The 97,911-nt window shown below is 69.2% G+C and carries 92 protein-coding genes and 1 tRNA gene; 33 read left to right on the forward strand and 60 right to left on the reverse strand.

Translation table 11 applies throughout. The features are described from left to right. The first annotated feature begins 38 nt into the window (after positions 1–38). The 4 genes from PKE84_RS11015 to PKE84_RS11030 are packed head-to-tail and all read left to right on the forward strand — an operon-like array spanning position 39 to position 3,815. Entirely contained in the window at positions 39–1,022 is a 984-nt protein-coding gene (locus PKE84_RS11015; protein WP_271177291.1) for an ABC transporter permease, read from the forward strand. 26 nt (positions 1,023–1,048) lie between these two features. Further along, complete coding sequence (locus PKE84_RS11020) at positions 1,049–2,029, forward strand: ABC transporter permease (protein WP_271177292.1); 981 nt, start codon at positions 1,049–1,051, stop codon at positions 2,027–2,029. Beyond that, positions 2,026–2,883, forward strand: coding sequence for an ABC transporter ATP-binding protein (locus PKE84_RS11025; protein ID WP_271177293.1), 858 nt, complete (start codon positions 2,026–2,028; stop codon positions 2,881–2,883). Before PKE84_RS11020 ends, PKE84_RS11025 begins: the two co-directional genes overlap by 4 nt. Then, entirely contained in the window at positions 2,880–3,815 is a 936-nt protein-coding gene (locus PKE84_RS11030; RefSeq protein ID WP_271177294.1) for an ABC transporter ATP-binding protein, read from the forward strand. The genes PKE84_RS11025 and PKE84_RS11030 overlap by 4 nt, the downstream gene beginning before the upstream one ends. Here PKE84_RS11030 and PKE84_RS11035 read toward each other — a convergent pair whose 3' ends face one another. The 10 genes from PKE84_RS11035 to PKE84_RS11080 all read right to left on the reverse strand — a co-directional run bounded on the left by PKE84_RS11035 (position 3,816) and on the right by PKE84_RS11080 (position 14,829). Further along, positions 3,816–4,583: a GntR family transcriptional regulator gene (locus tag PKE84_RS11035; protein WP_271177295.1), complete on the reverse strand. Its 768-nt coding sequence runs from the start codon at positions 4,581–4,583 to the stop codon at positions 3,816–3,818. 104 nt (positions 4,584–4,687) lie between these two features. Then, complete coding sequence (locus PKE84_RS11040; protein WP_271177296.1) at positions 4,688–5,668, reverse strand: NAD-dependent epimerase/dehydratase family protein; 981 nt, start codon at positions 5,666–5,668, stop codon at positions 4,688–4,690. Continuing rightward, positions 5,665–6,432: a sugar phosphate isomerase/epimerase family protein gene (locus PKE84_RS11045; protein WP_271177297.1), complete on the reverse strand. Its 768-nt coding sequence runs from the start codon at positions 6,430–6,432 to the stop codon at positions 5,665–5,667. Before PKE84_RS11045 ends, PKE84_RS11040 begins: the two co-directional genes overlap by 4 nt. Next, positions 6,429–7,097 carry a ThuA domain-containing protein gene (locus tag PKE84_RS11050; RefSeq protein ID WP_271177298.1) on the reverse strand — a complete coding sequence of 223 codons (669 nt, stop codon included), beginning with the start codon at positions 7,095–7,097 and terminating at the stop codon, positions 6,429–6,431. The genes PKE84_RS11045 and PKE84_RS11050 overlap by 4 nt, the downstream gene beginning before the upstream one ends. A gap of 89 nt (positions 7,098–7,186) precedes the next feature. After that, positions 7,187–8,848, reverse strand: a complete 1,662-nt coding sequence (locus PKE84_RS11055; protein ID WP_271177299.1) for an ABC transporter substrate-binding protein — start codon at positions 8,846–8,848, stop codon at positions 7,187–7,189. After that, positions 8,845–10,008, reverse strand: a complete 1,164-nt coding sequence (locus PKE84_RS11060; protein WP_271177300.1) for an ABC transporter ATP-binding protein — start codon at positions 10,006–10,008, stop codon at positions 8,845–8,847. Before PKE84_RS11060 ends, PKE84_RS11055 begins: the two co-directional genes overlap by 4 nt. Then, complete coding sequence (locus PKE84_RS11065) at positions 10,005–12,080, reverse strand: dipeptide/oligopeptide/nickel ABC transporter permease/ATP-binding protein (RefSeq protein WP_271177301.1); 2,076 nt, start codon at positions 12,078–12,080, stop codon at positions 10,005–10,007. The genes PKE84_RS11060 and PKE84_RS11065 overlap by 4 nt, the downstream gene beginning before the upstream one ends. Positions 12,081–12,083: 3 nt before the next feature. Further along, on the reverse strand, positions 12,084–13,058 hold the full coding sequence (locus PKE84_RS11070; protein ID WP_271177302.1) for an ABC transporter permease: 975 nt from the start codon (positions 13,056–13,058) through the stop codon (positions 12,084–12,086). Next, positions 13,055–13,720, reverse strand: coding sequence for a ThuA domain-containing protein (locus tag PKE84_RS11075; protein WP_271177303.1), 666 nt, complete (start codon positions 13,718–13,720; stop codon positions 13,055–13,057). Before PKE84_RS11075 ends, PKE84_RS11070 begins: the two co-directional genes overlap by 4 nt. Before the next feature lie 29 nt (positions 13,721–13,749). Beyond that, complete coding sequence (locus PKE84_RS11080; protein WP_271177304.1) at positions 13,750–14,829, reverse strand: Gfo/Idh/MocA family protein; 1,080 nt, start codon at positions 14,827–14,829, stop codon at positions 13,750–13,752. A gap of 224 nt (positions 14,830–15,053) precedes the next feature. Between PKE84_RS11080 and PKE84_RS11085 the strand changes: the two genes are divergently transcribed. Further along, the gene (locus PKE84_RS11085; protein WP_271177305.1) at positions 15,054–16,001 is read left to right on the forward strand and encodes a zinc-binding dehydrogenase; all 948 of its coding nucleotides are present in this window, start codon (positions 15,054–15,056) and stop codon (positions 15,999–16,001) included. A 102-nt stretch (positions 16,002–16,103) separates the two neighbouring features. Continuing rightward, positions 16,104–17,531, forward strand: a complete 1,428-nt coding sequence (locus PKE84_RS11090) for an APC family permease (protein ID WP_373877137.1) — start codon at positions 16,104–16,106, stop codon at positions 17,529–17,531. A 15-nt stretch (positions 17,532–17,546) separates the two neighbouring features. Here the strand turns inward: PKE84_RS11090 and PKE84_RS11095 are convergent, their stop codons facing one another. Then, positions 17,547–19,307, reverse strand: coding sequence for a cellulase N-terminal Ig-like domain-containing protein (locus PKE84_RS11095; RefSeq protein ID WP_271177306.1), 1,761 nt, complete (start codon positions 19,305–19,307; stop codon positions 17,547–17,549). Between the two features lie 177 nt (positions 19,308–19,484). Beyond that, positions 19,485–20,864: an MFS transporter gene (locus PKE84_RS11100; protein WP_373877139.1), complete on the reverse strand. Its 1,380-nt coding sequence runs from the start codon at positions 20,862–20,864 to the stop codon at positions 19,485–19,487. Positions 20,865–20,969: 105 nt separating this feature from the next. On the opposite strand from PKE84_RS11100, the gene soxR reads away from it, so the two are divergent. Further along, the gene (soxR, locus tag PKE84_RS11105; RefSeq protein ID WP_271177308.1) at positions 20,970–21,431 is read left to right on the forward strand and encodes a redox-sensitive transcriptional activator SoxR; all 462 of its coding nucleotides are present in this window, start codon (positions 20,970–20,972) and stop codon (positions 21,429–21,431) included. 67 nt (positions 21,432–21,498) lie between these two features. On the opposite strand, the gene PKE84_RS11110 is transcribed toward soxR, so the two are convergent. The 9 genes from PKE84_RS11110 to PKE84_RS11150 all read right to left on the reverse strand — a co-directional run bounded on the left by PKE84_RS11110 (position 21,499) and on the right by PKE84_RS11150 (position 31,282). Beyond that, complete coding sequence (locus tag PKE84_RS11110) at positions 21,499–22,485, reverse strand: LacI family DNA-binding transcriptional regulator (RefSeq protein WP_271177309.1); 987 nt, start codon at positions 22,483–22,485, stop codon at positions 21,499–21,501. Between the two features lie 210 nt (positions 22,486–22,695). Then, entirely contained in the window at positions 22,696–24,033 is a 1,338-nt protein-coding gene (locus PKE84_RS11115; protein ID WP_271177310.1) for an APC family permease, read from the reverse strand. A 32-nt stretch (positions 24,034–24,065) separates the two neighbouring features. Further along, positions 24,066–26,213, reverse strand: a complete 2,148-nt coding sequence (locus tag PKE84_RS11120) for a glycosyltransferase family 39 protein (protein WP_271177311.1) — start codon at positions 26,211–26,213, stop codon at positions 24,066–24,068. Beyond that, positions 26,210–27,487: a bifunctional glycosyltransferase family 2/GtrA family protein gene (locus tag PKE84_RS11125; RefSeq protein WP_271177312.1), complete on the reverse strand. Its 1,278-nt coding sequence runs from the start codon at positions 27,485–27,487 to the stop codon at positions 26,210–26,212. Before PKE84_RS11125 ends, PKE84_RS11120 begins: the two co-directional genes overlap by 4 nt. A 118-nt stretch (positions 27,488–27,605) precedes the next feature. Then, the gene (locus tag PKE84_RS11130; RefSeq protein WP_271177313.1) at positions 27,606–28,754 is read right to left on the reverse strand and encodes a DUF998 domain-containing protein; all 1,149 of its coding nucleotides are present in this window, start codon (positions 28,752–28,754) and stop codon (positions 27,606–27,608) included. A gap of 93 nt (positions 28,755–28,847) precedes the next feature. Further along, positions 28,848–29,144, reverse strand: coding sequence for a transcriptional regulator (locus PKE84_RS11135; protein WP_271177314.1), 297 nt, complete (start codon positions 29,142–29,144; stop codon positions 28,848–28,850). 5 nt (positions 29,145–29,149) lie between these two features. After that, positions 29,150–29,758, reverse strand: a complete 609-nt coding sequence (locus PKE84_RS11140; RefSeq protein WP_271177315.1) for a hypothetical protein — start codon at positions 29,756–29,758, stop codon at positions 29,150–29,152. Between the two features lie 45 nt (positions 29,759–29,803). Further along, positions 29,804–30,073 (reverse strand): hypothetical protein, encoded by a 270-nt coding sequence (locus PKE84_RS11145; RefSeq protein WP_271177316.1) that lies wholly within the window; start codon positions 30,071–30,073, stop codon positions 29,804–29,806. 81 nt (positions 30,074–30,154) lie between these two features. After that, on the reverse strand, positions 30,155–31,282 hold the full coding sequence (locus PKE84_RS11150; RefSeq protein ID WP_271177317.1) for a carboxylate-amine ligase: 1,128 nt from the start codon (positions 31,280–31,282) through the stop codon (positions 30,155–30,157). A gap of 92 nt (positions 31,283–31,374) precedes the next feature. Between PKE84_RS11150 and PKE84_RS11155 the strand changes: the two genes are divergently transcribed. Genes PKE84_RS11155 through PKE84_RS11165 form a run of 3 tightly spaced genes read left to right on the forward strand, consistent with a single transcriptional unit; the run spans position 31,375 to position 34,056 of the window. Beyond that, the gene (locus tag PKE84_RS11155; RefSeq protein ID WP_271177318.1) at positions 31,375–32,145 is read left to right on the forward strand and encodes a histidine phosphatase family protein; all 771 of its coding nucleotides are present in this window, start codon (positions 31,375–31,377) and stop codon (positions 32,143–32,145) included. Continuing rightward, positions 32,129–33,028 (forward strand): ADP-dependent NAD(P)H-hydrate dehydratase, encoded by a 900-nt coding sequence (locus tag PKE84_RS11160; protein ID WP_271177319.1) that lies wholly within the window; start codon positions 32,129–32,131, stop codon positions 33,026–33,028. The genes PKE84_RS11155 and PKE84_RS11160 overlap by 17 nt, the downstream gene beginning before the upstream one ends. 41 nt (positions 33,029–33,069) lie before the next feature. After that, the gene (locus PKE84_RS11165; protein WP_271177320.1) at positions 33,070–34,056 is read left to right on the forward strand and encodes an acetylxylan esterase; all 987 of its coding nucleotides are present in this window, start codon (positions 33,070–33,072) and stop codon (positions 34,054–34,056) included. 16 nt (positions 34,057–34,072) lie between these two features. Here PKE84_RS11165 and PKE84_RS11170 read toward each other — a convergent pair whose 3' ends face one another. From PKE84_RS11170 to PKE84_RS11190, 5 genes are all read right to left on the reverse strand, one after another. Continuing rightward, a complete protein-coding gene (locus PKE84_RS11170) occupies positions 34,073–34,624 on the reverse strand; it encodes a GNAT family N-acetyltransferase (RefSeq protein WP_271177321.1) in 552 nt (183 codons plus the stop codon). 37 nt (positions 34,625–34,661) lie between these two features. Next, a complete protein-coding gene (locus PKE84_RS11175) occupies positions 34,662–35,348 on the reverse strand; it encodes an alpha/beta fold hydrolase (protein ID WP_271177322.1) in 687 nt (228 codons plus the stop codon). Then, on the reverse strand, positions 35,345–35,764 hold the full coding sequence (locus PKE84_RS11180) for a VOC family protein (RefSeq protein ID WP_271177323.1): 420 nt from the start codon (positions 35,762–35,764) through the stop codon (positions 35,345–35,347). Before PKE84_RS11180 ends, PKE84_RS11175 begins: the two co-directional genes overlap by 4 nt. A 67-nt stretch (positions 35,765–35,831) precedes the next feature. Next, positions 35,832–36,986 (reverse strand): cystathionine gamma-synthase, encoded by a 1,155-nt coding sequence (locus tag PKE84_RS11185; protein ID WP_271177324.1) that lies wholly within the window; start codon positions 36,984–36,986, stop codon positions 35,832–35,834. 23 nt (positions 36,987–37,009) lie between these two features. Beyond that, positions 37,010–38,374, reverse strand: a complete 1,365-nt coding sequence (locus tag PKE84_RS11190; protein WP_271177325.1) for a cystathionine beta-synthase — start codon at positions 38,372–38,374, stop codon at positions 37,010–37,012. Between the two features lie 121 nt (positions 38,375–38,495). Here PKE84_RS11190 and PKE84_RS11195 point away from each other — a divergent pair, with 121 nt between their 5' ends. Further along, positions 38,496–39,164: a metal-dependent transcriptional regulator gene (locus PKE84_RS11195; RefSeq protein ID WP_271177326.1), complete on the forward strand. Its 669-nt coding sequence runs from the start codon at positions 38,496–38,498 to the stop codon at positions 39,162–39,164. Between the two features lie 18 nt (positions 39,165–39,182). On the opposite strand, the gene PKE84_RS11200 is transcribed toward PKE84_RS11195, so the two are convergent. Both PKE84_RS11200 and PKE84_RS11205 read right to left on the reverse strand, forming a co-directional pair. Then, a complete protein-coding gene (locus PKE84_RS11200) occupies positions 39,183–40,433 on the reverse strand; it encodes an Nramp family divalent metal transporter (RefSeq protein ID WP_271177327.1) in 1,251 nt (416 codons plus the stop codon). Between the two features lie 130 nt (positions 40,434–40,563). Continuing rightward, the gene (locus PKE84_RS11205) at positions 40,564–42,453 is read right to left on the reverse strand and encodes an ABC transporter ATP-binding protein (RefSeq protein ID WP_271177328.1); all 1,890 of its coding nucleotides are present in this window, start codon (positions 42,451–42,453) and stop codon (positions 40,564–40,566) included. Between the two features lie 208 nt (positions 42,454–42,661). Here PKE84_RS11205 and PKE84_RS11210 point away from each other — a divergent pair, with 208 nt between their 5' ends. From PKE84_RS11210 to PKE84_RS11230, 5 genes are all read left to right on the forward strand, one after another. Continuing rightward, positions 42,662–43,948, forward strand: a complete 1,287-nt coding sequence (locus PKE84_RS11210; RefSeq protein ID WP_271177329.1) for an ABC transporter substrate-binding protein — start codon at positions 42,662–42,664, stop codon at positions 43,946–43,948. 85 nt (positions 43,949–44,033) lie between these two features. Further along, positions 44,034–45,068 (forward strand): carbohydrate ABC transporter permease, encoded by a 1,035-nt coding sequence (locus tag PKE84_RS11215; protein WP_271177330.1) that lies wholly within the window; start codon positions 44,034–44,036, stop codon positions 45,066–45,068. Continuing rightward, complete coding sequence (locus PKE84_RS11220; RefSeq protein ID WP_271177331.1) at positions 45,068–45,982, forward strand: carbohydrate ABC transporter permease; 915 nt, start codon at positions 45,068–45,070, stop codon at positions 45,980–45,982. Before PKE84_RS11215 ends, PKE84_RS11220 begins: the two co-directional genes overlap by 1 nt. A gap of 2 nt (positions 45,983–45,984) precedes the next feature. Next, positions 45,985–46,239, forward strand: coding sequence for a hypothetical protein (locus PKE84_RS11225; protein WP_271177332.1), 255 nt, complete (start codon positions 45,985–45,987; stop codon positions 46,237–46,239). A gap of 12 nt (positions 46,240–46,251) precedes the next feature. Continuing rightward, a complete protein-coding gene (locus PKE84_RS11230) occupies positions 46,252–47,277 on the forward strand; it encodes a LacI family DNA-binding transcriptional regulator (protein WP_271177333.1) in 1,026 nt (341 codons plus the stop codon). A gap of 364 nt (positions 47,278–47,641) precedes the next feature. Here PKE84_RS11230 and PKE84_RS11235 read toward each other — a convergent pair whose 3' ends face one another. From PKE84_RS11235 to PKE84_RS11245, 3 genes are all read right to left on the reverse strand, one after another. Beyond that, positions 47,642–48,199 (reverse strand): P-loop nucleotide/nucleoside kinase family protein, encoded by a 558-nt coding sequence (locus tag PKE84_RS11235; protein WP_271177334.1) that lies wholly within the window; start codon positions 48,197–48,199, stop codon positions 47,642–47,644. Positions 48,200–48,244: 45 nt separating this feature from the next. Then, positions 48,245–49,483 carry an MFS transporter gene (locus tag PKE84_RS11240; protein WP_271177335.1) on the reverse strand — a complete coding sequence of 413 codons (1,239 nt, stop codon included), beginning with the start codon at positions 49,481–49,483 and terminating at the stop codon, positions 48,245–48,247. A 65-nt stretch (positions 49,484–49,548) separates the two neighbouring features. Further along, the gene (locus PKE84_RS11245) at positions 49,549–50,010 is read right to left on the reverse strand and encodes a MarR family winged helix-turn-helix transcriptional regulator (RefSeq protein ID WP_271177336.1); all 462 of its coding nucleotides are present in this window, start codon (positions 50,008–50,010) and stop codon (positions 49,549–49,551) included. 90 nt (positions 50,011–50,100) lie between these two features. Here PKE84_RS11245 and PKE84_RS11250 point away from each other — a divergent pair, with 90 nt between their 5' ends. After that, complete coding sequence (locus PKE84_RS11250) at positions 50,101–51,600, forward strand: amino acid permease (protein WP_271177337.1); 1,500 nt, start codon at positions 50,101–50,103, stop codon at positions 51,598–51,600. Here PKE84_RS11250 and PKE84_RS11255 read toward each other — a convergent pair. The 7 genes from PKE84_RS11255 to PKE84_RS11285 form a co-directional block, all read right to left on the reverse strand. Further along, positions 51,573–52,220, reverse strand: coding sequence for a class I SAM-dependent DNA methyltransferase (locus PKE84_RS11255; RefSeq protein ID WP_271177338.1), 648 nt, complete (start codon positions 52,218–52,220; stop codon positions 51,573–51,575). The two genes, PKE84_RS11250 and PKE84_RS11255, sit on opposite strands and share 28 nt — an antisense overlap. 83 nt (positions 52,221–52,303) lie before the next feature. Next, complete coding sequence (locus PKE84_RS11260) at positions 52,304–52,447, reverse strand: hypothetical protein (RefSeq protein ID WP_271177339.1); 144 nt, start codon at positions 52,445–52,447, stop codon at positions 52,304–52,306. A 273-nt stretch (positions 52,448–52,720) separates the two neighbouring features. Further along, a complete protein-coding gene (rplL, locus tag PKE84_RS11265; protein ID WP_271177340.1) occupies positions 52,721–53,110 on the reverse strand; it encodes a 50S ribosomal protein L7/L12 in 390 nt (129 codons plus the stop codon). Positions 53,111–53,169: 59 nt separating this feature from the next. Beyond that, positions 53,170–53,685, reverse strand: a complete 516-nt coding sequence (gene rplJ, locus PKE84_RS11270; protein ID WP_271177341.1) for a 50S ribosomal protein L10 — start codon at positions 53,683–53,685, stop codon at positions 53,170–53,172. Between the two features lie 256 nt (positions 53,686–53,941). Continuing rightward, a complete protein-coding gene (locus PKE84_RS11275; RefSeq protein ID WP_271177342.1) occupies positions 53,942–54,718 on the reverse strand; it encodes an alpha/beta fold hydrolase in 777 nt (258 codons plus the stop codon). Further along, a complete protein-coding gene (locus PKE84_RS11280; protein WP_271177343.1) occupies positions 54,715–56,409 on the reverse strand; it encodes a sensor histidine kinase in 1,695 nt (564 codons plus the stop codon). Before PKE84_RS11280 ends, PKE84_RS11275 begins: the two co-directional genes overlap by 4 nt. Next, positions 56,406–57,164, reverse strand: a complete 759-nt coding sequence (locus PKE84_RS11285) for a response regulator transcription factor (RefSeq protein ID WP_271177383.1) — start codon at positions 57,162–57,164, stop codon at positions 56,406–56,408. The genes PKE84_RS11280 and PKE84_RS11285 overlap by 4 nt, the downstream gene beginning before the upstream one ends. 177 nt (positions 57,165–57,341) lie before the next feature. Between PKE84_RS11285 and PKE84_RS11290 the strand changes: the two genes are divergently transcribed. Together PKE84_RS11290 and PKE84_RS11295 are read left to right on the forward strand one after the other, a co-directional pair. Beyond that, complete coding sequence (locus PKE84_RS11290; protein ID WP_271177344.1) at positions 57,342–58,928, forward strand: ABC transporter permease; 1,587 nt, start codon at positions 57,342–57,344, stop codon at positions 58,926–58,928. Positions 58,929–58,954: 26 nt separating this feature from the next. Next, positions 58,955–59,626: an ABC transporter ATP-binding protein gene (locus PKE84_RS11295; RefSeq protein WP_271177345.1), complete on the forward strand. Its 672-nt coding sequence runs from the start codon at positions 58,955–58,957 to the stop codon at positions 59,624–59,626. Positions 59,627–59,752: 126 nt separating this feature from the next. Here PKE84_RS11295 and PKE84_RS11300 read toward each other — a convergent pair whose 3' ends face one another. The 5 genes from PKE84_RS11300 to PKE84_RS11320 all read right to left on the reverse strand — a co-directional run bounded on the left by PKE84_RS11300 (position 59,753) and on the right by PKE84_RS11320 (position 64,497). Then, on the reverse strand, positions 59,753–60,370 hold the full coding sequence (locus PKE84_RS11300) for a pentapeptide repeat-containing protein (protein ID WP_271177346.1): 618 nt from the start codon (positions 60,368–60,370) through the stop codon (positions 59,753–59,755). A gap of 100 nt (positions 60,371–60,470) precedes the next feature. After that, entirely contained in the window at positions 60,471–61,517 is a 1,047-nt protein-coding gene (locus PKE84_RS11305; protein WP_271177347.1) for a sugar phosphate isomerase/epimerase family protein, read from the reverse strand. Further along, entirely contained in the window at positions 61,510–62,646 is a 1,137-nt protein-coding gene (locus tag PKE84_RS11310) for a Gfo/Idh/MocA family protein (RefSeq protein ID WP_271177348.1), read from the reverse strand. The genes PKE84_RS11305 and PKE84_RS11310 overlap by 8 nt, the downstream gene beginning before the upstream one ends. Positions 62,647–62,656: 10 nt before the next feature. Beyond that, positions 62,657–63,757: a Gfo/Idh/MocA family protein gene (locus PKE84_RS11315; protein ID WP_271177349.1), complete on the reverse strand. Its 1,101-nt coding sequence runs from the start codon at positions 63,755–63,757 to the stop codon at positions 62,657–62,659. Next, positions 63,754–64,497 carry a sugar phosphate isomerase/epimerase family protein gene (locus PKE84_RS11320; RefSeq protein ID WP_271177350.1) on the reverse strand — a complete coding sequence of 248 codons (744 nt, stop codon included), beginning with the start codon at positions 64,495–64,497 and terminating at the stop codon, positions 63,754–63,756. Before PKE84_RS11320 ends, PKE84_RS11315 begins: the two co-directional genes overlap by 4 nt. A gap of 142 nt (positions 64,498–64,639) precedes the next feature. Here PKE84_RS11320 and PKE84_RS11325 point away from each other — a divergent pair, with 142 nt between their 5' ends. From PKE84_RS11325 to PKE84_RS11345, 5 genes are all read left to right on the forward strand, one after another. Next, positions 64,640–65,845 (forward strand): ROK family transcriptional regulator, encoded by a 1,206-nt coding sequence (locus tag PKE84_RS11325; protein WP_271177351.1) that lies wholly within the window; start codon positions 64,640–64,642, stop codon positions 65,843–65,845. A 141-nt stretch (positions 65,846–65,986) separates the two neighbouring features. Next, positions 65,987–67,141, forward strand: coding sequence for a Gfo/Idh/MocA family protein (locus PKE84_RS11330; protein ID WP_271177352.1), 1,155 nt, complete (start codon positions 65,987–65,989; stop codon positions 67,139–67,141). Positions 67,142–67,143: 2 nt separating this feature from the next. Next, positions 67,144–67,887 carry a ThuA domain-containing protein gene (locus PKE84_RS11335; RefSeq protein WP_373877138.1) on the forward strand — a complete coding sequence of 248 codons (744 nt, stop codon included), beginning with the start codon at positions 67,144–67,146 and terminating at the stop codon, positions 67,885–67,887. A gap of 162 nt (positions 67,888–68,049) precedes the next feature. Further along, entirely contained in the window at positions 68,050–69,120 is a 1,071-nt protein-coding gene (locus tag PKE84_RS11340) for a Gfo/Idh/MocA family protein (RefSeq protein WP_271177353.1), read from the forward strand. A 97-nt stretch (positions 69,121–69,217) separates the two neighbouring features. Next, positions 69,218–69,817 carry a YqaJ viral recombinase family protein gene (locus tag PKE84_RS11345; protein ID WP_271177385.1) on the forward strand — a complete coding sequence of 200 codons (600 nt, stop codon included), beginning with the start codon at positions 69,218–69,220 and terminating at the stop codon, positions 69,815–69,817. A 7-nt stretch (positions 69,818–69,824) separates the two neighbouring features. Here the strand turns inward: PKE84_RS11345 and PKE84_RS11350 are convergent, their stop codons facing one another. Beyond that, positions 69,825–70,550, reverse strand: a complete 726-nt coding sequence (locus PKE84_RS11350) for a DUF998 domain-containing protein (protein WP_271177354.1) — start codon at positions 70,548–70,550, stop codon at positions 69,825–69,827. A 238-nt stretch (positions 70,551–70,788) separates the two neighbouring features. On the opposite strand from PKE84_RS11350, the gene PKE84_RS11355 reads away from it, so the two are divergent. Then, positions 70,789–71,757: an NADP-dependent oxidoreductase gene (locus PKE84_RS11355; RefSeq protein WP_271177355.1), complete on the forward strand. Its 969-nt coding sequence runs from the start codon at positions 70,789–70,791 to the stop codon at positions 71,755–71,757. A 21-nt stretch (positions 71,758–71,778) separates the two neighbouring features. On the opposite strand, the gene PKE84_RS11360 is transcribed toward PKE84_RS11355, so the two are convergent. The 7 genes from PKE84_RS11360 to PKE84_RS11390 all read right to left on the reverse strand — a co-directional run bounded on the left by PKE84_RS11360 (position 71,779) and on the right by PKE84_RS11390 (position 77,330). Further along, positions 71,779–72,324 carry a GNAT family N-acetyltransferase gene (locus tag PKE84_RS11360; protein ID WP_271177356.1) on the reverse strand — a complete coding sequence of 182 codons (546 nt, stop codon included), beginning with the start codon at positions 72,322–72,324 and terminating at the stop codon, positions 71,779–71,781. 96 nt (positions 72,325–72,420) lie between these two features. Then, positions 72,421–74,421, reverse strand: coding sequence for a S53 family peptidase (locus tag PKE84_RS11365; protein ID WP_271177357.1), 2,001 nt, complete (start codon positions 74,419–74,421; stop codon positions 72,421–72,423). Positions 74,422–74,646: 225 nt separating this feature from the next. Beyond that, positions 74,647–75,336, reverse strand: a complete 690-nt coding sequence (rplA, locus tag PKE84_RS11370) for a 50S ribosomal protein L1 (protein ID WP_271177358.1) — start codon at positions 75,334–75,336, stop codon at positions 74,647–74,649. A 72-nt stretch (positions 75,337–75,408) separates the two neighbouring features. Continuing rightward, positions 75,409–75,840, reverse strand: coding sequence for a 50S ribosomal protein L11 (gene rplK / locus PKE84_RS11375; RefSeq protein ID WP_271177359.1), 432 nt, complete (start codon positions 75,838–75,840; stop codon positions 75,409–75,411). A gap of 105 nt (positions 75,841–75,945) precedes the next feature. After that, positions 75,946–76,869 carry a transcription termination/antitermination protein NusG gene (gene nusG / locus PKE84_RS11380; RefSeq protein WP_271177360.1) on the reverse strand — a complete coding sequence of 308 codons (924 nt, stop codon included), beginning with the start codon at positions 76,867–76,869 and terminating at the stop codon, positions 75,946–75,948. A gap of 73 nt (positions 76,870–76,942) precedes the next feature. Further along, positions 76,943–77,215 carry a preprotein translocase subunit SecE gene (secE, locus tag PKE84_RS11385; protein WP_271177361.1) on the reverse strand — a complete coding sequence of 91 codons (273 nt, stop codon included), beginning with the start codon at positions 77,213–77,215 and terminating at the stop codon, positions 76,943–76,945. Positions 77,216–77,257: 42 nt separating this feature from the next. Continuing rightward, positions 77,258–77,330: transfer RNA gene (locus PKE84_RS11390), tRNA-Trp, on the reverse strand. A 232-nt stretch (positions 77,331–77,562) separates the two neighbouring features. On the opposite strand from PKE84_RS11390, the gene PKE84_RS11395 reads away from it, so the two are divergent. Next, positions 77,563–78,762: a pyridoxal phosphate-dependent aminotransferase gene (locus tag PKE84_RS11395; protein ID WP_271177362.1), complete on the forward strand. Its 1,200-nt coding sequence runs from the start codon at positions 77,563–77,565 to the stop codon at positions 78,760–78,762. Positions 78,763–78,961: 199 nt separating this feature from the next. Beyond that, the gene (locus tag PKE84_RS11400; RefSeq protein WP_271177363.1) at positions 78,962–79,873 is read left to right on the forward strand and encodes a hypothetical protein; all 912 of its coding nucleotides are present in this window, start codon (positions 78,962–78,964) and stop codon (positions 79,871–79,873) included. Between the two features lie 82 nt (positions 79,874–79,955). On the opposite strand, the gene PKE84_RS11405 is transcribed toward PKE84_RS11400, so the two are convergent. Both PKE84_RS11405 and PKE84_RS11410 read right to left on the reverse strand, forming a co-directional pair. Continuing rightward, positions 79,956–80,615: a LuxR C-terminal-related transcriptional regulator gene (locus PKE84_RS11405; RefSeq protein WP_271177364.1), complete on the reverse strand. Its 660-nt coding sequence runs from the start codon at positions 80,613–80,615 to the stop codon at positions 79,956–79,958. Continuing rightward, the gene (locus tag PKE84_RS11410; RefSeq protein ID WP_271177365.1) at positions 80,612–81,817 is read right to left on the reverse strand and encodes an ATP-binding protein; all 1,206 of its coding nucleotides are present in this window, start codon (positions 81,815–81,817) and stop codon (positions 80,612–80,614) included. The genes PKE84_RS11405 and PKE84_RS11410 overlap by 4 nt, the downstream gene beginning before the upstream one ends. Positions 81,818–81,930: 113 nt before the next feature. On the opposite strand from PKE84_RS11410, the gene PKE84_RS11415 reads away from it, so the two are divergent. From PKE84_RS11415 to PKE84_RS11430, 4 genes are all read left to right on the forward strand, one after another. Beyond that, entirely contained in the window at positions 81,931–83,748 is a 1,818-nt protein-coding gene (locus PKE84_RS11415; protein WP_271177366.1) for a PspC domain-containing protein, read from the forward strand. Then, positions 83,745–84,230 (forward strand): hypothetical protein, encoded by a 486-nt coding sequence (locus tag PKE84_RS11420; protein ID WP_271177367.1) that lies wholly within the window; start codon positions 83,745–83,747, stop codon positions 84,228–84,230. The genes PKE84_RS11415 and PKE84_RS11420 overlap by 4 nt, the downstream gene beginning before the upstream one ends. 73 nt (positions 84,231–84,303) lie before the next feature. After that, positions 84,304–85,281, forward strand: coding sequence for an ABC transporter ATP-binding protein (locus tag PKE84_RS11425; RefSeq protein WP_271177368.1), 978 nt, complete (start codon positions 84,304–84,306; stop codon positions 85,279–85,281). Beyond that, positions 85,278–86,090, forward strand: coding sequence for an ABC transporter permease (locus PKE84_RS11430; RefSeq protein ID WP_271177369.1), 813 nt, complete (start codon positions 85,278–85,280; stop codon positions 86,088–86,090). The genes PKE84_RS11425 and PKE84_RS11430 overlap by 4 nt, the downstream gene beginning before the upstream one ends. Before the next feature lie 8 nt (positions 86,091–86,098). Here PKE84_RS11430 and PKE84_RS11435 read toward each other — a convergent pair whose 3' ends face one another. From PKE84_RS11435 to PKE84_RS11455, 5 genes are all read right to left on the reverse strand, one after another. Continuing rightward, a complete protein-coding gene (locus tag PKE84_RS11435; protein WP_271177370.1) occupies positions 86,099–88,267 on the reverse strand; it encodes a RecQ family ATP-dependent DNA helicase in 2,169 nt (722 codons plus the stop codon). A gap of 111 nt (positions 88,268–88,378) precedes the next feature. Beyond that, positions 88,379–89,371: a glycoside hydrolase family 43 protein gene (locus tag PKE84_RS11440; protein ID WP_271177371.1), complete on the reverse strand. Its 993-nt coding sequence runs from the start codon at positions 89,369–89,371 to the stop codon at positions 88,379–88,381. Between the two features lie 2 nt (positions 89,372–89,373). Continuing rightward, entirely contained in the window at positions 89,374–90,288 is a 915-nt protein-coding gene (locus PKE84_RS11445; RefSeq protein ID WP_271177372.1) for a carbohydrate ABC transporter permease, read from the reverse strand. After that, positions 90,285–91,265 carry a carbohydrate ABC transporter permease gene (locus PKE84_RS11450; protein ID WP_271177373.1) on the reverse strand — a complete coding sequence of 327 codons (981 nt, stop codon included), beginning with the start codon at positions 91,263–91,265 and terminating at the stop codon, positions 90,285–90,287. Before PKE84_RS11450 ends, PKE84_RS11445 begins: the two co-directional genes overlap by 4 nt. Then, on the reverse strand, positions 91,255–92,565 hold the full coding sequence (locus PKE84_RS11455) for an ABC transporter substrate-binding protein (RefSeq protein ID WP_271177374.1): 1,311 nt from the start codon (positions 92,563–92,565) through the stop codon (positions 91,255–91,257). Before PKE84_RS11455 ends, PKE84_RS11450 begins: the two co-directional genes overlap by 11 nt. A 158-nt stretch (positions 92,566–92,723) precedes the next feature. On the opposite strand from PKE84_RS11455, the gene PKE84_RS11460 reads away from it, so the two are divergent. Further along, positions 92,724–93,734: a LacI family DNA-binding transcriptional regulator gene (locus PKE84_RS11460; protein ID WP_271177375.1), complete on the forward strand. Its 1,011-nt coding sequence runs from the start codon at positions 92,724–92,726 to the stop codon at positions 93,732–93,734. Between the two features lie 94 nt (positions 93,735–93,828). After that, positions 93,829–95,667, forward strand: a complete 1,839-nt coding sequence (locus tag PKE84_RS11465; RefSeq protein WP_271177376.1) for a glycoside hydrolase family 2 protein — start codon at positions 93,829–93,831, stop codon at positions 95,665–95,667. A 100-nt stretch (positions 95,668–95,767) separates the two neighbouring features. Here PKE84_RS11465 and PKE84_RS11470 read toward each other — a convergent pair whose 3' ends face one another. Together PKE84_RS11470 and PKE84_RS11475 are read right to left on the reverse strand one after the other, a co-directional pair. Further along, positions 95,768–96,532: an ABC transporter permease gene (locus PKE84_RS11470; protein WP_271177377.1), complete on the reverse strand. Its 765-nt coding sequence runs from the start codon at positions 96,530–96,532 to the stop codon at positions 95,768–95,770. Between the two features lie 31 nt (positions 96,533–96,563). Next, positions 96,564–97,529, reverse strand: a complete 966-nt coding sequence (locus PKE84_RS11475; protein ID WP_271177378.1) for an ATP-binding cassette domain-containing protein — start codon at positions 97,527–97,529, stop codon at positions 96,564–96,566. Positions 97,530–97,911 lie beyond the last annotated feature (382 nt).

Raw genomic sequence — 97,911 nt, forward strand, 5'->3', positions numbered from 1 at the left:
CGGCCCCCCACCCGCCCCGACACCGGCGGAAAGCACCTATGCGCTACTACCTGAACAAGCTCGGCTTCTACCTGATCGCCGGCTGGATCGCGATCACCCTCAACTTCCTGCTCCCCCGGCTCGTCAAGGGCAGCCCGGTCGACGTGATCCTCGCGAAGACCCAAGGCGTCGGCCCGATGCCGCCCGAGGCGCGGCACGCGCTCGAGCTGCAGTTCGGCGTCTCCCACGAGCCCCTGATCGTTCAGTACGGCCAGTACCTCCACAACCTCTTCACCGGAGACTTCGGCCTCTCGGTGAGTTACTACCCCACCCCCGCCATCGACGTCGTGATGCAGGCGCTGCCGTGGACCGTCGCCCTCGTCGGTCTCGCCACCGTGATCAGCTACGTCATCGGCATCGTGTTCGGCTCCTGGCTCGGGTGGCGCCGAGGCACGTGGACCGATTCGATCCTGCCGGCCTCGACCTTCTTCTCGGCCATCCCGTACTTCTGGCTCGCCCTGGTGCTGGTGTACATCTTCGGGTCGATCCTGCACTGGTTCCCGGTGAGCGGCGGCTACGACTTCACCATCACCCCCGGTTTCACACCCGAGTTCATCGGGTCCGTCATCCTCTACGGCATGCTGCCCGCCATCACGATCATCCTCGCGTCGGTCTCGGGTCAGCTGCTCGGCACCCGCAACATGATGGTGTCGACGATGGCGGAGGACTACGTAGTCACAGCCCGCGCCAAGGGCCTCCGGCCGCGCCGCGTCTTCGGCTCGTACGCCATGCGCAACGCCCTCCTGCCATCGGTGGCCGGCTTCGCGATGTCGCTCGGCTTCATCGTGAACGGCTCCGTCGTGACCGAGAGCGTGTTCGGGTATCCGGGCGTCGGCTTCACCCTCCTCACCGCCGTGCAGAACAACGATTACCCGCTGATGCAGGCTCTGTTCCTCGTCATCACGCTCGCCGTGCTCGGCGCCAACCTCGTCGTCGACCTGATCTACGGCTTCATCGACCCCCGCACCCGCCTGGCGAACTGAGCCGAGAGGCGACCAAGGAGAGCACCATGAGTTTCACCCAGCAAGAGCTCGCCGACCCCGAGCTGTCGGGGTCCGAACCGGACCTTGCCGACGACGGCCCGCCCCGCACCGGCTTCTTCCGCGCCTCGGGGCGCGCATCCGGCAGGCGCAGCACCTCGCGCGGCTGGAAGTTCTGGGTCGGCATCGGCATCTGCGCCTTCTTCGCCGTGCTGGCCGTCATCGCGCCGTTCCTCGTGCCGAACCCGAATCAGTCGAGCCCTGTCGGTCTCCAGCCGCCGAGCGCCGAGCACTGGTTCGGGACCACCAACATCGGTCAGGATGTGCTCGGCCAGGTGATCGCGGGCACCACCGGCTCCGTCGTGATCGGCGTGGTGGCCGGTGCGATCACCGTGCTGCTGTCGATGATCTTCGGCATCGGCGGCGCATTCCTCGGCGGGATCTGGGACAACCTGTCGTCGCTGGTCAGCAACGTGTTCCTCGTCATCCCGGGCCTGCCGCTGCTGATCATCGTCACCGACTACGTCGAGTCGCGTGACATCATCGTGATCTCGGTCGTGATCGCCCTCGTCTCCTGGGCCGGCGCTGCCCGTGTGCTGCGGGCGCAGACCCTCTCCGTGAGGTCGCGCGACTACGTGGACGCGGCCCGCGTCGCCAGCGAGTCCAACTGGCGCATCATGCTGCGGGAGATCCTCCCGAACCTGATGCCCATCATCGCGTCGCAGTTCGTCTTCGGCGCGCTCGGCGCCATCCTGGCCGAGGCCGGTCTGTCGTTCCTCGGGCTCGGTGCGCCCGGCGGCAAATCGTGGGGAAGCATCCTGTTCTTCGCCCAGAACGCGCAGGCGATCACTCTGGGCGCCTGGTGGTGGTTCGTGCCGCCCGGCCTCTGCATCGCCATCCTCGGCGCGGCACTCGGCCTGATCAACTTCAGCATCGACGAGCGCATCAACCCGCGCCTGCGCACCGCCGCCATCGTGAAGCACGCACGCAGAAAGGGGGCGACCGCATGAGCGCGCCGCTGCTGAGCATCCGCAACCTGACCGTCGACTACCAGACGGACTCTCCCGTGCGTGCCGTGAACAACGTGTTCCTCGACATCCGCCCCGGCGAGATCGTCGGACTCGCCGGCGAATCCGGATGCGGCAAGTCGACGCTCGCGTACACCGTCACCCGGCTGCTCCAGGCACCGGCCGAGATCACCGGCGGCTCGATCGAGTGGCGACGCGACGACGGCGGGATCACCGACGTGCTCTCGCTCGACGGGCCGGACCTGCGGGCATTCCGCTGGCAGGAGATCTCGATGGTCTTCCAGGGGGCGATGAGCGCCTTGAACCCCGTTCACCGCATCGGATCGCAAATCGAGGACGTCTTCATCGACCACCGCAGCGGGCTCAACCGCCGCGAGCGCCGCGAACGCGCCGCCGAGCTGCTGCGCACGGTCGGCATCCCCGCCGACCGTCTACGCAGCTATCCGCACGAACTCTCGGGCGGCATGCGGCAGCGGGTCATGATCGCGATGGCGCTCGCCCTTCGGCCGCGCCTGATCATCATGGACGAGCCGACCACCGCGCTCGACGTCGTCGTACAGCGCAACATCCTCGAGGAGATCGACCGCCTGCGAACGGAGTTCGGCTTCGCCGTGCTGTTCATCACCCACGACCTCGGACTGCTGCTCGAGATCAGCGACCGCGTCGGTGTGATGCTGTCCGGTCGCCTGGTCGAGCAGAACACACCGGACGTGCTGCTGGAGAACCCCTCGCACGAGTACACGCGGCACCTGCTCCGTTCCTTCCCCAGCCTGCGCGGCGACGTGCCGCTCACCGGATCCCGCTACATCGACAGCGGAGAAGAGGTCACCGCATGACCACCCTCGAAGCCCTCCATCTGCGCAAGAACTACGAGATCAGAGGAACCGGCCTGAAGAACAAGATCCTCAAGGCGGTCGACGACGTGTCGATCGTGGTGCGCCCGGGCGAGTCGGTCGCCCTCGTAGGCGAGTCGGGCAGCGGGAAGTCGACCATCGCCAAGATGCTCATCCGTCTGATCGAGCCGACCGCAGGAGACATCACGCTCGACGGCGAGCGCATCGGTCGCGGCCGCGCCGCCACCACGCGCTACCGCTCGCGCGTGCAGATGGTGTTCCAGGATCCGTTCTCGTCGCTCAACCCGTCGCTGACCATCCGGCACCATCTCACGCGCCCGCTGCGCATCCACGGCATCGTGAGGAACCGGGCGGAGGAGGAGCGCGAGCTGCGCCGTCTGCTCGAATCCGTGAACCTCGGTCCGGCGGCGGCCGTGCTGGCGAAATACCCGCACGAACTCTCCGGCGGCCAGCGCCAACGCGTCGCGATCGCGCGCGCCCTCGCGCCCCGTCCCGAGGTGCTCATCGCGGACGAGCCGGTGTCGATGCTCGACGTCTCCATCCGGCTGGAGATCCTGCAGCTGCTGGACGACCTGAAGCGGGAGCGCAACCTGGCGGTGCTCTACATCACGCACGACCTGGCCACGGCGCGGCACTTCTCGTCGCAGATCGTGGTGATGCGCCACGGCCGGGTGGTCGAGCGCGGGGCATCGGGCGACGTGATCCTGAACCCGATCCACCCCTACACGCAACTGCTGGTGCGCGCAGCGCCCGACCCGCACTCGGAGATCTTCGAGATCGACGAGGAACGGTTCCGCCTCTCCCCCGAGGTGCTCATCACCGACATCGACCCCGGGCCGACACCCGACGCATCGCACTGGGCTCGCGCCTGGACCGACGACCCGGCGGCCGCGGAACTGCTCGCCTCGGTGTGATCAGCGCGTGCGCGCGAAGAAGGTGCGGAGGCGGTAGCGATCGCCTGCGTAGGTGATCGTCGAGACGAACAGCGGGTGCTCTGCGCGGTCGACCGCGACCTGACGCATGACGAGCACCGGCTGCCCCGGCTCCAGCCCGAGATGGGCGGCGACGTCGGCCTGGGCACTCCGCGCCTCGATCGTCGCGTCCGCTCGCAAGGGCTCGACACCGGCGTCGGCGAGGCGCTGGTACAGCGAGTCGACGGCGAAGTCGGCCGAGGCCAGGTCGGGCGCGAGAGCGGCCGGGATGCGCGTGATGTCGACGGCGATCGGCACCTCGTCGAGCAGCCGAACGCGCTCGAGGTGGAAGAGGGGCGTGCCGGGGGCGACGGACAGTTCCTCGGCCTCGTCGAGCGTCGCGGACTTGGTCTCGGCGCGCAGCACCCGGGACGAGGCGACCAGCCCCATCCTCGTGGCGGTCTCGGTGAACGACTCCAGGCTGTTGGGGAACTCCTTGCCGACACTCGGCGCCTGCGCCACGTACCAGCCCCGGCCGTGCGACGCGCTCAGCACGCCGTCCTCGACGAGCTGCCCGAGCGCTTTGCGCAGAGTGACACGGGAGATGCTGAGCTGCTGGCAGAGCTCCCGCTCGGGAGGCAGGCGCATGCCCGGCTTCAGCACGCCGGTGGCGATCTCGTGCGTGATCAGGTTCACGGCCTGGATCCAGAGCGGCTCCGGGTAGTCAGGACGGATCGCCGCGACGGCGGCTCCCCCGCTGGCTTCACTCATCGGTTCCACCCTCCACTGTCCCCATGCACGCCTCATTCATACCACTCGTTACCTTTTCGAGCCGATGCCGAGCCGAACCGGTTCGGAATATTCCGATGTCCCGCTCACGGGCGCGCGATCAGGCGGTCGAACGCCGCCGACAGCTCCTCGCTCACGCCGCGAGCATCCGGGGTGGTGTCGTGGTGGGCGATGATCTCCCTGGCACCCTGCGAGAAGCTCACCCGGGGAGCGAATCCGGGGACGAGCCGGCGCAGCTTGGCCGTATCGAAGAGCATGCTGTGCCGGAAGTCGTGCTCGAGCACCTCGCCCCAGCCCGGCCACTGCGCTGCGATCGACTCGCTCGACCGGTGCACGAGCCGCGGCGAGCGCACCCCTGCCGCGGCCGCGAGCTCGAGATGGATCTGGTCCCACGTGAGGATGTCACCGCTGACCACATTGACGCTCTCCCCGACGGCGTGCTGGTTGCCGAGCAGTGGGTAGAAGGCCCTGGCGAAATCGCTGGAGTGCATCAACGTCCACAACGACGTGCCGTCCCCGTGCACGATCACCGGTCGCCCCGTGCGCATCCGTTCGATGGCCGTCCACCCCGACAGCACGGGGATGGCCGTGCGGTCGTAGGTGTGGAACGGCCGCACGATCGTCAGCGGGAAGTCGCTCTCGCGATAGGCCTCTTCGAGGAAAAGCTCGCACGCGACCTTGTCGCGCCCGTAGCCGAACACCGGCTGCCTGCGCGGGCTCGACTCGGTGATCGGCAGGCTCGGCACCGGGCGGCCGAACACCGAGCAGGTGCTGATGAACACGTACTGCGAGGTGCGGTCGCGGAACAGTTCGACCTGCCCCTCGAGGTCGCGCGGGGTGAAGGCCACCCAGTTCACCACGGCGTCCCAGGTCTCGTCACCGAGCAGTTTGCCGAGGGACTCCGGATCCCGCACATCGCCGTGCAGCGCCCGCACACCATCGCGAACGGTGCGACGCGGCTCTGACCGGGTGACGATCGTCACCTCGGCGCCCTGAGCGGCGGCCTCTTCCGCGGCCGCCGAGCCGATCATGCCGTTGCCGCCGAGGAACAGGATTCTGGTGCTCATGCGGTTCTCCCCTGGGAAAGACCGCTGCCGACGAGGTAGCGGTAGCTGGTTTCGAGTGCGTCGAAGGTGTCGACGTCCAGTCGTTCGAGTTCGACGATGTGCCAACGCAGACCGGACGACGCGGTGAGGATGGCGGACCAGTCCATCCGTCCGTCCCCGATCGGCGTCATCACGTCGTCGTCGTAGCTGTGTGCGGGTCCGTCTTTGATGTGCACCCGCTGCGCTCGGTCGCCCAGCCGGGTGAGCACCTCGGCCGGATCCGCACCACCCATCCGCGCCCAGTAGGCGTCGAGCTCGACCGTCACGCGGGGGTCGAGCAGGCCGAGCAGGATGTCGTACGCCTGCCGCCCGTCGAACGCGTTCGTGAACTCGGCGAAATGATTGTGGTACGCGACGGCGAGTCCCCGGCCCGAGGCATTCTCGGCGGCCGCGTTCACCCGCTGCACCCCCCGCTCGATGCCCGCCGGACTGTCGAACTCCTCGCGCTCCATCGACCAGATCAGCGTGCCGGCGCCGAGCTCCTCTGCGTCGTCCAGGATGCGCTGCGCATCGGTGCCGGCCGGGAACGGCGTGTGCGCGCTGGTGATGGCGAGTCCCGCGGCTGCCGCGGCCTCCCGCACGCGCGACGGGCCGTATCGCTCGACGAGCCCATAGGTCTCGAGGCCGAGGTAGCCGATCCCCGCAACCCGTGCGAGGGTGCCCTCGAGGTCGGCCAGTGCGTGTTCGAGCACGGTGTAGCCCATCACGGCGATCGGAGCGGTCACAGCGCGCCCGCCGCCCAGGCGATGGCCCGACGCACGAGCGTGCGCACCGACGGTTCACCCCACGAGCGCATGTCGTGTCCGAGGGCGAGGTACACCACGCGGCCGGCACCGACGGTGCGCGTGTACAGCACCGGGATCACCGCACCGTCGGCGTGATGACGCTGCGCGAGCACGTGCACGCCATCGTCGGCGAGCTCGAACTCGTAGTACTCGTCGAACAGATCGAAGTCGTCGAGACCGTCGGTGATCGGATGCTCGGCGACGATCTCGATCGTGTGGCGCCCCTCGTGGTGGCCCGGGCCGTGCGACAGGTAGCGGTTGCCCAGGAGCTCGAACATCGGCCGGTCGGCGGGATCGATGCCGTCGCCGTCCCAGCCCAGGATGTTCGCCCCGTGCACGCCGACCAGCCCCGTGCCGCCGGCGACGGCGGCGGCGAGCGCCTCCTGCTGAGCGGTGGGGAACTGGCCGCCGGCCGAATACAGCAGATAGACGTCGGCATCGGCCGTCTCCGGCCGTGGTTCGACGAAGCGGTTCATCCCCATCGCCCGGCGGGTCACCAGACCCGCCTCGATTCCGAGCTGCTGGAACACCTGCGATGCGGTGAGGAGGTCGTGGTGGATGTCGTCGCCGTTCACGACGACCAGTGCGTTGCGCGTGTCGCTCATCTCTCGTTCTTCTTCATCGTCGCGGGGAGGGTAAGGCGCACCGACGGCGGACCGGCCCTCGCGTCCGGCCCGCCGTCGGTCTCAGTCGATCAGGCGATCGGCTTGAGCTTCAGCGCGACCACCGGGTTGGGGTACGGCGCGAAGTACGGGTCCTGCTCGCTCGGCCAGCCGGTGACCTTCGCCGAACTCCAGTCGCCGTAGTTGCCCCAGTAGAACATGACGATCATCGGCAGCTGGTCGATCCAGATGCCCTCGATCTGCTCCAGGATCTGCGCGCGCTCCTCGTCCGAGGTGGCGAGCGGGTACTTGGCGAACAGCTCCTTGGCGACCGGGTCGTTGAACCGCTCGATGTTCTCGAACGTCGGCGTCGCTTTGCCGATGGGGTAGTACTTGTTCGGGTTCATCATCGAGTCGTAGATGTTGAACGCGCGCGGCGCCGGCCCGACGGGGTAGCCGATGGTCGACTGGAAGGTGCCGTCGGCGGTGATCTTGTTGATGTCGTTCACCGACGTGGTGTCGATGTCGAGCTTGATGCCGAGGTCCTTCAGCTGCGACACGAGCACCTGGGCGCGGGACGCGATATCGGTGTACGACGCCGGGAAGCTGACGGAGAACTCGACCCGCTTGCCGCCCTTCTCGTAGTACCCGTCGCTGCCCTTGGTGTAGCCGGCATCCGTGAGCTGCTTCTCGGCGGCGGGCTTGTCCTGCTTGAAGACCAGGTCTTTGTACTTGCTCGCCACCTCGCTCTCGAACGCGGGCATCGGCAGGCCGGTCTGGCTCGTGGCCGCCGGGGAGTCCGTCGCCGCTCCGACCTGCTCCCGGTCGACGCCGAGGCTGATCGCCCGCCGCACGGCGATGTCGCTGAGCGGCCACTTCTCGAGGTTCGGGATGAGGCCGTCAGAGCCCACCACGGGAGCCCAGTAGTGGTTGTCCTTGCTCTTCGAGGTGTAGGTCTTCTCGGCGTCGGCGATGTATGTGCCGCTCCAGTCGGCCTGACCCTGTACGAGCGCGTTGGTCTGACCCTGGTTGTCCTTGTACGGGATGAACCGGATGCCGGCGATTTTGGCCGGAGCCTGCCAGTAGTCCTTGTTCGTCTTCAGCACGAAGCTCTGGGGCGAGAAGGTGTCGAGTTCGAACGGGCCGGTGCCGACCGGGTTCTTGTCGACATAGGTGGTCGGGTCGCCGACCTTCGACCAGATGTGCTTGGAGACGATCGCGGCCGAGACCAGCGAGGTGAACTTCGTCTCCGACGGATCCTTGAACGTCATCACGACCGTGTTCGCGTCCTTCGCCGTGATGGTGTCGAAGTCGACGCCTCCGACGTTGAGAGCCGGATACTTTTTGAGCAGCTCGTAGGTGAACACGACGTCGTCTGCCGAGAACGGCTTGCCGTCGGTCCACTTCACGCCCTGCTGCAGGTCGAGCGTCAGTGTCTTGTTGCTGTTCGACCAGGTCCACTTCTTCGCGAGCCACGGGATGTCTTTGCCGATGTCGACGTTGTTGATCTGCACGAGCGGCTCGTAGATGAACCCGCCGGCGCCCTGGTTGGTATAGGTCGCCCCCTGCGCCGTGTTCGGCAGGTAGGGGTTGAACGACTGGGTCAGCGAGTCCGCCTGACTCGCGACGTTGAGGATCAGTCCGTCACCCGACCCGCCACTGCTCGACGAGCACGCGGCGAGCGGGACGATCAGTCCGGCGGCCAGCGTCGCACCGATGATGGTGCGGGCGAGCGTTGCCTTTCTGCGTTTCATTGCTGTTCTCCCTTAGTACGTGTTGTGTGTGTTGGAGCGTTCGCGGGGCCGGTGCGCACGATGCGCCCGGCCGGCCGCACCTCGGTGCGGCGGTATACGGCGGCGTTCTCGGCGCGCCCTTCGGCGGCCTCCGCGTCGTCGGCGTAGAGCCAGCAGTTCGCCCACTGGCCGTTCTCGAGCTCGAAACGGGGAGGCGCCTGCGTCGCGCAGCGCTCCATGGCGAACGGGCATCGGGGATGGAACCGGCACCCGGCGGGCGGATCGATGAGACTCGGTGGCTGACCGATGTCGCGCGGTGCGGCATCGTCGTCGCGCGACGGATCCGGCGCCGACGAGATGAGCAGCTGCGTGTACGGATGCGCCGCGTTCTGGGTGACCTGCTCGCTCGGACCGGCCTCGACGAGCTGCCCGGCGTACATCACCGTGGTGTCCTCGGCGAAGTAACGGGCGGACGCGATGTCGTGCGTCACGTAGAGCAGCGCGACTCCGCGATCCTCCACCAGCCGGCGCAGCAGGTTGAGCACGCCGAGCCGGATGGAGACGTCGAGGCTCGAGACGGGCTCGTCGGCGAGGAACACATCCGGGTTGGCCGCGAGCGCTCGCGCGATCGAGATCCGCTGGAGCTGACCGCCCGAGAGCTCGTGCGGGAACTTCTCGGTGAACTGCCGCGCCGGCCGCAGGTTGACCTGTGCCAGCAAGTCCTCGATCACGGCCTTCTGCTCTCTCGCCGTCTTCGCCGGGTGATGGATGCGCACGGCGCGCGACAGCGTTCGCGCGATGGTCGCGACCGGGTTGAATGACCCGAACGGGTCCTGCAGGATCAACTGCACCCGGCTCACGTGAGCGCGGAGCGCCTTGCCTCCTCGCACGCGCACCGCCGTGCCGCGGTAACGGACTTCACCGCCGGTGAGCGGATAGAGCTGCGCGAGCAGGCGCGCGAACGTCGACTTGCCCGACCCCGACTCCCCCACCAGCGCCATGATGCGTCCGGCGTGCAGGCTCAGCGAGACGTCGTCGACCGCGTGCACCACGCGGCGCGGGCCCCGCCGGAAGAGCGACCCTCGCACCGCGAAGTGCTTGGTGACGTGCACGGCCTCCAGCACGGGCACATCGCCCCTCTCGGAGCTGGCAGCATTCGTCATGGCGTCGACAGCGCTCATCGAGCGTCCTCCAGTTCGGCGAAGTCGGAATCGTCGGCGCTGAGAGCGGAAGCGGCTGCACCGTCGCCCTCGTAGAGCAGGCACGCGGCCTCCGGCTGACGCCATTCCGCGGGCCCGGCGAGCGGGATCAGCGGGGGCACCACTGTCGTGCAGCGGTCGAAGGCGAGTGGGCAGCGGTCGGCGAAGGCGCATCCGGCCGGGAGCCTGCGAAGGTCGGGTGGTGAACCGGGGATGCCGGTGAGCTCGTGCTTCGGACCGGAGAGCGTCGGGAACGACGCGAGCAGCCCCTGGCTGTACGGGTGGCGGGGATTCCGGTAGAACTCCTTGGCATCGGCCAGCTCCACCACGCGTCCGGCGTACATCACCGCGATGGTGTCGGAGAGCTCGATCAGCAGCGAGAGATCGTGCGTGATGAAGATCACCGAGAAGCCGAGACGCTCCTTCAGCTCGATGATCTTCTCGATGATCTGGCGCTGGATCACCACATCGAGGGCGGTGGTCGGCTCGTCCATCACGATGATCTCAGGGTCGAGCGCGAGGCCGACCGCGATCATGGCCCTCTGCCGCATGCCGCCGGAGAGCTCGTGCGGGTAGGCGTTCACCCGGTCGGTCTGGATGCCGACGAGCCCGAGCAGCTCGATCACCCTGGCGGCCCGTTCCTGCTTGGTCATGTCGGGTCGGTGCGCCCGCAACGAGTCGTCGAGCTGCGCGCCGATCGTCAGGATGGGATTGAGGGCGTGCATCGCGGACTGGAAAACGATCGACAGCTCCTCCCAGCGGAAGTCGCGCAGCTCCGAGTCGCTCATCGAGAGGATGTCGGTCTTCGTTCCGTCGGCGTTCGTATAGAGCATCTCGCCACCGCTGATCTGCGCGGGCGGCTTGTGCAGCCGGGTGATCGCGTAGGCCAGAGTCGACTTGCCGCTTCCCGACTCCCCGGCGATACCGAGCACCTCGCCGCGACGAAGAGTCAGCGACACATCGTTCACCGCCGGCGTCACCGAGTTCTCGCCGATGTAGTCGACCGTGAGGTTGCGCACCTCGAGGATCACATCGCTCGTGACCGGGTCGAACGGCACCGGCGCCGATCGCTCGCCGCGCTTGCGCTGCGGGCGCTTCACGATCGCCTGGCGCTTGGCCTTCGCCTGCGCCCTCTGGGCCTTCTTCGTCCCGATGCCCGCCTGCCGCAGCCGCGGGTTGATGAACTCGTCGATGCCGAAGTTCACCAGCGAGAGCCCGGTGCCGAGGAGCGCGATCGCGAGGCCGGCAGGCACGAACCACCACCACGCACCGGTGAGCATCGCGCTCGACACCTGCGCCCAGTAGAGGATCGTTCCCCACGACCACTCGGTGACGTTCGTGAGGCCGAGGAACGCGAGGCTCGCCTGGGTGAGGATCGCACCCGTCACTGTGCCGAGGAACGACGCGGCGATGATGGCGATCTGGTTCGGGAAGATGTCGCGGAAGATGATCCTCGACGTCCGCTCGCCCGTCGCCCGTGCCGCCTCGACGAAGTCGCGCTTGCGCAGCGACAGCGTCTGCGCACGCAAGACGCGTGCGCCCCACGCCCACCCCGTGATGGAGATCACCAAGATGATGCCGAGCGAGCCGGTCTTCGGCAGGTACGACGCGAGGATCACCGTCAGGGGCAGGGCCGGGATGACGAGGAACACGTTCGCCAGCAGCGACAGCAGCTCGTCGGTGAGACCGCCGAGGTAACCGGCGGCGAGTCCGACCAGCACCGACAGCACCGTGGCGACGATCGCCGCGCCGACACCGACGAGCATCGAGACCTGCGTGCCGTAGAGCATCTGCGAGAGGATGTCCTGCCCGGTCTGGGTCGTTCCGAGCCAGTGCTCCGGGCTCGGCGGCATCAGGGTCTGCTTGCTCACCGCCGAGGGGTCGTACGGGGCGATCCACGGACCGATGACCGCCAGCACGCAGAAGATGAAGACGACGATGACGCCGGTCAGTGTCCACGGACGCCGGAACGCGCGCAGCCAGGCGAACCGGGAGGAGGCCTCGAGGGGTTCCGACGATTCGGCCTCGGCGACGGTCGTGGTGGTGATGGCCATGGGTCAGCCCTCTCGTGTGCGTGGGTCGAGGAAGACGTAGAGGATGTCGGCGAGCATGTTCGCGATCAGCACGGTGATCGTGATCACCAGGAAGATGCCCTGCATCAGCGGGTAATCCTGGGCCTGGGCCGCCTTGAACAGCACGGTGCCGATTCCCGGATAGTTGAAGACCACCTCGGTGACGATCGAGCCGCCGACCACGAAGCCGAGCGACATCGCGAAACTCGAGAACGAGGGCAGGATGGCGTTGCGCGCTGCGTACGTGTACATGACCCGGCGCTTGGACAGCCCCTTCGCCTCGGCCAACCGCACGTAGTCCTCGCTGACGGTGGTGACCATCATGTTGCGCATCCCGATCAGCCAGCCGCCGATGCTCGCGACCACGATCGTGAGCGCGGGCAGGGTCGCGTAGTAGACCGAGCTGCCGATGAATCCCCAGTTGAGTCCGATCGTCTCCGTCACCGAGTAGCCGCCGGAAAGGGGGAACCACCGCAGGATGATGGAGAAGATCAGCACGACGCAGATCGCGAACCAGAAGTACGGGATCGACGAGAGCAGGGTCGTCACGGGGATGAGGCCGTCCAGCCAACTCCCCCGCTTCCAGCCGACGATCATGCCGAGTCCGGTTCCGATGACGAAGCCGAGCACGGTGCAGACGCTGATCAGGATCAGCGTCCAGCCGATGCTGCTCGCGAGCACGTCGGCGACCGGCGTCGGGTAGTAGGCGTACGAGATGCCGAAGTTGCCGGAGAACAGGTTGCGCCAGTAGTCGAGGTACTGCTGCCACAGGCTCGCGTCGCTCTGCCCGAAGAGCACGCGCAGGGCCTCGATGGCCTGCGGTGACAGCTTGCCGTGGAACTTCGCGATGAGCGCATCCGCCGGGCTGCCCGGCATGATGCGCGGCAGCAGGAAGTTCAGGCTGATCGCCGCCCATGCCGTGATGACATAGAAAACGGCTCTCCGCAGAAGCACTCTCATGCGGTTCGATCCTCGCTCTCGGTGTGGTGGATGCTGGAGGGGGCGAGCCAGTCGGCGGCCTCCGTGAGGATGGCGCGCACGCCGGGTTCGGCCCAGGCGCGCATGTCATGACCGAACTGCACGAAGCACACGCGTCCCCGCCCGAAACGGTGGGCCGTCACGAGCGGTTCCCGCCCGTCCGCCGACACGCGGTCGGCGAGCACCTCGACGCCGTCGGCGAGCGACAGCCGGTAGTGCTCATGAGTGAGCTCGAACGGCTCGACCGCGCTCGTCATCGGGTGCCCCGCGAGCGCAACACCGAATCGGCTCTCATGCGGCAGCGGTCCGTGATCGACGAAGCGCGCGCCGATCAGGCGGGCCAGCTCCTGGTCGTCGTCGAAGAATGCCGTGGAGTGCACGGCGAGCAGCCCGCTCCCCCGGCTCACCGCGGCGGCGAGCCCCGCTCGTTCTGCCGCCGTGAACGTTCCGGCAGCGCGGTAGAGCACGACGAGGTCGTCGTCGAGTGGCTCGGCGAGACAGGCCGTCCCGATCCGGACGCGGGCCACGAACCCTGCGGCAGCCAGGATGTCCTGCAATTCGACGCTGGCCGTGAAGAGGTCTTCGTACACGTCGTCGCCCGCGATCACCACCTGGGCGGTGCGCGTCGGCGTGCGTGTGGTCATCCCGGAAGTCGTCATCGTCTTCGTGTGCATCAGTAGGTCGACCGCAGTTCGCCGGTCGGCGCCCACAGTCCTTGTTCGAGGCCGCTGAGCAGGGCGTTGTCCCGCGTCTCGAGCGGCAGCGCAACACGGCGCCGGGACCGGCTGCTCTCGTACGTCGCGAAGATCAACTCCGCACCGGCGAGCCCGTGACGCATCGCCAGTTCAGGCTCGCGATCCGTCTCCAGCCCGTCGACCAGATCGGCGACCGCCGCTGCAGTGCACGCGAAGATCGCCGGGTCGATGCCGTGATCCCAGTGATCGGAGTTCGTGTCATAGGGAGAGGCGAACCGCAGGTCCTTCTCTCCGAAGCGGTGCACGATGCACTCCGAGCCGCGCACCACGATGCGTCCGCGGGTGCCCTGCACGATCAGCCCGAGGCCGTTCTCGCGGTTGAGGACCGGCGTCGCCGGTTCGCGACCGGTCGAGACGACCGCACGCACGCCGTCCGCCCACGCCACCTGGGTGATCGACGAGGTCTCGACGAAGGCTCCGTACACATAGCGATTGGTGGTGACGTCGATCTGGCCGATGACCCACTCGGCGGGCGCATCCGACCGGTAGAACAGGATGAGGTCGAGGATGTGGCTGCCCCAGTCGAGCAGGTTGGGGCAGTATCCCTCGATGCTCACCAGGTCGCCGATGGAGCCGGCGGCGAGTTGCTCGCGGGCGAAACGGTGCACCGGCTCGAATCGGCGCTGCAGGTTGACGGTGAGCTGCACACCGGTGCTCTCGGCGAGACGGGCCATGTCGACGGCGTCGCCGTAGCTGAGCGCGATGGGCTTCTCGCAGTGGATGGCGCGCACGCCGGCGTCGATCGCTGCCCCGACCGCGTCGAGGTGGTAGCCGGGAGGAGTGCAGACGCTGACGATATCGGGCCTGACTGCCTCGAGCATCTCGCGGTAGTCGTCGTAGATCCCGGGAATGCCCAGCTCTCCGGCCAGAGCTGTGGCAGTCTGGAGGTTCACGTCCGCCACCGCGCTGAGACGCACACGGTCGTCCGAGAGGTAGGCCGCCGCATGCACGCGACCCTGGCCTCCGGCGGCGATCACCGCCGCACGATACGTCTGCATTTCTTCTCCCTTGAATAGCCGAGCGCGGTACTGAATGTATCCCAAACTAATACCACTTGATGCCAGCGTAAGACGAAAAGTGAACGGTAACAAGAGGTGGTTCTTAATTTCACAAGCTGGAAACGTGCGGTGAACGGCGAATGACGACTCCGGAGGCTGTTTTCGAGCCGATACGGCCGCGTTCCACGTAGTACCACCAGGCACCACCGCCCTACACTGATGCCATGCTGATCAGTCGCGTCGTCGCCCCCCGCACCTCCCGCATCGTCGAGCTCCCCACACCCGCGCCGGCGCGCGGCCAGGTGCTCGTGGAGATCCTCGCCAGCGGTGTCTGCACATCCGATCTCGGTCCCTGGCTGCGGGGGCCGCAGGGCGACGACCCCATCGAGCTCGGCCACGAGACGGCCGGTCGAGTGATCGCGGTCGGTTCCTGGAACTCACGGTGGCGCGAAGGCGACCTCGTCACCGGCCTGGGCGGCCCCGGCTTCGCCACGCATGCCGTGCTCGACGACGAGTGGCTCCTGCCCGTTCCCGCCGGGATCGATCCGGCGCTGTCGATCGGCGAGCCGATCGCCACCCTCGAGGAGGCGATCAGTCGCACCCCGATCGGTGCCGGGAGCCGCGTCGCCGTCGTCGGGCTCGGATTCATGGGCCTCGGCCTGCTGCAGCTCGCCCGCACCCGCGCGCCGCGCACCATTATCGGCGTCGACCCGAATCCCGAGGCCCGTCGTCGCGCACGAGAACTCGGCGCCCAGGTCGTGCTGCATCCGGATGAGGTGGCGGGGTACGTCGCGTCGCAACCGGACGCCGGCTCCGCCGACCCTCGCGCCGACGTGGTGCTCGAAGCGACTGGTGTCACTCCGGGCCTGGAGACGGCGTCCCCGCTGGTCGCGCCCTTCGGCACCCTCTGCATCGTCGGCTATCACCACGCCGGAACCGCGATGCTCGACATGGAGCTCTGGTACAAGGGCGCGACGGTCGTGAACGGCTTCTGCCCCGACCGCCCCCGCGTGATGCAGGCGATGGATGCGGCGCTCGGGCTCGTCGCAAGCCGGCGCTTCACATACGCGCCCCTGGTGACGCATCGGTTCGGACTCGACGGCGTCGACGAGGCGTACACACTGATGTCCGAGCGGGACCCCGGTTTCGTCAAGGCCGTCGTCACCCCCTGATCGGGCCCCGGCGACAGTGGAAAAGAATTCCTTTACCAATCGAAGACCAAAGCTGTACATTCACGGGTAAACGCTTTCCCACCAATGACGAAGGGAATACCCGTGACCCACACGACGCCATCGACGGCCGCCTCGGCGCCCGGCTCCGCACGCTCCGCGACCGGCGCAGCCGGCCCCGGCCAGCCCCGCCTCCGGCGAGCGCTCGGCACCCCCGCCCTCCTTCTGTTCGGGCTGGCCTACATGCTTCCACTCGCGGTCTTCACCACCTACGGCCTCGTGACCGACACCACGAAGGGCCACCTGGCCGGCGCATACCTGGTGACCACGATCGCGATGCTGTTCACCGCGTACAGCTACGCCAACATGGTGCGCGCCTATCCGGTCGCCGGCTCCGCCTACACCTACACTCAGCGCTCGTTCGGCCGTCATCTCGGATTCCTGACCGGCTGGACGCTGCTGCTCGACTACCTCGCGCTGCCGCTGCTGAACTACCTGGTGATCGGCATCTATCTGAACGCGGCCTTCCCCGCCATCCCGGCGTGGGTGTTCGTCGTGGTGTCCGTCGTGCTCGTCACGGTGCTGAACGTGATCGGCATCACCCTCGTCTCGAGTGCGAACCTCGCGCTCGTCGGCGTGCAGATCGTCTTCATCGTGGTCTTCGTCGTCACCGGCATCGCCTACCTCACCGGCGCGGCGCAACTGCCCGACCTGCTGTCGCCGTTCTTCTCCGCCGGCACCCCGCTGTCCGCGATCGCGGCCGGATCGGCCATCCTCGCGCTCGCCTTCCTCGGCTTCGACGCGGTCTCGACCCTGTCGGAGGAGGCGAAGGACGCGAAGAAGTCCATCCCGCGCGCGATCATGCTCTGCACGCTGGCCGGCGGCCTGCTGTTCATCGTCACGGCGTACATCGCCGGCCTGGTCTTCCCCGATTACGCGAACTTCACCGACCTCGACTCCGCGCCGCTCGATGTGATGACCCGTATCGGCGGAAGCGCTCTCTTCACCTTCTTCACCGCCGCGTACATCGCCGGCAGCTTCGCGTCGGCCATGACGTCGCAGGCGAGCGTCGCGCGCATCCTGTACGCGATGGGCCGGGACGGCCAGCTCCCCAAGCGCGTCTTCGGGGTGGTGCACGCGCGCTTCAAGACCCCCTGGCTGGCCGTTATCGTGGTGGGTGCGGTCGGGCTGGTCGGCGCCCTGCTGCTGCCGTTGGATGTTGCCGCCTCCGTCATCTCGTTCGGGGCGCTGGTGGCCTTCAGCTTCGTCAACCTCGCCGTCATCAAGCACTACGTGATCGACCGCAGGCAGCGTGGCCCGAAAGCCGTCGTCGCCTACATCGTGGCGCCCGCCATCGGCTTCGCCCTGACGGTCTGGCTCTGGACGAGCCTCTCCATCACGACGTTCGTCGCCGGCGGCATCTGGGTGCTGGCCGGCGTCGTCATCCTCGCGCTGATCACCGGCGGCTTCCGGCACAAACCCCCGGTGATGGACTTCTCCGAAGAGGACCCGGCACCGCTCCCCGCGCAGTGACCTGCGCGCCGGACGTCAGCCCGCGCAGACGGCCAGCAGGAACCACGCCGAGTGCGGGATCCACTGCTCGGCCCAGCGCCACTCGTTGCCGTCCGGCGCGTCCGCCGGCAGGAACGCGATACCGCGTTCCTCGCCCCATCCGCTCGTGATGCCGTTGACGATGCCGCCCGGACTGTTCTGGTAGACGCCGGAGTACTCGACGTTGGCACGTCCGCGACCCTGCAGCATGCAGACGTCGAACGGGTTCAGGCCGCCGACCCAGGCCGTGATGTCTGCGCTCAGCCGGGCGAGCCTGTCCCGTGTCCCCTCCGGGCAGTCGTCGAGGAGCGCTGATCGGCTCGCGGCGAAGGCGATTGACGAGATGCCCGCGTTCTCCCCCTGCCACCAGTACCCGGTCTCGTTGTCGTGCGGGAAGAAGAACGAATCGTGCGCTGCGCCACCGACCGGCTGCACGAGCTGGCGCGGGTAGCCGAACGGATTGTCGACGGCGTCGGTGCGGGCGAGGATGCCCTCCACCAGGGTGATCGCCGTCGCCCGTGCCGATCGGGCGTCGTCCACGCGATCGGCGATGCCGCCCTCGTCGAGCACGTCCGCCCACCGCAGCAGCGCGACGATCGGGAGCCCGGGCTCAGCCGCGTGGAAGAACGGCCTGCCTTCGCTGTCGGCCACGAGGAAGGCGGCGTCCGCTGCGTCGTGCCGCACTCGGGCCGCGAGGGCGCGAGCCCTGCGCTGAGCCGCTGCGGCGAACCGCGTGACGTCGGCACCGGCGATCCGGCTCGCTCGCACGAGCTCGGCCGCCGCGATCAGGGCGCAGTAGTCGTCGAGCACCGTCTCTTCGCCGTCGAAGAGGTACTCCGTGTTGTGCTCCTCCAGGTGGTCGAACCCGCGGATTGCTGCGGCCAGGTAGGCCTCCGCGTCGAAGTCCCCCCGCGCATCCGCTGTCGAGGCGAGTGCGAGTGCCGCGATCGCGAGCCCGCCACCGTGCCGGTACGCCGCCTGCCAGCGCTGGGTGCGCACGCTGTCCTGCAGCGGTGCATTGATCACGCGTTCGTCGAGGTCCTTGGTGAGCGCGTCGAAGATGCCGGTGTAGAAGTAGCCTTCCGGAGCTTGGAAGCGCACCAGGAAGTCGGCACCGAACAGTCCCTCATCGCGCAGCCGGGGATACTGGCTGGTCTCGAAATCCGGATGCGCGCGCCGCAGCTCATCGCCGGCCGTGAGCAGCGCCCACGCGCACAGCGGGATCTGCTGCGGGCTCATCGTGCGGGTATACGTGAGGTGGCTCAGGAACTTGCTGTAGTCGCCCGAGGCATCGAGCCACCCTCCACGCGCATCGACGGTGCGACCGGAGTCGTCGCCATAGAACCGCGCTGCCGCGTCTTTGCGCTCGATCTCGCCGCTCGACCGCTGCGACCGGAAGTAGGCGGTGACATCCGAGACGACGAGCGACGGGATGCGGTGTTCGCCGACCTCGAACACCTCGCTCGCCACGCGGGTTCCGTCGACCTGCGCGACCAGCCGGTAACGGCCGGGCTCGGTGAGCCCGGTGAGATCGACACGCTGGAAGACCGCGGTCGACCAGGCGTCGACCCGCGCGGGCGTGCCGAGCGGGAGGTCGACCGCGACGGCGTCGCCGCGCTCGGGCTCCACGGCAACGGATGCGACGTGGGCGCCCGCGGTCGCGATCACCGCGGCCTTCGGAGACCGTGCGTCGTAGCCCAGATGATCGACCAGCACCGTCGCACGTCGTCCGACCGATTCCACGAGCCCTCCCGGCATCAAGACAATTCGTATACCACGCAGACCATTACGGTACCAGCGGCGGTCGTCCTCGTGCCGGATGTATCGCCGCGCCGACGGTCGGCTGTCGCTCGAGTCCCGTGAATCGGGAGCCGGACCTCCGTCGGCGCGGCGAGTCTGTGCGGGCGGCGGACCTGCGCCGCCGCCCGGTCCCGCTCAGCGGCGGAGGATGCGCGGCCCCGCGCCGAACGCCGCGACGCAGAGCACCGCCGCCAGCGCGAAGGCGCCGGCGAACGGCCAGCCACCGCCGAGCGGCCCCAGCGCCGAGAACACGATCGCCGCCACGGCCAGCGCGATCGCCGAGCCGATGGCATCCGCGATCGACAGCGCCGAGCTGTTGAAGCCCTGGTTCTCGATCGTCGAGTACTCGAGCGTCAGCACACCGAGCCGCGGATAGACGATGCCCATCCCGGCGCCTGCGAAGGCCCAGCCGACGATGACCACCGCCGGCGCGAGATCGAGGATCGCCGTCGCCAGCAGCGACGCGACAGCGATACTGAGACCGATCGCCCCGGCGAGCGCCGTGACGCGGTGCGTGATCTGCGGGTACCGCCCCTGCACCCACGACGCGGCCGACCAGCTCAGACCGGCCGCGGTCAGCGCCAGACCGGCGAGCGTCGGGCTCACCTGATGCTGACTCACCAGCAGGTACGGCACGTACACCTCCGACGCGAAGAAGGTACCGGCGACGATCGAGCGCAGCAGGATGACGCTCGGCAGCCCGCGCGCAGCCCGCAGCGTCCCCTTCGGCAAGAGGGGGCGGAGCGCGAACAGGGCGACGGCGATGCCGAGCACCGGCGCGATCCACTGCACCGCTCCCTGCACGTCGGCGGCGAGGTTCAGTACGAGCACGGCGACCGCGACGAGCACGGCCCAGCCGATCCTCCGGATGTCCCACGGAGGCCGCTCGCTGGTCGCGTCGGGCGCGTGCACGCCCCGCATCGCCGGCACCACCATCAGCATCGCGAGCACCACGAGTGCGACGACACCGAGGAACACCCAGCGCCAGCCGACCGTGTCCGACAGCAGTCCGGCGATCACCGGTCCGATCAGCGACGGGATGACCCAGGCCGCCGCGAAGCCGGCGAAGATCCGGGCGTGCAGCACCGGCGGGTACACGCGGGCGACGATCACATAGAGCGCGACGGTCAGCGCTCCCCCGCCGAAGCCGTGCACGAGGCGGCCGGCGACGAAGGCGCCCATGCTGGTCGCCGTGCCCGCGATCAGCAGGCCTATCACGAACAGGCCGACGGACGCGAACAGCGCGTTGCGGGGATTCCCGCGATCCGACCAGGCGCCGGCGAGCACCATGCCGACGACACTCACCGCGAGCGGGCCGGCGAACGCGAACGCGTAGAGACCGGCACCGTCGAGCTCGCGGCTGACGGTCGGCATGATCGTCGTGACCGCGAGCGCCTCGAACGCCGAGAGCATGATGAGGGCGCACATCCCGATGCTCACCCAGCGGTAACGCGGGTTCAGCACTCCACCAGGGGGCGGGAGGTCGGCGGGTGCTGTTCCGGTCTGCGTCGCCATGTTCTCAGTATCCAGGCTCCCGGCGACGTTCGCGCTGGCAGTGGTGCTCTCGGTCTCGTCAATCGGCATGGTGCGAGCCTAGAACCTCAACTATGGTTGAGGTCAATGTCTCCGACGCCGCCCGTTCTCACCGTCGGCGAGGTCGCCACCCGCAGCGGCGTCGCCGTGTCGGCGCTGCACTTCTACGAGCGTCAGGGGCTCATCGCGAGCGAACGCACGGCCGGCAATCAACGTCGCTATCGGCGCGATGTGCTGCGGCGGGTGGCGTTCATCCGGGTCTCGCAACGCGTGGGCGTCCCGCTCGCCGACATCCGGATGGCGCTCGATTCCCTCCCGGAGGGCCGCACGCCCACCAAGAAGGATTGGGCGCGGCTGTCCCGGCTCTGGCGCGACGAGCTGGATGCGCGCATCCGGGACCTGGAGCATCTGCGCAACGATCTGACCGGGTGCATCGGATGCGGGTGTCTGAGCCTGCGCACGTGCGTGCTGCAGAACCCGTCGGATGTCCTCGGCGCCGACGGTCCCGGGCCGCGGCGCTGGCTGGACGACGACTCCACGAGCGGATGAGTATCGCCGTCAGCCGGCCTGGCGGGCAGCGGCAGCGGAGGGCTAGGCGTGCAGCGTCCGCGGAGGGCTAGGCGTGCAGCGCCCGCGTCGACGCCCGCACGATCAGCTCGGGCTGGATGTTGCCGGGGGTCGGCTCCGTCCGCCCGTCGATCTCAGCGAGCAGCCGGGCGACGCAGCGCCGCGCGAGCTCGGTGAAGTCCTGCCGCACGGTCGTCAGCGGGGGCCAGAAGTGCGCGGCCTCGGGGATGTCGTCGAAGCCCACGACGCTGACGTCGCCCGGGATGTCCCGGCCGAGCTCATGGGCGGCGTGGTAGAGGCCGAGCGCCATCTGGTCGTTCGAAGCGAACACCGCGGTCACCGCGGGGTCGGCGAGGAGCGCGAGCCCGGCCTCGTACCCGCGGGCCGCGGTCCAGTCGCCGCGCGGCGCCTCCGGGACGGGCAGTCCGGCGGCGATCATCTCCTGTTCGTAGCCCCGCAGGCGGGCGAAGGCCTCGATCCATTCGGTCGGCCCGGAGAGATGCACGATGTTCGTGTGGCCGAGATCGATGAGGTGCCGCGTCGCCGCCCTGGCACCGGCGACCTGGTCGACCGACAGCTCGTTCTCCGCGTAGGCGGTGCCGGCCTGGAGAGTGACGTACGGCACGTCGACGCCGATGGCGACGATCTCGTCGAGCACGCGATCGGCCGGCGCGATGACGATGATGCCCTCGACGGCCTGCGCGATCAGGTGTTCGAGCCCGGCCGCGATGCCGTCGGCCGAGAGGTCGCCGAGGTGCGCGACCGTCACGTAGTAGCCGGCCTCGCGTCCCGCATCCTGGATGGCGCCCATACTCGACACCGGACCGTAGAGCGCCGCCGCCGATGCCGCGAGCACGCCGATTGTGTTCGAGCGGGCCGTGACCAGCGCACGCGCTGCGCGGTTCGGCCGGTAGCGGAGTTCGTCCATCGCACTGAGTACGCGGTCGCGGGTGGTGTCCCGGATGCTCGGATGCCCGTTGATCACCCGCGAGACGGTCTGATGCGACACCCCCGCGAGGCGCGCGACATCGCGCATGCTCGCGGCTCTGCCTTGAGGCTGTTCGTGTGTCACGACACCCCGTCCGATCGGTTGCGCACGCCCCCGGGCGGCTGATTCCCCTTATTATGCCGGGGATCGATCAGATCGATCGATCAGACAGCACAATTCCGGAACATCGCGCCCGACCATCGGCGCGCCCCGCACAACTCCGGAACTCTGCGGGCGATCGCCGCCGGAGTTCCGGAACTACGAGCGCGCGGCGCGGACCCGGCGCGACCGCGCGGCACGGACCCGGCGTGTGCGGGCGATCAGTCCGACGAGCACCGCGACGAGCGCCAGCGCGATCGGCGCGATGAGGTGCCAGCCCGCCAGCACGAGGAGGCCGGCGGCGAACACGCACGAGAGCAGCGCCATCCACCAGCCGAGCGACCAGCGCGGCAGCAGCACCAACGCCGACGCGACACCGACCGCGTAGACCGCTGCGGCGATGCTCGTGTGAATCAGGATGAACGGCTGAAGGTCCCCGCTCGCCAGCACCACCACGGAGTACGCCGCCATGACGATGGCCGAGAGCAGCAGGCCGCGCCGCGCGACCCCGCCGTTCTCCGCTCCGCGCCCGAACCACCGCGGGAGATCGCCGTCGCGTCCCATCGCTGCGCCGAGCTTGCTGAACGCGGCCAGGTACGCGTTGAACACGCCCGTCACCACGATCGCGGCGATGACCGCGACGATGATCCCGCCGCCCTTTCCGGTCGAGACGACGACCAGATCGAGCAGCGGCACCTGGCTCGTCGACGCGGTCGATCCGAGCACCAGCACCGTGACGGTCTGGATGGCGAGGTAGGCGGCGGAGACGATGAGAAGAGCGAGCGCTGTCGCCCGCGGGATGTCACGCCGCGGATTGCGGAACTCTCCGCCGATGCCCGCGACGGCCTCCCAGCCCGCGAACGCCCAGATGTAGAGGCTCATCGCGAGCCCGACGCCCTCCCAGCCGTGCGGGAGGAGCGGCTGGAGGTTCGACGGATCGCTGTGCGGCGCTGCGGCGGCCAGCACGAACACCAGTACGCCCACGAGCGCCGCCGAGAGCACGAGCTGCAGCCAGCCGGCGAAGCGCACCCCGAACGCCGTGACGATCACCGGGATCACCATCAGGCCGATCGCGATCAAGGTCGCCGTGAGGGCGTCGCCACCGACCACCGCCACGATGTAGCGCGCGGTCATCAACGCCGCGATCGGGGCTCCGATGGGGGTGCCGAAGAAGAACCAGTAGCCGATCACACGTGCCGCCGTCGGCCCGAACGCGCGACGGGTGAAGGTGGCGACGCCTCCGGCATCCGGATGCCGTCGCGAGAGGGCGGCAAACGTCGACGCGAGCGGGATCGAGATGAGAGCGAGGGCGGCGACGGCGAGGATGGAACCGGGACCGGCGACCGCGGCGGCGAGCGCGGGCAGCACGAGCACGCCGGTTCCGAGCACGGCCGCGATGTAGAGCGCCGTGCCGCCCGCGAGCCCGAGGTGGCCGTGGGGAACCGGCTCGTCGACCAGCCCCGGGGCATGCGCCAGCGAGGGCCCGCGATCCGTCATGTCACCATGATGGCGCGGGCCCCCGACATCGCCTACTGCGCGGTCAGGTCGTAGAGTGTCACCCCACCCACCGTCGTCGCGGTGAAGTTCTGCTCCACCCAGGCCGCGATCGAGCTGGACGCGCTGCTCCCCCCGTTCGCCTGCCCGACGCTCCCACCGATGAAGTAGTGGATCTCACCGGCCGCGACCATGGCTTTGAACTCGGCGAGGGTCGGCGACGGGTCGGAGCCGTTGAAGCCGCCGATCGGCATCACGGCCTCCTGCGTCGCCAGCTGGTAGGCGGCGGCCGAGTTGGACCCGATGGCCGCGGCCACCCAGGTGTACTTCGACGCGTCCGCCTTCAGCAGCGCCTGCACCGAGGAACTGACCGAGCTCGAGCCGAGCAGGCCGCCCGCACCGCCCTGAGCGCCGCCGGCCGCGGTGCCCGTTCCGGCGCCGGTGCCCGCGCCGGTGCCCGCGCCGGTCCCGCCCTGCGTCGCTCCGCCGGGCGGCGTTCCGCCGAAGCCGCCCTGCGTACCGGTGCCACCCTGCGTGCCGGTGCCACCCTGCGTGCCGGCCCCGGCGGGAGGGGTGCCCCCTGGGCCGCCCTGCCCGCGACCCTGGCCGCCGAATCCGCCACCCGGGCCTCCCATCGACCCGGCCACGGTCGGCCCCGCCGTCACGATGGAGCCGCTGTGCCCCGTCGTCACCGTCTGGATCGAGTACGCAGCCGGAGCGAGCAGCGCCCCCGTCAGCGTCGTCGCGATGGTCGCGATGACCAGGAGGCGCCCCTTCGGCGACAGCAGCACCAGAGTGGCCGCGATCACCGAGACGATCGCGACGACGACCTTGAGCCATGGCAGCCAGTCCGCCGCCCGGTCGAGCAGCACCCACGCCCACGCCGCGGTGCCGAGGATCACGACCGCGGCGACGATGCGCACCCACAGCTTTTCTCGCGCGGCCCACACCGCACCGGCCCCGATCGCGACCACGCCGGCGAGCGCCGGGGCGAGAGCGACCGTGTAGTACGCGTGGAAGATGCCGGCCATGAAGCTGAAGGCGACGGCGGTGACCACGAGCCAGCCGCCGAACAGCAGCAGGGTCGCGCGCCGCGCATCCGTGCGTGCGGCCGTCCTGCCCAGAATCAGAGCGACGACGAAGAGTACGAGGGCCGCGGGCAGCAGCCAGGAGATCTGACCGCCGATCTCGTTCTCGAAGAGCCGGAAGAAACCGGTGGCGCCCCACATGCCGCCGGCCGCCGCTCCCCCGCCCGCGCCTCCGGTCACGCTGCCGGTCTCGCTGCCCGTGAGGCGCCCGAGCCCGTTGTAGCCGAAGGTGAGCTCGAGGAAGCTGTTGGTCTGCGAGCCGCCGATGTACGGACGCATCGAGGCCGGCACGAGTTCCACGATGGCCACCCACCAGCCGGCCGAGACGACGACCGCACCGAGGGCCGCGAACAGGTGACCGAACCGCTTCTTCCACGAGATCGGCGCCGCCGCGAGGTAGACGCCCGCGAGCACCGGCAGGATGAGGAACGCCTGCAGCTGCTTGGTGAGGAAGCCGAAGCCGATGGCGACGCCCGCCCAGATGACCCAGCGGATCCTGCCCGACTCGATTCCGCGGAGCGTGAAGTACGTCGCCGCCGTCAGCAGGAGCACCAGCAGAGCATCCGGGTTGTTGAACCGGAACATCAGCGCCGCGACGGGCGTGATCGCGAGCGCACCGCCAGCCAGCAGGGCCGTCTGCGCCGAGAAGTGCCGTCGCACGATGCAGTAGACGATGGCGACGGTCGCGACGCCCATCAGGGCCTCCGGCACCAGGATGCTCCACGAGCTCAGCCCGAACAGGCGCACCGACAGGGCCATGATCCAGAGGCTCGCCGGCGGTTTGTCGACGGTGATCGAGTTCGCGGCATCCGAGGACCCGTAGAAGAAGGCCTCCCAGTTGACGGAGCCCGCCTGCACCGCGGCCGAGTAGAACGAGTTCGCCCAGCCGCTCGCCGCGAGGTCCCAGATGTAGAGGAAGGCGGTGACGGCGAGCAGGCCGAGCAGTGCGGGCCGCTCCCATGCCGCCGAGTCGGCACGGCCCCGGATGAGCCATCGACCCGCGGCGCGCAGCCGCGAGGGCGGGGGCGCGAGATCGGCCGGATGCGCGGCTGGTGAGTAGTCCACGGCGGGACGGTCCTGCGTTGTGGAGGTCATGATCCGTTCACTTCCTGTCGGAGTTCAGTGGAGCCGGGGAGGTCGTGCTGGTCGGGGAGCGCGCTGAGTCGCGCCGGGTCGGCGGGCCCTGCGCGGCGGCTGCGGAACACCCAGAGGCGCAGCAGCAGGAAGCGCACGAGCGTCGCCGCCAGGTTGGCGACAGTGAGCACGATCAGCTCGGCCCGGGCGCCGGCCTGGGGCATGGCGAGATGCAGCACGGCGAGCGACCCGCTGGTCATCAGCCAGGCGATGCCGAACACGATCAGGCCCTGGAACTGGTGCCGCATCGCACCCGCCGGGCCGCGCACGCCGAAGGTGAACCGGCGGTTGGCCCAGGTGTTGGCGAGCGTGGTCAGCAGCAGTGCGGTGAAGTTCGCGACCTGCGCCGTGAGCACGGACTGCAGAGCCAGGTAGAGCACGGCGTACGCCGCCGTCGACAGCAGCCCGACGATCCCGAACCGCACCACCTGCCCGAAGAAGCTGGGCGGCCGGGGCGGGTCGAACGGGCGCCTGCCGAGCTCGGCGTACACCGACTCCAGTGGGATGCGGCCGCGCGCGATGTTGGTGCCGACGCGCAGCATCCCCTTGAGGTCTTCGCGCGCCGTCGAGACGATGTCGACCGAGCTCTGCGGGTCGTCCACCCAGTCCACCGGGATCTCGTGGATGCGCAGCCCGGCACGTTCGGCGAGAATCAGCAGCTCGGTGTCGAAGAACCAGGCGTCGTCCTCCACGAGCGGGAGCAGCCGGTCGGCGACATCCCGCCTGATCGCCTTGAACCCGCACTGGGCGTCGCTGAAGCTGACCGCCATCGTGCGGCGCAGCAGCAGGTTGTAGCTGCGCGAGATGAACTCGCGCTTGCCGCCGCGGGTGACGCGGGCGCTGCGGCCGAGGCGCGTGCCGATGGCGAGATCGGAGTGGCCGGAGAGCAATGGGGCGACGAGGGGCGGGAGCGCCGCCAGGTCGGTGGAGAGGTCTTCGTCGAGGTAGACGAGGACCTCCGCGGGCGACGACCCCCACACGTGCTTGAGCGCTCGCCCTCGTCCCTTCTGGGCGAGGTGCACGGCGTGCACGTGAGGGAGCCGCACGGCGAGCGCATCCGCGATGGAAGCGGTGGCGTCGGTGCTGGCGTTATCCGCGACGGTGATGCGCCAGGTCTGTTCGATCTGGGCGCTCAGGTAGGCGTGCAGCTGACGGATCGACTGGTCGAGCGTCGCCTGCTCGTTGTAGACAGGCACGACGATGTCGAGTGCGAGGGTTCCAGGTGGGTGCGACATGCCCCCACCATTTCGCCGTTACATTCCTGTGACCTTTGGTGACCCTATGTGCGGCTCATGCCTTTTCTGCGCAGTTCCTATGCGCGCCGAGAGGCGTCCCACCGTGGACCGCGTCGGGTCAGTCCTGTGCGCCGGCGAGCTGGGCGTGATGTTCGGCGTGCGTGGCGGCGGGCACGGCGTCACTCCGCGCGCCGGCAGCGGTGCCGACCCGCTCGTCACCGCCCACCGCACCCGCGTTGCGCAGGAACACGATGATCCAGCTGAAGATCAACACTGCCGCCACCAGTTCGACCGCGGTGAGGTTGTAATACCCGACGGCGAAGAACACCGCGAGCACCACGATCACCCCCAGGTAGACGTACCCCAGCAGCACGAAGACCCGCGGCATCGCCGGGATAAGCCAGCGCAGAGCGATCACGAGTGCGCCGAAGACGGCCGCCATCCCGGTCGCCACGGAGTTGTGCAGCACGAAGAACCGGTCGACCGGGAACAGCCCGACGCAGGCGAGGAAGATGCCGATGAGCACCAGTGCCGTGCCGACGAGCCGGCGCCCGCGCTGCTCGGCGGCCGTAGTCGCGGTCAGGTGCGCCGTCGCCGCGTGGGCGATCGTGGTGACGATGACGCCGGCGACGATCAGCGTCAGGTTGAAGGCGAACGCAGACACGTCGTCCGTCATCCCGAGTGCACTGAGGTTCTTCTGCCACCAATGGGGATCCGAGGAGCTGAGCATGCTGGCGAACACCCCGACGACGAGGAACAGCGCGAGCACGAACGACAGCAGCATCGGCGTGAGCTGAACGGAGGAGAGGAACACGACGTAGGCGGTCACCGCCATCGCGACCCCGGCGAGAACGGCCGCGGGAATGGTGAACACCACGGCGCCGATGAAGCTGCGCTCCACGACGTCGGCGATGCCGATCCAGCCGAGAAGCGCGATGATCCCGTGCGCGAAGGCGAGAGCGGCGATGTCGAACCAGTGCAGCTCGAGCATGGCCGCTCGGCGATCGCCCGACCCGCTCCGGATGCGCACCAGCACCCGCCCGAGCACGAACACGACAACCGCCACGGCCGCGCCTCCGTATGAGACGATCTCGCCGAGCGAGCCCCGGCCGGAGATCGGCAGGTCGCGTCCCCAGGCGACGAACAGCGTCACCAGCCCGCCGACGACGAATGCGGCAGCACCGATGACGAGGGCGACGGACTCGACGGACTCCGCGGTGGCGACGGGCCGCCGCAGCACCCCTTCGATCGACGACGACTGGCTCACCGCTCCTCCTCCCGGCCGGCGGCAGGCGGCCGGTCCCGGGGCGAACCTATCAGCCCACTGTGTCCAGCTCTCGCCGAGCGGCGGTCAGGGCGGTCAGCCGGCCGGGTCGAGGATGCTGCGCAGCGTCGCCGTGTAGTCCTCGAACGCGCGCCGGCCGGTCGTGGTCAGCGCGAGATAGGTGACCGGCACCCGGCCGCGGTGCGCCTTCTCGACCGTCACGTAGCCGGCCTCCTCGAGCTTGCGCAGGTGGGTGGCGAGATTGCCGGCGGTGAGGTCGAGCAGTTCCTGCAGCCGCGGGAACGACATGCTCCCATCGCCGGGGACCGTCGCGAGGGTGGCCGTGATCCTGAGGCGCACGGCCGCGTGGATGACCGGGTCGAGTTCGTCCACGCCCGTCACCGCCGCACGGAGCGCAGCGTGACGATCGCGCCCGTGCCGTAGATGACGAGACCGGCGATCGCCATGACGAGCAGGTTGGGGCCGAGGCCGAGGAACGGCGCCAGCCCTCCGACGACCAGCAGGGCGATACCGAGGGCGAGCTGCACTTTGTCGTGCCAGAGAGCGGCGCCCGCCAGGTAGAGGGTTCCGCACATCAGTGCGTACGCGCTCGGGAAGAAGAGGCCGGCGAGGTCACCGGACATCCCCTGGGAGACGAGGCCGATGCCGAGCAGCGCGAACGCCACCGAGCACACCGACCACGAGATGCCGTAGACGGTGCCGGCGAACTGCGACTGTCCGCGCAGGCCACGGCCGATGCGCGACCCGATGATCCCGGATGCGACGATCGAGCCGACGATGAGCACGCCGAACACGATCCCCGCCGGCACCGGGGCGAAGACCCCCAGCACAGCGAGGTAGAGGGCGAGGAAGCCGACGAGCCAGGCGAAGGCCCAGACGGCGTACAGCCAGACGACGGGGAGGCGCGTTTCACGGTCGACGCGGCGCTGCTGACCATCGATGAGGTCGAGCATCTCCCGCGCGTCGCCGGAGGGTTTCTCGTTCATGTGTACTTTGTAACACAAAGTGGTCTGCACAAGCAAGAAGTTTGTTCAGAGCCCGGCCTGCGTCGCGAGCATCTCCACCGCGAGACGCCAGTCGCGCACCTCCTGCCCCTGACCGCCATCCTCTTCGCCGGGCAGCAGCGCGCGGAACAGCGGCCACACCGTTCCCGCCGTGCGCACCTCTTCGACGAGCCCCAGGTACTCGCCCCCGTAGTAGACCTCCCAGGCCGCCGCGGCGGTCGGGCTGTACATCAGGGTCAGCGGCAGCACGCCGTAGCTGTAGACCGCGTGCTGGTGGAGCAGCTCCTTGCCCGACATGGCGCAAGGATATGCGTGTCCGCCCCCTCCGTGAAGCGGTCGGGTCGCCGCATCACGTCCTGGGCGCGCAGGATGCGGCGCTCAGGCCACGAACAGCCCGTCGCCGGTGACCGCGCCACTGGTCGCATGCGTCACGGTCACGGCCTCGGCGACGACGTCGCGCAAGCGGCCGCGACGTGCGAACGCCTCACGCTGCCGCCCGGCACCGCCGCCCCCGGCGATGATGCGGCGCACGCCCTCGCACGCCTCTTCCTCGTCGCCGTTCGCCGCGAGGGCGGGACGCACGTGGTCGAGCAGCGTCGCCACGGCGTCCGCGGCCTGCGTCTCACGCCAATGCACCGGATGCGGCAGCCGCCCGTTCACGCCGGTCAGCGCCGCCTGCCATCCCGCGAGCCGCAGCGCGGCCGACGGCACAGTGACCGGCTCGACGCCGGCGCGCCACTCCTCCACCGCCGTCTCGACGAGGGCCCGCACCAGCACCGCCAGCGTCACGGTGTCCCTGGCGTCGAGGCAGACGTCGGAGACGCGGATCTCGATCGTGGGCTGCTTGTGCGACAGCCGCGCATCCAGGTAGAGCATTCCGGCATCGAGGATCACACCGGTGTTCACGAGTATTTCCTCGAACGCGTCGTAGGCCTCGACCGAGCCGAACACGTCGGTGGGGCCGGCGCTCTGCCACTGATGCCACGCGGTGAAGCGGAAGCTCGCGTATCCGGTGTCCGTGCCGTTCGCGAAGGGCGAGTTCGCGCTGAGCGCCAGGAGCACGGGCAGCCAGTTGCGGATGCGGTCGAGCACGGCAACGCCCTCCTCGCGCGACTCGATGCCGACGTGCACGTGCAGGCCGCAGACGAGGGTCCCGCTCGCGGTGGCGCCGTAGCGCTCCATCATGGCGTTGTACCGCAGGTCGTCGGTCGCGTGCGGCCGGAAGCGCATGGGCGACATCGCGAGAGCGACCGCCCGCGCGCCCATCGGCACGACGAGCGCATCAGCGCTGCTGCGGGCGGCGACCACGTCGGCGAAGAGCGCGGCGGCGGAGGTCTGCGGACGGCTTTGCGTCTCCAGCATCTCCTGGTTGATCTCCGACGAGATCTGCGGGCTGTCATCGTTCTGCTCGCCCACGGCGTTCAGGGCGTCGACGGCCAGCGCCAGCGGAACCCCCGTCCGCGCATCGACCAGAAGGAGTTCCTCCTCGACGCCGAATGTCCTCATGCGAGCAGTATGCCCATACGGCCCGAAAACGCCAAGCAATCCTCGTTTTCCTCGGCCTTTTCCCGGACAACGCCGGGCGTACACTCCCCGCCATGACGGTCAGCAGGGTGATTCTGGTACGACACGGAGAAAGCACGGCGAACGTGGCTGCGACGGCCGCCGAGGCGGCCGGGCTCGAGACGATCGCGGTCGAGACGCGGGATGCCGACGTGCCCCTCTCACCCCTGGGACGACAGCAGGCGGCGGCCCTCTCGGAGCGACTCTCCGCCGTCGTCGACGACAGCCCCCGCATCTGGAGCTCGCCGTACCGGCGCGCGATCGAGACCGCGCAGCTCGCGCTCGGCGCCGAAGTGCCGCTGATCATCGACGAGCGCCTCCGCGACCGCGAGCTCGGCATCCTCGACGCTCTCACCAGCCGAGGTGTCGACGCACGGCTCCCGGCAGAAGCCGCGCGGCGTCGCTGGGTCGGCAAGTTCTACTACAGGCCCCCGGGAGGCGAGTCGTGGACGGACGTCGCCCTCCGGCTGCGCTCCTTTCTGCGCGACGCGCTGACGCCGACCCGTCCCGACGTCGTCGATGGGGGTCCCGGCGGCCCGGCCCCCACCCGGTCGGGGAGCACGCTCGTCGTGTTCGCGCACGACGCGGTGGTCAGCCTGGTGCGCTACATCCTGCTCGGATACACCGAACAGGAGCTCGAGGAGTTCCTCCTCACGCGCGTCGTGGCCAACGCGTCCGTCACGACGCTGCTGCTCGATGCGTCCGCCGTCTGGCGGGTCGAGACCTTCTCAGACGACCGGCATCTTCAGGAGGCCGGACTGCCCACCACCGAGCATCAGGGAGCCGCCCGTGTCGAAGCGAACTGACTCGCACACCGCGATCCAGGTGGACGACGCGTTCCTCCGCCGCTGGCCGCTCCCGGAGCCGAGCGGATCGAAGCGTTCGCGCGGCGAGGTGCTCGTCGTCGGCGGCGCTCCCCGCTCGCCGGGCGCCGCGATGCTCGCGGGCAGGGCCGCGCTGCGGGTCGGCGCCGGACGCCTGACCCTGGCGGTGGCCGGATCGGTCGCGACCGCCGTCGCCGTCGAGGTGGCCGAGAGCGGGATCGTTCCCCTCGAGGAATCATCGGACGGTCACGTCGTCGGCCGGTCCGTCCGCCGGGCCGAGAGCGATCTCGCCGGCGCCGACGCCGTGCTCCTCGGTCCGGGACTCGACGACATCCGGGAGACCAGACGGATGCTCCGCGACGCGGGCGGGCTGGTGGCGCCCCGTGCGACCGTGGTGCTCGACGCGTTCGCGCTCGGTGCCATCGCCGGCCGTCCGCACCTGGCTCGCGCCCGCTCGCGCATCCTGACCCCGAACCTCGACGAAGCCGAGCTGCTGCTCGGGCGACCGCGTTCGCGGGATGCGGAGGGCACGCGCGGCGCCGACCGCGACGTGACCGAGATCGCCCGCCGGTACGACGCCGTCGTCAGCTGTCACAGCACCATCGCGTCTCCCGACGGCCGCCTGTTCCACATCCTCGACGGCGGCCCCGGCCTCGGCACCTCGGGCAGTGGGGACGCCCTCGCCGGAGCCATCGCCGGACTCGCCGCCCGAGGGTGCGACCCGGTGCAGGCCGCGGTCTGGGGAACCGCTCTGCATGCGGCTGCAGGCCGTGCGCTGGCGTCAGAGGTCGGGACGCTCGGCTTTCTGGCCGGCGAGATCGTCGACCGCCTGCCGCGTGAATTGGCGGCCGTCGAGCAGCGATAGGCTCGGCGGAGAATTGCCGACCACCGCGATGGGATGACGCCTTGGCCTTCTTCGACCTGCCCCTCGACGAGCTCCGCACCTACACCCCGGAGGTGCGACGCCCGGCCGACCTCGACGCCTTCTGGGGTCGCACGCTGGCGGAGGCCGCCGCGCATCCGATCGATGTCACCCTCACGCCGGTCGACACCGGATTCGTGCTCGTCGACACGTTCGATGTCGAATTCAGCGGCTTCGCCGGGGACCGCATCCGGGGCTGGCTGCGGGTGCCGCACGGCAGCGAGCCGGGCACACTCCCCGCCGTGGTGCAGTTCGTCGGCTACGGCGGCGGGCGCGGTCTCGCCAGCGAGCCGTCGGCGTGGGCCCAGGCCGGCTATGCGCACTTCGTGATGGACACCCGCGGGCAGGGCTCCGGCTGGAGCATCGGCGACACGGCCGACGAGCTGCACGGCGCTGCCGGGCCCGCGCATCCGGGGTTCATGACCCGCGGCATCCGCAACCGCGACCACTACTACTACCGTCGGCTCTTCACGGATGGCGTTCGCGCGGTGGAGGCCGTGCGCTCCCTCGACCTCGTCGACCCCGGTCTCGTCTTCGCGAGCGGGGGAAGCCAGGGCGGCGGCATCGCCCTGGCCGTCGCCGGGCTCACGCCGGGTCTTGCCGGTGTCATGCCCGACGTGCCGTTCCTCTGCCACTTCGAGCGCGCCATCGTGATCACCGACGCCAACCCGTTCGGCGAGATCGCGAGCTACCTGCGCGTCCACCGCGACGAGGTGGAGGATGTGCTCGACACGCTCTCGAACTTCGACGGAGTGAACCTCGTCGCGACCGCCGATGCCCCCGCCCTCTTCTCGGTGGCACTGATGGACGAGATCGTCCCGCCGTCGACCGTCTTCGCGGCCCACAACAGGTATCCCGCCGAGAAGGAGATCATCGTGTACCCGTTCAACGGACACGAGGGCGGCCAGCTGTTCCAGGAGGAGCGGAAGCTGCGCTGGGCCAACGCCCGGGTCGCGGCCATGCGCGCTTGAGCCCGGCCGACTGCGCTCACCTGTTCCCGGCCGCACCGGCTTCGGCGGGAAGGCGACGCGCGAGCACCTGACCGGGCCACTCGCCGACGGTGAACGTGTCGGTGCGTGTGTAGCCGCAGGACTCGTAGAAGCGCACGAGGTCCCCGTTGCCACCGGCATAGCAGTCGACCCGCAGCAGGTCCACGCCGGCCGCGCGCGCCTCGTCGTCCGCGAAGGCGAGCAGGCGACGCCCCACGCCCCGCGCGCGCGGATCGCGCGACCCGATCAGCACCTTCACGTAGAGTTCTGGCTCCGTCGCCGCCGGCACATAGTCGGTCGCGTCACCGAGGATGAGGGCACCGACGACCCCGGCCTCCGGATGCTCCGCCACCCACGCTCCCCGCTCCGCCACCCAGCCCGTCACCCGGTCGACCTGCCGCTGCTGCGTCGAGAACGGCTCGCGCCCCCACTGCGCATCGTTGCCGATCTCGGCGAACCAGGCGATCGCGTCATCGAACAGCCGGAGCACCGCTGCAGCATCGGCGGGCACGGCGTTGCGGATGCGGATCTCGGTCGTGACGTCGGTCATCGGTGCTCCCTGCTCAGTCGGCGCGATAAGAACATTCTCAGCGGTCGAGCGTTCGCCCGGGCGACAGCACGAGATCGGCGACCTGCACCGGATGCGAGAGGTTCGCGAGATGCCCACCGTCCACGTCGTCGATCGGAAGGCCGAGACGCTCCCGGGCGACCCGCCGCTGGAAGTCCAAGGGGAAGAAGCGGTCGTCGCGACCGGAGATGACTCTGGTCGGCACTGCCGGCCACGCCTCGAAGTCGCAGGGTGTCGAGAAGGCTTCCTCCGCCTCCGAGCCCTCGTGGTGGCTGAGCTCCTCGCGCTGCTCGGCGGTGAGGTCGTGGGTGAAGTAGGTCTCCAGATCGAAGCCGGTGTCCGGATCCCGCCCCGCCGCGAGGTCGTTACGACGAACCGCATCCTCATACCCGGTCGCCGCCCACCACTCGCCGGCCGTCTCGCCCGGCACGGGGATCATCGCGTTGAGGAACACCAGACCCCGCACGGGGAGCCGCTGCGCGGCGAGCGCGGCGGTGAAGGCGCCCATCGACTGGGAGGCGAGCACCACCTCGTCGCTACCGGCCGCGGCCTCGACCGTCTGCCGCGTGTACTCGGTGAGCCCGTTCGTCCCACCGGCCGCGAAGTCGACGGCGACAGCGTCGTGTCCGCGGCGGTGCAACTCCTCGACGACGAGGTGCCAGATCCAGCCGGCCCCTCCTGCACCGGGGAGGAACAGGTACCTCATGCGATGGCGATCGAGCCGTCGTCGGCGATCTCCCACGACGGGTTGTACGCCACCTCCCAGACGTGGCCGTCGAGGTCGGCGAAGTAGCCGGAGTAGCCGCCCCAGAACACGCGCTCCGGGGCCTTCAGGATGCGCGCGCCCGCCGCCTCCGCCTGCGCGAACACGGCGTCGACCTCCTCGACGGACCGCTCATTGAGGGCGATGGTCACGCCGCTGAAGGTTCCGTCGATCGGATGCCGTGCGTCCTCCTCGAGATCGGAGCGGCCGAACAGGGAGAGGCCGATCCCGTTCAGCTGATAGAAGCAGACGCCGTCCTGGGCCGCGGCAGGGGTCCAGCCGAGGCCGTCCTCGTAGAAGGCGCGCGCCCGCGCCAGATCGTCGACGCCGAACGTGACAAGTGAGATGCGCTGTTCCATGCCGCGACCATACCCCGGACCCGCGACACGGGGGCGCCGAGGATCACCCGGCCGGCGCGACGAGCAGCTAGCGGGCCAGCGCCTGGTCGATGTCCGCCAGCAGGTCCGCCACGTCCTCGAGTCCGACCGAGAGCCGGATGACGTTGTCGGGCACCTCGAGCTCGGTTCCGCGCACCGAGGCGTGCGTCATCTCCGACGGGTAGCCGATGAGCGACTCGACGCCGCCGAGCGACTCCGCGAGCTGGAAGATCTCCGTCGACTCCGCGAACCGGCGTGCGGCCGCCGCTCCCCCGGCGAGCGCCACCGAGAGCATCCCGCCGAACCGGCTCATCTGACGCGCGGCGAGTTCGTGGCCCGGGTGCTCCGGCAGTCCGGGATAGTAGACCGCGTCGATGCCGGCATGGCCGACCAAGCGCTCGGCCAGGGCCTGCGCGTTCTCGGAGTGGCGCTGCATCCGCACATCCAGTGTTTTGATCCCGCGGGTGGTCAGCCACGCATCCAGGGGCGCCGAGACCGCGCCGGCGGCGAACTGGATGAACTGCACCTTCTCGGCGAGCTGCTCGTCATCGATGACGAGAGCGCCGCCGATCACGTCGGTGTGACCGCCGAGGTACTTCGTCGTGGAGTGCACGACAACATCGGCGCCGAGCGCCAGCGGCTGCTGCAGTGCGGGCGACGCGAAGGTGTTGTCGACGACGACGAGAGCGCCGACCGACCGGCCGAGCTCCGCGAGGGCGGCGACGTCGCTGATCTTCATCAGCGGGTTGCTCGGTGTCTCGATCCAGAGCACGCGGGTGCGTTCCGTGCCGAGTGCTCCGCGCGCCGCGTCGAGGTCCGTCAGATCCACCGTCGTGTTCCGGATGCCCCACGCGCCGTGGATCCGGTTGATCAGCCGGTGCGTGCCGCCGTAGACGTCGTTGCCGAGCACCACGTGGTCGCCGGGCTGCAGTACCGCGCGCAGCAGGGCGTCCTCGGCCGCGAGGCCGGAAGCGAACGAGAGCGCGCGCTTGCCGCCCTCGAGCGCAGCCAGCTGGGTCTCGAGGGAGCTGCGGGTCGGGTTGCCGGCGCGGCCGTACTCGTAACCGCCCCGCAGCCCTCCGACGCCGTCCTGCACGAACGTCGAGGTCTGGTAGATCGGCGGGATGATCGCGCCGGTGGTCGGGTCGAACTCCTGGCCGGCGTGGATCGCGCGCGTGCTGAAGCCGTGACTGCTGTCGTTCATCGTCTGCTTTCTCGTGGTGCGGGTCATTCGCTGAGGAAGTTGAGGAGGTCCTGCCGGGTGAGCACCGCGACCGGCTTGCCATCCTCGGTCACGAGGAGGGCGTTCGTCGTCGCAAGTGCGGCACGCGCGGCGCTGACCGACTCGTTGATCCCGATCAGGTCGAGCGGCTCGCCGAGGAACGCGCCCACGTCGTCCGACATCTGGGCGCGGCCGCTGAACACCGCGTCGACCAGAGACGTCTCGTCGAGCGCGCCCGCCACCTCGCCCATCACCACGGGCGGCTCGGCGGTCAGCACCGGCAGCTGCGACACCCCGTAGGTGTTCATGATCTGGATGGCGTCCCGCACCGTGTCCGACGGATGCGCGTGAACCAGGTCGGGCAGGTCGCGGCGCTTGGTACGGATGACGTCGTGCACCGTCGACTCGTCGGGAACGTCGCTGAAACCGTAGGAGCGCATCCACTTGTCGTTGAAGATCTTGCCCAGGTAGCCGCGCCCGCCATCGGGCAGGATGACCACGACGATGTCGTCGGCGGTCAGGGACTCCGCCGCACGCAGCGCGGCGACGACGGCCATGCCGCTCGATCCGCCGACGAGGATGCCCTCTTCGCGCGCCAGCCGGCGGGTCATCGCGAACGAGTCGGCGTCCGAGACGGCGATCACCTCGTCGACGACGCTGGGGTCGTAGGCCGACGGCCAGAAGTCCTCGCCGACGCCCTCGACGAGATACGGCCGTCCGGTGCCGCCCGAGTAGACGGAGCCTTCCGGGTCGGCGCCGATGATGCGCACCCGCCCGTCGGAGGCCTCCTTGAGGAAGCGCCCGGTGCCGCTGATGGTGCCACCCGTGCCGACGCCGGCGACCAGGTGCGTGATGCGCTGGTCGGTGTCGCGCCAGATCTCGGGACCGGTCGTCTCGTAGTGGCTGCGCGGTCCGTTGGGGTTGGCGTACTGGTTGGGCTTGAACGCGCCGGGGATCTCGGTCACCAGGCGGTCGGAGACGCTGTAGTAGGAGTCGGGGTGATCCGGGGCGACCGAGGTCGGGGTCACCACGATCTCGGCGCCGTAGGCGGTCAGCACGTTGCGCTTGTCCTCGCCGACCTTGTCCGGGAGCACGAACACGCACCGGTAGCCGCGCTGCTGCGCGACCAGTGCCAGTCCCACTCCGGTGTTGCCGCTCGTCGGCTCGACGATCGTCCCGCCGGGTTTCAGCAGACCGTCCCGCTCCGCGGCATCGATGATGCGCGTCGCGATCCGGTCTTTCGATGAACCTCCGGGGTTCAGGTACTCGAGCTTGACGAGCACCGTCGCCGCGATCCCGTCGACAACCTTGTTGAGCTTGACGAGGGGAGTGTTGCCGACCAAATCGATGATGGTCTCTGCGTAATCCACGCGACCAACCGTAACAGCGCGGCGGTGATTCGCTCAGTGGGTTACGTGCCGCCGCTCAGGTGCGCAGGGCGGCCACCTCTGTGCCGGATGCCCGGGAAGACCGCCACCGTAGAATCGACGCATGCCCGTGTCTGAGCTCTCGACCGTCGCACAGGACTATCTGAAGGTCATCTGGTCGGCGACGGAATGGTCCGAGACCCCGATCACGGTCAAGCAGCTCGCCGAGCGCCTCGGCGTGCGCGCGGCCACCATCTCCGACGGCATCCGGCGGCTCGCCGACCAGGGGATGCTCGTGCACGAGCCGTACGGCGGCATCGAGCTCACCGCGACCGGCCGGCGGCACGCGGTCGCGATGGTGCGCAGGCACCGGCTGATCGAGACGTTCCTGGTCGAGGAGCTCGGCTACGGCTGGGACGAGGTGCATGACGAGGCCGAGGTGCTCGAGCACGCCGTCTCCGACAACCTCATCGAGCGCATCGACCGCCGGCTCGGCTTCCCGTCACGCGACCCGCACGGCGACCCCATCCCGAGCGCCGACGGCACCCCGCACCTCCCGGATGCCCGCCCGCTGATCTCTGCGGAAACAGGTGTTCCCCTCGTGGTCTCGCGCATCTCGGATGCCGACCCGGCCGTGCTCCGTTACCTCGCCGACCGCGGCATCCGGCTCGACACCCGGCTGAGCATCGACGAGCACCGCGAGTTCGCCGGCGACGTGACGCTGCGGCTCGACGACGGCGAGGTCGTGCTCGGTGCGACCGCCGCCGGCGCCGTCTGGGTCACCGGCGCCTGACCGTTCCTGCCCGGGCGGTCAGCCGCCGACCCAGCCCGCGATCGTCAGCACCACGAGCGTCACGTTCAGCACGACGACCAGGGTGGCGATCCCGAAGCCGAGCACGCGCATCCCGCGGCCGTCGGCCCTCTCCCCCATCACCGCACGTGACCCGGTGAGCCGCAGCAGCGGGATCATCGCGAACGGGATGCCCAGGCTCAGGAACACCTGGCTCACGACCAGCGCCCAGGTGGGCTCGACGCCCAGCGCGAGGATGACGATGGCCGGGATGAGCGTGACGATACGGCGGGTCAGCAACGGGATGCGCACCTTCAGCAGCCCGGCCATGATCGTCGCCCCGGCGTAGCTCCCGACCGACGTCGAGGCGAGCCCGGAGGCGAGCAGGCCGATCGCGAAGACGGCGGCGATGACCGGTCCGAGCGCGTCGCCGATGGCCGCGTGCGCCCCCTCGATGGTGTCCGTCCCCGCGACGCCGCCGAGGGAGGCCGCGGCCAGCAGGAGCATCGCGATGTTGACCGCTCCGGCGAGCGCGAGGGCTGCGAGCACGTCGATCTTGGTCGCACGCAGCAGGCGGCCGACGGTGCCCGGCGACATCGAGTGGCCGTGGCGGTCGCGGGCGAGCGCCGAGTGAAGGTAGATCGCGTGCGGCATCACGGTCGCGCCGAGCATGCTCGCCGCGAGCAGCACGGTGGGGGCGCCGTCGAACCGCGGCACGAGGCCTCCCGCCGCCGCCCGCCAGTCGACCGGGCTCACGAAGAGGCCGGCGAGGAAGCCGATGGCGATCACGCCGAGGAGCCCCAGGATGACCATCTCGAAGGGCCGCTGACCCCGCCTGGTCTGGATCGCGAGGATGCCGATGGCCACCAGCCCGACGATCAGTCCGCCGAGGGGCAGCGGGAGCCCGAAGAGCAGGTTGAGCGCGATCGCTCCGCCGATGACCTCGGCGAGATCCGTGGCGGCGGCCACCAGCTCGGCCTGGGCCCAGAACGCGCGCCGGGTGCCCGTGCCGAGCCGGGAACCGAGCAGCTCCGGAAGGCTCGAGCCGGTGACGATCCCGAGCTTGGCCGATTGGTACTGCACGAAGACCGCGATCGCGTTCGCGGCGACCAGCACCCAGACCAGCAGGTAGCCGTAGCGGGCGCCCGCGGTGAGATTGGCGGCGACGTTCCCCGGGTCGACGTAGGCGATCGCGGCGACGAAGGCCGGTCCGAGCAGCAGGAGCAGGCGCGCGCGCGACCGACCCGTGCGCCGCGCGACCTCGACCGCCATTCGATGCCCCTCATCCAATTGTTAGCCGAGCCTAACACTTGGTACGCGCCCGCAGCAGCCGCCGTCGAGTCCGGGAGAAATCAGGATCCGTGGCCTCGGAACGCGATTTCTCCCGGACTCGATCGGGGCGTCAGTTGTCGAGGGCGGGCTCGGAGCCCTGCACCTGCTCGCGGTACAGGCGCGAGTAGACGCCGTCGAGCCCGAGCAGCTCGCGGTGCGTCCCGCGCTCCACCACCTGGCCGTGGTCGATCACGAAGATCACGTCGGCGGCCACGATGGTCGAGAGGCGGTGGGCGATCGCGATGGTCGTGCGTCCGCGGGAGGCGGTGTCGAGCGCCTGCTGCACCACGCGCTCCGAGATCGAGTCGAGGGCGCTCGTCGCCTCGTCGAGGATGAGCACCTCGGGGTTCTTCAGCAGCACGCGCGCGATCGCGATGCGCTGCTTCTCGCCACCGGAGAGGCGGTAGCCGCGCTCCCCCACCACCGTGTCGTAGCCGTCGGGGAAGCCGGCGATCGTGTCGTGGATGTTGGCGTTGCGCGTCGCCGCCTCGATCTCGGCCTGCGTCGCATCCGGTTTCGCGTAGCGGAGGTTCTCGGCGATGGTGGCGTGGAACAGGTACGTCTCCTGCGACACCACGCCGATGTGCGACACCAGCGACTCCTGCTGGAGGGCGCGGATCTCCGTCTCGCCGAACAGGATGCGCCCGCTCGTCGCGTCGTAGAAGCGCGGGATGAGGTAGGACACCGTCGTCTTGCCGGCCCCGGACGGCCCGACGAACGCGGCGAACTCCCCCGGCTCGATCACGAACGAGACGTCGTCGAGGGTGTTGCGCTCCTCGGGGCGCGCATCCGGATAGCGGAAGACCACGTGATCGAACTCGATGCGCCCGAGCTCGCGGTTCGGGTCGACCGGCACGGCGTCGGGGCGGTCCGCGATGGCCGGCTTGAGGTCGAGGTACTCGAAGATGCGCGCGAAGAGCGCACCGGAGGTCTGCAGGTCGAGCGCGACACGCATCAGGCCGAGCAACGGGAAGAGGAGCCGCGCCTGCACCGTCGTGAAGGCGACGATCGTTCCGGCCGTGATGTCGTTCGCGCCGCCGAGGATCAGCCAGCCCGACACGAGGTAGACGATGGCGGGGATCGACGAGAGGAAGATGTTGACCATCGCGAAGAACCACTGGCCGCTCATCGCCTGCGACACCTGCAGGCGGATCTGGTTCTGGTTCTCGTCGGAGTAGCGGCCGACCTCGGTGGCCTGCCGGTTGAAGCTCTTCGACAGCAGGATGCCCGACACGCTCAGCGTCTCCTGCGTGATCGCCGTCATGTCCGAGAGCGACTCCTGAGTCTTCGTGGCGATGCGCGCCCGCACCTGTCCGACCCGGCGCTGGGCGATCACCAGGATCGGCATGAGCACCACCGCCACGATGGTCAGCTGCCAGTTGAGCAGCAGCATCGCGACGAACGCGGCGATCACTGTGACCGTGTTGCCGAGGATGCTCGACATGGTGTTGGTGAGCACGTTGGCCACCCCGCCGACGTCGTTCTGCAGGCGCGACTGGATGATGCCCGTCTTCGTCTTGGTGAAGAAGCTCAGCTCCATCGACTGCAGGTGCGAGAACAGCCGCACCCGCAACGCGCCCATCACCTTGTTGCCGACAGACGCGGTGAGATACGTCTGCCACACGCCGAGCAGCGCCGAGCCGACGAAGACCACGATCATCGTGATGACGATGGTGATCAGCACGGGCATGTCGGGGCCGCCGGTCTTCGGGAACAGCCCGTCGTCGAAGGCGCGCTGAGTGAGGAGCGGAGGCACCACCGAGAGGGCCGCACCGATCAGCACGAGACCCATCGTGACGATGATCGCGGTGCGGTGCGGTGCGAAGAGGCCGCCGATGCGGCGCAGCAGATTCGGGATCTTCGGAGCCGTCGCGTTGAGTGCCTTCTGGGCGGCGACGTCGCCTCCGCTGACGCGACCGCGACCTCCGCCACCGCCGCCCGCTCCGCGCATCCCGCTCATGTGTTCAGGGTAACCCCGGCCGCTGACGCCGGTGGGCGACGCCGTATTCGCTCCGCTACGGGCGAAACGACGGTGTCCCATCGTGTGATCCAACCGTGATGCAAGCGCTTGACGTAAACGCTTGCATTGCCCCCGTACGCGGGGTAGCGTCTCGACCGGGCGCATCCGAGCGCCTGCACCAAGAAGCTCACGCTCAACGAGGAGTGAAATGAAAGCAGCACGTCTCTCCGTGATTGCCGGAGTTGCCATCGTCGGTATCGCCCTGGCGGGTTGTACCGGCGGCGGGTCAGGAGGCAGCGGCGGCGGCGGCGACGCCGGCCAGAACCTCACGGGCAAGGGCCCGATCACCTACGTTCAGGGCAAGGACAACTCGAACGTCGTGCGACCGCTCATCGACAAGTGGAACGCAGCCCACCCGGACGAAAAGGTCACCTTCAAGGAGCAGTCCGACCAGGCCGACCAGCAGCACGACGACCTCGTGCAGCACTTCCAGGCCAAGGATGCGAACTACGACGTCGTCGACGTCGACGTCGTATGGACCGGCGAGTTCGCGGCCAAGGGCTGGTTGCAGCCGCTGAAGGACACCTTCAAGATGGACAACTCGGCGCTCCTGGCACCGACCGTCAAGTCCGGAACGTACAACGGAACGCAGTACGCGGCCCCGCAGACCTCCGACGGCGGCATCCTGTACTACCGCAAGGATCTGGTGCCGACCCCGCCGAAGACGTGGGACGAGATGATCAAGGACTGCGACATCGCCAAGGCCAAGGGCATCGGATGCTACGCCGGCCAGTTCGCGAAGTACGAAGGCCTGACGGTGAACGTGGCTGAGGCCATCAACACCAACGGCGGCACCATCGTCGGTGACGACGGCAAGACCGTCACGGTCGACAGCGCCGAGGCCAACGCGGGACTGACCCGACTGGTCGACGGCTTCAAGAACGGGCAGATCCCGGCTGAGGCCATCACCTACCAGGAGGAGCAGGGACGCCAGGCCTTCGAGGCGGGCAAGCTCCTGTTCCTGCGCAACTGGCCGTACGTGTACAACCTGGCGAAGACCGACGGAAGCTCGACGGTGAAGACCACCTTCGGTGTCGCTCCGCTGCCGGGTGTGACCGCCGACAAGCCGGGCGTCTCCAGCCTGGGTGGCCACAACGCCGCGATCAGCGTCTACTCCAAGCACAAGGCGACCGCCTTCGAGTTCCTGAAGTTCCTGCAGAGCGAAGAGACCCAGAAGTTCTTCGTGACCCAGGGATCGCTGGCACCCGTGCTCTCGTCGCTGTACGACGACGCCAGCCTGAACACCCAGCTGCCGTACCTGTCGACCCTGAAGACGTCGATCGAGAACGCGGTCCCGCGTCCCGTCTCGCCGTTCTACCCGGCCATCACCAAGGCCGTTCAGGACAACGCGTACACGGCTCTGAAGGGCGACGTGAGCGTCGACCAGGCGCTGAAGAACATGGCGTCCGCCATCAAGACGGCGAGCGCCGGATAACCCACGGGCAACGGTCACCGGGCGGCGGGAACCTTCCCGCCGCCCGGTCCACCCTCACCCGATCCATCTGCTTCGGAGGCCTCACATGTCAACGTCGAACGTCGTCGCCCCGCCTGATACGAGTAACCCCAAGTCGCCCGAGAAGCGCGCCGGGGTGAAGAAGAACCGCCAGCAAGAGAGTCGCTGGGCGTTCTACCTGATCATTCCCACGATCATCCTGCTCGCGATCGTCATCGGCTATCCGGTGGTCAGCGCGATCATCATGTCGTTCCAGAAGGACGCCGGCCTCGACCCGGCCACCGGCCTGTTCGTGCAGGGCGGCTTCGCCGGATTCCAGAACTACGCGCACTGGCTGTTCCAGCAGTGCGCCGGGCCGAACGGCGAGACGATCACCTGCCCGCCGGGCAACCTCGGCTCGCAGTTCTGGAACGCCGTCTTCGTCACCTTCTTCTTCACGGTGACGACCGTCGTGTTCGAGACCATCCTCGGCATGTGGTTCGCGTTCATCATGAACCGCACCTTCCGCGGCCGCGGCCTCGTCCGCGCCGCCATCCTGGTGCCGTGGGCCATCCCCACCGCCGTCACCGCGAAGCTCTGGTTCTTCATCTTCTCGGTCGCCGGTGTCGCCAACGCCGTCCTCGGAGCGCACATCCTCTGGACCAGTGACGAATGGGCATCGCGCTTCGCGGTGATCATTGCCGACACCTGGAAGACCACGCCGTTCATGGCGCTGCTCATCCTGGCCGGTCTGCAGATCATCCCGGAAGAGGTGTACGAGGCCGCCAAGGTCGACGGCGCCACCACGTGGCAGCGCTTCTGGCGCGTGACCATGCCGCTCGTGAAGCCCGCTCTGCTGGTCGCCGTGCTGTTCCGCGTTCTCGACGCGCTGCGCATCTACGACCTGCCCGCCATCCTCACCGGCGGAGGTGGTGGCACCGGTAATGCCACGACCACGCTCTCGATCCTGGTGGTCGACCAGATCAGGCAGGGCTTCAACAGCGCCTCCGCCCTCTCGACCATCACCTTCATCATCATCTTCCTGGTCGCGTTCATCTTCGTGAGGTTCCTCGGAACGAACGTCGTGAGAACGCAGGAAGCCCAGCAGAAGGGAACGAAGTGATGACCACCGTCGCCGGCCCCGCTGCCGCCACCGCCGAGGCGAACGCGCTTCCCCGCACCAGGACCAAGAGCAGGACCAAGAGCCGCAATCGCAACCAGGGCATCCGCACCGGGTTGAGCGCGCTGGTCATCGTCCTCTGGTGTCTGCTGCCGTTCTACTGGATGGTCGTGACGTCATTCCGCGACGTCGGGTACACGTTCGAGACCACCCCGGTGCCGACCCACTTCACCTGGGACAACTACGTCACGGCGTTCTCGACGCAGCTCGGCAACCACCTCGGCCAGGCACTGCTGAACTCCCTGTTCATCGGTGTCTGCGTCACGATCATCGCGCTGGCCGTCGGAACGTTCGCCTCGTACGCTCTCGCCCGCCTGGACTTCAAGTTCAAGGGCATCGTGCTCGGCATCATCCTCGGCGCGTCGATGTTCCCCGGCGTCGCGCTCATCACGCCGTTGTTCCAGCTGTTCACCAACATCGGCTGGATGGGGACGTACCAGGCGCTGATCATCCCGGAGATCTCGTTCGTGCTGCCGCTCACGGTCTACACGCTCACCTCCTTCTTCCGGGAGATGCCGTGGGACCTGGAGGAGGCCGCCCGCATCGACGGCTGCACCAGGGCTCAGGCGTTCCGGCGGATCATCCTGCCGCTGGCAGCGCCCGCTGTGTTCACCACGGCGATCCTGGCGTTCATCTCCTCCTGGAACGAGTACCTGATCTCCAGTCAGCTGTCGAGCGACGCGACCCAGCCGGTGACGGTGGCCATCGCCTCGTTCGCCGGCAGCCAGCCGCACCAGGAGCCGTACACCGCCGTCATGGCGGCCGGCACCATCGTGACGGTTCCGCTCGTGATCCTGGTGCTGATCTTCCAGCGCCGGATCGTGGCGGGCCTCACCGCCGGTGGCGTGAAGGGCTGATCATGCGCTGGGACGATTCGCTGGAACTGGTCGATGTCGGTATCGGCATCACCGGATTCTTCGCGTTCGCGTTCCTGATCGTGACCGGGGTCGTCGAGCTCACCGGCGGCGACGCCCTGGGCTGGGCGCTCACGCTGCTCGCGCTCGTCCTCGTGCTCGTCCTCCTCTGGCAGGCGCGCCGCCGCATCGTCGCGGCGCGCCGGCCGGTGGACGAGGAGGACGCGCACGTGGCGGATACATCCCAACGACACTCCTGACCAGGCGCGACGATGACGGGGATCGATGAGGTCGCGCGCGCGACGGGGGTGTCGACGGCGACCGTGTCCCGCGCCCTCCGGGGCCTGCCCAACGTCTCCGAAACGACGCGGGCGGCGGTGCGCCGGGCCGCCGACGAGCTCGGCTACGTCGCCTCCTCGAGCGCATCCGGACTGGCCAGCGGGCGCACCCTCGCGATGGGCGTCGTCGTCCCGTCGGTGAGCCGCTGGTTCTACACCAGCGTGCTCGAAGGCGTCGACGCCGAGCTGCGCTCCGCGAGCTACGACATGATCCTGTTCAATCTCGGCGGGCACCGCGGCGACAGGGAGAGGGTGTTCCACCGCTCGATCCTGCGCAAGAGGACGGACGCGCTGCTCGCGCTCTGTCTCGACTTCACAGCGGATGAGCGTCACCAGCTGGCCTCCATCGCGCACCCGACCATCGTGGTCGGCGGACCGGTGAAGGGGCTCCGCAGCGTCGGCATCGACGAGAAGGGCACGGCGCGGACGGCGACCGAGCACCTGATCCAGCTCGGTCACTGCGACATCGCCCACCTCGGCGGCGAAGACGAGGAGGGCCTCAACAAGCAGGTCCCGATCGGGCGCCTGCACGGATTCCAGGCCGCGATGCGGGATGCCGGGCTCCCGGTGCGACCGGAATGGATCATCCCCGGTGGGTTCTCGCTGCCGGAGAGCCGTGCAGCGATGAACGCGCTGCTCGATCGCGCGGGCCCGCGGCCGACGGCGGTGTTCGCCGGCTCCGACGAGATGGCGATGGGGGCCATCCTGGCCGCGTACGACCACGGACTGCGCGTTCCGGACGACCTGTCGGTGATCGGGATCGACAACCACGATTTCGCCGAGTCGTTCGGGCTGACGACGATGGCGCAGGACCCGTTCGACCAGGGAGCCGTCGCCGCGCGCATCCTGCTCGACGAGCTCGGCGGCGCAGAACCGCGCACCCGCTCGGTGCGGATGCCGGCCTCCCTCATCGTGCGGTCCTCGACGGCCGCACCGGCCGCGGTGCCTGCTCTCGCCTGAGCGGGTACGACCGCCTCGTGACGCGCGGGGGCCTGTACGTGCGCGTGCGCATCCGCGCATCCTGAGCGGGTTGCCGCCGCTTTCCCGGCCCGTCGGCACAGAAGGAGCCTCTCGGCCTGAGAGGATTGTCGGGCAGACGATGACGGGAGCGCGACTTTCGGGTAGTCACGATCCCGTCGGAGCGGTCATGCGCGTTCGACCGCGAGGTCACGCGCCGGCCGTCAGAATCGCCTGCCCGCTCGGGCTTCGGCACGGCGCGGGAGGGGCCGCCCCCATTAGGGTAGGGGCGGCCTCTCGCCCCTTCGAACCGGCGGCCGGAGACGTGTGGCCCGCAGGACCGTGCGATGACGGAGTCGTCCCGCCTCTACACGGACGGATACCGGCTGTGCTCACCCGACGGCGCGAGCGCGAAGGCGCGGATGATCGCGTCGGCGGCCTCCTCCGGCGAGAGCTGCTCGGTGTCGATGCGCAGGTCGACGGGAGGGATCTCGCCGTCCGCCTCGTCGCTGCGGAGCCGGCGCAGCGTCTCGACGTCGGTCAGCTTGGCGAACTCGTGCCGGTCGGCGCGGCCGATCCGTCGCTCCTGCTCCGCCGAGCTGACCGCGAGTTGCACGAAGGACACCCGCCCGCCGTGCTCCTCGACCGCGGCGCGCGCCCGGTCGGCGAAGCCCGCGAGGACCGTGGGCTCGGGCGCGAAGGTGAAGATCAGGGAGGTGCCGGCGCGTGCGGCTTCGCGGAAGGTGGAGATCCAGAACTCCTCACGCAACGTCACGAACGGTGGCGTTCCGAAGGTGAAGACGGCCGTCAGGGCATCCACGATGAGATGGTTGTGGAAGACGCCGAAGTTCAATCGCGCGCCGAGAGCGCGGGCCACCGTCAGCTTTCCCGCAGCAGCGGCACCGTGCACGAAGACCAGATCCATCGTCCGATGCTACGACGGGAGACCCGCACAGCGGTCAGGCGCGCGTCAGCTCGCGTCACCGACCGAGAGCGCCTCGGCCTCCTCGATCGCGGACTCCTCGACGCCGTCGACGCGCTTGAGGTGCTTGTGGCCGATGATGATCAGGGCGGTGGCGACAAGCACCGAGACCGCGCCGGCGAAGAACGGCGTCGACGGGGAGATCGAGCCGGCGAGGAGCGTGGCCGTGGGCGGAGCAATCGCACCGCCGAGGAACCGCACGCCGGAGTACGCGCTCGAGGCGACGGGCCGGGGCAGGTCGGTGGCCTCCATGACGCACTCGGTGAGCACCGTGTTCAGGATGCCCAGCAGCAGGCCCCCGACGATGACGCAGACGATGAGCCCGGCGAGCGACCGGATGAGCAGGCCCGCAGCGAGCAGGTCGACGGCGAGCAGCGGCATCACGATCTGCAGCACGCGGGTGCGGGGCAGCCGGCTCGTCAGCAGCGGAGCGCCCCAGACCGACGTGATGGCGAGCGCGAGTCCCCAGCCGAAGAAGATCAGGCCGAGCGTGATCGCGTCTTCGACGCCGAGCGGCACGAGGGCGAACGGTGTGTACGCGAGCAGCACGAAGAAGCCGATGTTGTAGAACAGCGCTGCCGCGGCGAGGAAGCCGAGCGCGGGCTTCGCGAGAGCACGGAACGGCGCGGAGACCGAGGTCGGTACCGGCTTCTCCGGGTTCTTCTTGAGCAGCAGCACGATCGCGATGAAGCCGATCGCCATCAGCGTCGCGGTGCCGAAGAACGGACCGCGCCAGCTCCAGCTGCCGAGCAGGCCGCCGAGAAGCGGGCCGATCGCGATGCCGAGGCCGAGCGCCGCCTCGTACAGGATGATCGCCGACGAGGTTCCGCCGGACGCCGCACCGACGATGGTCGCCAGCGCGGTCGAGATGAAGAGCGCGTTGCCGAGGCCCCAGCCGGCGCGGAAGCCGATGATCGACTCGACGTTCTGCGAGAGGCCGGCCGCGAGGGCGAAGACGACGATCAGCGCGAGGCCGATCAGGAGGGTCTTCTTGGCGCCGATGCGGCTGGAGATCCAGCTGCTGAAGAACATGGCGATGCCCGTGATGAGCAGGTAGCTCGTGAAGAGCATCTCGGTCTGCGTCGGGGTGGCCTCGAGGCTCTTGGCGATCGCGGGGAGGATGGGGTCGACGAGCCCGATGCCCATGAAGGCGATGACGGACGCGAAGGCGACCGCCCAGACGGCGGTCGGCTGTTTGAGGATGTTGTTGGGCTTGTCGTGGCTCATAGAGGTGCGTGTGCTCCGATGTGCGTTCGTGGTGTGGTGTGGTGAGTGAGTGAGCCGGACCGCGGTCAGCGGGCGCCGGCGAGTGCTTCGGTGGCGGCGGCCGAGAGGTCGACGCGGGAGCCGATGATGCGCACGGCGCTGCGGAGCGCCTCGACCTCGTCGTCGCCGAGGTCGGCGAAGAGCGGCACGAGCGCGGCCGAGAGCTGATCGCGCCAGGCCTTGAGCGCGGCGGCGCCCTTGGGCGTGATCGCGATCTGCCAGGCCCGTGCGTCATCGGTGTCGGCGATGCGCTTGACCCATTCCGCCTCGACGAGGTTGCGGACGATCTTGGTCATCGTCGGCTGCGACACTCTGCTGTTCGCGGCGAGTTCGCCGAGGCGCATGGCGCCGGAGGTCTGCAGCACGCTCAGCGTGCGCCAGGTGGCGGGCGACTCGGTGTTGCCGGTGACCCGCGCGGCGAGGCGCGCGAGGCGATGGCTGGCGACCACCAGGTCGCCGAGGATCTCATGGAGTTCGTTGTCGGGCATGCATCAATTATATATAGCTAGCCTATGCAAATCAAGCAGTCGTTCGTATTCTTGTTTGCGATATTTCTCATTCGATGCTTTACTACACGGATGCGCCGCCCGACTGAGCACGAGACCGTCGTCCGCCTCGCAGAACTCGAAGACGGGCCGGCCTATCACACCGGCCTCAAGCGCCGCCATATCCAGATGATCGCGGTGGGAGGGGCGATCGGAACGGGCCTCTTCCTCGGGGCCGGCGGGCGCCTGGCCTCCGCCGGGCCGAGCCTGCTCGTCGTCTACGCGGTGTGCGGGGTCTTCGCGTTCTTCATCCTGCGGGCGCTCGGCGAGCTCGTGCTGCACCGGCCCGACTCCGGCTCGTTCGTCTCGTACGCCCGCGAGTTCTACGGGGAGAAGCTCGCCTTCGTCACCGGGTGGATGTACTGGATCTACTGGGCGATGGTCGCGATCGTCGACGTCACCGCCATCGCCCTCTACTTCTCGTTCTTCGGCCGCTACGTCCCCTTCTTCTCCGTCGTGCCGCAATGGGCGTTCGCCCTGTTCGCACTGGTCGCCGTGCTGCTGCTGAACCTGCTGCCCGTCGTCGTCTTCGGGGAGCTCGAGTTCTGGTTCTCCGCCATCAAGGTCGGCGCCCTCGTCGTGTTCCTGGTGATCGGCATCCTGTTCGTGGTCCTCGGCACCCCGGTCGCCGGCCACTCCCCCGGTTTCTCGCTGATCGGCGACAACGGCGGGGTGTTCCCCAATGGAGTGCTGCCGACGGTGCTGGTGGTGCAGGGGGTCGTCTTCGCCTACGGCGCGATCGAGCTCGTCGGCACCGCGGCCGGTGAGACCGCCGACCCCCGCAAGACGCTGCCGCGAGCGATCAACACGGTCATCCTGCGCATCGGCATCTTCTACGTCGGCTCGGTGCTGCTGCTGTCGCTGCTGCTCCCGTTCGACGCGTACACCGCCGGCGAGAGTCCGTTCGTCACCGTCTTCGCCTCGATCGGGGTGGAGGGAGCCGACACGATCATGAACCTGGTCGTGCTCACGGCCGCCCTCTCCTCGCTGAACGCCGGGCTCTACTCGACCGGGCGCATCGCGCGGTCGCTGGCGCTGCGCGGAGCCGCACCCGCCTTCACCGCCCGGCTCAGCCGGTCCGGGGTCCCGTACGGCGGAATCGGGGTGACCGCCGCGGTCGCGCTCCTCGGAGTCGGACTCAACGCGGTCGTACCGGCCGAGGCCTTCGAGATCGGCATCAACCTGACCGCGATCGGAACGCTCACCACCTGGTCGGTCATCGTGCTCTGCCAGCTGCGGCTCCGGCGCAGCTCCGACCGGGGCGAGCTCCCCCGGTCGGCGTTCCGGATGCCCGGCGCGCCCTTCACGAGCTACCTCACGCTCGCCTTCCTGGTCGGCGTCGGAGTGCTCATCCTGTTCGACTACCCGAACGGGACCCTGACCTTCGGGGCGGCGATCGTCGTCGTCGTTCCGAGCCTGATCGCCGGGTGGTACGCGGTGCGCGGGCGGGTGCGTCGGCTGCAGGCGCTTCGCGCGGAGCGGGCGGAGCGGGCGGAGGAGTCCGACTACTCCGGCAGCGCAGCGAGCACGTAGGCCTGCGGCACCTTCTCGGGGGCGCGTGGCGCTCGCTCGAGCCACACGGTCTCGACCAGACCGGCCTCCGCCAGCAGCATCCGGATGCGCGCCGGCGACTGACGGTACGCGTCCAGCGCGATGTCGTGCCCGTACGCCTTCGTCAGGTGCACGACGTCGTCACCCACCTGGAAGGCGAGCAGCAGGAGGCCGCCCGGGCGGAGCACGCGGGCGAACTCGGCGAACAGCTCGCCCTGACGCTCGGGCGGTGTGTGGATGACCGAGTACCAGGCGACGGCGCCGGCGAGCTCGTCGCCGCCGAGCGGAAGCGCCGCCATGCTGCCGACCTCGAAGCGCAGACCAGGGTGGCTGCTGCGCGCCACGTCGATCATGCCGGGCGACAGGTCGATCCCGAAGGCATCGAGCCCCAGCTCGACGAGCTGCGCGGTGACGCGGCCGGGGCCGCAGCCCAGATCGGCGACAGCGCCTCCACCGGCGGCCAGCACCTCTTCGGCGAACGCCGAGAGCATCGCCCGGTCCAGGGGCTTGCTCGCGAGCTCGTCGCGCAGGAGCGCGGCGTAGTCGGACGCCACAGTGTCGTAGGCGAGACGGGTGGCGGCGACATCGGCGTGCTCGGACATGTGACCGAGCCTAGAGGCGGGGGGCGACAGAACGCACGAGTGCCCCCGGTTACCGGCCGGGGGCACTGTCGTGAGGATGGAGGCTACCGCAGGTTCGGCCCGAAGTGGGCGACGCTGCGGTAGAGATCCGGCGGGTGCGCGGCGCGCGCCCTGGCCTCACCGGAGAAGACGGCGACAGCGAGCTGTCGCCAGTATGCGGCGTAGTCACGCCAGTGATGGGTATTCATCGTGGTTCTTTCTGGATGTGCGTCCTTGCACACCGGCTGCACGCGAGTGATGACTCGCACGCAGGCGCGATCGGACGCGGGATGACCGCCCACCGGTCGGTGGACGGAGTCGGGCATCCGCGTCGTCGACGTCTCTTAACGCACAGAGGGCGTCGCCCCGTTGCGGGGGCGACGCCCTCACAACGCGGAATGCTTCGGTTAGGAAGGAGTCCGCGTCGCGCTATGCGTCAGGCGATGTCACCTGCGGCAGAAAGAGCCCCGATGGGGCACTGACTACTTGAGGGTGACGGTGGCGCCAGCCTCTTCGAGCTGAGCCTTCGCCTTCTCGGCGGTCTCCTTGTTGGCGCCCTCGAGCACGTTGCTCGGTGCACCGTCAACGAGGGCCTTGGCCTCACCGAGGCCGAGGCTGGTGAGGGCACGCACCTCCTTGATGACCTGGATCTTCTTCTCACCGGCCGACTCGAGGACGACGTCGAAGGAATCCTTCTCCTCGACCTCTTCGGCAGCGGCGCCAGCGCCACCGGCAGCCGGGGCGGCAACGGCGACGGGGGCGGCGGCGGTGACCTCGAAGGTCTCCTCGAACTTCTTCACGAACTCGCTCAGCTCGATGAGCGTGAGCTCCTTGAACGCGTCGAGCAGCTCGTCAGTCGACAGCTTTGCCATGATTTTCTCCTTAGTGTTTTCGTGTACTCAACCGCGTGGCAGTCATCCCGGGGGATGGACTACGCAGCGGACTCCTGCTTCTCACGCAGCGCGTCGACCGTGCGAACGGCCTGCGACAGCGGTGCGTTGAACAGATATGCGGCTCCGAACAGCGAGGCCTTGAAGGCACCGGCGAGCTTCGCCAGCAGAACTTCACGAGACTCGAGGTCGGCGAGCTTGCCTACCTCTTCTGCGGTCAGCGGGTTACCGTCGAAGTAACCACCCTTGACCACCAGGAGAGGGTTTGCCTTGGTGAAGTCACGCAGCGACTTCGCGACGGCGACGGGGTCGCCGCTCACGAATGCGATCGCGGACGGGCCGACGAGCTCGTCATCGAACGACGAGATCCCCGCGTTGTTCGCGGCGATCTTGGTCAGCGTGTTCTTCACCACGGCGTACGTAGCGTGCTCACTGATCGAAGTGCGCAGCTGCTTGAGCTGAGCGACAGTGAGACCGCGGTACTCGGTCAGCAGAACGGCCGTCGAGGTCTTGAAGAGATCTTCAAGCTCGGCAACCGTGGCTTCCTTGTTCGCCATGGCCTACTCCTCTATGTTTGCGTCGCACACCGCGGAGGCGATGTGCGCCTCGACCACCGGGCAAGAAAAAAGCTCCGGCGCAAGGGCACGGAGCTGGCGACGCAGACAGGGCCTGCGAGACTTACTTCATACACCTGCGCGGGCCCCCACGTGAGTGGAACTTCGATCGTGCACTTGCGCGCACGACGACCAGCGGTCTTTGGCTCCGTACAGACTACGGGATGCCCGCGCCCTCGCGCAAATCCCGGCGGCCGCGTCAGCGGTGCGCGGCCAGGAAGGCGGCGATGTCGCCGGCGAAGTGCGGATGGAGCGGGATGCCGCCGTGCGCGCGGTCGCGGTAGACGATGTGCGTCGCGCGCGGCAGCCGCCTGGCCGTCTCGCGGCCCAGGTCGGCCGGATAGAAAATGTCGCGGCCGCCCGAGATCACGAGGGTCGGAGCGGCGACGCGACCGAGTCGGCCGAAGACGTCGTACTCGTCTTCGGCTCGGACCAGCGCGACGAGGCTCTCGGCGTCCTCGGGCGCGAGCGCCAGCCGAGCGACCATCCGGATCACGGGATCGAGGTGGCTCGAGTTCATCGTGGCGCTCGCGAGTTCCGCCGTGGCCCGACGATCCCCCGCCTCGAGGAGCGCCGCATACCGACGCTGCACGGCTCGGCCCCGCCCGCTCAGCCGCGCCGCGCCGGCGGCGACGACCAGCGTCGACACCAACTCCGGATGATCGACCGCGAGCTGCAGGGCGACGCTCGCGCCCGTCGACAGGCCCATCACCGCGACGGGCCCGTCGAAGCGGCGCCGGATGTGCCGGGCGTAGACCTCGGCGACCTCCGCCATGTCGAACGAGAACGGAAGGTAGGCGGGCCGGCCGACCGCTTCGACCCGCATGACGCGAGCGGGACCGCGAACGATCACCCGCTCGATCAGCAGATCGGCGCCGCGCGGATTGGCGACCTCGGCGGGAAGCGCCCTGATGAAGAGCAGCGGCGGCGAATCCACGCGCCCGTACGACGCGGTCGCGAGGATGTCCGGGATCACGGCAGGCGGTCGCCCGTCGTCTCCGGCTCCATCGACTCAGGAGCCTCCGCGTCCGCTGCATCCGCAGCGGTCGCGGCATCCGCGGCATCCGCGGCATCCGCAGCAGTCGCGGCATCCGCGTCGGTCGCGGCATCCGTGGCTTTCGGCGCCGGGGCGGGGCCGTCGATCGGCAGCGACACGGTGAACACCGTCTCTCCCGGCTCGCTCACCACCGAGACCTCGCCGCCGTGCGCCTCGACGACGGCGTGCACGATCGCGAGGCCGAGACCCGTCGATCCTGTGGCACGGTTGCGCGAGCCGTCCCCGCGGGCGAACCGCTCGAAGAGCGTCGCCTGCAGGTCTTCCGGGATCCCCGGACCGTTGTCGGTCACCGTGATCAGCGCGCGTCCGGCGTCGCGGTCCTCGGCGAGCGCGGCGACGACGCGGGTGCCCTCCGGGGTGTGGACGCGGGCGTTCGCCAGCAGATTGACGACGACCTGCTGCAACCGTGCACGGTCTCCGATGATCTCCACGGGCTCGTCGGGCAGCGAGATCGACCAGTTGTGGTCGGGACCGGCCGCGTGGGCGTCGCCGAGCGCGTCGATCAGGAGCATCGACAGGTCGACGGGATCCCGGTCGAGCTCGCGGCCCTCGTCGAGCCGCGCAAGCAGCAGCAGATCCTCGACCAGCGATGTCATGCGCGTCGCCTCGGACTCGATGCGCCCGAGCGAGCGGGTCACGTCGGTCGGCAGCTCGTGCGGGGAGCGGCGGGTGAGCTCGGCGTATCCACGAATCGACGCGAGCGGCGTGCGCAGTTCGTGGCTGGCGTCCGCCACGAACTGGCGGACCTTCTGCTCGCTCGCCTGGCGGGCGGTGAGGGCGGAGGCGACGTGGCCGAGCATCCGGTTCAGTGCGGAGCCGACCTTGCCGACCTCGGTGTGGGGGTCGGTGTCGGCCTCGGGCACGCGCACCGAGAGCGCGACGTCGCCGCGGTCGAGCGGCATCTCGGCGACCGCCTGCGCGGTGGCGGTGACGCGGTCGAGCGGACGCATCGCCAGTCGCACGATGAAGCTGGCCAGGAGGAACGCGAAGATCAGCCCGGCGAGGGTGACGAGCGCGATCACCAGCGTCAGCTGGCTGACCGTGGCGTTCACCTCGCTGAGCGGCAGCCCGATGATCACCGAGTCGCCGTTGGTGAGCTCGGCGGCGGCCACGCGGTAGTCGCCGAGCGTCGAACCCAGATTGACCGTGCGCGGCTGGCGATCGGCCGGGATCGTGAGCAGGTCGTGGGTCACGATCGGGACGACCTGCGGGGCGGCCGGGGTGGACGGCGCGGTCGTCGGGCGGTCGCGCAGGATGACCGGGTACAGCAGCATCTGGCCGCTGCGCACCACGCCGAAGGTCCCGACCGGCTGGCCGGGGGTGTTCACGATGCGCACCACGTCGGGCCCGGTCGGCGAGTCGCCGTAGACCTGGTCGGCCGCGTGCTGGCCGCGATCGACGGCGCTGGTGAGCTGCCCGTCGAGGCGGTCCATCAGGTACCCCTGCAGAGCGAAGACGCTCACCGTGCCGATCGCGGCGCCCAGCACAGCGAGCATCGCGACCACGACGAGCACGACCCGGCTGCGCAGCGTCCACGACCGGAAACGGCGGAGCCGTTCGAATCGCGCGCGCATCGAGGTGCCGCCGTTCGACGGGACGGCACTCGTCACGTCGCCGCCTTGACCATGTACCCGGCTCCGCGCACGGTGTGGATCATCGGCGTACGACCGGAGTCGATCTTCTTGCGCAGGTAGGAGATGTACAGCTCCACGACGCTCGACGAGCCGCCGAAGTCGTAGCTCCACACCCGGTCGAGGATCTGCGTCTTGCTCAGCACGCGACGCGGGTTGCGCATCAGGAAGCGCAGCAGCTCGAACTCGGTGGCGGTGAGCTGGATGGGATCGCCGTCGCGGTGCACCTCGTAGCTGTCCTCGTCGAGCACGAGGTCGCCGACGATGAGCACGGGATCGTTCTGGTCGGCGACGGCGGCGCGCGACCGGCGCAGCAGTCCGCGGAGGCGTGCGACCAGCTCCTCGAGGCTGAACGGCTTGGTGACGTAGTCGTCGCCCCCGGCGGTCAGCCCGGCGATGCGGTCGTCGAGCGAGTCCTTGGCCGTGAGGAAGAGCACGGGCGCCTCGTTGCCGTCCGCGCGCATCCGGGACAGCACCTGCAGGCCGTCGATGTCGGGGAGCATGATGTCCAGAACGACCACGTCCGGCTTGAACTCGCGCGAGATGGCGAGAGCCTGCTGTCCGTTCGACGCGGTCTTCACCTCCCAGTCCTCGTAGTGCAGGGCCATCGACAACAGGTCGGTGAGGGTGGCCTCGTCGTCGACGACGAGCACGCGGATGGAGCTGCCATCCGCCCGCCGGAGGAGGCTTCGGGTCTGGCTGGGGGCGGCGCCGGTGGCAGCGCGGGAGTTCATGGTCACCTTTCCCATTATCGCGAGCGGTCTCCGCACGCACTATGAGCAACCTATGTGAAGTCTGTGAACCCGGTCCGCACCGGCACAGCGAAACCATAGCTTCGGCACAGTGCGCCCATAACGCCTGTGCTTAACGTCGCCCCGAACCCTTCGAATCCGAGAGAAAACGGAAGCCACATGTTCGGGACTTACCTGCGGCGCGAGCTCGTCAACCGCCGCAAACAGACGATCATCATCGCGGTGGGCATGGCCCTCGCGATCGCGCTCGTCATCATCGTCAATTCGGTCTCGGCCGGCGTGAAGCAGGCTCAGGCCAGCGTTCTGGAGTCGGTCTACGGGGTGGGCACCGACATCACGGTCACCGAACCCGCCACCGCGCAGGCGGCGACCGCGCAGCAGGGGCAGGGCGGCGGACCGCGCTTCGACTTCGGCGCCAACGCCGGCAGCGACACAGGCACCTCACGCAAGGTCGACACCTCGCGCCTCGAGGCCGCCCGCGGGGCGACCACGATGGCGGACACCACGCTGGCGACCGTGCAGAAGGTCGACAACGTCAAGTCGGCCGCCGCTGTTCTCTCGCTCACCAACACCAGCTTCAGCGGAACCCTCCCGAACTTCCAGCAGCTCCGCGAGCAGCGCCAGGCCGCAGGAGGCGCGGGCGGCACCGAGACCCAGCCGACCGCTCCCCCGACCGGCGGCGCCGACGGAGCCGGCGGCAGCTCGTTCACCGTCGACTCGTTCTCGGCGCTCGGGCTCGACCCGGCCGGCAAGGCGGTCGGCCCCCTCGCCTCCGTCACCCTGACCGGCGGCCGCACCTTCACCTCGGCAGACGCGGGCAAGGATGTCGTCGTCCTCGACGCCGCCTACGCCAAGACCGCGAGCAAGGCCGTCGGAGACACCGTCACCATCGGAGGCACGGCGTTCAAGGTCATCGGTATCGTGGCCGCGACCGGCAGCGACTCCACCACGGCGGCCAACACGTACATCCCCCTGGATGTCGCGCAGAAGCTCTCCGGTGAGACCAGCAAGGTCACCTCGGTGTACGTCACGGCCGCCTCGGCCAGCGACATCGACCAGATCAAGACCGACCTGACCAAGGCTCTCCCGAAGGCCACCGTGAGCACCCAGGCCGACCTGGCCTCGAGCGTCTCCGGATCGCTCGGCACGGCGGGTGAGCTCATCGCGAACCTCGGCACCTGGCTCTCGATCATCGTGCTCGCAGCGGCGTTCCTCATCGCCATCCTCTTCACCATCTCCGGCGTCACCCGGCGCACCCGCGAGTTCGGAACCCTCAAGGCGATCGGCTGGAGCAACGGCCGCATCACCGGGCAGGTGGCCGGCGAGTCCGTGGTGCAGGGCGTCATCGGCGGCGTGATCGGAATCGCCGTCGGCCTCCTCGGCGTGCTGATCATCAACCTGGTCGCGCCCACCCTCTCCGGCGGCATCGGCAACGGCTTCGCCACCGCCGCCGGAGGCACCGGCCGCGCCGCAACCGGCGCCGGCACGGGAACCGGCACCGGCGGCGCGGAGGGCGCCGCCGGTGGCGGATTCGGCGGAGGCGGTTTCGGCGGAGGCGCCTTCCAGGGCGCGAGGACCGCGGCGACCCAGGCCACGACGGACATCGCACTCCACGCCCCGGTCACCCTCTGGATCATCCTGATCGCCGTCGGCCTCGCCGTTCTCGGCGGTCTGATCGCCGGCGCCATCGGTGGATGGCGCGCATCCCGCCTGCGCCCGGCCGCGGCGCTCCGCTCGGTCGCCTAGCCGCCTTCGCTTCAAGGAGAAGAGACATGTACACCCTCACCAACGTCACCAAGACGTACACCCAGTCGAAGCGCACGGTCACGGCTCTCAACGACGTGACGCTCGAGATCCCGGATGGCCAGCTGGTCGCGATCCAGGGCCCGACGGGCGGCGGCAAGTCCACGCTGCTGCAGATGCTCGGCGCCCTCGACAGGCCGACCTCCGGCTCCGTTGTGCTCGAGAAGGCGAGCCTCTCCGGCCTCGGCGACGGCAAGCTCACCGCGATCCGGGCCAACGAGATCGGCTTCGTGTTCCAGGGCTTCAACCTGATCCCCACCCTCACCGCGCAGGAGAACGTGGAGACGGCGCTGGCCCCGCTCAAGGTCGGGGCCGAGGATCGCAAGCGACGCGCGGCCGAAGCACTCGCCTCGGTCGGTCTCGCCGACCGCGGCAGTCATCTGCCGTCGGAGCTGTCCGGCGGTCAGCAGCAGCGCGTCGCCATCGCCCGCGCGCTGGTCAAGGACCCCGATGTGCTGCTGGCCGACGAGCCGACGGGGAACCTCGACGAGGAGACCCGCGACGAGATCATGGACCTGCTCGAGGGCCTGTGGCGCGACCGGGGTCTCACGCTGATCATCGTGACGCACGACTCCGCCGTGGCGCGGCGCGCGCAGCGCCGCCTGCACATCAAGCACGGCCAGGTGAAGGACGTGGCGTAGCTGCCGACACGGTCCGCGACGAGTCACAACTCCGGAAGATTCGACCCCGCCGGGTCGGTTCTTCCGGAGTTGTGCCGTTCGAGGCGGCGCGTCGACCGAAGGTTCCGGAATTGCGCCGCGGGCGGCCTACGGAAGAACGACCAGCCCGAGTGCTTCCACGATCGCGACCGCCTGGCGCTCGTCGATCGTGGCACCGGTCAGCGTGACCGTCTGCGGGTCGATGCCGCCCAGGTCGCTGCCCTGCAGGTTGGCGCCGCTGAAGTCGGCTCGTTCGAACGCGGACGCCGAGAGGTCGCAGCCGACGATCGTCGCGCCACGGCACCGTGAGCGCGACAGATCGGCTTCGCGCAGCCGCACCCCGTCGAAGTCCGCCCCGCCCAGGTCGGCGCCGGAGAGCCCGACGAACGACCAGTTGCCGCCCTTCACCTTCAGCAGGCCGAAGTCGCAGGCGTCGAACGTGCTTCCGGTGAGCTTGCAGCGCTCGAAGGTGGCGTCGAAGAAGTTGCTGCGGCTGAAGGCGCAGTTCACGAACGCGCTGTCGGTGTGCGTGCTGACGTTGAAGCGCACGTTGGTGAAGGTGCACTCGGTGAACACGGTCGCGCGGCTGGTGAGCTCCGTCATGTCGACGTCGACGAACGCGACCCTGGTGTACTCGACCGCATCGAGATCGCGGCCGTACCAGTCCGCCCCGCGCACCGTCGTGTCGGTCAGGTCTTCGGGCGCGGGTTCGGGAGCGTCAGGCATGCGTCCATCCAATCATCGACGGCCGACGCACGACGGCCGACGGCGCCGACCTCGGCCGGCGCCGTCGAACTGCCGCTGAGGGCCGAAGCCCCGCCGAGCATCAGTCCTGGTTGCTGAACGCGGCGTCGAACGACGCGGTCGGCTGCTTCCAGAGCAGCGAGCGGATATAGCCGACAGCCTCTTTCGCGCCGTGCAGGCGGTCCATGCCCGCATCCTCCCACTCGATCGAGATCGGTCCGGTGTAGCCGATCGACTCGAGCGCGCGGAAGGAGTCCTCCCACGGCACGTCGCCGTGCCCGGTCGAGACGAAGTCCCAGCCGCGACGCGGGTCGCCCCAGGGCAGGTGCGAGCCGAGCACGCCGGCACGGCCGTTCTTCGGGCGCAGGCGCGTGTCCTTGCAGTCCACGTGGTAGATGCGGTCTTTGAAGTCGACGATGAAGCCGACCGGGTCGATGTCCTGCCACATCATGTGACTCGGGTCCCAGTTGAAGCCGAAGGCCTCGCGGTGGTCGATGACCTCGAGCGAACGGACGCTCGACCAGTAGTCGTAGGCGATCTCCGACGGGTGAACCTCGTGGGCGAACCGCACACCCTCACCGTCGAACACGTCGAGGATGGGGTTCCAACGGTCGGCGAAGTCCTGGTAGCCGGCGTCGATCACGTCGGCGGGAACCGGCGGGAACTGGGCGACGTACGGCCAGATCTTCGAGCCCGTGAAGCCGACGACCGTGTCGACGCCGAGGCGCCGCGCGACCTTCGCGGTGAGCTTGAGCTCCTCGGCGGCGCGCTGACGCACGCCCTCCGGCTCGCCGTCGCCCCACACCTTCGAGCCGACGATCGCCTGGTGGCGGAAGTCGATCGGGTCGTCGCAGACGGCCTGCCCCTTGAGGTGGTTCGAGATCGCCCACACCGTGAGCCCGTACTTGTTCAGGATGTCGAGCCGGCCCTGCAGGTACTCGTCGTCCTCCGCAGCGCGCCACACGTCGAGGTGCTCTCCCGAGCAGGCGATCTCGAGGCCGTCGTAGCCCCACTCGCTCGCGTACTTCGCGACCTCTTCGAGCGTGAGGTCGGCCCACTGCCCGGTGAAGAGCGTGACCGGATGCGTGCTCGCGAGCTCTGATCCTGTGGTGTTCGCGGTGTCAGTCATCGTGTGTTCCCATCTCGATCCAGGTGCCGGACTCCGCGGAGTCGAGCACGGCATCCGTGACCCGCACGGCCCGCAGACCGTCGGTGAAGCGCGGCAGACCCTCGGGGTCGGCGCCGCCGATCGCCGCGTACGTGTCGGCGACGAATGCGTTGAACGCGTCCTGATAGCCCTGCGGATGCCCGGAGGGGACGACGCACAGTCGTGCCGCGTCGGCGGCGAGCTGATCGGCGTCGCGCGGGATCAGCAAGCTGCCCGCACGCTTGCCCACCCACAGGGTCTCCGGCTGCTCCTGATCGAAGACGACGCTCTCGGCGCTGCCGGAGATCTCGAGGAGGAGCCGGTTCTTGCGGCCGGGCGCGACCTGCGACACAAGCAGGGTGCCGAGGGCGCCGGAGCGGGTCTCGATCACGACCGCGACCGCGTCTTCCGTGGTGATGGCCGCGTGCGACGCACGCTCGGAGAACACGGTGCGCTTCGTAGCCGCGACCCGCGAGACGCGGTCGCCGCTGACGAACTCGACCAGGTCTACGAGGTGCGATCCGATGTCGGCGAAGGCGCGCGAGCGCCCGCCGAGCACCGAGTCGACGCGCCAGTTGTCGTCGTCGACGCCGAGCAGCCAGTCCTGCAGGTACGAGGCGTTGATGCTGAGCACCTGACCGGCCTCGCCCGAGCGGAAGCGCGCTCGCGCCTCGCGCACCATGGGGTGGAAGCGGTAGGCGAACGGAACGGTCGCCGTGAGCGTTCCGGCTGCGGCCACGAGGGCCTCGGCGTCGGCGACCGTCGTCGTCAGCGGCTTCTCGCACACGACGTGCTTGCCGGCCGCGAGCACCGCCGCCGCCTGCTCCGCGTGCAGCGCGTTGGGCGTGCACACGTGTACGACGTCGATGCTGTCGTCGGCCAGGAGTTGATCGAGCGAGTCGTACGCTCGGTCGAAACCGAGCGACTCGGCCACCCGGGCTGACTTCTCCGGGCTCGAGGACACCACGCCGACCAGGTCGGCCCTGGCGGCACGGGCCGCCCGGGAATGGACCTCGGCCATGAATCCGCCGCCGACGATCGCGGTGCGCAGGCGCGGCACCGCGATCGCCTCCGTGCGGCTGAGGCCGCCGTCGGTCTCGTTCTGCGCCATCGGCCCGCCCTTAGAGCGTCGCCGCCTTCGGGTCCCAGTCCTCGGGGAGGGCGGGCGCGACTGCGACCGTGCTCTCCACGTCGACGGGGTGACCCGAAAGTCCGGCCTCGATGGTCGACACCATGACATCGAGCACGTGGTAGGCCTGCTCGCCGGAGGCGCGCTCCGGCACACCCGCCCGGATGGCCCTGGCCAGCTCGACGACGCCGGTCCCGCGGCTGCTCGTGGAGCCGGTCGCCGGGATCGTCTCGATGCCGTCGGCGCCGTGCACGATGAGGTCGCCCTCGAAGGTGTTGGGGTCGGGGACGACGACGGTTCCGTCGGCGCCGGCCACCTCGAACTGGGTACGGCCGAGCTTGGAGTCGAAGCTGAAGACGCTCTGCGCCGTCTGGCCGCTCTCGAACTGATAGAGCGCACTGACGTGCGTCGGCACGGTGACCTCGAACTCCTCGCCCGCACGGGGGCCGGAGCCGATGATCCGCTTCTCGCGAGCCTTCGAGGCGACCGCGCTGACGCGGGCGACCGGGCCGAAGAGCTGAACGAGGGCCGTCAGGTAGTACGGGCCGATGTCGAACAGCGGGCCGGCACCCTCCTGGAAGAGGAAGTCGGGGTTGGGGTGCCACGACTCGGGGCCGGGCGACTGCATCAGCGTGAGCGCAGTGAGCGGAACGCCAATGCTGCCGTTCTCGATCAGGCGACGAGCGGACTGGATGCCGGCGCCGAGGAAGGTGTCGGGCGCCGTCGCGACGCGCAGCCCCTTCTCGTGGGCGACCTCGAGCAGCTTCTGGCCGCTCACGCGATCGAGGGAGAACGGCTTCTCGCTCCACACGTTCTTGCCTGCCTCGAGCACCTGCAGCGCGACCTCGACGTGCACCTTGGGAAGGGTCAGGTTGACCACGATCTCGATGCCGTCGTCGGCGAGCAGCTCCTCGACCGTTCCCGAAGCGGGAATGCCGAAGGCCTCGGCCTGAGCACGTGCCCGCTCGAGGTCGATGTCGGCGACGAAGCGCACCTCGAGGTCGGGGAACGACGTCAGATTGGTGAGGTATTCCTTGCTGATGACCCCGGCTCCGATGATGCCGACGCCGACGCGACCGGTGCCGGCGCTCACGCGAGACCCTTGGAGGTGAGGAAGGCGTAGCTGTCGGCGACGGCCTGGAAGCGGTCGCCGCGGGAGTCGTCGAGCTCGATGACGCGGAGGGCGTTCGGCGCGGCGGCGATGATCTCCTCGACCGGCAGCGAGCCCTGGCCGACAGCCACCTGGTCCTTGGTCTCGGTGGTGCCGGGGCCGTCCTTGACGTGCAGCGCGACGACGCGGTCGCCGAACTTCTTCAGCAGCGCGACCGGGTCGTGGCCACCGACGGCGACCCAGTAGGTGTCGACCTCGAGCACGACCGCCGGGTCGAGCTTGCTCTCGAAGTACTCGAAGGCGGTGACGCCGTCGATCGTGTTCTCGAGCTCGTGTGCGTGGTTGTGATAGCCGACGCGCACGCCGTAGCGGGCGGCGACCTCGGCGGCGGCGTTGAGCTGGGAGGCGATCTCGTCGACGCTCTCCGCGGTCTGCCACCGCTCGGGGGCGACGAACGGGTCGATGACCGTCTCGATGCCGAGCGCCTTGGCGGCCTCGAAGACCGGCTCGAGGTCACCGCCGATGAAGCTCTGGTGGGTGGTCGGCGCCGTGAGGCCGGCCTCGCTGAGGCCACGACCGAGGTCGTCGCCGAAGGACAGGAATGCAAAGGGCTCGACCTGGGTGAACCCCAGGTCGGCGATGCGCTTGAGCGTGCCTACCGTGTCTTCCGTGAGAAGTTCACGAACGGTGTAGAGCTGCACGGAGAGTTTGGACGTCGACACTGTTCTCCTCGTCGAGTGATTCTGTGGATCGCGCTCAGGGCGCGACGTCTATTCAATCAGACTTCTGTCGCATGTCAATCAAAAGTTCGCTGATGAATGTCATACTTTGTCCACTCGCGCAGCCTTGTGCTTATATGTCCTCATGACCGACAGCGCGCGTGAGGCATCGCTCGTCGCGCCCGACGCCGCCCCGCTGTTGTCGATCCTGCGCGACGGGATCCCACGCACCCGCGCGCAGCTGGCCGAGCTCACCGGTCTCGCCCGCTCGACCATCGCCGTGCGCATCGACAGCCTCACCGCCGCCGGTCTCGTCGCGCCCGCCGGCGACGATGTCTCTACCGGTGGCCGCCCTCCGGCGCGCATCCGGTTCAACCCGGATTCGCGCGTCGTGATCGCCATCGACCTCGGCGCCACCCACGGGGTCGTCGCCATCGCCGACCTCGCGGGCACCATGCTGCACAGCGACTCGCGGCGCATCCAGATCTCGGACGGACCCGAGCCGGTGCTCGACTGGGCGCTGGCCACGGCGTCCGGGCTGTTCGCGGAGTCGGGGCGACCGCTCGGCGATCTCATCGGCATCGGCATCGGAGTGCCGGGACCGGTCGAGCACTCCACCGGGACGCCGGTGAACCCGCCGATCATGCCGGGCTGGGACCGGTTCGACATCCCTGCCTATGTGCACCGCACGTTCGACGTCCCCGTCCTCGTCGACAACGACGTCAACCTGCTCGCGCTCGGCGAGCACGCCACCAGCTGGCCGGAGCAGTCCGACCTCCTGTTCGTGAAGGTCGCGACCGGCATCGGCGCCGGCATCATCAACGGCGGCCGCCTGCAGCGCGGAGCACAGGGCTCCGCGGGAGACCTCGGTCACGTCCGCGTTCCGTTCGGGGCCGAGACCCCGAGCCACGGCGCTCAGGATGCCGACCTCGAAGCCCTCGCCAGCGGTCCGGCCATCGCCCGCGCTCTCACCGCGATCGGGATCCCGGCCACGACGAGCGACGACGTCGTGACCCTCGCCCGCACAGGCAACCCCGCCGTGCTGCAGGCCATCCGCCAGGCCGGCCGCGATCTCGGGGAGGTCGTCGCGACCTGCGTCAACCTGCTCAACCCGTCCGTGGTCGTGGTCGGCGGGAGCCTCTCACGGGTCGGAGAGCAGCTGCTCGCCGGCGTGCGCGAGGTCGTGTACCAGCGGTCCACTCCGCTCGCCACCCAGTACCTCACCATCACCCACTCACGTGCCGGGGCGACCGGCGGCGTGCTCGGGGCGGCGATCATGGTGATCCAGCACGCGCTGGACCCGGATGCCGACCGCCACTCCCCCGCGCCGTCCAGATCCCTCGGCCGCTGACCGGAGGGCCCTCTGGATATCGGCGGCCTGGCGTGATCGAATCGTTTCGACCACTCGTTCGCCCACACTCCCGTTCAGACCCGACACCCCACCCATCCACAACAGAGAATCCATCCACAACAGAGAATCGGAAGGACCGTCGTGAGCACCACTGCGGCACACTCAGGTAAAACGCTCCGCGCGGGCGTCATCGGACTCGGCTGGGCCGGGCAGCAGCACATGGAGGCGTATTCGACGCTCCCCGGTGTCGAGCTCGTCGCGATCGCCGGCATGGAGGACGAGCCGCGCGCCGCCCTCGGCGAGAAGTACGGGCTCACACGCCTCTACCGCGACTGGAAGGAGCTGGTGGCCGACGGCGACCTCGACGTGGTCAGCGTCGCCGTCCCGACCTTCCTGCACGCCCCCATCGCCGTCGGAGCACTCGAGGCGGGAATCCACGTGCTCAGCGAGAAGCCGATCGCGCGCACGGCGAGCGAGGCGCAGGCGATGGTCGACGCCGCGCACGCCAGCGGCCGCGTGCTCGAGGTGGCGTTCAACCACCGCCGGCGCGGCGACATCGAGGCCCTCAAGAAGGCGATCGACGACGGCACGATCGGCCGCCCGTACCACGGTCGCGCCGTCTGGCTGCGGCGTTCGGGCATCCCCGCCCTCGGCAGCTGGTTCACCAATCGCGAGATGGCAGGCGGCGGCCCCCTCATCGACATCGGCGTGCACGTGCTCGACTACGCACTGTTCCTCTTCGGCGAGCCGAAGGTCATCGCCGTGTCCGCCGTCACCCACTCCGAGCTCGGCACCCGCGGGCGCGGCGGCGCGGTCGCCGACAAGGTGAACGTCGGCTCCGCGTACGAGGTCGAAGACCTCGCCAGCCTGCTGCTCCGTCTCGAAGGCGGCGGCTCGCTCGTTCTCGAGACCAGCTGGGCGGCGTACCGTCCCGCCGGCGACGAGTTCGGCATCACGATCTACGGAACGGAGGGCGGCGCCGATCTGCGCGTCGTCGACTACGCCCCCGCCGGCGAGCTCACCCTGTTCACCGGCGACGGCGAGGCCAGCTCCGACATCCGCGTCGCCGCCGACCCGGGCCGGGGTCACAACGCCGTGGTCGAGACGTTCCTCGAGCACGTCGCCGACGAGGGGAACTGGTCGCAGTACGACGGCTCGCTCGCCCTCGACCGCGCCCGCATCATCGACGCCGCCTACGAGTCGGCGACCCGCGGAGCCGAGGTGCGCCTCGACGCCGAACCCGGCCACGAGGCCGACTCCACCAGCAACACCGTCACCGCTTCGAAGGGAGTCTGAGCATGCCCGCACTGCGCGTCACCGTCTGGAACGAAGGGGTGCACGAGAGCACCCAGCCGGCCATCGCCGCCGTCTACCCGACAGGGATCCATGGCGCCATCGCCGAGGGCCTCACCGAGCTCCTCGGGCCGGACGCGAGCATCCGCACCGCCACGCTCGCCGACCCCGAGCACGGCCTGAGCGAGGAGGTGCTCGCTCAGACCGACGTGCTTCTCTGGTGGGGCCACATCGCACACGACCAGGTGGCCGACGAGGTCGTCGAGCGGGTGCGGCAGCACGTGCTCGCCGGCATGGGCCTGATCGTGCTGCACTCCGGGCACTTCTCGAAGATCTTCATCCGGATGCTCGGAACCACGTGCTCGCTGGCCTGGCGCAACCCGGAGGGCGGCGAACGCGAGCTCGTCTGGAACGTCAACCCCACGCATCCGATCGCCGAGGGCATCGAGCAGCCGATCGTGATCGAGGCCCAGGAGATGTACGGCGAGTTCTTCGACATCCCGACGCCCGACGATCTGGTCTTCATCAGCTCGTTCACCGGGGGCGAGGTCTTCCGCTCCGGTGTCACGTTCACCCGCGGCCGCGGAAAGATCTTCTACTTCAGCCCCGGCGACCAGGAGTACCCGGTGTACTTCCACCCGCAGGTGCGGCGTGTGCTCGCCAATGGCGTGCGCTGGGCGGCGCCGGTCGCTGGGCCGCGTCGCGCTCCGGAGGTCTCGAATCCGGATGCGGGCGTCTGGCCCCGCTGAGAGCGGTGACGGGGCGCGCGGAGATCTTCGGGGGCATGACCGCGCGCCCCTTCCTGTGGCGTTGAAACCTCAGGTGTTAAAACACTAGATCTATCGAGCAGGCTGGACAATGGCCGGCGCCCCGGCGGCGCGTCTATAAACGCATTACGGAAGACTGGACGCATGAACGCCTTCGACACCCTGCCCGCGCCTCGGCACCCCGATCCCCACGACGCCCCCGCGCTCCGCTGGGGCGTGCTCGCGCCGGGCGGCATCGCCGCCGACTTCACGGATGCGCTGCACACGCACACCACGCAGCGGGTCGTCGCCGCCGGGTCACGGTCGGCCGAGCGTGCGGCCGCGTTCGCCGCAGCGCACGGGGTGGAGCGCTCCTACGGCTCGTACGAGCAGCTGGTCGCCGATCCCGGGGTCGATGTCGTCTACGTGGCCTCGCCGCACTCGCAGCACCGCGAGCATGCCCTGCTCGCGATCGCGGCCGGCAAGAACGTGCTGATCGAGAAGCCGATGGCGGCGACAGCGGCCGACGCACGCGCGATCGCCGATGCGGCCCGTTCGGCGGGCGTCTTCGCGATGGAGGCGATGTGGACGCGCTACCTGCCCCAGACCGACATCGTCCGTCAGCTCCTGGCCGACGGCGCCTTCGGCGAGGTGCGCGTCGTGACGGCCGACTTCGGGGGCGCGGCCACGTTCGACCCCACCAGCCGGATGTTCGACCCGGCGCTCGCCGGCGGTGCGCTGCTCGACCTCGGCGTCTATGTGGTGTCGTGGGCGTCGTTCGCGCTGGGTGCCCCCGCCGGCATCCTGGCGACCGGATCGCTCGCGCCGACCGGCGTCGACGAGCAGGTGGCGATGATCCTGTCGTCGGCGACAGGCGCGCAGGCACTCCTGAGCACGGGGCTGCGGGCAGGGACCCCGTCGCTCGCGACGATCAGCGGGTCATCCGGGCGCGTCGAGACCGACAGCCCGTTCTGGGCGGCGAGCGGCCTGCGATTCTTCGGGCCGGACGGACGGATGGCCGCCCACTGGGTCGACCCGTACGGACGCCCGCACCGCGAGGGGATGTCGTACGAAGCCGCCGCTCTCGCCCGGTACGTGACCGACGGACTCACCGACTCGCCCCTGCATCCGCTCAGCGAGGCGGTCGACACGCTGGCGACCCTCGACGAGGCGCGCCGGCAGCTCGGCTCCGTGGGCGTGGGAGGACGCGCAGCCTCCGCGACCGAGGCACAATAGAGGAGTGTTCGACCCCGCCCTGACCCGCCCGCTCGCGCTGGCGGAGCCGGCTCTCCCGCCGGTCGGCGCGTCCCCGGCACAGCAGGGTCCGCATCTCGTGCGCCTCGTCGCGCGCTCGAGCGATCGCATCGCGTGGTTGCGGGCACGCAGTCGAGGCATCACCGCCACGGATGTCGCAAAGCTGTCCACGCCGAAGTCCGTCGAGTCGGCCGCGTACGACAAGCTGAACGGCACCGGATTCGGTGGCAACGTCTTCACGCAGTACGGCCGGGCACGCGAGCCCGAGATCGCCTCGTGGGTGGCCGCGACCCACGGCATCCAGCCGAGCGATGCGCTCTACCACGCCGAGGCCGACCGCCGTCACCTGGCCACGCCCGACGGCCTCACGGTGCGCGCCGGCGGCACGATCGAACTCGCCGAGATCAAGACGACCAACAAGGCGTTCCGCAGCATCCCGCGCAATTACCTGCGCCAGATCTGGTGGCAGCAGTACGTGCTCGGCGCGGAGCGCACCCTCTTCGTCTGGGAGCAGCACTCGGGCTTCGTCCCGGTGCACGAGGAACCCCAGTGCCTCTGGGTCGACCGCGACGACGCGGAGATCTCGAAGCTCGTCTCGCTCGCGGAGGACCTGATCACGGTCCTGCGTCGCCGTACGCAGGCCGCCGCCGTCTCGGCGCCCGCCGCCTCCGGGTACTGACGCCGCGTCAGCGTGTGGCAGTCGCGGGCGTCGCCGAACGCGTCAGGGACAGCCCGTAGGCGGCCAGCCACGCGATCGCAACGGTGGTGCCGATGAGCTCCAGCCAGGAGCCGACATCCGTCGCCACGTGCACCAGGGCGAGCAGCCCGCCCACGATCGTGATGCCGGCCACCGCGACGCAACAGACCAGCGACAGTCGTGCGACCCGGGGCATCGATGTCGCGAACGCGACCTGGAGCATCGCGTAGCACGCCGCGGCGAAACCCAGCACGGCGCTCGACGTGTGCACGAGGTCCTGCGTCGTCGAGCGCGGGTCGACGATCGGCACCGGGCAGTAGGCGGTGCAGGTGACCTGCGACGCGATCACGAAGCAGACGCCGGCGAAGCCCAGGGTGATCGCGGGCGCCCACCGGTTCAAGACGGGCGCCGACGACCGGATGTGCCCGGAGGCCAGCGCGATCGAGAAGCCACCCAGGGCGATGCAGAGCAGCGCGACCGCGAACGGGAACTTGGTTGCCGCGCCGACTGCGCCGAGCTCGCTCACGTAGACCGGGTAGGGAACCGTGAGCCGCGCCGCCCAGATGAGCGTGAGACCGCCGAGGACGGCGATCGTCCCGATCGCCAGCAGCACCGGCACCGCGCGCTGCCATCCGCCGGCGAGCAGCGGGACGGCGAACGGCTGTCGTACGATCCGCAGCAGCCGGGGCGCGCGGGGGCCGGACAGTCGGGTCACCTGCGTTCCTCGTCTCGGGTCGGGGATCTCGTTCGGGTAGGGCCGGGGTCGGGTCCGATCCGAATGCATCCTAACCAGCGATCTTGAGAAAACCGCCAGGGGGTATCCGAAACGGATTGTTCACACGTGGTGATGCCGTCGTAACACCTTGGAATCATTGGCGGGATTGACTGGTTGCGATCACGATGGCACGGCCCGAACCGCTGTCACGACTGCCCGACCGACGAGGGGACGACGAATGCAGAAGACGATGCGGGCCGCACTTCTCCATCAGGCGGGCGCAGCCGATGAGCTCGCCGTCGAGGAGACCGGGGTCCCCGACCGCGTCAATGCCGAGTTCCTCGTGAAGGTCGTGGCCGCCGGGGTGAACCCGATCGACGCCAAGACGCGTGCCGGTCGCGGCGTGTTCGGCGCGATCCACCAGTTCCCCGCCGTGCTCGGCCACGACTTCAGCGGTGTCGTCGTGCAGTCACCCTTCGCCGCGCATCCGATCAAGCCGGGCGACGAGGTCTTCGGCATGGTGATGGTGCCGCGCTACAGCGGAAGCTACGCCGAATACGTCTCGGTGCCGAGTCTCAGCGTCGTCCGCAAGCCGAGCACCCTCTCGCACATCGAGGCGGCCGGGGCGCCCCTGGCGGCCCTCACGGCCTGGGGCCTGGTGGTCGAGGTCGCCAAGGCGCACGAAGGCCAGCGGATGCTCATCCACGCCGGCAGCGGCGGCGTCGGCCACTTCGCGGTGCAGTTCGCCTCGTACTTCGGGGCCCACGTCATCGCGACGGCATCCGGCGCCAATGTGCCGTGGCTGCGCTCCCTCGGGGCCGCCGAGGTCATCGACTACGCGACCACCCGCTTCGAAGACGTCGTGGGCGAGGTCGACGTCGTGATCGATCTGATCGGCAACGTGCATGACGATACGGGGTCGCGGTCGCTGTCCGTGCTGCGCCGCGGCGGACTCATCGTCAACGCGCCGACCGGTAGCTGGCCGACCTTCGCAGACGAGGTCGCCGCGGCCGGCGTGCGCGGAACGGATTTCAAGGTCGCGCCCGACGGCAACACGCTCGCGGTGATCGCGCGTCTGCTCGAGGCGGGGAACGTGCGCGTGCACGTGGACCAGATCTTCGCGCTCGAGCAGATCGCCGAGGCGCACCGGGCCATGGAGTCGGGGCACACCCGCGGCAAGATCGTGTTGAAGGTCGCCGAGGGCTGAGGTCGGCGGCCGGGCTGCGCGCTACGCCAGCGAGCGCTCCATCACCCAGTCGTCCTCGAGGCGGTCCCCCACCAGGAAGTGCTTGGTGCCGACGCGCTCGAAGCCGTGCTTGCCGTAGAACCGCTGAGCCCGGCCATTTTCCTCGTTGACGCCCAGCCACATGCCCGCCGATCCGGCGGCGACCGCGGCGTCGACACTTGCGGCCATCAGCCCGCTCGCGACGCCGGCGCCGTGATGGCCGGGCATCACGTAGCACTTGCTCAGCTCGATCGTGGGCCGGATGCGGATGGCCGCCTTCACGTCCGCGTCGGCCGGCTCGCCGAGGTTCAGCATCGTGTAGCCGATCGCCCCGGCATGCGGATGCTCGTCGTCTTCTGCGATGAGCAGCAGACGGCTCGCGTCGGCCAGGTACTCGGCGAACCGCTCCTCCGACAGCACGGTCGCGATGAAGTGCGCCTTCGCCTCGTCGGTGGTGTGCGGCGGGCAGGCCAGCGGAAAGGTCACGGCGGCGACGGCGGCGAGGGCCGCGGCGTCCCCGGCCTCGGCGGGGCGGATCCTAACGGTCATCCCTTCACCCTACCCAGCCCGGCGGCCCCGTGGCGGGGAGCGGGCGCAGCGACGGCCGGCCGTCCGGGAGGACGACCGGCCGTCGGGTGCAGCCGGCTAGTGCCGGCCCGCCGCCACCTGCGACAGGAGGCCGAACGAAACGCCACCGAGGCCGGTCACGTCGTCGTATCCCTTCGCGGTCTTGAGCGAGGTGTCCTGATCGAACGTCACGAAGTACGTGTTTCCGCTGATCGCGCTGGTGTACACGACACCGGACTTCGGGTTCAGCGGGAGCACGTCGCGGACGCTGCTCGGCACGGCCTTCTTCACGGCGTACAGCGTCGGGTTCGCGAACCCGATCGTCGTGTGGGTCGCCTGCTGCACGAGAGCCATCTGCGCGGCAACGATCGGCGCGGCGAGCGAGGTGCCGCCATACGTCTCGTTGACGAAGTCACCGGTCTCGAGCGTCGTGTCGTCGATGATCGGACGGATGCCGATCTGGAACCCGGTGTACGGGTCGGCGAGCGCCGCGATGTCCGGCGAGACGCGCATCCCGTTCGCGAGCGATGCGGGCACCGCCCCCTTCTGGTAATCGGGCTGCGAGAAGATCGCACTGACGCCACCACCGGCGCCTCCGACGAAGCGGGTTCCGGGGAGCGGCTGAGCGTACGCGAGGGCGCCCGAGGCATCCTTCACGATCTGGTCGAACTGGTCGCCCCAGCCGGTCTCATAGGTCATCTTGCCGTTCTTGTCGATGCCCATGCTCGTCCCACCCACCGAGGTGACCCACGGCGACGAGGCCATGAAGTCCGGCGACGGGTAGCCGAGGCGTGCGGCCTCGTCACCGTTGTCACCGCTCGAGTAGTAGAGGCCGATTCCCTCACCGGCAGCCTGCAGCTCGATGTTCACCTGACCGGCGACCACGTCGGCCGGAACGTCTTCGCCGACGTTGCCGTAGCTGTTGCTCACGATGTTGGCCAGCTTGTTGTCGAGGATCTTCGACATCGCGATGTCGATACCGCCACCGCAGTTGAAGCCACCCACGTACAGGATGCGCGCGGCCGGGGCGATGCTGTGGGCCGACTCGACGTCGAGCGTCTGCTCACCCTGCCATCCGCTCGGGAACGCGCAGGCCTCCTGGTCGACGAACTCGCTCGGCTTCGGCACCAGCTGCTGGTAGGTCGAGTTGGTGAGTCCCGGCTCGCCGTTGGCGGCGGCGTAGGTGTTCGCGTCCTTGACGATGCTCGGCGACGCGTAGGCGTCGATGATGGCGATCGTCTGACCGCTGCCGTTCAGGCCCTTCTTGTTGAGGGCGTCCAGGCCGTACGACGAGCGCAGCTGCTTCGGCGTGTAACCGCAGTTGTAGGTGCTGTACTGCGTCTTGCCGTTGTAGGCGGGCGGCACGGTCACCGTGTGCTCACCGTCGTAGTGCGAGCACGGCGTGGTGATCACCGGCGCGGCGGCGACGCTCTTGCGGCTCACCTGCGGCGCTGCGGACGGGCCGAGGTCGCCCTGCTTGATCGAGTCGGGCTTGGTGAGCATCCGGGACTGCTCGATGCTGACGCCCGAGACCTTGGAGCCGACGGCGGTCGGGAGGGACGGCGCTGAGGCCGGGGCGAGAAGGGTGCGTCCCGCGTAGTTGTACGAGTGCAGCGAGGTTCCGAAGATCGAACCGAGCTGGTCGGCGGTTCCGCGGAAGACGACGTACTGCCGGCTGGCCGGCGTTCCGTTGACCGTCAGGCCGGCGGTCTTGAGGAACCGCAGCACGGAGTCGTAGTCGGCCTTCGACGGGGAGAAGTTCTTGATCCACTGGCTCGGGCTGAGCGCCTTGCGATAGCTGTGGTTGGTGGGCGACGAGACCGCCTTCGCCAGCGCTTCCGCGCCCGCGGCATTGCGGAGCGGCAGGAAGATCTCGCCTTCGATCGTCTCGTCCGCAGGTGCTGCTCCGGCGTCGTTGGCGGAGGTCGCCCACTTCGGCACCGAGTCGCTGAACGTGACGCGGTCGGCCGCGTTGGCCGCTCCGACGCCCGTCATCGACAAAGCCACCACGGCTGCCGTGGTGGCGATGATTCCTGCGGTCCTCTTGTGAAGGGCCCGCCCGGTGATGCGAGTTCTCATGAATGTCATCCTTACTCGACGGTGAGGCGGCACGCGGCGCGCGCCATTGGTGACAGTAGACCCACAGGTTCTGCCGCCACAAGAGGGGTAGACAGTTCTGTTGCAACTGTTTGCTCGGCGTGAACGATCCTCAGTTCGGCAACGACGAAAAAGCCCGCCCCACCGGAGTGGGAGCGGGCTTTTCGCAGTCGTGGAACGTCGCCTTCGTGAGACGCCGTCGCCTGACTAGATGGAGTTGACGTCCAGCGGGATGCCGGGGCCGAACGTGGTCGACACGGCGCCCTTCTGGATGTAGCGACCCTTCGACGAGGACGGCTTGAGGCGCATGACCTCTTCGAGAGCGGTCTTGATGTTGTCCTGCAGCTGGTCGGCGGTGAAGCCGGCCTTGCCGACGACGAAGTGCACGTTGGCGTGCTTGTCGACGCGGAACTCGATCTTTCCACCCTTGATGTCGGAGACGGCCTTGGCCACATCCGGGGTGACCGTACCGGTCTTCGGGTTGGGCATGAGACCACGCGGGCCGAGCACCTTTCCGAGACGGCCGACCTGGCCCATGAGCTCCGGGGTGGAGACGGCCGAGTCGAACGCGGTGTAGCCACCGGCGACCTTCTCGATGAGCTCGGCGCCGCCGACCTCGTCAGCGCCAGCGGCGATCGCGGCCTCAGCGGCCGGACCCGTCGCGAACACGATGACGCGCGCGGTCTTGCCGGTACCGTGAGGAAGAATGACGGTACCGCGGACCATCTGGTCCGCCTTGCGCGGGTCGACGCCGAGCTTCAGCGCGACCTCGACGGTCGAGTTGAACTTGGCCGAGCCGGTCTCGCGAGCCAGCGTGACGGCCTCTTCGGGGGTGTAGAGCTTTCCGGCCTCGATCTTCTCGGCCGCGGCCCGGTAGGCCTTTGACTTCTGTGCCATGTGATTTCTCCTATCGAGAATGTGGTGCGAGCCTGGCCGGCTCTGCCACGGATGTCTGGTTGGGGACGCTGCTTACGCTTCGACCGTGATGCCCATGGAACGGGCGGTGCCTGCGATGATCTTCGACGCGGCGTCGATGTCGTTCGCGTTGAGGTCGACCATCTTCTGCTCGGCGATCGAGCGCACCTGCTCCTGGGTCAGCTTGCCGACCTTGGTGGTGTGCGGAACGCCGGAGCCCTTGGCGACGCCGGCAGCCTTCTTGATGAGCTCGGCGGCGGGCGGGGTCTTCAGGACGAACGTGAACGAACGGTCCTCGTAGACGGTGATCTCCACGGGGATGACGTTGCCGCGCTGCGACTCGGTCGCCGCGTTGTACGCCTTGCAGAACTCCATGATGTTGACGCCGTGCTGACCCAGCGCCGGACCGATCGGCGGGGCGGGGTTGGCGGCGCCGGCGTTGATCTGAAGCTTGATCAGACCAGTGACCTTTTTCTTCGGTGCCATGTTTCTTCCTTCTTTGTGTATTCGAGCCGAATCGGGACATCCCGAACGGCTCTCCCGGTTTCTCGGCCTGTCCGAGACCCGGTGTTCTGGAAAATCTGGGGTGGGTTAGAGCTTCGTGACCTGGTCGAAGCTGAGCTCGACCGGCGTCTCGCGCTCGAACAGGGAGACGAGCACGGTGAGCTTGCCGCTCTCCGGCTTGATCTCGCTGATCGAACCCGGGAGACCCGCGAACGAGCCTTCCTTGATGGTGATCGTCTCGCCGATCTCGAAGTCGACCTCGGCGGGGATGACGCGGGCGGTGGTCTTGGAGCCCTTGACGGCGCCGCCCTTGGCCGGAGCCGCCTCGACCTGCACGAGGCTCTTCAGCATCGAGAAGGCCTCTTCGAAACGAAGGGGAGTCGGGTTGTGCGCGTTGCCGACGAAGCCGGTGACGCCGGGGGTGTGACGGACGACCGACCAGCTGTCTTCGTTCAGGTCCATGCGCACGAGCACGTAGCCCGGGATGCGCACACGGTTGACCATCTTGCGCTGGCCGTTCTTGATCTCGACGACATCTTCCATCGGGACCTGGACTTCGAAGATGAAGTCCTCCATGTTCATCGAGACCATGCGGTTCTCGATGTTCGACTTCACGCGGCGCTCGAAACCGGCGTACGAGTGGATGACGTACCACTTGCCGATCTTGCTGCGGAGCTCGGCCCGGAACTCTTCGTACGGGTCGGTGGCGTTCTCGTCTTCGTCTTCGACGGCCTCGAGGGCCGCTTCGGCCTCCTGGTCGTCGTCGACCTCGAGGGCCTCATCGACGGCGCGATCCGCTTCGGGGTCGACCGCTTCGGCCATGGCGTCGAGCACGGCGTCGAGATCGATCTCGGTTCCGTCTTCGGCGACGACGTGCAGGGCCTCGTGCTCGGCGGCGTCGACGGCCTCCTCGTCGGCGGCCAGAACGTTACCGGTCTGCGCCTCATCGTCTTCGGAGGACTGCTCGGCTGCGGTCGCCCAGTCCACGTCGTCGCGATTTGTCTCAGACACTGAATTCATTCCATTCCTGTTGTTGGTCGGTGCGTTCCGGATCGAACCGGATCCGGATCAAGCCGGTTCCGGCTCAAGCCGGATTACCGAAGACCCAGAACACGCCCAGACCGAAGATCCAGTCGAGCAGGGACACCAGCGCCATCATGATCACCACGAAGACGAGCACGACACCGGTGTAGCTCAGCAGTTCTTTACGGGTGGGTGTGACGACCTTCTTGAGTTCGCCGAAGACCTGCCGGATGAACAGCGCGATCCGCGCGAAGGGTCCACGCTTTGCAGCGCGGTCTTTCTTCGCGTTGGCGACGACGTCCTCGCTCGGCTCGTCGATAACTTTTCGGGCCACCTCGTTACACCTTTCGTGGGCCTGCACCTGGGTGCCGGCTTGCAGGGCGGACAGGACTCGAACCTGCAACCTGCGGTTTTGGAGACCGCTGCTCTACCAATTGAGCCACCGCCCTAGGAAAGTGAGATCGCGATACTGATCGCGCACGTCCTCGATCAAGGCTAACCGATCCGGCTCCGAGATTGCTCACGGTGCCGAGCGGTCACTCCGCCGGCAGCGGTTCCACCAGAATCCACACGGGAAAAGGCAGTCGTTCCACCGGAAAAATGGGCGCAAAAAAGCATGGCAGATTTCAACTACCGCGACCAAGTGTATGGGACGGATGGCCCACTGTAAAGTTGAGCAGCGTGACCGCACAGCAGCGCATCTCCCGCCGGATCAGCTCGATCGCCGAGTCCGCCACCCTCAAGGTCGACGCCAAGGCCAAGGCCCTTCGCGCCCAGGGTCGCCCAGTCATCAGCTATGCCGCCGGCGAGCCCGATTTCGTCACGCCCTCGAACATCGTCGAGGCCGCCCTCGAGGCGGTTCAGGACCCCCGCAACTACCGCTACACCCCCGCCGCAGGGCTGCCGGAGCTGCGCGAGGCGATCGCCGTCAAGACGCTGCGCGACTCCGGGCTGCAGGTGTCACCGTCACAGGTCGTGGTGACCAACGGCGGCAAGCAGGCCGTCTATCAGGCGTTCGCGACCCTCCTGGATCCGGGCGACGAGGTGCTGGTGCCGACCCCGTACTGGACCACCTACCCGGAGGCGATCGCGCTTGCCGGCGGCAGGCAGGTCGACGTCTTCGCCGGCGCGGACCAGGATTACCTGGTCACGGTCGATCAGCTGGAGGCGGCCCGCACGGAGCGGACGAAGGTGCTGCTCTTCGTCTCGCCGTCGAACCCCACCGGCAGCGTCTATCCGGCGGCGCAGGTGGAGGAGATCGGCCACTGGGCCGACGAGCACGGACTCTGGGTCATCGCCGACGAGATCTATCAGAACCTCACCTACGACGGCGTGCGCGCGGTCTCGATCGTCGATGCGGTGCCCTCGCTCGCCGACCGCACCATCCTGGTCAACGGGGTCGCGAAGACCTACGCGATGACGGGCTGGCGCGTGGGCTGGATGACCGGCCCGGCCGACGCGATCGCGGCAGCGGCGAACCTGCAATCGCACCTCTCGTCCAACGTCTCCAACATCTCGCAGCGCGCGGCCCTCGAGGCGCTGACCGGACCGCAGGAGGCCGAGGAGCAGATGCGGCTGGCCTTCGACCGGCGCCGCCGCACGATCGTCGCGGAGCTGAACGCGATCGACGGCGTGCGCACGCCCACCCCGCTCGGCGCGTTCTACGTGTATCCGGATGTGTCCGGGCTGCTCGGGCGCACGTGGGGCGGCGTGACGCCCCGCACCTCCCTGGAGCTCGCGGACCTCATCCTGGAGCAGGCGGAGGTGGCGACGGTGCCGGGCGAGGCGTTCGGCCCGTCGGGCTACCTGCGGCTGTCATACGCGCTCGGCGACGACGAGCTGCTCGAGGGCGTGCGGCGCCTGCAGCGCCTGTTCGCGTAGGGCGGGGGTGGGCTGCCTTCCCTGCCCCTCCCCTCCCCCAGGTTCCATTTACCCGGCCGCCCCTGTGAGTGGTCACTAGTTGTCGCGTGAGGGGGCGGAATCGAGCGCGCAGCGACAACGAGTGACCACTCACCTTCGAGCACCCGATTGCGCCTGTGGATAACTCCCGCGGCGACCCCTCCTCCGACAGGCTGGAGGCATGCCGATGCTCACCCCGCTGCCGATCTCACTCGCCCGCCCGCTCGCGGTCGCACAGGCGCGCGAGCGCGGCGTCTCTCCCCGTCGGCTCCGTGCACCCGACCTGACTCGGCCGTTCCGAGGGGTCGTCTGCACTCGGCAACTCGACTTCGTCGGCCGCTGCCACGCCTACATGCAGCGCCTTCCGCCCGGCGGCTTCGTGAGCGGCCCCACGGCCGCGCGCCTCTACGGCGTCCCCCTGCCCGCAGAACTCGAACGTGACGACGCCCCCCTCGACGTCTCCGTACCGGCTCCTGGGCGAGCGCCACGTGTATCGGGGGTTCGCGGGCACTCCGTGCGGATCCACCTCGGGGATGTCGGCTCGGTCGCCGGCGTTCCTGCGAGCGCTCCGGCGCGATGGTGGTGCGAGCTGAGCTCGCATCTCGATGTCGAGGCGCTCGTCACCGTCGGCGACGCCCTTCTGCACCGACGACTCGGCGGGACGAGGTTGGATGGCCTGGCAGCAGCCGTCGACAGGTATCCATCGAGACGATGGCGACGGCGTCTCGTCGAGGCACTCCCCCTGCTCGACGACCGTGCCGAATCGCCGCAGGAGTCGCGGTTGCGCACCCGGCTGGTGCGAGCCGGGGTATCGGGAATGATCGCTAACCCGACGATCACGACGGCAACCGGCCGTGTCTACCGGGGCGACCTCACCTTTCCAGAGCAGCGGGTGATTCTCGAGTATCAGGGCGACGTGCATCGACCCGTCCACCGGTTCCGGGCGGACATGACCAGGCAGCTCGACCTCCAGGCGGACGGCTGGACCGTCGTCTACCTCGGGCCCGGCGACCTCGATGACCACCAGCTCGTCAGGCGCGTCCGGGCGATCCTCGCGCTGCACACGGCCCCACCGCCGTCCCCGCCATCGTGAACAGTGTTGTGGCGCGATCGACGCAGTACCTGGGGCCGGCACAGCAGCGGCAGCAGCGCAGCCGAAGCGGCGAGGCGCGGCGTCAGAGCAGCTTGCGCTCGAGGGCCCAGGCGGTGAGCTCGTGACGCGACGAGAGCTGCAGCTTGCGGAGCACGGCGGAGACGTGCGTCTCGACGGTCTTGATCGAGATGAAGAGTTCCGCGGCCACCTCCTTGTAGGAGTAGCCGCGCGCGATCAGGCGCATGACCTCGCGCTCGCGGGCGGAGAGCCGGTCGAGCTCGTCCACGGTCTCGGCCTGCTCCCCCGCGGCCGCGCCGAACGCGTCGAGCACGAAGCCGGCCAGCTTCGGCGAGAAGACCGCGTCGCCGCCGGCGACCGCTACGACAGCGTCGCTCACCTGGCTGCCGGAGCTGCCCTTCGTCAGGTAGCCGCGAGCCCCCGCCCGGATGACCGCGACGACGTCCTCGGCCGCGTCCGACACGCTCAGAGCCAGGAACCGCGTCTCCGGGCACTCGGCGGCCGTCCGTCGCACCACCTCGGCGCCTCCGCCGCCGGCGCCGCCGGGAAGGTGCACGTCCAGCAGCACCACGTCGGGGCGGGAGGCGATGATCGCGGCCACCGCGGCATCCACGTCGGCGGCCTCCGCGACGACCTCGAGCCGCGCATCCAGGTCGGCGCGCAGACCGGAACGGAAGATGGAATGATCGTCGACGATGACGACGGTGACGGGTGTGTCGCTCATGATTGCTCGCTCGGGAACTCGATGCTCAGATGGATCTCGGTGCCGGTGTCGCGGGAGGTCACGGCCGCCTGGCCCCCCGCCCGCTTCATCCGGCCGATGATCGACTCTCGCACACCGAGGCGGCCGTCGGGTAGCGCGTCCACGTCGAAGCCCGATCCACGGTCGCGCACGAACACGTCGACGGCGCCGGCCCTGCTCTCGACGTACACGGAGACCTCGCCGCCGGCGTGCCTGGCCGCGTTGAGCATCGCCTCGCGGGCGGCGGCGGCGAGTTCGGAGGTGCCGTGCTGAACCGGATCGCCGACGGCGACCACGTCGATCTGCACCGGATGGTCGATCTCGAGCGCCGCCGCGAAGTCGCGCAGATCCGTCGCCAGGTCGCCGGCGGGCGCCTCGGATCCGGCGTAGAGCCAGTCGCGCAGCTCGCGTTCCTGCGCGCGTGCGATGCGGGCCACCTCGCTCGACGCACCCGCCCGGTTCTGGATGAGCGCGAGCGTCTGCAGCACCGAGTCGTGCAGGTGCGCCGCGATCTCCGCCCGCTGCTCCTCCTTGATGCGGGCCGTGCGCTCGGCGATGAGCTCCCGCCACAGCCGGAACGCCCAGGGTGCGAGCAGCACCGCCGCTCCCGCGAAGGTGACGGCGATGATGCACAGCCAGAGCCACCCGGACTCCACGCGATTCGGGATGGTCGCCAGCGCCGCGGCCATGAAGAGCAGGAACGCGCCCATCGAGATGCGGAGGGCTGTCGACGATGCCGGGCCCCGCGCCGCATCGCCCGCGTCCACGACCTGATCCCAGGCCACCGCCCCGGCGGCGAGCGCGATCAGCACCGCGATCGTCCCGAGCACCGCGAACGAGGCCGACCCGGAGAAGACGAGGGCGATCGCGCCGATGCCGGTGATGACCGCGAGCACGGCCAGCAGCCACGAGACCGGCACCTGGCGCTGCACTCCCTCGACCGGCGCATCCGGCACCGGCGGCCGCAGCGGCGTGAGCGCCCACAACCAGAGGTAGAGGAGCGCTCCCGCTCCCCCGGCGAGCGACAGCGCGACGAAGAGCCAGCGCACCGCGACGACCGGCCAGCCCAGGTGGTCGGCGAGGGCGACGCTCACTCCGCTGAGTACGCACACGCGCGGCCGGGCGAGCGGCAGGCGCTCGGGGCGCGCGGCCCTCGGCGGACGGGAGGAAGCGGTCTGGGACACGTGAAGATCCAAGCAGACCCCGAGCCTCCCCGACACCCTGGGCATCCGGAATCAGGGACGCGTCAGGGTGATACCCGATAGAGCGGCGGCGCATCCGGGGCCACGATCGAAACATGTCACAGCACGAATCGACGCCACCGCCGCCCCCGCCTCCCCCAGGCTCACCCTCGTCGCCCTACGGCGGCGGGCCCTCGTCGCCCTACGGCGGCTCGCAGACCGGGCTCGCCGGCCGGGGAACCCGCTTCTTCGACTGGATGCGCGGGCTCGGCGTCACACGCAGCGACGGCTGGCTCGGCGGTGTGTGCGCCGGACTGGCATACCGCCTCGGCATCGATCCGCTCATCGTGCGCGGGATCGTCGTCGTCGCGGCCATCCTCGGCGCCCCCGTACTGCTGGTGTACGCCGCGGCCTGGGCGCTCCTCCCTGACCGCGAGAACCGGATCCACCTGCAGCGCCTGTTCGACGGGGACTTCCAGCCCGCCATCGTCGGCATCGGCATCCTCGCCCTCCTCTCCTTGCTCCCACTGCCACAGGGTGTGTGGTGGTTCGGCGCTCACCCGTGGGGTGAGCCCGGATGGGGAGACGTGGTGTGGCGGGTGCTCTGGACCCTGATCGTGATCGCCCTCGTGGTGGGTCTGATCGTGCTGGCCGCACGGAACGACTGGGGCCGCGCCGGCACCACCGGCCGCGGTACCGCTCCATTCGGACAGCCGGGTGCCGCCCCCTCCGGCGCGCCTGCCGGGCCCGCCTCGACGGCTGGCGGAACCAGTGCGACGGGCGAGGCCACGGCGCCGAGCGGCGCCACGGGCCCGGACTCGACGGGTCGCGGCGCTGCAGCCGCCGCAGCCGCAGCTGCCACCTCGGCCGCAGCAGCCGTCGCGGCAGGCTCGGCGGCGATGGCCGCCGGCACCGCAGCGGCCGCCACCATCCCGACCCGCTCGACAGGGAACGCCACCGCAGAAACAGGCGACGAGGGCTCCACCGGCGACCTCGCCTCGGACTCCGCCACCCCGGAGACCCCGGGAACCCCGGACACCCCCCGCCTCGACACGTCCGCCGAGCCGCAGCAGCCGCCGGCGCCGACAACGGACGCATCCGCTCAGGATGTCGCGGACTGGCAGGCGCGCCAGGCCGCCTGGCGCGCGGAGCACGCGCAGTGGAAGGAGCGCCTGAACGCCGACATGCGTGCGGTCAAGGCGCAGCGCTCGGCCGAACTCCGCGCCCAGAGCACCGCGATGCAGGCCGACGCCGCCGCGCGACGGCGGGCATACCGGGCCGCGAACCCCCGGGTGGGCGCGGCTGTCGGCTGGGTCGCGATCGGCGTCGCACTGATCGGCGCCGCCCTCACCTCGGCGCTCTGGACCTCGTTGACCGGCTTGCCCGGTTACGAGCTGACCGCGGCATTGGCCGTCGCAACCCTCGTGCTCGGACTGACCTCGCTGATCGCCGGACTCGCAAAGCGACGCAGCGGCTTCCTCACGTTCCTCGGCATCCTGCTCGCGGTCATCACGCTGGTGTCCGCTTTCATCCCCCGCGACCGAGAGTTGATCTTCGACGGCGCGTACGTCTCCCCGCGGTCCGACGCGAGCTACTCGCAGGTCTACGGCCAGACGACGATCGAGCTCGGAGCCTCCCTCGGCAAGGCATTCCACGCCGACACGCCTGTCGTCGACCTGGTGAAGGTGTCGGGCATGACCACCGTGCAGATCGCACCGGGCATCACGGCGCAGGTGATGGGCGACCTTCACGGATCGGCGCTGTACGCGTACGACTCGGCGGGCGACCTCGAGATGCACGCGTGCACGCCGGTCGGAGGAGGTCACTGCATCGCCAACTACACCGTCGGCGACGACGACATACCGGATGTGATCGTGCGGGTCGACCAGGCCGGAGAAGTGACCATGCAGCAGACAGAAGGGGACGGACAGTGAGCGCCGACCAGCACGACAACACCCGGCCGATCGAGCCGGATGACACGGCGGCGACGCGTCCGCTGGACGAGAGTGTTCCGGCCGGACCGGTCACGGAGAACGGGACGGATGCGCCGCCCGTGTCGACGGGAGCCTCTGCACCCTTCGACGCGACCATTCCTCTCACGGCTGCGGCACCGCCCCCTCCCGCCGGCGCCTTCTCTGCCACGGTCTCCTCCTCGCCCTACCGGCCGGAGCGGCCGACGCGGCGGCCGAGCATCCGATGGGGTGGCGTCGTCTGGGGGGCCATTCTGGTGGTGTTCGCCCTGACGATGCTCTGGATCGTGTCGGCGCGCACGCGCCTGGTGGCGGCCGAGCTCTGGCTCCAGTCGCTCACGCCGGCGAGCGCGTGGACGCTCGGACTCGTCGCGGCCGGTGCGATCATCGTGATCCTGGCCCTGCTGGCGGTGGTGCGGAGCGCACAGCGGGCGTCCCGGTCCTGATCCGGGCGTAGCCCCGGCACCTGGACGGCGCCGGGGCATCGCGGGGCGGGCGGCGGCGGGGCATGATGGGGGCATGACCTCGCAGCTGCCCGACGGGCCCGCGGCAGGTGCGGCCGTCTCGGTACGCGACCTGCGCAAGTCGTACGGCTCCCTCGAGGCGTTGCGCGGCGTCAGTTTCGACATCGAACGCGGTGAGACGTTCGCCCTCCTGGGACCGAACGGCGCCGGCAAGAGCAGCACGATCGAGATCCTCGAGGGGTACCGCGACCGCAGCGGCGGGTTTGCGAGCGTCCTCGGGGTCGACCCCCACCGCGGCGGGGTCGAGTGGAAGGCGCGGCTCGGCATCGTGCTGCAGTCGGGCGCGGAAGCCGCCGACGTCACCGTGCGCGAGCAGGTCGCCCATTTCGCGCGCTTCTACCCGCGGCCGCGCGACGTCGATGAGGTGATCTCCGCCGTCGGGCTCACCGACAAGGCCAAGACGCGCATCCGGAACCTGTCCGGCGGTCAGCGACGACGGTTGGATGTCGCACTCGGTGTCGTCGGACGCCCCGAGCTGCTGTTCCTCGACGAGCCGACCACGGGCTTCGATCCGGAGGCGCGGCACGAGTTCTGGGACCTGATCCGCGGGCTGAAGCGCGAGGGCACGACGATCCTTCTGACCACCCACTACCTGGACGAGGCCGCCCAGCTCAGCGACCGCGTGGCGGTGATCGCGCGCGGCACACTGGTGGACATCGGCGCCGTCGATGCGATCGGCGACGCGTCTGCCCGCGTGCCCATCGTCCGTTGGCGCGACTCGGCCGGCAGGCCGCGGTCGGAACGGTCCGAGACGCCGGGCGCGGTGGTGGCGCGTCTGATCGCTGAGCTCGGGACGGAACCGCGGAATCTCGAGGTGATCCGCCCCAGTCTGGAAGACATCTACCTCGAACTCGTACGCGAGACCGACACGGCCATCGACCCGATGACCAGCGCGGCCGAGAGCGGGAGCGCAGCCGAGGGTGGTGGCCGCAGGTCGAGTCGCCACTCTGCGACGGAAGGGGACCGCGCATGAGAACCATGGGGCTCGGGGTCCTGCGCGTGCGGTACGAGACGCTGATGTACTACCGCCAGGCCGACACGATCTTCTTCACATTCCTTTTCCCGGTGGTGATGCTCGGCATCTTCTCCGTCGCATTCCAGGGGCTGGGCAACGTCGGGACGGCCCCCGACGGCTCGGGCGGCATCACGCAGGCCGCGTATTACCTGCCGGGCATGATCGCGGCGGGGATCCTGTTGAGCGGCGTGCAGAACCTGGCCGTCGACATCGCGATCGAGAAGAGCAACGGAACGCTCAAGCGGCTGGGCGGCACCCCATTGCCCGTGGTGTCGTACTTCGTCGGCAAGATGGGACAGGTCATCGTCACGAGCGTCTTGCAGATCGCGTTGCTGTTGGTGATGGCCCGCTTCGTGTTCGACGTAGCGCTTCCAACCGATCCGGATGCCTGGCTGCGGTTCCTCTGGATCTACGCGCTGGGGATCGTGACGTCGGCCGTGCTCGGCATCGCGTTGTCGTCGGTGCCGAGAACGGGAAAGAGCGCCACCGCCGTGATCATCCCGATCGTTCTCGTGCTGCAGTTCATCTCGGGTGTGTATCTGGCCTTCAACCTGTTGCCGGAGTGGCTGCAGAACGTCGCGAGCATCTTCCCGCTCAAGTGGATCGCGCAGGGCATGCGCAGTGTGTTCCTGCCGGCAGGCTTCGAGTCGCAGGAGCCGAGCGGGAGTTGGCAGCTCGGCTGGATGGCGCTCGTGCTCATCGCGTGGCTCGTGATCGGGGTCATCGCGTGCCGGCTCACGTTCCGCTGGATCCGCAAGGACACCTGACGGCATCGTCAGCTGCGGAGTGCTGCAGAGAACGGCAGCACGGCCGACGCGCCCGCATCGCGCAACACGGCACCCGCGACCGTCATGGTCCAACGGCTGTCCACCAGGTCGTCGACGAGCAGCACGGGCTGCCCGACCGGCACCACGACCTCGCCGACGCCGAACCGCCCCCAGACCGACGCGAGTCGGAACGCACTGTTGCCGCCGGGCTCGCCCGACGGGCCGCCGCCGAGCAGCTCGAGCGACCCGAGATACGGCAGACGCCCCGCGTCGGCGAACCCCCGGGCGAGGGAATCGACGAAGATCGGTCGCCGCCGCGACGGCACCGAGGCCACGGCGACCGGGCGTTCCGCCCAGCGCCAGTCCGCGAGCACCCGGATGCACGCCGCCAGAAGGGCGGGCGGCACCGGCTGGTCGGGCGCATCGTTCGAGAGAAGCTCGCGCAGAGGGCCGCCCCAGCCGAGGTCGGTGAGACGGGCGAGCGCGCGACCGGACGACAGCAGCTGCTCGGGCGCGATCTTTCCTCGCACCGGGACGCCGAGCCGGTCGGCGCCGGTCGGCCACAGTTTGCGCGGCTCGATCTCTACGCCGACACGGTCGAGCGCCGTCGCCACGGATGCGGCGACGCCTGTCGCCACCTCGCTCGGATACCACGCGCCCGCGCACCGATCGCAGCGACCGCAGGGCTCCGCCGTCGGATCGTCGAGCTGCTGCTGCAGGAACTGCATGCGGCAGTCGGCCGTGGTCTCGTAGTCGAGCATCGCCTGCTGCTCGACGCGTCTGGCCGCAGCGATGCGCTCGTACCGTTCCTCGTCGTAGATCCAGGGCTCCCCCGTCGAGACCCACCCCTTGGGGACGCGCCGCACCGCGCCGTCGACGTCGAGCACCTTCAGCAGCAGTTCGAGCGTCGACTGCTTGAGGTCGATCTGGCTCTCCAGGGCACGCGTCGACTGCGGCTCACTGCCGAGGGCGCCGAGCACGGCGTCCGCCTTCTCTTTCGAGGGCATCGACGCGGTGGCGAAGTACTCCCAGATCGCCCGGTCCTCCGGGCCGGGCAGCAGGAGGACATCGGCCGTGTCGGTCGCACGGCCGGCGCGCCCGACCTGCTGGTAATACGCGACAGGGGACGAGGGCGCACCGAGGTGGACGACGAACCCCAGGTCGGGCTTGTCGAAGCCCATGCCGAGGGCGCTGGTAGCGACGAGCGCCTTCACTTCGTTGCGCTTGAGCCTGCCCTCCAGGTCTTCGCGCTCCGCAGTGTCCGTCTGACCGGTGTATGCGTACGTCTCGTGTCCCGCGTCGCGCAGGAGGCGAGCGGTGTCTTCAGCGGCCGAGACGGTGAGGGCGTAGACGATTCCGCTTCCCTGTAGCGCGCCGAGGTTGCTGACCAGCCAGGCCAGCCGCGCTCCGGCATCCGGCAGCGTGAGCACGCCGAGCCGCAGGGACTTGCGGGCGAGCGGCCCGCGGGTCGTCAGCACGTCGGCATGGCCCGCCCCGGCGCCCATCTGCTCCGCCACGTCGGCAACGACACGCTCGTTGGCCGTCGCCGTGGTGGCGAGCACCGGCACCCCGTCGGGCATCGTGGCGATGAGCTCGCGGAGGCGGCGGTAGTCGGGCCTGAAGTCGTGTCCCCAGTCGGAGATGCAGTGCGCTTCGTCGATCACGAGCAATCCGCTGCGGCCGATGAGCGCTGGCAGGTATTCGTCGCGGAACTCCGGGTTGTTCAGCCGCTCGGGCGAGACGAGCAGGGCATCGACGGAGTCGTCGCGCAGACGCTGCATCACGTCGTCCCACTCGTGCCGGTTGGACGAGTTGAGCGTGACCGCACGCACACCCGCGCGCTCGGCGGCGGCGACCTGATCGCGCATGAGCGCGAGGAGTGGCGAGACCAGGATGGTCGGGCCCGCCCCGCGAGCGCGAAGGAGCATCGTCGCGACGAAGTAGACGGCCGACTTGCCCCATCCGGTGCGCTGCACCACCAGTGCTCGGCGACGATCGTCGACCAGCGCCGCGATCGCCTCGAACTGCCCGTCGTGGAACTGTGCGTCGTCGCGCCCGACGAGCGCCCTCAGCGTCGAGAGCGCCTGCTCGCGGGTGGAGGCGGCGACGCCGCCGGGGTCGGTCGTCGCGGCGGCGCCGGTACGGGCGTCGGGAGTCGTGCCGGTGGTGTTGCTCATGGAGCCATCGTTTCAGAGACCACCGGCATCCCGGCCCGATCCACAGAACCTGTGCAGAACTCACGGCCGGCCGCGGCTGTGGGAGCCGCCCGCGTACGCAGCCGCCCGCGCTCAGCCGAGTGCGGGCGTCGCGCCGTCCCAGTTCAGCGGCCGCACCACCATGCCGCGGTACGAGTACGCCTCGTCCCAGCTGTGGAACACCAGCCAGTCGCGTCCGTCGAAGGTCACGACGTCCTGTCCGCCCGGCCCGATGTAACGCCCCTTGCTCGATGCCGAGGAGAGGAACGGCGACGACGACGCCGCGTACGACCCGGTCAGCGTCGGAGAGAGCGCCGTGCCCATCGCGTACTGGTCGGTCCCGTAGTCGTTCGCCGAATAGAAGAGCACGTACTGCCCGCCCCGCTTCACGATGACCGGTGCTTCGACGAGCGCGCCCTGCCACGACTCGGTCTGCTTCATCAGCCGTGAGGTCGGACCCGCAAGCGAGAGCCCGTCCGCGCTGAGCGGTGCGAGCTCGATCCAGGTGTCGAGTCCGCAGCAGTTGCCGTCGGTCTTCCAGACCAGGGAGAGCCGTCCGTCGTCGTCGCGGAACGTGCTCGCGTCGATGGCGCCGCCCGCGTCGACCGGGCAGACGAGCGGTGCCGCGCCAGCCGGTCCGGATGGCGGAGCGTAGGGCCCTCCCGGCGTCGAGCTGACCGCCGTTCCGATGCACTGGCGGCCGCTGCTCGCGTCGGTCGCCGTGATGTACATCACGTAGTGGCCGTCGCTCACGCGAGCCACCCCGGGCGCCCACGTCTTGCCGGACTGCGCCCACGAGGGCAGCACGGGGAGGGGATCCGTGTCGCTGAGCTTCCACGACGTCATGTTCGTCGACGTCGCAGCACGGATGGTGAAGCCCGGCGTGTTCGTCGCGAACGCGTACGCGGTGCCGCCGTCGACGAGCACGCTCGGATCGGCGAAGTCCTGGTCGATGGCGAAGCCGGCAGCGGCGCTCGGCGACGCATCCGCTCCGTCACCCTGCCCCGACCCGGAGCAGCCGGTCAACCCGACCGCAGCGAGCAGCCCGAGCGCCGCGAGAACAGCGCCTGCCCCACCCCCGCGCATCCTCACCCCTTGACGCCCGAGCTCGCCACGCTGTCGACGATGTGCCGCTGCGCGATCGAGAAGAGGATCAGCACCGGGACCGATGCGATCACCGCGCCCGCCATCACGATGGCGAAGTGCGTGGAGTACGCACCCTGCAACTGCGCGAGGCCCGGCTGCAGCGTGAGGTTCTCCGGGCTGAGCAGCACGTACACCGGCCAGAGGAAGTCGTTCCAGTTCGCCAGGAAGCTCAGCACCGCCAGCGTCGCGAGCGCCGGTCGAGCCAGCGGGATCACGATCTGCAGGAAGATCCGGATGTCGCCCGCTCCGTCGATGCGCGCCGCCTCCTCGATCTCCACCGGAAGCCCGACGAAGAACTGCCGCAGGAAGAACACACCGAACGCACTGGCGGCGCCCGGGATCGAGATGGCCCAGATGGTGTCGAGCCAGCCGAGGTTCTGCACGATCAGGTAGTTCGGGATCAGGAAGATGACCGGCGGAACGAGCAGGGTCGCGATGATCGCGCCGAACACGATCTTCTTGCCCCAGAACTCGAGCCTGGCGAGCGCGTATGCAGCCGCCGACGCGGTGACCAGGATGATCGCCGTCTGCAGCGCTGCGGCGAGCAGGCTGTTGAGGAACCAGCGGAAGATCGGCTGCTGGCCGCTCGCGAGCGTCACGTACGCATCCATCGACCAGGGGTTCGGGAACACCGAGAACGGGTTGCGGATGGCGTCGCTGTCGGTCTTGAACGACGTGAGCACGATCCACAGCAGCGGCACGATGATCATGAGCGCGATGATCGAGAGCACGACGTACAGCACGACGCGGCTCGCAGTGCGACGCGGTGATGGACGCCGGCGCGACGGACGCGAGGGACGAGCATCCGGCTGCTCGGGCCGGGCGGACGCCGGCTTCGGGGAGGTGACGGCCGTCATCGGGATGCCCTTTCCGAACGCTCCCGCTGCAAGCGGAAGTTGACGATGCTGATGATCGCGAGGAAGACGAACAGCACGTAGCTCATCGCCGACGCGGCCGCCATGTTGTTCTGCGACAGGCCCTGATCGGAGATGTACATGATCGCTGTGCGTGTCTGGTTGCCCGGCCCGCCCTTGGTGAGCAGGTACGACTGGCCGAACATGTTGGCGGAGGCGAGGATCGTGACGGTGACGACGAAGGTCATCACCTGGCGCAGGCCGGGCAGCGTCACGCTGAAGAACTGCCGGACCGCGCCGGCGCCGTCGAGCGCGGCCGCTTCGTAGAGGTCGTTGTTGATGCCCTTGAGGCCCGCGAGGATGATCACCGTGTTGAATCCGAGGGTCCACCAGACGGTGACGAGCACCAGGGACACCCAGACCCACGGGACGTTGACCGTCCACGGGATGTCGGACGGGAGGCCGAGCATCCCGAGCACGTGGTTGACGATGCCGGACTGCGTGTCGAGCAGGTATTTCCAGATCACGCCGATGACGGCGACGCCGAGCACGTAGGGCGCGAAGAAGATGGCGCGGAACACGGTGCCGCCGCGGATCGCCCGGTTCAGGAGCACCGCGATGAGCAGCGGGATGACGAGGAGGAACGGCACGCTCGCGAGCGTGAAGATCCCCGTCGCCCCCATCGACTGCCAGAAGTCGGCGGACGTCGCCGAGCCCGGCGTGAAGAGGTCGATGTAGTTCTTGAGACCGATGAACGACTGCGAGTCGCGGAACGGGCTCCAGTTGGTGAGGCTGATCCAGAGGCCGAACACGGCGGGTGCCGCGACGAACACGATGAACAGCACGAGGAACGGCGCCAGGAACAGGTAGGCCGTCTTCGTTCGGCGGGGCGCGGCGAGTCCGGTGCTGCGCCGGGCGCGCCGAGGCGGCATCCCGGCGCCGGGCCGGGATGCCGCCTCTACAGCGAGCTCACTCGCCATAGGTCTGCTTGTTCTGCTCGAGCAGGGTGTTCGCCTTGGCGACCGCGTCGTCGAGCGCCTGCTTGGGCGACTTCTTGCCGGTGACCGCTTCGTTGACAGCGGTCGTGACGGTCGCGGTGACACTGGTGATGCCGGGAGCGGACGTCTCGTAGTGGGCGTAGGGCAGCTCGTCGAGGAACGGCTTGAGGTTCGGGTACTTCTGCACCAGAGCCGGGTCGTTACGGACGCTGTTGCTCGCGGGGAGCTCGCCGGTGTCGGGCCAGCTGGCCGAGTTGTCGTTCATCCACTTCACGAAGGTCGCGGCAGCCGCGGTCTTGTTCTTGTCCTGGCCCTTGTTGTTGAGGAACATCCAGTGGGTCGAGCTCGACCACACGGCCTTCTCGGTTCCGATCTGGGGAACCGCGGTGGCCGCCCACTGCAGCTTGTCGAACGCCGTGTTGGTGGTCTGCCAGACGCCGTTCCAGTTGAAAGCGGTCTTGCCCGCGATCAGGGCGTTGATGTTGCCGTCCTGAGCGACGTTCGCGGGGCTGTAGCCCTGCTTGATCAGGTCGGTCATGTGGGTGAGTGCCTGAACACCCGCATCCGAGTTGAACGTGGCCTTGGTCACGTCGTCGTTGAAGAGGTCGCCGCCGAACTGCCAGAGCAGCGACTCGAACTCGAAGGTGCCGGTGAAGACGTAGCCGTCGACCCACTCGCCCTGCACGCCGGCCGTCTTGAGCTTGGCGAGCGCCGCCATGTAGGCCGTCTTGTCGGCGGGAACGGTCTCGGGGTCGAGGCCGGCCTTCTTCAGCACGTCCTTGTTCACGTAGAGACCGAGCGGGGTGACGCTCCACGGGATGCCGTACTGAGCGCTCTTGTAGGAGCCGGCCTTCATGAGGCCCTCCGGGAAGTCGCTGGCGCTGTAACCGAGCGACTTCACGATGGAATCGCTCTTGAGCAGGAGGCCCTGAGCGGCGTAGGTGGCGACGTCGTCGCCGTGCGCGACCGCGACATCCGGCCCCTTGCCCGCTTTGACCGCGAGCGGCATCTTCTTGGCGAGGTCGGCCCACTCCATGGGGACGTCTTTGACCACGATGTTCTTGTGCTCGGCGTTGAACTTCTCGACCAGCTTCGGAACGAGCACCGGCGCGGCGCCGCCCGTCCAGCCGTTCCAGAAGGTGACGGTGACCTGGGGACCCGTGTAGTCGCCGGACGCGACTTCGCCACCGGAGCCGCCCGAGCTGCCGCACGCGCTGAGCGCGATGGCGACACCGGCGGCCACTGCCGCGGCGAGGACACGCCCTGCAGATCGCTTCTTCATGTGATTCTCTCCCTTGAGTGACTGGCGCAGCGCGTGGAATTCCTCCGCGCTCTGGCCAAATTACAGCGCTGGAAATTTGCTGTCAAGCGGGGTCGAGGGGGACAATCCTGAAATGGCCGTGCGGCCAGTAGAGTTCTCGAGACGAAGAAGGAGGCGCCATGGCCGGTGTCCGGTTGCAGGATGTGGCCGAGCTGGCCGGCGTCTCGATGAAGACCGTCTCCAACGTCGTCCACGACTATCAGCACGTCAGCCCCAAGATGCGCGAGCGCGTCCAGCGTGCGATCGACGAGCTCGGCTACCGCCCCAACATGCTCGGCCGCCGCCTCGCCACCGGCCGCACCGGATTGCTTGCATTGGCCTTTGCGGATGTCACACTTCCGTATTTCGCAGAGCTCGCACGTCGCGTCTCCGACCTCGCCGAGGAGCAGGGCTACCGCGTGCTGCTCGAGCAGACCGACGCGACGCTCGAAGGCGAACGCGCCGTGGTCACCGGGATCGAGTCGGGCCTGGTCGACGGCGTGATCTTCCAGCCGGCCGTGATGAGCTCGACCGAACTGGCGCAGACGCGCGCGGACATCCCGATGGTCATCCTCGGTGAGGGCGCCGCACCCCTCAGCATCGACCGCGTCATGATCGACAACGTCGCCGCGGCGCGCACGGCGACAGAGCATCTTCTCGGCCTGGGGCGGCGCCGTATCGCCTTCGCCGGCCACGAGATCCCGCAGATCTCGCGCACGTCCGAACTCCGCATCGCCGGCTACCAGGCCGCCCTCGAAGCCGCCGGCATCACCCCGGATTCGGCCATGCTCATCCCGACGCACGCGATCTCCCCCGTCGACGCCGCGACCGACATCGGTGCGGCTCTCGACAGCGGTCTGCAGGTCGACGCGATCATGTGCCGCGACGACCTCGCCGCGATCGGCGCCCTCCGCGCCCTGCAGGAGCGAGGCCTCAGCGTTCCCGGCGATGTCGCCGTGATCGGCTGGGACAACACCCTGATGACCTCGGTCACGTTCCCGAGCCTGACGACGGTCGCTCCGGACCTCACCGCGCTCGCCTCCCGGGCGCTCACGATGCTCCAGGAACGGATCGACGGACTCACCTCGATGGGACGCCACGAGCTGGTGGACTTCGAGCTGGTGACCAGGGAGAGCGCTCCGGCCCTCTGAGCCGAGGACGGTTCCCCACGTGTCGGATGGGTTCTCACCCCTGCCGACGAATTGCTGTTTTACAGCGCTGCATTTCTAGTGCACGATAGTGGTCATGACTTTCGACGCTGCAAGCACCCTCGACGGAACGTATCCCCGGCCCCAACTCGTCCGCGAGCAGTGGTGCGACCTCGGGGGTGAGTGGGCGTTCGCATACGACGACGCCGACGCGGGCGTGCGCGAGGCGTGGTTCGGCGACGACGACGCAGGCCGGTTCGATCGCACGATCGTCGTCCCGTTCCCGCCGGAGTCGCCGGCGTCGGGAATCGGCGACACGGGATTCCATCCGGTCGTCTGGTACCGGCGCGAGCTGACAGCGGCCGATCTCGCGGCGGCCGGACACGGTGCGTCGACACGGCTGATGCTGAACTTCGGGGCGGTCGACTATCGTGCCACGGTCTGGGTCGGCGGGATGCTCGCCGGGACGCACGAGGGAGGCGGATCACCGTTCTCACTGGACGTCACGGAACTGGTGCGCGGGGACGCGGCCGGCAGCACGTATGGCGTCGCCGTCGTCCTGCGCGCCGAGGACGACCCCGCTGACCTGTCGCAGCCGCGCGGCAAGCAGGACTGGCACCTCGAGCCGCACGCGATCTGGTACCACCGCACCACCGGCATCTGGCAGCCGGTCTGGCTGGAGGCCGTGCCCGAGGTGGCGATCGAGCGCATCCACTGGACGCCCGATCTCGTGAACGCGTCCGTCGGCGCTCGCGTCCGTTTCACGCGTCCGGCGCCCGAGGGTGCCGAGCTCTCGATCGGGCTCACGTTCGAGGGCCGCGCTCTCGGGTCGGTGCTGCTGCCCGCATCCGGCCGATCGGTCGAGGTCGTCGTGCCGCTGCCGGAGCAGCGCAACGGACAGGCGTACGAGCACCTGCTGTGGTCGCCGGAGCACCCGCGGCTCGTGGATGCCGAGGTGACCCTGTCGGCGGGTGGCGCATCCGGTGCGGATGTCGTGCACTCGTATCTGGGGCTGCGTTCGGCGGCCGTCGCGAGCGGACGATTCCTGCTCAACGACCGGCCGTACTACGTGCGCTCCGTGCTCAACCAGGGCTACTGGCCGGAGTCGCACCTCGCCGCACCGTCGGTCGACGGCCTCCGCGCGGAGGCGCAGCTCATCAAAGACCTCGGTTTCAACGCGGCCCGACTTCACCAGAAGTTCGAGGATCCGCGGTTCCTGTTCTTCGCAGACACGCTGGGGCTGCTGATCTGGGGCGAATCCCCCGCCGCCTACGAATTCACGCCGACGGCGGTCAACCGGATGACCCGCGAATGGACCGACATCGTGGACCGCGACTACTCGCATCCGTCGATCGTCACCTGGGTGCCGACCAACGAGAGCTGGGGCGTGCAGCACCTCGCCCACGATGCCCGGATGCGCGACTACGCGGCCGCGCTCGTGCGGCTCACGAAGGCCCTCGACCCCACGCGTCCGGTGATCTCGAACGACGGCTGGGAGCACGTGAACTCCGACATCCTGTCGGTGCACGATTACGAATCGTCGGGCCCGGTCGTGGCGGCGCGTTACGGAACGGCGTCGGCGATCGACGCGCTGTTCGACGGTCTCGGCCCCGCCGGCCGCCGGATGCTCGTCGAGGGCACGCGCGACACTTCGGCCCCCGTGATGCTCACGGAGTTCGGCGGAGTCTCGTTCGTCGACCGTGCCCATGAGGTCGACGGCGCCTGGGGCTACTCGGCCGCCTCGAGCGCCGAGGACTTCGGCGACCGCGTCGGTGCCCTCGTCGAGGCGACGCTGGCCAGCCCGGTGCTGGCGGGCTTCTGCTACACCCAGCTCGCCGATACGGGCCAGGAGACCAACGGCCTCGTCACCGACGACCGCCGCCCCAAGCTGCCGATCGAGCGCCTCCGCGCGATCATCGCGGGGCCGCGCGCGTAGCCTCAGGGCCGTCGTAATCGAGTCCGGGAGAAATCACGTCGCGCGCCGCGTGGCGAGCGACTTCTCCCGGACTCGATTGCGTGCGCGGCCGGCGGGCGCGCTAGGCGTTGTCTTTGCGGAAGGTGCGCGTGCCGACCCAGAGGCCGGCGACGAACAGGATCAGCGTCCAGACGACGCCCCAGAGCACAGCGGTCGTCCAGAAGTCACCCGTGAACAGCGACCGGATGCCCGTGACGACGTACTTGATCGGCATGAAGTCGCTGAGGGTGACGAGCCATTGCGGAGCGCCGGTCGCCGTGCTGATCGGCAGCAGGATGCCCGACAGCAGCAGCACCGGGAGCGAGATGCTGTTCAGGATGGGGGCCAGCGCATCCTCGCTCTTCGTGGTCAGCGCGAGGGCGTTCGACGACGCGGAGCACGCGCCACCGAGCAGCACCGTGAGCACAAGGCCGAGGATCATGCCGGGGATCGAGCCGGTGAGCCCGAACAGGAACCCGAGCGCGACGAGCACGATGCCCTGAACGGTGAGCAGGGCGAGGTCGCGCAGCACACGCCCGAGCAGCAGTGCGGTGCGGCTGGCCGGCGTGACGCGCTCGGCCTCGATGACGCCCTCGCGCCACTCGGAGATGAGCCCGAAGCCGGCGAAGAGCGCGCCGAACAGGGCGAGCTGCACGAGCAGTCCGGGGACGAAGAACGTGTACGCGTTGTCCGTTCCGATCTCCGCGGCCAGCGGCTCGAGCAGCGGGCCGAACAGGCACAGGTAGAGCACCGGCTGGGCGAGGCCGATGATCACCCAGGCGGGATTGCGGAGCGCGAGGCGCATCTGGCGGCGGAAGATGATCCAGGTCTGGTTGGCGAAAGTCATGATGAGTCCTTGGGGAATCGGGGCGGCGGCGTCAGACGTCTTCGCGCAGCGAGCGGCCGGTCATGGTCAGGAAGACGTCGTCGAGCGTCGGGCGGCGCACCTCGATGGCGGCCAGTTCCACGCCGGCGGCGTCGAGCGAGCGCAGCAGGGGCGGGAGCTCGGTGCCGGCGGCGGGCACGCGGATGCTCACGACGCGCCCGTCGATGACGGGTTCACCGCCACCGATCGCCGCGAGCTGGGATGCCGCGGTCGGCACGTGGCGCTCATCGTGCAGCACGAGTTCGATGAGGTCGCCGGCGACCTGACGCTTCAGAGCATCCGGGGTGTCGGAGGCCACGATCGAGCCGTGGTCGATGACCAGGATGCGGTCGCAGAGCGCGTCCGCCTCGTCCAGGTAGTGGGTGGTCAGGAACACGGTGCTGCCGCGCTTGGTGCGCAAGTCGGCGATGTGGGTCCAAAGATTGGCGCGGGCCTGCGGGTCGAGGCCGGTGGTCGGCTCGTCCAGGAAGACGAGCTTTGGGTCGTGCACGAGGCCCATTGCGATGTCGAGCCGACGGCGCTGGCCACCGGACATCGTCTTGGGCTGGCGGGACCACATCCCGTCGAGCTCGAGCTGCTCGAAGAGCTCCTTGCCGCGTCGGGTGGCCTGCGCTGCGCTGATGCCGTAGAGGAGTCCGTGGTCGACGATCTCCTCCCCCGCCCTGGCCTCGGATGCGGTGGAGCCGCTCTGCGAGACGTAACCGATGCTCTTGCGCACGTTGATCGCGTCTTTCGCGAGGTCGAAACCGGCGACCGTCGCGGTGCCGGTGGTCGGCTTGAGCAGGGTGGTCAGCATGCGGAGAGTCGTGGTCTTGCCGGCTCCATTGGGGCCGAGGAAGCCGACGATCTCCCCCTCTTCGACGTCGATGTCGACACCGGCGACCGCCTTGACGGCGACCTTCTCTCTGCCCCGCTTGGTGTCGAATGTTCGGGCGAGTCCTCTGGCGTGGATCACCATGGCTCCTTCGTTCGGTGGTGGATGGGTGACTGTTGACGCGTGACTCGCGGGCGGTGGTTCGTGCGGCGTGATCGCGGGTTGCCGATCGCTGTACGTCGGCCGCTGGTCGCCGATCGCTTCATGAACCGTGGATCGCATTTCGCGATATATCGCGAGTGACGTGACTCACCATAGAGCGCGCTCGCGGGTGAGTGCAAGCAAATTCGACGGATTGTTCAAATTTGATTGTTCAACTTTGAACAGTGGCCTGGCAACCGGGCTGACCGAGTTGCGTGAAATGTGCGGTTGCGGGGTGGCGGGACCGCACATTTCACGCAAGTCGACGGGCGCGGAGCGGGGGCGGCGCGGGGCGGCGCGGCGGGGCGCGGCGGAGCGTAGCGAG

The organism is Leifsonia poae (genome assembly GCF_027921845.1).
GTDB lineage: Bacteria > Actinomycetota > Actinomycetes > Actinomycetales > Microbacteriaceae > Leifsonia > Leifsonia poae.

Excerpts from the sequence above, each read along its gene's own strand:
- rplJ (WP_271177341.1), bottom strand. The coding sequence starts at position 53,685 with ATGGCGAACAAGGAAGCCACGGTTGCCGAGCTTGAAGATCTCTTCAAG.
- PKE84_RS11020 (WP_271177292.1), top strand. The coding sequence starts at position 1,049 with ATGAGTTTCACCCAGCAAGAGCTCGCCGACCCCGAGCTGTCGGGGTCC.
- PKE84_RS11450 (WP_271177373.1), bottom strand. The coding sequence starts at position 91,265 with ATGGCGAGTGAGCTCGCTGTAGAGGCGGCATCCCGGCCCGGCGCCGGG.
- PKE84_RS11030 (WP_271177294.1), top strand. The coding sequence starts at position 2,880 with ATGACCACCCTCGAAGCCCTCCATCTGCGCAAGAACTACGAGATCAGA.
- PKE84_RS11250 (WP_271177337.1), top strand. The coding sequence starts at position 50,101 with ATGCGCCGCCCGACTGAGCACGAGACCGTCGTCCGCCTCGCAGAACTC.
- PKE84_RS11325 (WP_271177351.1), top strand. The coding sequence starts at position 64,640 with ATGACCGACAGCGCGCGTGAGGCATCGCTCGTCGCGCCCGACGCCGCC.
- PKE84_RS11060 (WP_271177300.1), bottom strand. The coding sequence starts at position 10,008 with ATGAGCGCTGTCGACGCCATGACGAATGCTGCCAGCTCCGAGAGGGGC.
- PKE84_RS11465 (WP_271177376.1), top strand. The coding sequence starts at position 93,829 with ATGACTTTCGACGCTGCAAGCACCCTCGACGGAACGTATCCCCGGCCC.
- PKE84_RS11095 (WP_271177306.1), bottom strand. The coding sequence starts at position 19,307 with ATGCCGGGAGGGCTCGTGGAATCGGTCGGACGACGTGCGACGGTGCTG.
- PKE84_RS11085 (WP_271177305.1), top strand. The coding sequence starts at position 15,054 with ATGCTGATCAGTCGCGTCGTCGCCCCCCGCACCTCCCGCATCGTCGAG.
- PKE84_RS11050 (WP_271177298.1), bottom strand. The coding sequence starts at position 7,097 with ATGAGCGACACGCGCAACGCACTGGTCGTCGTGAACGGCGACGACATC.
- PKE84_RS11040 (WP_271177296.1), bottom strand. The coding sequence starts at position 5,668 with ATGAGCACCAGAATCCTGTTCCTCGGCGGCAACGGCATGATCGGCTCG.
- PKE84_RS11425 (WP_271177368.1), top strand. The coding sequence starts at position 84,304 with ATGACCTCGCAGCTGCCCGACGGGCCCGCGGCAGGTGCGGCCGTCTCG.
- PKE84_RS11340 (WP_271177353.1), top strand. The coding sequence starts at position 68,050 with ATGAACGCCTTCGACACCCTGCCCGCGCCTCGGCACCCCGATCCCCAC.
- PKE84_RS11405 (WP_271177364.1), bottom strand. The coding sequence starts at position 80,615 with ATGAGCGACACACCCGTCACCGTCGTCATCGTCGACGATCATTCCATC.
- PKE84_RS11440 (WP_271177371.1), bottom strand. The coding sequence starts at position 89,371 with ATGCGCGGGGGTGGGGCAGGCGCTGTTCTCGCGGCGCTCGGGCTGCTC.
- PKE84_RS11075 (WP_271177303.1), bottom strand. The coding sequence starts at position 13,720 with ATGACCACACGCACGCCGACGCGCACCGCCCAGGTGGTGATCGCGGGC.
- PKE84_RS11335 (WP_373877138.1), top strand. The coding sequence starts at position 67,144 with ATGCCCGCACTGCGCGTCACCGTCTGGAACGAAGGGGTGCACGAGAGC.
- PKE84_RS11140 (WP_271177315.1), bottom strand. The coding sequence starts at position 29,758 with ATGAACGAGAAACCCTCCGGCGACGCGCGGGAGATGCTCGACCTCATC.
- PKE84_RS11070 (WP_271177302.1), bottom strand. The coding sequence starts at position 13,058 with ATGAGAGTGCTTCTGCGGAGAGCCGTTTTCTATGTCATCACGGCATGG.
- PKE84_RS11110 (WP_271177309.1), bottom strand. The coding sequence starts at position 22,485 with ATGCGCGATGTCGCGCGCCTCGCGGGGGTGTCGCATCAGACCGTCTCG.
- PKE84_RS11015 (WP_271177291.1), top strand. The coding sequence starts at position 39 with ATGCGCTACTACCTGAACAAGCTCGGCTTCTACCTGATCGCCGGCTGG.
- PKE84_RS11355 (WP_271177355.1), top strand. The coding sequence starts at position 70,789 with ATGCAGAAGACGATGCGGGCCGCACTTCTCCATCAGGCGGGCGCAGCC.
- PKE84_RS11400 (WP_271177363.1), top strand. The coding sequence starts at position 78,962 with ATGCCGATGCTCACCCCGCTGCCGATCTCACTCGCCCGCCCGCTCGCG.
- PKE84_RS11220 (WP_271177331.1), top strand. The coding sequence starts at position 45,068 with ATGACCACCGTCGCCGGCCCCGCTGCCGCCACCGCCGAGGCGAACGCG.
- PKE84_RS11185 (WP_271177324.1), bottom strand. The coding sequence starts at position 36,986 with ATGAACGACAGCAGTCACGGCTTCAGCACGCGCGCGATCCACGCCGGC.
- rplK (WP_271177359.1), bottom strand. The coding sequence starts at position 75,840 with ATGGCACCGAAGAAAAAGGTCACTGGTCTGATCAAGCTTCAGATCAAC.
- PKE84_RS11430 (WP_271177369.1), top strand. The coding sequence starts at position 85,278 with ATGAGAACCATGGGGCTCGGGGTCCTGCGCGTGCGGTACGAGACGCTG.
- PKE84_RS11150 (WP_271177317.1), bottom strand. The coding sequence starts at position 31,282 with ATGAGGACATTCGGCGTCGAGGAGGAACTCCTTCTGGTCGATGCGCGG.
- PKE84_RS11305 (WP_271177347.1), bottom strand. The coding sequence starts at position 61,517 with ATGACTGACACCGCGAACACCACAGGATCAGAGCTCGCGAGCACGCAT.
- PKE84_RS11365 (WP_271177357.1), bottom strand. The coding sequence starts at position 74,421 with ATGAGAACTCGCATCACCGGGCGGGCCCTTCACAAGAGGACCGCAGGA.
- PKE84_RS11195 (WP_271177326.1), top strand. The coding sequence starts at position 38,496 with ATGCCCGTGTCTGAGCTCTCGACCGTCGCACAGGACTATCTGAAGGTC.
- PKE84_RS11065 (WP_271177301.1), bottom strand. The coding sequence starts at position 12,080 with ATGGCCATCACCACCACGACCGTCGCCGAGGCCGAATCGTCGGAACCC.
- rplL (WP_271177340.1), bottom strand. The coding sequence starts at position 53,110 with ATGGCAAAGCTGTCGACTGACGAGCTGCTCGACGCGTTCAAGGAGCTC.
- PKE84_RS11475 (WP_271177378.1), bottom strand. The coding sequence starts at position 97,529 with ATGGTGATCCACGCCAGAGGACTCGCCCGAACATTCGACACCAAGCGG.
- PKE84_RS11215 (WP_271177330.1), top strand. The coding sequence starts at position 44,034 with ATGTCAACGTCGAACGTCGTCGCCCCGCCTGATACGAGTAACCCCAAG.
- PKE84_RS11225 (WP_271177332.1), top strand. The coding sequence starts at position 45,985 with ATGCGCTGGGACGATTCGCTGGAACTGGTCGATGTCGGTATCGGCATC.
- PKE84_RS11235 (WP_271177334.1), bottom strand. The coding sequence starts at position 48,199 with ATGGATCTGGTCTTCGTGCACGGTGCCGCTGCTGCGGGAAAGCTGACG.
- PKE84_RS11470 (WP_271177377.1), bottom strand. The coding sequence starts at position 96,532 with ATGACTTTCGCCAACCAGACCTGGATCATCTTCCGCCGCCAGATGCGC.
- PKE84_RS11300 (WP_271177346.1), bottom strand. The coding sequence starts at position 60,370 with ATGCCTGACGCTCCCGAACCCGCGCCCGAAGACCTGACCGACACGACG.
- PKE84_RS11080 (WP_271177304.1), bottom strand. The coding sequence starts at position 14,829 with ATGCAGACGTATCGTGCGGCGGTGATCGCCGCCGGAGGCCAGGGTCGC.
- PKE84_RS11415 (WP_271177366.1), top strand. The coding sequence starts at position 81,931 with ATGTCACAGCACGAATCGACGCCACCGCCGCCCCCGCCTCCCCCAGGC.
- PKE84_RS11435 (WP_271177370.1), bottom strand. The coding sequence starts at position 88,267 with ATGAGCAACACCACCGGCACGACTCCCGACGCCCGTACCGGCGCCGCC.
- PKE84_RS11255 (WP_271177338.1), bottom strand. The coding sequence starts at position 52,220 with ATGTCCGAGCACGCCGATGTCGCCGCCACCCGTCTCGCCTACGACACT.
- PKE84_RS11260 (WP_271177339.1), bottom strand. The coding sequence starts at position 52,447 with ATGAATACCCATCACTGGCGTGACTACGCCGCATACTGGCGACAGCTC.
- PKE84_RS11100 (WP_373877139.1), bottom strand. The coding sequence starts at position 20,864 with ATGGCGACGCAGACCGGAACAGCACCCGCCGACCTCCCGCCCCCTGGT.
- PKE84_RS11035 (WP_271177295.1), bottom strand. The coding sequence starts at position 4,583 with ATGAGTGAAGCCAGCGGGGGAGCCGCCGTCGCGGCGATCCGTCCTGAC.
- PKE84_RS11295 (WP_271177345.1), top strand. The coding sequence starts at position 58,955 with ATGTACACCCTCACCAACGTCACCAAGACGTACACCCAGTCGAAGCGC.
- PKE84_RS11240 (WP_271177335.1), bottom strand. The coding sequence starts at position 49,483 with ATGAGCCACGACAAGCCCAACAACATCCTCAAACAGCCGACCGCCGTC.
- PKE84_RS11115 (WP_271177310.1), bottom strand. The coding sequence starts at position 24,033 with ATGACGGATCGCGGGCCCTCGCTGGCGCATGCCCCGGGGCTGGTCGAC.
- PKE84_RS11055 (WP_271177299.1), bottom strand. The coding sequence starts at position 8,848 with ATGAAACGCAGAAAGGCAACGCTCGCCCGCACCATCATCGGTGCGACG.
- PKE84_RS11170 (WP_271177321.1), bottom strand. The coding sequence starts at position 34,624 with ATGACCGACGTCACGACCGAGATCCGCATCCGCAACGCCGTGCCCGCC.
- PKE84_RS11125 (WP_271177312.1), bottom strand. The coding sequence starts at position 27,487 with ATGTCGCACCCACCTGGAACCCTCGCACTCGACATCGTCGTGCCTGTC.
- PKE84_RS11290 (WP_271177344.1), top strand. The coding sequence starts at position 57,342 with ATGTTCGGGACTTACCTGCGGCGCGAGCTCGTCAACCGCCGCAAACAG.
- PKE84_RS11180 (WP_271177323.1), bottom strand. The coding sequence starts at position 35,764 with ATGGAACAGCGCATCTCACTTGTCACGTTCGGCGTCGACGATCTGGCG.
- PKE84_RS11230 (WP_271177333.1), top strand. The coding sequence starts at position 46,252 with ATGACGGGGATCGATGAGGTCGCGCGCGCGACGGGGGTGTCGACGGCG.
- rplA (WP_271177358.1), bottom strand. The coding sequence starts at position 75,336 with ATGGCACAGAAGTCAAAGGCCTACCGGGCCGCGGCCGAGAAGATCGAG.
- PKE84_RS11025 (WP_271177293.1), top strand. The coding sequence starts at position 2,026 with ATGAGCGCGCCGCTGCTGAGCATCCGCAACCTGACCGTCGACTACCAG.
- PKE84_RS11120 (WP_271177311.1), bottom strand. The coding sequence starts at position 26,213 with ATGACCTCCACAACGCAGGACCGTCCCGCCGTGGACTACTCACCAGCC.
- PKE84_RS11285 (WP_271177383.1), bottom strand. The coding sequence starts at position 57,164 with ATGAACTCCCGCGCTGCCACCGGCGCCGCCCCCAGCCAGACCCGAAGC.
- PKE84_RS11205 (WP_271177328.1), bottom strand. The coding sequence starts at position 42,453 with ATGAGCGGGATGCGCGGAGCGGGCGGCGGTGGCGGAGGTCGCGGTCGC.
- PKE84_RS11175 (WP_271177322.1), bottom strand. The coding sequence starts at position 35,348 with ATGAGGTACCTGTTCCTCCCCGGTGCAGGAGGGGCCGGCTGGATCTGG.
- soxR (WP_271177308.1), top strand. The coding sequence starts at position 20,970 with ATGTCTCCGACGCCGCCCGTTCTCACCGTCGGCGAGGTCGCCACCCGC.
- PKE84_RS11145 (WP_271177316.1), bottom strand. The coding sequence starts at position 30,073 with ATGTCGGGCAAGGAGCTGCTCCACCAGCACGCGGTCTACAGCTACGGC.
- PKE84_RS11455 (WP_271177374.1), bottom strand. The coding sequence starts at position 92,565 with ATGAAGAAGCGATCTGCAGGGCGTGTCCTCGCCGCGGCAGTGGCCGCC.
- PKE84_RS11155 (WP_271177318.1), top strand. The coding sequence starts at position 31,375 with ATGACGGTCAGCAGGGTGATTCTGGTACGACACGGAGAAAGCACGGCG.
- PKE84_RS11460 (WP_271177375.1), top strand. The coding sequence starts at position 92,724 with ATGGCCGGTGTCCGGTTGCAGGATGTGGCCGAGCTGGCCGGCGTCTCG.
- PKE84_RS11445 (WP_271177372.1), bottom strand. The coding sequence starts at position 90,288 with ATGACGGCCGTCACCTCCCCGAAGCCGGCGTCCGCCCGGCCCGAGCAG.
- PKE84_RS11360 (WP_271177356.1), bottom strand. The coding sequence starts at position 72,324 with ATGACCGTTAGGATCCGCCCCGCCGAGGCCGGGGACGCCGCGGCCCTC.
- PKE84_RS11310 (WP_271177348.1), bottom strand. The coding sequence starts at position 62,646 with ATGGCGCAGAACGAGACCGACGGCGGCCTCAGCCGCACGGAGGCGATC.
- PKE84_RS11245 (WP_271177336.1), bottom strand. The coding sequence starts at position 50,010 with ATGCCCGACAACGAACTCCATGAGATCCTCGGCGACCTGGTGGTCGCC.
- PKE84_RS11210 (WP_271177329.1), top strand. The coding sequence starts at position 42,662 with ATGAAAGCAGCACGTCTCTCCGTGATTGCCGGAGTTGCCATCGTCGGT.
- PKE84_RS11200 (WP_271177327.1), bottom strand. The coding sequence starts at position 40,433 with ATGGCGGTCGAGGTCGCGCGGCGCACGGGTCGGTCGCGCGCGCGCCTG.